This is a genomic window from Burkholderia latens (assembly GCF_902499045.1).
GTDB classification, from domain to species: Bacteria; Pseudomonadota; Gammaproteobacteria; order Burkholderiales; family Burkholderiaceae; genus Burkholderia; species Burkholderia latens.
On record NZ_CABVPL010000004.1, the window covers coordinates 113718 to 229060 of the forward strand.

The 115343-nt window shown below is 62.7% G+C and carries 104 protein-coding genes and 5 pseudogenes (2 of these 109 cut by a window edge); 61 read left to right on the forward strand and 48 right to left on the reverse strand.

Going from position 1 to position 115343, the window contains the following annotated elements; genetic code table 11:
* Positions 1-411 carry the 5' end (the start) of a TrbG/VirB9 family P-type conjugative transfer protein gene (locus BSE24067_RS04430; RefSeq protein WP_151062652.1) on the reverse strand. It extends 465 nt beyond the left edge of the window, so only the first 411 of its 876 coding nucleotides appear in the window; it begins with the start codon at positions 409-411; the stop codon falls past the left edge of the window.
* The gene (locus BSE24067_RS04435; protein ID WP_062911797.1) at positions 408-1124 is read right to left on the reverse strand and encodes a VirB8 family type IV secretion system protein; all 717 of its coding nucleotides are present in this window, start codon (positions 1122-1124) and stop codon (positions 408-410) included. The genes BSE24067_RS04430 and BSE24067_RS04435 overlap by 4 nt, the downstream gene beginning before the upstream one ends.
* 2063 nt (positions 1125-3187) lie before the next feature.
* Between BSE24067_RS04435 and BSE24067_RS04440 the strand changes: the two genes are divergently transcribed.
* Positions 3188-4069 (forward strand): replication initiation protein, encoded by an 882-nt coding sequence (locus BSE24067_RS04440; protein WP_151062654.1) that lies wholly within the window; start codon positions 3188-3190, stop codon positions 4067-4069.
* Between the two features lie 117 nt (positions 4070-4186).
* Here the strand turns inward: BSE24067_RS04440 and BSE24067_RS04445 are convergent, their stop codons facing one another.
* The 3 genes from BSE24067_RS04445 to BSE24067_RS04455 all read right to left on the reverse strand — a co-directional run bounded on the left by BSE24067_RS04445 (position 4187) and on the right by BSE24067_RS04455 (position 9077).
* Entirely contained in the window at positions 4187-5218 is a 1032-nt protein-coding gene (locus BSE24067_RS04445) for a ParB/RepB/Spo0J family partition protein (RefSeq protein WP_151062655.1), read from the reverse strand.
* Positions 5215-5874 (reverse strand): AAA family ATPase, encoded by a 660-nt coding sequence (locus tag BSE24067_RS04450; RefSeq protein WP_151062656.1) that lies wholly within the window; start codon positions 5872-5874, stop codon positions 5215-5217. The genes BSE24067_RS04445 and BSE24067_RS04450 overlap by 4 nt, the downstream gene beginning before the upstream one ends.
* Before the next feature lie 1067 nt (positions 5875-6941).
* A complete protein-coding gene (locus tag BSE24067_RS04455; RefSeq protein WP_151062657.1) occupies positions 6942-9077 on the reverse strand; it encodes a phage integrase family protein in 2136 nt (711 codons plus the stop codon).
* A gap of 683 nt (positions 9078-9760) precedes the next feature.
* Between BSE24067_RS04455 and BSE24067_RS04460 the strand changes: the two genes are divergently transcribed.
* The 5 genes and pseudogenes from BSE24067_RS04460 to BSE24067_RS04480 all read left to right on the forward strand — a co-directional run bounded on the left by BSE24067_RS04460 (position 9761) and on the right by BSE24067_RS04480 (position 12928).
* A complete protein-coding gene (locus BSE24067_RS04460) occupies positions 9761-10582 on the forward strand; it encodes a type IV toxin-antitoxin system AbiEi family antitoxin domain-containing protein (protein ID WP_151062658.1) in 822 nt (273 codons plus the stop codon).
* A pseudogene (locus BSE24067_RS04465) lies at positions 10566-11468 on the forward strand (nucleotidyl transferase AbiEii/AbiGii toxin family protein); the annotation flags it as partial. The gene BSE24067_RS04460 and the pseudogene BSE24067_RS04465, both read left to right, overlap by 17 nt.
* 269 nt (positions 11469-11737) lie before the next feature.
* Entirely contained in the window at positions 11738-12160 is a 423-nt protein-coding gene (locus BSE24067_RS32920; RefSeq protein WP_200076818.1) for an RHS repeat-associated core domain-containing protein, read from the forward strand.
* A gap of 67 nt (positions 12161-12227) precedes the next feature.
* Positions 12228-12569, forward strand: a complete 342-nt coding sequence (locus tag BSE24067_RS04475) for a colicin E5-related ribonuclease (protein ID WP_151062659.1) — start codon at positions 12228-12230, stop codon at positions 12567-12569.
* On the forward strand, positions 12536-12928 hold the full coding sequence (locus BSE24067_RS04480) for a colicin immunity protein (RefSeq protein WP_233629285.1): 393 nt from the start codon (positions 12536-12538) through the stop codon (positions 12926-12928). Before BSE24067_RS04475 ends, BSE24067_RS04480 begins: the two co-directional genes overlap by 34 nt.
* Before the next feature lie 448 nt (positions 12929-13376).
* Here BSE24067_RS04480 and BSE24067_RS04485 read toward each other — a convergent pair whose 3' ends face one another.
* On the reverse strand, positions 13377-13967 hold the full coding sequence (locus BSE24067_RS04485; RefSeq protein WP_151062660.1) for a dimethylsulfonioproprionate lyase family protein: 591 nt from the start codon (positions 13965-13967) through the stop codon (positions 13377-13379).
* A gap of 608 nt (positions 13968-14575) precedes the next feature.
* Between BSE24067_RS04485 and BSE24067_RS04490 the strand changes: the two genes are divergently transcribed.
* The 8 genes from BSE24067_RS04490 to BSE24067_RS04525 all read left to right on the forward strand — a co-directional run bounded on the left by BSE24067_RS04490 (position 14576) and on the right by BSE24067_RS04525 (position 24419).
* Positions 14576-15865, forward strand: a complete 1290-nt coding sequence (locus BSE24067_RS04490) for a quaternary amine ABC transporter ATP-binding protein (protein ID WP_151062661.1) — start codon at positions 14576-14578, stop codon at positions 15863-15865.
* Positions 15862-16749 carry an ABC transporter permease gene (locus tag BSE24067_RS04495; protein ID WP_151062662.1) on the forward strand — a complete coding sequence of 296 codons (888 nt, stop codon included), beginning with the start codon at positions 15862-15864 and terminating at the stop codon, positions 16747-16749. The genes BSE24067_RS04490 and BSE24067_RS04495 overlap by 4 nt, the downstream gene beginning before the upstream one ends.
* 153 nt (positions 16750-16902) lie before the next feature.
* Complete coding sequence (locus BSE24067_RS04500) at positions 16903-17784, forward strand: glycine betaine ABC transporter substrate-binding protein (protein ID WP_151062663.1); 882 nt, start codon at positions 16903-16905, stop codon at positions 17782-17784.
* Between the two features lie 126 nt (positions 17785-17910).
* Entirely contained in the window at positions 17911-19206 is a 1296-nt protein-coding gene (glyA, locus tag BSE24067_RS04505) for a serine hydroxymethyltransferase (protein ID WP_151062664.1), read from the forward strand.
* 162 nt (positions 19207-19368) lie between these two features.
* Positions 19369-20256 (forward strand): dihydrodipicolinate synthase family protein, encoded by an 888-nt coding sequence (locus BSE24067_RS04510; RefSeq protein WP_151062665.1) that lies wholly within the window; start codon positions 19369-19371, stop codon positions 20254-20256.
* 6 nt (positions 20257-20262) lie between these two features.
* Positions 20263-21594 carry an NAD(P)/FAD-dependent oxidoreductase gene (locus tag BSE24067_RS04515; RefSeq protein WP_151062666.1) on the forward strand — a complete coding sequence of 444 codons (1332 nt, stop codon included), beginning with the start codon at positions 20263-20265 and terminating at the stop codon, positions 21592-21594.
* A 16-nt stretch (positions 21595-21610) separates the two neighbouring features.
* Complete coding sequence (locus tag BSE24067_RS04520) at positions 21611-23104, forward strand: aldehyde dehydrogenase (protein ID WP_151062667.1); 1494 nt, start codon at positions 21611-21613, stop codon at positions 23102-23104.
* A gap of 313 nt (positions 23105-23417) precedes the next feature.
* The gene (locus BSE24067_RS04525) at positions 23418-24419 is read left to right on the forward strand and encodes a LysR substrate-binding domain-containing protein (protein ID WP_151062668.1); all 1002 of its coding nucleotides are present in this window, start codon (positions 23418-23420) and stop codon (positions 24417-24419) included.
* A gap of 543 nt (positions 24420-24962) precedes the next feature.
* Here BSE24067_RS04525 and BSE24067_RS04530 read toward each other — a convergent pair.
* The 4 genes from BSE24067_RS04530 to BSE24067_RS04545 form a co-directional block, all read right to left on the reverse strand.
* Positions 24963-26210: a citrate synthase gene (locus BSE24067_RS04530; protein WP_151062669.1), complete on the reverse strand. Its 1248-nt coding sequence runs from the start codon at positions 26208-26210 to the stop codon at positions 24963-24965.
* Positions 26211-26270: 60 nt separating this feature from the next.
* Complete coding sequence (locus BSE24067_RS04535) at positions 26271-26663, reverse strand: VOC family protein (protein WP_151062670.1); 393 nt, start codon at positions 26661-26663, stop codon at positions 26271-26273.
* 58 nt (positions 26664-26721) lie between these two features.
* Entirely contained in the window at positions 26722-28008 is a 1287-nt protein-coding gene (locus tag BSE24067_RS04540; RefSeq protein WP_151062714.1) for an MFS transporter, read from the reverse strand.
* An 89-nt stretch (positions 28009-28097) separates the two neighbouring features.
* Positions 28098-28856: an SDR family oxidoreductase gene (locus BSE24067_RS04545; protein WP_151062671.1), complete on the reverse strand. Its 759-nt coding sequence runs from the start codon at positions 28854-28856 to the stop codon at positions 28098-28100.
* A gap of 313 nt (positions 28857-29169) precedes the next feature.
* On the opposite strand from BSE24067_RS04545, the gene BSE24067_RS04550 reads away from it, so the two are divergent.
* Positions 29170-30132 carry a 2-hydroxyacid dehydrogenase gene (locus tag BSE24067_RS04550; protein WP_151062672.1) on the forward strand — a complete coding sequence of 321 codons (963 nt, stop codon included), beginning with the start codon at positions 29170-29172 and terminating at the stop codon, positions 30130-30132.
* 13 nt (positions 30133-30145) lie between these two features.
* Positions 30146-30583: a hypothetical protein gene (locus BSE24067_RS33070; RefSeq protein ID WP_170297406.1), complete on the forward strand. Its 438-nt coding sequence runs from the start codon at positions 30146-30148 to the stop codon at positions 30581-30583.
* 123 nt (positions 30584-30706) lie between these two features.
* Here the strand turns inward: BSE24067_RS33070 and BSE24067_RS04560 are convergent, their stop codons facing one another.
* Genes BSE24067_RS04560 through BSE24067_RS04570 form a run of 3 tightly spaced genes read right to left on the reverse strand, consistent with a single transcriptional unit; the run spans position 30707 to position 33329 of the window.
* Positions 30707-31957, reverse strand: a complete 1251-nt coding sequence (locus BSE24067_RS04560; protein WP_151062673.1) for an NAD(P)/FAD-dependent oxidoreductase — start codon at positions 31955-31957, stop codon at positions 30707-30709.
* 4 nt (positions 31958-31961) lie between these two features.
* Positions 31962-32270, reverse strand: a complete 309-nt coding sequence (locus tag BSE24067_RS04565; protein ID WP_011657860.1) for a non-heme iron oxygenase ferredoxin subunit — start codon at positions 32268-32270, stop codon at positions 31962-31964.
* Positions 32271-32306: 36 nt separating this feature from the next.
* Positions 32307-33329, reverse strand: coding sequence for a fatty acid desaturase family protein (locus tag BSE24067_RS04570; protein ID WP_233629511.1), 1023 nt, complete (start codon positions 33327-33329; stop codon positions 32307-32309).
* Between the two features lie 238 nt (positions 33330-33567).
* On the opposite strand from BSE24067_RS04570, the gene BSE24067_RS04575 reads away from it, so the two are divergent.
* From BSE24067_RS04575 to iolG, 4 genes are all read left to right on the forward strand, one after another.
* Complete coding sequence (locus BSE24067_RS04575) at positions 33568-34632, forward strand: LacI family DNA-binding transcriptional regulator (protein ID WP_151062675.1); 1065 nt, start codon at positions 33568-33570, stop codon at positions 34630-34632.
* Positions 34633-34773: 141 nt separating this feature from the next.
* Positions 34774-35808, forward strand: a complete 1035-nt coding sequence (locus tag BSE24067_RS04580) for a xylose isomerase (protein ID WP_151062676.1) — start codon at positions 34774-34776, stop codon at positions 35806-35808.
* 36 nt (positions 35809-35844) lie between these two features.
* Positions 35845-36675 carry a TIM barrel protein gene (locus tag BSE24067_RS04585; RefSeq protein ID WP_151062677.1) on the forward strand — a complete coding sequence of 277 codons (831 nt, stop codon included), beginning with the start codon at positions 35845-35847 and terminating at the stop codon, positions 36673-36675.
* Positions 36676-36755: 80 nt separating this feature from the next.
* Positions 36756-37742 (forward strand): inositol 2-dehydrogenase, encoded by a 987-nt coding sequence (gene iolG, locus BSE24067_RS04590; RefSeq protein WP_151062678.1) that lies wholly within the window; start codon positions 36756-36758, stop codon positions 37740-37742.
* A gap of 695 nt (positions 37743-38437) precedes the next feature.
* Here the strand turns inward: iolG and BSE24067_RS04595 are convergent.
* From BSE24067_RS04595 to BSE24067_RS04610, 4 genes and pseudogenes are all read right to left on the reverse strand, one after another.
* A pseudogene (locus tag BSE24067_RS04595) lies at positions 38438-38650 on the reverse strand (integrase core domain-containing protein); the annotation flags it as partial.
* Positions 38651-38802: 152 nt separating this feature from the next.
* The gene (locus BSE24067_RS04600) at positions 38803-39789 is read right to left on the reverse strand and encodes an amidohydrolase family protein (protein ID WP_170297407.1); all 987 of its coding nucleotides are present in this window, start codon (positions 39787-39789) and stop codon (positions 38803-38805) included.
* A 222-nt stretch (positions 39790-40011) separates the two neighbouring features.
* Positions 40012-41199, reverse strand: coding sequence for an L-talarate/galactarate dehydratase (locus BSE24067_RS04605; protein WP_151062680.1), 1188 nt, complete (start codon positions 41197-41199; stop codon positions 40012-40014).
* 22 nt (positions 41200-41221) lie between these two features.
* Positions 41222-42598 (reverse strand): MFS transporter, encoded by a 1377-nt coding sequence (locus tag BSE24067_RS04610; RefSeq protein ID WP_151062681.1) that lies wholly within the window; start codon positions 42596-42598, stop codon positions 41222-41224.
* Positions 42599-42871: 273 nt separating this feature from the next.
* Here BSE24067_RS04610 and BSE24067_RS04615 point away from each other — a divergent pair, with 273 nt between their 5' ends.
* The 6 genes from BSE24067_RS04615 to BSE24067_RS04640 all read left to right on the forward strand — a co-directional run bounded on the left by BSE24067_RS04615 (position 42872) and on the right by BSE24067_RS04640 (position 51225).
* Positions 42872-43915 carry a LacI family DNA-binding transcriptional regulator gene (locus BSE24067_RS04615; protein ID WP_170297408.1) on the forward strand — a complete coding sequence of 348 codons (1044 nt, stop codon included), beginning with the start codon at positions 42872-42874 and terminating at the stop codon, positions 43913-43915.
* Positions 43916-44051: 136 nt separating this feature from the next.
* Positions 44052-45227 (forward strand): UxaA family hydrolase, encoded by a 1176-nt coding sequence (locus BSE24067_RS04620; protein WP_170297409.1) that lies wholly within the window; start codon positions 44052-44054, stop codon positions 45225-45227.
* 16 nt (positions 45228-45243) lie between these two features.
* On the forward strand, positions 45244-46833 hold the full coding sequence (locus BSE24067_RS04625) for a UxaA family hydrolase (RefSeq protein ID WP_151062715.1): 1590 nt from the start codon (positions 45244-45246) through the stop codon (positions 46831-46833).
* Positions 46834-47571: 738 nt separating this feature from the next.
* Positions 47572-48741, forward strand: coding sequence for a porin (locus tag BSE24067_RS04630; protein ID WP_151062716.1), 1170 nt, complete (start codon positions 47572-47574; stop codon positions 48739-48741).
* Positions 48742-48885: 144 nt separating this feature from the next.
* A complete protein-coding gene (locus tag BSE24067_RS04635; RefSeq protein WP_244130238.1) occupies positions 48886-50166 on the forward strand; it encodes an MFS transporter in 1281 nt (426 codons plus the stop codon).
* A 99-nt stretch (positions 50167-50265) separates the two neighbouring features.
* Complete coding sequence (locus BSE24067_RS04640) at positions 50266-51225, forward strand: alpha/beta hydrolase (RefSeq protein WP_151062684.1); 960 nt, start codon at positions 50266-50268, stop codon at positions 51223-51225.
* Positions 51226-51325: 100 nt separating this feature from the next.
* On the opposite strand, the gene BSE24067_RS04645 is transcribed toward BSE24067_RS04640, so the two are convergent.
* The 7 genes from BSE24067_RS04645 to BSE24067_RS04675 all read right to left on the reverse strand — a co-directional run bounded on the left by BSE24067_RS04645 (position 51326) and on the right by BSE24067_RS04675 (position 58193).
* Positions 51326-52423, reverse strand: a complete 1098-nt coding sequence (locus BSE24067_RS04645; protein WP_151062685.1) for a mandelate racemase/muconate lactonizing enzyme family protein — start codon at positions 52421-52423, stop codon at positions 51326-51328.
* Positions 52420-53220: an NAD-dependent epimerase/dehydratase family protein gene (locus BSE24067_RS04650; RefSeq protein WP_151062686.1), complete on the reverse strand. Its 801-nt coding sequence runs from the start codon at positions 53218-53220 to the stop codon at positions 52420-52422. The genes BSE24067_RS04645 and BSE24067_RS04650 overlap by 4 nt, the downstream gene beginning before the upstream one ends.
* 85 nt (positions 53221-53305) lie before the next feature.
* Positions 53306-53599 carry a Dabb family protein gene (locus tag BSE24067_RS04655; RefSeq protein ID WP_151062687.1) on the reverse strand — a complete coding sequence of 98 codons (294 nt, stop codon included), beginning with the start codon at positions 53597-53599 and terminating at the stop codon, positions 53306-53308.
* Positions 53596-55038, reverse strand: a complete 1443-nt coding sequence (locus BSE24067_RS04660) for an aldehyde dehydrogenase (NADP(+)) (RefSeq protein ID WP_151062688.1) — start codon at positions 55036-55038, stop codon at positions 53596-53598. Before BSE24067_RS04660 ends, BSE24067_RS04655 begins: the two co-directional genes overlap by 4 nt.
* The gene (locus BSE24067_RS04665) at positions 55035-55487 is read right to left on the reverse strand and encodes a nuclear transport factor 2 family protein (RefSeq protein ID WP_151062689.1); all 453 of its coding nucleotides are present in this window, start codon (positions 55485-55487) and stop codon (positions 55035-55037) included. The genes BSE24067_RS04660 and BSE24067_RS04665 overlap by 4 nt, the downstream gene beginning before the upstream one ends.
* A gap of 90 nt (positions 55488-55577) precedes the next feature.
* Positions 55578-56528 carry an aldose epimerase family protein gene (locus tag BSE24067_RS04670; RefSeq protein ID WP_151062690.1) on the reverse strand — a complete coding sequence of 317 codons (951 nt, stop codon included), beginning with the start codon at positions 56526-56528 and terminating at the stop codon, positions 55578-55580.
* A gap of 36 nt (positions 56529-56564) precedes the next feature.
* Complete coding sequence (locus tag BSE24067_RS04675; RefSeq protein WP_320338864.1) at positions 56565-58193, reverse strand: IclR family transcriptional regulator domain-containing protein; 1629 nt, start codon at positions 58191-58193, stop codon at positions 56565-56567.
* A 28-nt stretch (positions 58194-58221) separates the two neighbouring features.
* On the opposite strand from BSE24067_RS04675, the gene BSE24067_RS04680 reads away from it, so the two are divergent.
* Entirely contained in the window at positions 58222-59091 is an 870-nt protein-coding gene (locus BSE24067_RS04680) for an RraA family protein (RefSeq protein ID WP_233629274.1), read from the forward strand.
* Between the two features lie 8 nt (positions 59092-59099).
* On the opposite strand, the gene BSE24067_RS04685 is transcribed toward BSE24067_RS04680, so the two are convergent.
* The 4 genes from BSE24067_RS04685 to BSE24067_RS04700 form a co-directional block, all read right to left on the reverse strand.
* Positions 59100-59504 carry a DUF4440 domain-containing protein gene (locus tag BSE24067_RS04685; RefSeq protein WP_151062692.1) on the reverse strand — a complete coding sequence of 135 codons (405 nt, stop codon included), beginning with the start codon at positions 59502-59504 and terminating at the stop codon, positions 59100-59102.
* Positions 59501-61102, reverse strand: a complete 1602-nt coding sequence (gene mhpA / locus BSE24067_RS04690; RefSeq protein WP_151062693.1) for a bifunctional 3-(3-hydroxy-phenyl)propionate/3-hydroxycinnamic acid hydroxylase MhpA — start codon at positions 61100-61102, stop codon at positions 59501-59503. The genes BSE24067_RS04685 and mhpA overlap by 4 nt, the downstream gene beginning before the upstream one ends.
* 56 nt (positions 61103-61158) lie before the next feature.
* A complete protein-coding gene (locus BSE24067_RS04695) occupies positions 61159-62403 on the reverse strand; it encodes an MFS transporter (protein WP_151062694.1) in 1245 nt (414 codons plus the stop codon).
* A gap of 142 nt (positions 62404-62545) precedes the next feature.
* The gene (locus BSE24067_RS04700; protein ID WP_151062695.1) at positions 62546-63289 is read right to left on the reverse strand and encodes a GntR family transcriptional regulator; all 744 of its coding nucleotides are present in this window, start codon (positions 63287-63289) and stop codon (positions 62546-62548) included.
* Positions 63290-63488: 199 nt separating this feature from the next.
* On the opposite strand from BSE24067_RS04700, the gene BSE24067_RS04705 reads away from it, so the two are divergent.
* From BSE24067_RS04705 to BSE24067_RS04725, 5 genes are all read left to right on the forward strand, one after another.
* Positions 63489-64418 (forward strand): VOC family protein, encoded by a 930-nt coding sequence (locus BSE24067_RS04705; protein WP_151062696.1) that lies wholly within the window; start codon positions 63489-63491, stop codon positions 64416-64418.
* A gap of 35 nt (positions 64419-64453) precedes the next feature.
* Positions 64454-65317 (forward strand): fumarylacetoacetate hydrolase family protein, encoded by an 864-nt coding sequence (locus tag BSE24067_RS04710; RefSeq protein ID WP_151062697.1) that lies wholly within the window; start codon positions 64454-64456, stop codon positions 65315-65317.
* Positions 65318-65362: 45 nt separating this feature from the next.
* Positions 65363-66820, forward strand: a complete 1458-nt coding sequence (locus BSE24067_RS04715; protein ID WP_151062698.1) for an aldehyde dehydrogenase — start codon at positions 65363-65365, stop codon at positions 66818-66820.
* A gap of 30 nt (positions 66821-66850) precedes the next feature.
* Complete coding sequence (locus BSE24067_RS04720; protein ID WP_151062699.1) at positions 66851-67744, forward strand: acetoacetate decarboxylase family protein; 894 nt, start codon at positions 66851-66853, stop codon at positions 67742-67744.
* Positions 67745-67868: 124 nt separating this feature from the next.
* On the forward strand, positions 67869-68882 hold the full coding sequence (locus BSE24067_RS04725; RefSeq protein ID WP_151062700.1) for a SphA family protein: 1014 nt from the start codon (positions 67869-67871) through the stop codon (positions 68880-68882).
* A gap of 244 nt (positions 68883-69126) precedes the next feature.
* On the opposite strand, the gene BSE24067_RS04730 is transcribed toward BSE24067_RS04725, so the two are convergent.
* Positions 69127-70122 carry an AraC family transcriptional regulator gene (locus tag BSE24067_RS04730; protein WP_151062701.1) on the reverse strand — a complete coding sequence of 332 codons (996 nt, stop codon included), beginning with the start codon at positions 70120-70122 and terminating at the stop codon, positions 69127-69129.
* 202 nt (positions 70123-70324) lie between these two features.
* On the opposite strand from BSE24067_RS04730, the gene cyoA reads away from it, so the two are divergent.
* The 5 genes from cyoA to BSE24067_RS04755 all read left to right on the forward strand — a co-directional run bounded on the left by cyoA (position 70325) and on the right by BSE24067_RS04755 (position 75843).
* On the forward strand, positions 70325-71212 hold the full coding sequence (gene cyoA, locus BSE24067_RS04735) for a ubiquinol oxidase subunit II (protein WP_151062702.1): 888 nt from the start codon (positions 70325-70327) through the stop codon (positions 71210-71212).
* Positions 71213-71215: 3 nt separating this feature from the next.
* Positions 71216-73222 carry a cytochrome o ubiquinol oxidase subunit I gene (gene cyoB / locus BSE24067_RS04740; protein WP_174904698.1) on the forward strand — a complete coding sequence of 669 codons (2007 nt, stop codon included), beginning with the start codon at positions 71216-71218 and terminating at the stop codon, positions 73220-73222.
* A complete protein-coding gene (gene cyoC / locus BSE24067_RS04745; RefSeq protein ID WP_151062509.1) occupies positions 73222-73830 on the forward strand; it encodes a cytochrome o ubiquinol oxidase subunit III in 609 nt (202 codons plus the stop codon). Before cyoB ends, cyoC begins: the two co-directional genes overlap by 1 nt.
* A complete protein-coding gene (gene cyoD, locus BSE24067_RS04750; RefSeq protein ID WP_006759069.1) occupies positions 73831-74163 on the forward strand; it encodes a cytochrome o ubiquinol oxidase subunit IV in 333 nt (110 codons plus the stop codon).
* A 234-nt stretch (positions 74164-74397) separates the two neighbouring features.
* On the forward strand, positions 74398-75843 hold the full coding sequence (locus BSE24067_RS04755) for a carotenoid oxygenase family protein (RefSeq protein ID WP_151062510.1): 1446 nt from the start codon (positions 74398-74400) through the stop codon (positions 75841-75843).
* 281 nt (positions 75844-76124) lie between these two features.
* On the opposite strand, the gene BSE24067_RS04760 is transcribed toward BSE24067_RS04755, so the two are convergent.
* The 3 genes from BSE24067_RS04760 to leuC form a co-directional block, all read right to left on the reverse strand.
* Positions 76125-77447 carry a 2-hydroxycarboxylate transporter family protein gene (locus BSE24067_RS04760; RefSeq protein WP_151062511.1) on the reverse strand — a complete coding sequence of 441 codons (1323 nt, stop codon included), beginning with the start codon at positions 77445-77447 and terminating at the stop codon, positions 76125-76127.
* 100 nt (positions 77448-77547) lie between these two features.
* Entirely contained in the window at positions 77548-78186 is a 639-nt protein-coding gene (gene leuD, locus BSE24067_RS04765; protein ID WP_151062512.1) for a 3-isopropylmalate dehydratase small subunit, read from the reverse strand.
* The gene (gene leuC / locus BSE24067_RS04770; RefSeq protein ID WP_151062513.1) at positions 78179-79591 is read right to left on the reverse strand and encodes a 3-isopropylmalate dehydratase large subunit; all 1413 of its coding nucleotides are present in this window, start codon (positions 79589-79591) and stop codon (positions 78179-78181) included. The genes leuD and leuC overlap by 8 nt, the downstream gene beginning before the upstream one ends.
* Positions 79592-79703: 112 nt before the next feature.
* On the opposite strand from leuC, the gene BSE24067_RS04775 reads away from it, so the two are divergent.
* Entirely contained in the window at positions 79704-80591 is an 888-nt protein-coding gene (locus tag BSE24067_RS04775; protein ID WP_151062514.1) for a LysR family transcriptional regulator, read from the forward strand.
* Positions 80592-80709: 118 nt separating this feature from the next.
* Here the strand turns inward: BSE24067_RS04775 and BSE24067_RS04780 are convergent, their stop codons facing one another.
* Positions 80710-81786, reverse strand: coding sequence for a HAMP domain-containing sensor histidine kinase (locus tag BSE24067_RS04780; protein ID WP_151062515.1), 1077 nt, complete (start codon positions 81784-81786; stop codon positions 80710-80712).
* A gap of 3 nt (positions 81787-81789) precedes the next feature.
* Positions 81790-82476, reverse strand: coding sequence for a response regulator transcription factor (locus BSE24067_RS04785; RefSeq protein ID WP_151062703.1), 687 nt, complete (start codon positions 82474-82476; stop codon positions 81790-81792).
* A 212-nt stretch (positions 82477-82688) separates the two neighbouring features.
* Here BSE24067_RS04785 and BSE24067_RS04790 point away from each other — a divergent pair, with 212 nt between their 5' ends.
* Positions 82689-83408, forward strand: coding sequence for a TolC family protein (locus BSE24067_RS04790; RefSeq protein ID WP_254600353.1), 720 nt, complete (start codon positions 82689-82691; stop codon positions 83406-83408).
* 214 nt (positions 83409-83622) lie between these two features.
* Here the strand turns inward: BSE24067_RS04790 and BSE24067_RS04795 are convergent, their stop codons facing one another.
* Positions 83623-84753, reverse strand: a complete 1131-nt coding sequence (locus BSE24067_RS04795) for an IS110 family RNA-guided transposase (RefSeq protein WP_048984156.1) — start codon at positions 84751-84753, stop codon at positions 83623-83625.
* Positions 84754-84874: 121 nt separating this feature from the next.
* Here BSE24067_RS04795 and BSE24067_RS04800 point away from each other — a divergent pair, with 121 nt between their 5' ends.
* The 4 genes and pseudogenes from BSE24067_RS04800 to BSE24067_RS04815 form a co-directional block, all read left to right on the forward strand.
* Entirely contained in the window at positions 84875-85681 is an 807-nt protein-coding gene (locus tag BSE24067_RS04800) for an efflux transporter outer membrane subunit (protein WP_279611815.1), read from the forward strand.
* Positions 85678-86808: an efflux RND transporter periplasmic adaptor subunit gene (locus BSE24067_RS04805; RefSeq protein ID WP_151062518.1), complete on the forward strand. Its 1131-nt coding sequence runs from the start codon at positions 85678-85680 to the stop codon at positions 86806-86808. Before BSE24067_RS04800 ends, BSE24067_RS04805 begins: the two co-directional genes overlap by 4 nt.
* Positions 86805-87254 (forward strand): annotated as a pseudogene (locus BSE24067_RS04810) (efflux RND transporter permease subunit); the annotation flags it as partial. The gene BSE24067_RS04805 and the pseudogene BSE24067_RS04810, both read left to right, overlap by 4 nt.
* Positions 87227-87904, forward strand: a pseudogene (locus BSE24067_RS04815) (IS3 family transposase); the annotation flags it as partial. The pseudogenes BSE24067_RS04810 and BSE24067_RS04815, both read left to right, overlap by 28 nt.
* Before the next feature lie 60 nt (positions 87905-87964).
* Here BSE24067_RS04815 and BSE24067_RS33075 read toward each other — a convergent pair.
* Positions 87965-88196 (reverse strand): annotated as a pseudogene (locus BSE24067_RS33075) (transposase); the annotation flags it as partial.
* 368 nt (positions 88197-88564) lie between these two features.
* On the opposite strand from BSE24067_RS33075, the gene BSE24067_RS04830 reads away from it, so the two are divergent.
* From BSE24067_RS04830 to BSE24067_RS04855, 6 genes are all read left to right on the forward strand, one after another.
* Positions 88565-89119 carry a GNAT family N-acetyltransferase gene (locus BSE24067_RS04830; RefSeq protein WP_151062519.1) on the forward strand — a complete coding sequence of 185 codons (555 nt, stop codon included), beginning with the start codon at positions 88565-88567 and terminating at the stop codon, positions 89117-89119.
* Positions 89120-89239: 120 nt separating this feature from the next.
* On the forward strand, positions 89240-90124 hold the full coding sequence (locus tag BSE24067_RS04835) for an ABC transporter substrate-binding protein (RefSeq protein ID WP_151062704.1): 885 nt from the start codon (positions 89240-89242) through the stop codon (positions 90122-90124).
* A gap of 48 nt (positions 90125-90172) precedes the next feature.
* Positions 90173-91231, forward strand: coding sequence for an LLM class flavin-dependent oxidoreductase (locus BSE24067_RS04840; RefSeq protein WP_151062520.1), 1059 nt, complete (start codon positions 90173-90175; stop codon positions 91229-91231).
* A 7-nt stretch (positions 91232-91238) separates the two neighbouring features.
* Positions 91239-92597 (forward strand): LLM class flavin-dependent oxidoreductase, encoded by a 1359-nt coding sequence (locus BSE24067_RS04845; protein ID WP_151062521.1) that lies wholly within the window; start codon positions 91239-91241, stop codon positions 92595-92597.
* Between the two features lie 59 nt (positions 92598-92656).
* Positions 92657-94441 carry an amino acid ABC transporter permease/ATP-binding protein gene (locus BSE24067_RS32760; RefSeq protein ID WP_151062522.1) on the forward strand — a complete coding sequence of 595 codons (1785 nt, stop codon included), beginning with the start codon at positions 92657-92659 and terminating at the stop codon, positions 94439-94441.
* A 90-nt stretch (positions 94442-94531) separates the two neighbouring features.
* On the forward strand, positions 94532-95116 hold the full coding sequence (locus BSE24067_RS04855) for a TetR/AcrR family transcriptional regulator (RefSeq protein ID WP_233629365.1): 585 nt from the start codon (positions 94532-94534) through the stop codon (positions 95114-95116).
* A 23-nt stretch (positions 95117-95139) separates the two neighbouring features.
* Here BSE24067_RS04855 and BSE24067_RS04860 read toward each other — a convergent pair whose 3' ends face one another.
* The 8 genes from BSE24067_RS04860 to BSE24067_RS04895 form a co-directional block, all read right to left on the reverse strand.
* Positions 95140-95571: an acyl-CoA carboxylase biotin carboxyl carrier protein subunit gene (locus BSE24067_RS04860; protein WP_151062524.1), complete on the reverse strand. Its 432-nt coding sequence runs from the start codon at positions 95569-95571 to the stop codon at positions 95140-95142.
* A complete protein-coding gene (gene accC, locus BSE24067_RS04865; RefSeq protein WP_151062525.1) occupies positions 95568-96932 on the reverse strand; it encodes an acetyl-CoA carboxylase biotin carboxylase subunit in 1365 nt (454 codons plus the stop codon). The genes BSE24067_RS04860 and accC overlap by 4 nt, the downstream gene beginning before the upstream one ends.
* Before the next feature lie 7 nt (positions 96933-96939).
* The gene (locus tag BSE24067_RS04870; RefSeq protein ID WP_151062526.1) at positions 96940-97392 is read right to left on the reverse strand and encodes an acetyl-CoA carboxylase biotin carboxyl carrier protein; all 453 of its coding nucleotides are present in this window, start codon (positions 97390-97392) and stop codon (positions 96940-96942) included.
* Between the two features lie 7 nt (positions 97393-97399).
* Complete coding sequence (locus BSE24067_RS04875) at positions 97400-98173, reverse strand: LamB/YcsF family protein (protein ID WP_151062527.1); 774 nt, start codon at positions 98171-98173, stop codon at positions 97400-97402.
* 43 nt (positions 98174-98216) lie between these two features.
* On the reverse strand, positions 98217-99194 hold the full coding sequence (locus tag BSE24067_RS04880; RefSeq protein WP_200076937.1) for a 5-oxoprolinase subunit C family protein: 978 nt from the start codon (positions 99192-99194) through the stop codon (positions 98217-98219).
* Positions 99194-99901: a 5-oxoprolinase subunit PxpB gene (gene pxpB, locus BSE24067_RS04885; protein ID WP_151062529.1), complete on the reverse strand. Its 708-nt coding sequence runs from the start codon at positions 99899-99901 to the stop codon at positions 99194-99196. The genes BSE24067_RS04880 and pxpB overlap by 1 nt, the downstream gene beginning before the upstream one ends.
* A 68-nt stretch (positions 99902-99969) precedes the next feature.
* On the reverse strand, positions 99970-101229 hold the full coding sequence (locus tag BSE24067_RS04890; RefSeq protein WP_233629366.1) for an MFS transporter: 1260 nt from the start codon (positions 101227-101229) through the stop codon (positions 99970-99972).
* A 68-nt stretch (positions 101230-101297) separates the two neighbouring features.
* Positions 101298-101945 (reverse strand): DUF4286 family protein, encoded by a 648-nt coding sequence (locus BSE24067_RS04895; protein ID WP_151062531.1) that lies wholly within the window; start codon positions 101943-101945, stop codon positions 101298-101300.
* A 397-nt stretch (positions 101946-102342) separates the two neighbouring features.
* On the opposite strand from BSE24067_RS04895, the gene BSE24067_RS04900 reads away from it, so the two are divergent.
* Positions 102343-103251, forward strand: coding sequence for a LysR family transcriptional regulator (locus tag BSE24067_RS04900; protein WP_151062532.1), 909 nt, complete (start codon positions 102343-102345; stop codon positions 103249-103251).
* Positions 103252-103366: 115 nt separating this feature from the next.
* Here BSE24067_RS04900 and BSE24067_RS04905 read toward each other — a convergent pair whose 3' ends face one another.
* Positions 103367-104281 carry a LysR substrate-binding domain-containing protein gene (locus tag BSE24067_RS04905; protein WP_151062533.1) on the reverse strand — a complete coding sequence of 305 codons (915 nt, stop codon included), beginning with the start codon at positions 104279-104281 and terminating at the stop codon, positions 103367-103369.
* A 191-nt stretch (positions 104282-104472) separates the two neighbouring features.
* Here BSE24067_RS04905 and BSE24067_RS04910 point away from each other — a divergent pair, with 191 nt between their 5' ends.
* The 7 genes from BSE24067_RS04910 to BSE24067_RS04940 all read left to right on the forward strand — a co-directional run bounded on the left by BSE24067_RS04910 (position 104473) and on the right by BSE24067_RS04940 (position 111553).
* The gene (locus tag BSE24067_RS04910) at positions 104473-105132 is read left to right on the forward strand and encodes an RraA family protein (RefSeq protein ID WP_151062534.1); all 660 of its coding nucleotides are present in this window, start codon (positions 104473-104475) and stop codon (positions 105130-105132) included.
* 27 nt (positions 105133-105159) lie between these two features.
* Positions 105160-105840 carry an RraA family protein gene (locus BSE24067_RS04915; RefSeq protein WP_151062535.1) on the forward strand — a complete coding sequence of 227 codons (681 nt, stop codon included), beginning with the start codon at positions 105160-105162 and terminating at the stop codon, positions 105838-105840.
* Between the two features lie 3 nt (positions 105841-105843).
* On the forward strand, positions 105844-106488 hold the full coding sequence (locus BSE24067_RS04920) for an RraA family protein (RefSeq protein ID WP_151062536.1): 645 nt from the start codon (positions 105844-105846) through the stop codon (positions 106486-106488).
* Positions 106485-107702, forward strand: a complete 1218-nt coding sequence (locus BSE24067_RS04925; RefSeq protein ID WP_151062537.1) for a pyridoxal phosphate-dependent aminotransferase — start codon at positions 106485-106487, stop codon at positions 107700-107702. The genes BSE24067_RS04920 and BSE24067_RS04925 overlap by 4 nt, the downstream gene beginning before the upstream one ends.
* 78 nt (positions 107703-107780) lie before the next feature.
* Entirely contained in the window at positions 107781-108587 is an 807-nt protein-coding gene (locus BSE24067_RS04930) for an alpha/beta fold hydrolase (protein ID WP_151062538.1), read from the forward strand.
* A 53-nt stretch (positions 108588-108640) separates the two neighbouring features.
* A complete protein-coding gene (gene ansP / locus BSE24067_RS04935; RefSeq protein ID WP_151062705.1) occupies positions 108641-110143 on the forward strand; it encodes an L-asparagine permease in 1503 nt (500 codons plus the stop codon).
* A 264-nt stretch (positions 110144-110407) separates the two neighbouring features.
* Complete coding sequence (locus BSE24067_RS04940) at positions 110408-111553, forward strand: branched-chain amino acid ABC transporter substrate-binding protein (RefSeq protein WP_151062539.1); 1146 nt, start codon at positions 110408-110410, stop codon at positions 111551-111553.
* 205 nt (positions 111554-111758) lie between these two features.
* On the opposite strand, the gene BSE24067_RS32360 is transcribed toward BSE24067_RS04940, so the two are convergent.
* From BSE24067_RS32360 to BSE24067_RS04950, 3 genes are all read right to left on the reverse strand, one after another.
* Positions 111759-112145, reverse strand: coding sequence for an HTD2 family dehydratase (locus BSE24067_RS32360; protein WP_233629361.1), 387 nt, complete (start codon positions 112143-112145; stop codon positions 111759-111761).
* Positions 112106-112390, reverse strand: a complete 285-nt coding sequence (locus BSE24067_RS32365; protein WP_233629362.1) for an HTD2 family dehydratase — start codon at positions 112388-112390, stop codon at positions 112106-112108. Before BSE24067_RS32365 ends, BSE24067_RS32360 begins: the two co-directional genes overlap by 40 nt.
* Positions 112391-112501: 111 nt before the next feature.
* Complete coding sequence (locus BSE24067_RS04950; protein WP_151062540.1) at positions 112502-113503, reverse strand: LysR family transcriptional regulator; 1002 nt, start codon at positions 113501-113503, stop codon at positions 112502-112504.
* 117 nt (positions 113504-113620) lie between these two features.
* Between BSE24067_RS04950 and BSE24067_RS04955 the strand changes: the two genes are divergently transcribed.
* The 4 genes from BSE24067_RS04955 to BSE24067_RS04970 form a co-directional block, all read left to right on the forward strand.
* On the forward strand, positions 113621-114154 hold the full coding sequence (locus BSE24067_RS04955) for a thiamine pyrophosphate-binding protein (protein ID WP_151062541.1): 534 nt from the start codon (positions 113621-113623) through the stop codon (positions 114152-114154).
* Entirely contained in the window at positions 114154-114744 is a 591-nt protein-coding gene (locus tag BSE24067_RS04960; RefSeq protein ID WP_151062542.1) for a thiamine pyrophosphate-dependent enzyme, read from the forward strand. The genes BSE24067_RS04955 and BSE24067_RS04960 overlap by 1 nt, the downstream gene beginning before the upstream one ends.
* Positions 114745-114855: 111 nt before the next feature.
* The gene (locus BSE24067_RS04965; RefSeq protein WP_151062543.1) at positions 114856-115248 is read left to right on the forward strand and encodes an aldehyde dehydrogenase family protein; all 393 of its coding nucleotides are present in this window, start codon (positions 114856-114858) and stop codon (positions 115246-115248) included.
* A gap of 78 nt (positions 115249-115326) precedes the next feature.
* Positions 115327-115343 (forward strand): IS3 family transposase gene (locus BSE24067_RS04970; RefSeq protein WP_151062544.1); it runs 1113 nt beyond the window's last position. Within the gene, positions 115327-115343 belong to an annotated coding region that runs on past the window's edge; the region does not span the whole gene.

Below are 115343 nucleotides of genomic sequence, written 5' to 3' on the forward strand. Positions count from 1 at the left end.
CAGATGCAGGGTGTTGACGAGGCCGGGCTTTGTCGGCTTGACGTACACGTGGTTTGCGCCGTCCGTATCGATGACCCACTGGACCGAGTCGCCCATCGCCGGCTCGCTGATCAGGCTCTCACCGCGCTCCAGCTCGATCGTCGTGAGCTTGAGTGGGGCCGTCATCACGCGGTAGATCTGGTCGCGGCTGTACGGAAAGACAGCCATGCGCGCATCGCCGGGCATGGTGATGGGATCGGCGCCGGAGTTGTATGGATTCACCGGGCTCATCGCGTCGCCGATGATGCTGCCGACATCGAACCCGGGAATCGGCGACACAGGGTTCGCCGCACTCTTTGCAGCGAACGCATTGACCGACGCTGCGATCAACGCGAGCGCGCCCCAGCTGAGAAGGGAACGTGTTCGTTTCATGCGCCGGTTTTCTGGAGGGTGAAGAACGGGTAATAGAGCCCGTACGGATTCGTGCCCAGCACGTCCTCCGCGGTCGGGGGGATGATCTGGTAACGCATCGTCAATGCAAACCGGACGTCGACAGGCTTGTCTGTCGGCGATTGACGCGTCGAGGTCGTGAATTCGACGACGACGGTCGAATCCTCCAGCAGCGAGACGTTGGTGACCTTCGGTTCACGGACCAGCTTCGGATTGGTCGTGATCTGGTCGAACGGTTTGTCGTCGCTGATCCACGACGCGAACTGATTCTTCGCGTTGCCGACCATCTTGGCTTTGACGGCGTTGATGTTCTTGGCGAGGCGCGAGGTTCGAATGTCGTCGGTGAGAACCGGCTCGATCGTGAACCAGTGCTCGACGTCCTGTTTGATTGCCGTGCGCTTCGCCTGATCGTCGGGGTTGTACGCGGCCAGTTGCTTGACCAACGGATTCCCGCCGGCATCCGACGAGACACCATAGGCGCGCACAACCGACGGCGGCGGTTGCCGGGTGTACACCGCGCCACCTGCGATGATCGCGAGGATGAAGCAAAAGGTCTTCCAGTGATTGGCTTCGATGCGCAGACGCGTCCCCTGGTCGAAGATGATCTTTTCGGGATCGTCGTTCGAGTAGTGGCCGGGCGCCGGCGACAGGGCGACCTGCTTCTTGCTACGGGGAAAGAGTCGAGGGAATCGCATCACGGGGTTCCAATTGGTACGGATCAATTGGAACAGCCGAGGCGACAACGGCTCGTGGGAAAAGAGCCGTCATTTCAGCGACCTTTTCGCGACGGCTAGGATTGCCGGCCACGGGCGCCAAGCCGCGCAACCGGTTGCGGGGCATACGGCAAAAAGCCCTATGAAAATCGCGAGCTTTTCGGTCTTGCGTTTACTACTACGTCGATAGAATCAGTGCACTGTCGTTGCACGCGTTGCACACCTCACTATGGGGCCGATGAAACGGCGGTCATTCGCAAATCATTGTTTTCGCACGATTCTTGACCCAGTCCTCGCTCGAGGAATCCCGGGGCCGCCCCTCAACCGGTTGAGAGGCATTTTTCAGAAACAACAACAATTGACGATCAACGATCGTCCGCTCCCATGACCCTTTCCAATTCGTGTAATAGTTCGGCCGCTGACAAAACAGCCATCCTGAGAGGTCGCTCAGCCGCGATCGCGCGACATGACGATCTTCGCGGGGCGAGCTCTCCCCCCGTAGTACTGGGCAATTTCTATCGGGAGCAGTTGGATCAGCAGCTTTGGCCGAGTCAAGCAACGCTCGCTGCGGACTTCAACGTGTCGAAGGCCATGGTCACACGGTCTATCCAAGCCTCCCTACTTCCTCCCGAAGTGATCTCCTCTTTCGGCGGGCCATGCCAAATCTCATACCGGACAGCAGAAATCGCTACGAAATTGATCCGTGAAGTTGGTAAGGATATTGTCACGCGCAGGGCCCTAACCGTGCCCGCCAACTTTGCTCCATCGAAAGTGATATCGATCCTGTCTACGGGCAAAGTTCAAGCCGAAGACGGTGTCGAACTTCGATTGTCGCTAGGTCCGAACGGTAGGCATCTCAGAATCGATGCGCGTCATATCGACCTCGTGGTTCCCCATATTCCTCTACTGCAGGATCTGTTGAACACTCTCCTTCCGTCGGTCCTTCCGCGAAGACGCTGACGACGCTTTGCGGGTGGGTGACAGATTCCGACCTCGAAGCACTTGCCATACGATCGGTGACATTATCCGACCCAGTACTTTCGGCAAACTGCCGGAACGAGAGAAGCCACGAGAGCATATGGTGACGGTTTCCGACCCAACGGCTGTCGAGGGGTGACATTTCCCGACCCGAGGCAACCGTCGTCAAAGGTGACAAATTCCGACCTGCTGACTTACCACGAACAGTGACAAATTCCGACCTTCCGACGCGCGGGTCGCGAAAGTGACGTTTTCCGACCCGGTGGGCTACACCGAAAGGTGACACGATCCGACTTGCGGGCGACGTCAATGGTGACAAATTCCGACCCGTTTTGATGTTTTGAGAAGTGACATATTCCGACCTTAGACCGCCGCTCTGTTCCCCTCTCGGACGCTGGGCTTCGGGCCAAAAGTGACGTTTTCCGACCCAAGATCGCATCCGTTCTATGACTTTTTCCGACCCGCGAGATAGCTTCTCTGACGACGAACCGCCCCACGTTATAGGAGTGACTGTCTTAGCTTGCAGTAAAGGTGACGTTTTCCGACCCGGCACCCAAGCTAAGGGTTTGCACAGGGGCTTGCTCGGTTGAAGGTGAGTGAGTACTTAGTAGCTTTCGGCCATTGAGGTCGGAAAGCGTCACCTTTAGCGCTGGCAAACATGTGCTTGCGACCAATCAAGAGTGGTTCGGGGGCGCGACAGGCGCATTGGGGTCGGAAATTGTCACTTTTCAGATGTCCGGCGAACGCCGGAGGTCGGTGTAGGGGTGGATTTTGTTGTATAGAAGCAACTTTCTAACGGTGCTCTTTGTAAGACAGTTTGTAGAACCGTTTGTAAAACCTTTTGTAAACGCTGTGCCCTGCCTCGCACAGGCTTGTCAGTTAAGGCTTTGCCGGGTGTCACAGTAATGAAACTGTGACGTTTGCCGACCTAGAGGTGACGCAATCCGACCCTAAGTAGACACAATCCGGGCCGGCAGTGACAAATTTCGACCGTTATCCACAACGGTGACTTGCAGCCTGGCCATGTCACCTTATAATTGTGACACTCACCGCTGAAGGTCACCTTTGTGAACAAAAAGGCAAAAAACCAGTCCGAGCCCGCTCAGGTCGAGATCGTTGAGATCGAGCCTCTCAAGATCGAGCCGTTGGACGAACCGCCTCTGGACGGTGACGGCCGAGTGCGGGGCACTGTTGCCATGAGTCGCGCGCTGGTCAATGCGCAGCAAGGGCTGACCCTCAACGAGAAGCGAGTCATGATGGCGGCGCTGCGATGCATAGACAGCAAGAAGTCACCATACTTGCATGGTAAGGGTAACGGCTATGTGAGTGTTCGTGTACGAGCCGACGAGTTCGCCGCCCTTGCAGCACTTGCTCCGCGGTCGGGTGAGAAGCAGGCAACCGCTGCGTATGAGGGACTGAAGGAAGGCTGTGCGAGCCTTCAAAAGCGCCAACTGACGTATATGGATGGCCCGAGGAAGGTAGTACTGAATTGGGTGTGGAAGGCGGTTTACCACGAACGAGAAGGATGGGCAGAGGTTTCCTTCTCTCCGGATTTAACGCCCCATATCTTCATGTTGCAGCGGCGGTTCGTCTCGTATCAACTTGAGTTTGCCCGAGGGCTACAGTCACTTTACTCGTGGCGGCTCCTCGAACTATTGATGCGCGAGCGGGATCGAGGCCGGCTCCTGATAACGTTGGAAGATTTCCGGCATGTGCTTGAAATTCCTGCGACGTACCGCTTTGCCGACATCAAGCGTCGGGTAATTGAAACCGCCGTGAACGAGCTGAACGCAAAGGCAGACCTTGTGATTTCCTGGACACCGGTGAAGCTTGGTCGCGCTGTGAATTCGCTCGATTTCAAGTTTATCCAGAATCCGCAAAGCCGCCTGGCGCTGGACGGTGAGTTGCCCTTTGAAGAATCCAGTGCGGCGGCAACTGCCGGAAGCTGAAGCGCGACCGTCCCGCAGTAGTTCCGTCGCGCTACATTGCTTTGGGGGACGGCACGGAGTGAATGCCAGCTAAGCTGCGGTGCCTAGCCGGCAGACATACCTAGGTATCGCACGTCCCTACTTCAGTTGATGACCGTCTTCGGCAAGGAGCTTTTTGAAGGCGGCAACGTATGCCTCGGCTTTTTCGGCCGAGCCTAGAGCGAGGTCCAGACGGACCTTCCCATCGCCCCACTCCTTGATCGCACCGATCTCGGCCCCGTCAACAGTGGACACCTTGTACTGTCGCGAAAGGGACTTACGTGGGGCTCGGCCATTCTCGAGACTTTCGCGGATAGCCTTCACCTTCTGGAACGGCAATTCCTCGTCACGAATGCGCTCCGCGAATGCCAAGGTGCGCTTCTCGTCCGATGCCTTTAGGAACAGGGTGAGTTCGTAGCTAGTCGATAGGCCAAATTGTTTGGGATGCGAACCGATTACGTCCAGGACGGATTGCGGCAGATCCAGGAGCGCGAGGATTTTGCTGACCTTGGATTTGCCCTCCTCCACCAAGACTGCCAGTTCGTCATTCGATTTTGCATGACCTTGATCGAGAAGCTTCTTGTACCCGAGTGCGACGTCCAAAATGGTTTCCTGCTCGCGCTCGTTGTTTGCGGCTCGCGCAAGGCGGTAGAAATCGATCGGATCCAGGCCTTCGAGAAGCTTCACATCCAGCGTCTCGGAGCGATTCCTGAGCGCGCCAAGCTTTCGGAACTGGCCGTCGATCAAGATTGCGCGATCCGGAAAGTCGGGGTGGCGTCCGGCGAGCACAGGGACGAGTTGGCCATCTCGCGCCATTGAGGCTGCGCGTGCGGCGATGAGCTCTTCTTTGTAGATCGTGCGACTGTTAAGCGGGTTGTCGTCGATATGACTTATTGGCATCGTTATGTACCGCGCCTGCACCTTCCCCGCTTGTTCCAGGCTTGCCAAATACGCTTCTGCAGACGATCTTGTCGGGGCAGCGACGTTCTCCGTGGGCTGATCCAACAGGCTGCTTCGACCGCTCAATGCCTCATCCACTCGGTCGAACCTCGAAGGTGTCGCCGTCTCTCGCATTGTTTTGTCCCGCTTTACGCCGGCATTAATCGCAGCAGAGAAGTCCTTTTTGCTCATGCTTGCACCTCAAGAACTTCGAGAATTTCGTCAACAAGATCATTCAGTTCTTTGTGGGCCGCTTTGGCCGAGCGGAGTTGAAGGACTGTAGCCCCAGATACCTCAGCTTCCTTGTATGCGGTCCGGAAGCCGAGCTTCGTTTTAAGCATGGGAAGCTCATCGTCTCCAGCTGCAGCTTCAAAGATCTGCTTCACGATCGTGACGTTCTGGTTCATGTTCGCGAAAGAACGGAGCTTAAGATCCGGGTTGCGGATCTGGGCCTCCATCCCCAGTTTTTTTGCCTCCTGAACCGCCCAGAGATTGCCGCCCGATGCTGCGATGGGAATCAGTCCCAGATCGGAAATGAGGAGGGCAACCGAAGGCGCTGCCGATTTAATGGCGGGCGGACAGTCTATGACGATAAAATCATAGTCATTCACGTATTTTGCAATCTCCCGATCCGGCCGGGGACTTAGCGCTAGGTTCGAGATAGCCGCCGGGTACGGTCGATCGTCCGGCGCCGCGCCGACTGACAGTGTTGCGGTGCCCTGCTCATCCAAGTCGACGAGCATGGTCCGGTGGCCTCGCAGGCCCAAGGCGCCTGCGATATTGGTCGAGGTCGTCGTTTTTCCCGACCCTCCCTTCTGATTGAAGACGGCAATAATTTTTGCGGCCATGCGTTCTCCTCATGCAACTAGTGCTCGGACAGGACCAGTTTCTACGTAGAAACTGCGCGCCAAACGGCTGCCGGGAATATTAGGACGACATCAGGAAAATATCAAGAAAAACGACGTGATTTCGAGAGGTTCTAGAATCGCAGCAACGACTCAGCTGAAACTATAGTTTGGTGTGCGCCGCCCCGGAGCAGTTTCTACGTAGAAACTTAGGGTGTGGCCAGCGGCGTCTTTGGTGGCCTGACTTTGTGGTGGAGGAATCTGCGAATTGAACGTAAACGGGCAGTCGCTGGCGTCCAATATTTTGAGTCGCGTGCAGTTTCTCACCCATTGTGCTGCCTCCCTTCGGGCAGTTTCTACGTAGAAACTGCGATCGCGTACTGCGGGCGCACGCAACGTTTTGCGGCGGGGAAGCCTATGCGAGGCGCGTCGGAGAGGACTTTTCGGACCGATGGGAGGGATTCAGTTACTAAAAACCGGCTGAGATAAGCGATTACAGACCGCAACCCATCCATCGCTCGCATATTGACCGCGCGGAATGCTCGCGGCCCAAGTTTCTACGTTGAAACTACGGGCAACGCCTTTGGTGCGGTACCAGGGGCAATTGCTATCTGGCGCTGGCCCTTCGAGTTTCTACGTTGAAACTGTCACGAGCTTGCACGACGGAAGCGACAACGAACTGCTTTGCCAGCGGAAGGAATTGTGCGGATTGCAAGTGATACGTCGTCGTTTGGGATCATGTGCAAAGTTTTTGGTTTTCCTTATATACTGATTTTCTGCCGCGCACCCGTAGATGGCCGCGGCGTACTCTCGATCGCAATGTGCGGGATTATCTGGGAGATCGGTGGCCTGTAAGGGCGGAAGTCGGAGATAATCTGGTAGTTCGACAATTCACACGGAGCTAACTCCAACTTAATCTTGGAGAAGTCGACGGTGGGACGTCATCGCTCCCGATGCTGGTGTTTCGTCAATCACCTTCAGAGTGGCAGCCAGATCAGTAATATTGGCGTCGCAGCTTCTTCCAATTCTGGGCGACTCCCCATCAAGCGACTTTGATAACCCGAGCTGCACTAAGCTCCAGCTAGTCTAAGGAAGGTCTCAGCCTCTCGGTATTGGCGTCCAAGCTCCGCAGTCGCATAGATCGATGTGGTGTCGAGCGAATCGTGACCGGCGAAATTCCGCGCACTTTCAAGACTCATGCCATTGGCCAGCGCGTGAGACACGAAAGTGTGTCGCAGCCAGTGCGGGCTGGCTGCGCTGAAAGCCCGCGCGTGCGGTGAGTCTTCGCGGAGCGCGGCAGCTGTCGCCATCGCAAAAAACTGCCTAACCGCCTTATAAAGCTGGATCGGATGGATCGGCCCGGTTTGCCGCGCGCGCGCCGCGAGTTCGGGCGTTGGATCGGTTTTGCTTGCCTTCGCCGCGCGCCGGATCCGGCCGATCTCGGCATTCGACAGCAGCGCCGGGATCAACGGGGTGGCGGCAGGGCAGGCGAGGGGATCGCGCGGCAGCCCGCGCGATTCCAGATGGTCGCCCATCAGATCCAGCACCGCCGGCACCAGCGGCACAAAGCGCTCCTTCGCGCGCTTGCCAACCACGCGCAGCAACCGAATCGTGCCCAGCTCAGGGCCGGCGTAACGCTCCTGCACGTCGTCCGTGAAGGCCCCGCACAACTCGGCACGTCGCAGCCCGGTGCTGTACGCAAAGCTCAGCACGAAGCGCATGCGTGTCGCCGCGGCCGTGTCCGGCATCGCGTCGAGGACGCGCATCGCGAAGCGCCAGGCGTCGGAGGTCAGGCCGCGCTCGATCTGCAGACGCGATTTCGCGGCGACGCGCCGCTCGTTGCCGGCGGCGTCGTGTGTCGACCCAGTGAACACGCGCACCTTCGCGAATGCGTTGTGATCCAGATACTGCGCGTCGACCAGCTCGCCGAAGAATTTCTTCAGCGCGGACAGCGCATCCTGCCGGCTTTTGATCGACAGCGGCCCACGGAACGGCCGCCAGCCCAAATCGCCGCGATGCGCGGTGCCCGTCATGACCCATTGGCTGGCCGGCTGCGGATCGACCAGGAACCCGTTGATGTAGTCGCGCGCATCATCGGTGTCGAGGCTCGACAGCGCCTTGCGCTTCACGAAGATCGCCCACAGCAGCAGCCGCTCGGCTTCGGTGCGGTAGCGCTGGCGCGTATGTGGGTTCTCGTAGTCGGCGAGCCAGAAATCAATCGCCTCGCGGTCGTTGTTGGCGCGACTGTTGTTCCTGACGAGATTGCGGTGCGTGCCATGCGAGCCGTCCAGCTCGGGCGGCAGCAAGAAGCGCTCGAGCGGCACGATCGCAGTGACGGGACCGGCCGCGGCCAGCTGCGGTCCCGCCAGCGTGCGCTCGGACGGGTGGATTTGCACGCCGGCGGCGAGCTGCAGGCCGGAGACGTCCCCGTAGTGTGCGAGCCACGCGGTGATGCGACGCGCGCCGACTTCGCCCAGGCGCGGCACGCGTCGGTACCAGCGGTAGCCGAGCGCGTTGATCGACTCGACCAGCTTGCCGATCGTGGTGAGGCCGACGTCGGCGAGACGCAGCGCGACGGCGGTATCGAACCAGCCGAGCACGTGGTGCTCGGGGCGTGGATCCTCGACCACCAGACGCGCGAGCGCCTCGAGCGCCGCCATTTGTCGCGCGCGCAGGCGGGCGTTGCGCTGCTGCCGACGTAGGGTCGCGCCGGCGTCGGTGTTCGCGACGGCGTGCCGGGCGGCGAACAGATCCAGCAGCTCTTTCTCGGTATAGAAGCCGTCCGGATCGTGCTCGGCGGCGAAGTCGTCCAGCGATGGCGTGGATTGCGCCGGCGCGTCGGCCGCTGGCGTCGCGGCAAGGGCGGCCGGACGAATCGCAAGGAGGCGCGCGGTCGCGAAGTCCTGGCGCTTGCGGGCCGCGGCGACGAAGGCCGTGACCAGCCAGGTGCGGGTGGCGGCCGCCTTGCGCGCGTCGCGACCAAATTCGAGGTACTGGTCGGCCAGCTCGGCGAGATCCAGTCCTTCCAGATAGCCGCGGAAGAAGGCAAGGTGCTGCAGGCCGATTCGGCGCGCGGCGGCCGCTTCGCGGCGTGCGGCGCGCGAGCGAGACTTGCGGCGGGCAGCAGGCGTGGTCGCGCGGCGCGGCGTGGCCGGCAGCTCGCGGAACTCGACATCGAGCACGTCAGGATCGTCGGCGGTCGTCATGGGCGGATTCGAGAGCGGTACGTAAAGCGTGTTGTTTGATACACATCCTGCGGCGTGCGCCGTTTGGTCGGCTTTGGCTTCGTCCGGGGTAGACGCACGACAAACCGTGCCGATGGTCGGCGGCCGCCCGGTGTGCCTTGTCAGGCATGGGTGAGCGCCAGGTTCCCTCAGAAACGGGTCAATTCGTCCAGAAAAGCGAAGGGTAACATAGTAAGGGCTATGTTACCCTTCATTTCGGGACATCGCGCCAAAGCGCTACGCTGGGGTGCTTCTGTATGCTTGGCGCGGGCACCGAGGGCTTGGAGGTTCTTTCGATCCGGGTGGGACCGCCGGAGAGGCGGCTTTGTCTCAAACGGTGCTGAATCTCAATTGCAAGCGCCTACATTTAGCGTCGCGAAAGGCGAGGGCCTCGCCAGACAGATTGCTTAATTCTCTCCGCGGTGCGGAGAGAATTAAGGGTTTGAGCGCTCGGTGGTAGGTAAGCCACCCACATATCGATTTGTCGTCGATCTCGACGCTGCAAAGATCAGAAGAGGGACCTTCCGGATCTCCTTGTACCGGGCGCACCTAGGCCGAGTCTGGTTTGCTTGTCGTAGCAAAAGATCACTAAGAGTGATCTTTTTTATTCAAATCCAAACCACGCTGCCTTGGCAGAAGTTTTCAGAAGGTGTATTTTGTTCACTATGAGTGAACAAAATCCTGGAAAATTAAACCTGTTGCTAGGTGAGCTGGGTGATACGAGCCTGGTGTCGAGCCGATGGCTGCGGGTTCACGGCTACTCCAATAGCCTCGTCGCGCGCTACGTGAGCAGCGGTTGGCTGGTGTCGCCGGCGCGCGGCGTCTACATGCGCAAGAGTGGGCGCCTACAGTGGGACGGCGTGGTTCGCAGCCTGCAGGTTGGGGAGGGCACGCCGCTGCACGTCGGAGGTCGTTTTGCACTCAACCTGCAGGGGCACGAGCACTATCTACGTCTGGGCGATGCCGGCACCGTCACCCTGTATGGGGCGGAGCGGCCACCCGCTTGGCTTGGCAAACTGCCTCTGACGCAGCGTTTCGAGTATCTGGGGAAGGGGCCGTTCGATTGGCCGCCCATGCCGTTCGAGGTGGAGGCGTCCGCGGCAATCCTGTCCGAACAGGGTCTGGCGTGGCATCAGGCCGCCCCCGGTGCCGATGCCTTGGTTTGTTCCATGCCGGAACGGGCCATCCTAGAGCTGTGCGATGACGTCTCAGACGCTGCCTTGATCTACGAGGTGGATGCGCTGATGCAGGCTATGACCACGTTACGGCCGCAGCGCGTCGGCGTGTTACTTCGCCATTGCCGAAGCATCAAAGCCAAGCGGCTGTTCCTGGCGTTGGCCGAGCGCCATCGGCATGCGTGGCTACCGCACGTGCCGCGGGATGGTGTCGATCTGGGTCGGGGAAAGCGCGCGCTGGTGCCTGGCGGCCGCTTGCATCCGGTCTACCAGATCACCTTGCCGGGAGACCTCGATGAACACTTGGCTTGATCACTGGGATCGGCGCTATACCGACCGCGTACGGCTGCTGGTCGAGATTCTGCCGGCGCTGGCGCAAGAGCCGCGCTTCGCGCTCAAAGGCGGTACGGCGATCAACCTATTCGAGCACGACCTGCCCCGGTTGTCTGTGGACATTGATCTGGCCTGGTTGCCGGTGCATGACTATGCCGAGGACGCAAGGCTCATCGCTGAAGCGCTTGGGCGGCTGGCTGATGTGCTGCGCGCCCGGCCTCTGCAACTGCAGGTGCAATTGTCGGCAGGCGAGGGCGCAGGCGTCACGCGACTGGTGGCCAGTCGCGGTCGTGCGCGCGTGCAGATCGAGACGACGCCGGTGATGCGCGGCACGGTGCATCCCGCGCGGAACATGGTGGTGCGCCCGAGGGTCGAGGAGGCATTTGGCTTTGCTTCGGTGCAGGTGCTGCACTTCGCCGACCTTTATGCCGGCAAGCTGGCTGCGGCATTGTCGAGACAGCATCCGCGCGACCTTTTCGATGTCGGCTTGTTGCTGGAAGACGAGCGGGCGGATCAGGCGCTCTGGCGGACCTTTCTCGTCTACCTAACCTGCAGCCCGAAGCCTGCGTGGGAAATGCTGGCGCCCCGCGTGCCTGCGGATTTCGCCGCGACCTTTGAAGCGCACTTCAGGGGGATGACGGCAGAGCCTGTCGAAGCCCAGGTCCTGCTGGACATCCATGAGCGCCTGCTGGCGCGTGTTGCCGGGTGGCTGGATGAGCCATCGTGCGCATTTCTGCGATCAGTGGAGGGTGAACGGCCGGACTTCGATCTGATCGGACTCCCGCACGCGGCCGGGCTGCCAGCCGTGCGACGCAAATTGCTCAACCTGGCCCAGCGCAGCGACGCCAAACGTGCGGCGGATCAGCCGTTATCGCGAGAAGCGAGTGTTCAAGGACCGCAGATGGCTGCGTTAGCAGAATTAACAGACACGATTAGCGTTGCAGCGGACGCCATTAGCACAAACTTCGAACTTCAACACCTGGCCAGTCTGGCAAGGCGACCAGTTTCCGCTATGACGGGCTGGGACGTAGAACGTCAATTAGCAGCACGCCGGCGGGCGGTGGCGGAACGGTAACGACTTCCTACATCTGGTGTGGTCTGCATCCTTGCCAAGCAAGAGGCATCAGCAACGCCGTGACACGCGGCTACTACGCCGAGGGCGAATTCCAACCGGGTAGTCCGGCGCAATACGCCTATTACGCGCTCGATCAACTCGGATCAGGTCGACGGGCCTTTACAACCGGCAGTGCACCGGCTTACGACTACGATGCATACGGTGCCGCGTTGCAATCGAATCCGCCCTTGACCGACTACGGGTATGCGGGGATGTTCGCGAACGCGGATAGCGGTCTATACCTGACGATGTTCCGGGCCTACGATCCCGTGTCGGGTCGATGGCTCTCACGCGATCCGATTGGCGAAACCAGCGTTTCGAGGGGGGAATCTGTACGCCTATGTTTCGGGCAATCCGGTAGGATTAAACGATCCACGCGGCTTGGACAATCCCGGGATGGGGCCATACAATCCATGGGATCCGCCAGGTCCGGGTTCCTGTAGCTCCGGGCCGGGTGAGCCTGGGCTGTAGCCGATTTGCCGGGAGTGTATCCTGAGCCCAGCGATTCGGATGGCGTGGAGCGCCGCCAACGCGTTCCGTAACGCGGATAGCGCTGCTGACACAAGCTCACGCAATCTCATTATCGACGACAAAATCGCGCGGCAGATCGACGAGCGCGGGTGGACGGATAAAGAGGTTCAGGCGACCGTTGACGATGGCCCGGCAGGGACGACGATGGACAATCGGGGGGCATCGAAGACCCCGGATGGTATTCCCAGAAATGACCCGGCGACTGTGTATGGGTCACCGGATGGTTATTTCGTAGTAAATGACATAACTGGAGAAGTTGTCCAGGTGAGCGGGAAGAATGAGCCGACATGGATTCCCGATGGTCGGATAAAATGGAAATGAACACAATGAATATCGATCATCACCGCATATACGATTCATCGAATGATTTTTTCTCCCTTGCCGGCAGTATTGTGATGAAACTCACGACAGAAGCGGCAATCGCTGTTTGCGAGCAAGCAGCCCAACAAGGTTTGGTTGTCGCTCGAATTGAAGGTGGAATCTGGCGTAACCCCGGATTCGAAGCGAGAGTCGATTGTATTTGGGATGGCGCTGATCCTCCTATTGATGTGGACACTGCCCAACGAAATAATCAAAGGGCAGCCGAGTTCATTCGGTCGGAGAGTCCTCCGCATGACGTTTTCTTGGTGACGGCCCCGCCGATGACAGGCTGGAAACCCAGACGGCGCGCCGATCCTTGACAATCTATGTTGTTCCTACGCGACGCTACCCCTAGATAAAGCATTGAAATCTAGTGGCGACCGAGATTGCAGAAAGCTCCGTCAGGACACGCTTTCTTTGGAACCTTATCACCTTGGCACGATTGGGTGCTCAAACTCAGGTTTCGCGCAACGCACGATAGGTTCTGCCGACGTTGCAACGGAGTGTCGTGGGACTTGACACCGCCGACGCGACGCGGCGAAGTGACATTTTACTCGCACACGGCGACAACTTTTATTTGGTCTCCGGCTGCGTGCTGCCCATGGCGATTCCGCGCAGAATCCTGCCGGCACCGGCCGAGCGGTAGGACGTTTGGCATTCCTCGAGGCGCGGCGCCGCCGCTTCGTGCCGGCGGCGAGATGAGGTGGTGACGACTTCATTTTCGTCTTGGGAAAGCGAACCCGTCGGCACATCGCGACGATCGCCGGATCAATTCAGCAGACACCAGATCGCGAGGAACGGCGCGTCGCCGGAGCGCATCGCATGCAGCGCGCCGCGCGGGTTGTAGATGCCGCCGCCGATCCCGGGATCGAACCATGCGCCATTCTGCTGCCGGAATTCACCGGCGGTCATCAACACGTACGCTTCTTCCGGTGCATGGCCGTGATCGGGATATCGCACGTGGGGCATCATCAGCGAGAAGCCGAGTTGAATGTCGTCACGGCTTTCCGCACCGCCGGGCCCGCAGATCATCCCGTTCACGTGCCCATCGATGTAGTTCGGACTACCGTCCTTTCCGGACGTGCGGCGCGTCCAGCCGACTACCGGCTCCAGCGACCCGATCAGCCGCGCGACGGTGGCGAACGTCGGGTTCACGCGTGCGACGCCCTGAAGCGCCGGGCCGAGCCATTCGCATGCGGGGTAGCGCACTGCGTTGCGCATGCAGTTGTCCGACGGCTGCTGCAACCGTGCGAACACATGCGGTGCGAACGCGCGCGCGGCGGCGGGCAGCTTTTCGGACTGGAACAGTTCGCCGGCGATCCGGACGAAATCCGCGATGTGCTTCGGACGTTCATGCATGCTGCTTGCCGCTCCCTGAGTGATGTGGGCCAATCAGCGAAAGTCTAGGCAGAAACCTGCCGATGCGGGCGGCGAAAAAGCGTGGCCGGCTTGGCATCGGCCGCCATCTGCGTGCCGCGGTTGCCGTTCGGACCGTGGCCTGCCCGCTAACCGCACGGTCTTCACGGGCACTGCTCCGCCCGCGCCGACGCGGCGGGCCGCGATCATCACGTCCAACGCCGCTCGCGCAGTCACGGGCCTGATTTATCGGTAGTTTCCCTTAAGTCCCCGTGTCGGGATTTTCCCCTACTGGACGCTTCCGCGCGCCACGCGCCGCTGGGCCAGCGTCCCCGCAAAATTCCGCAAAGCCGCACCGGCGTTGCGTTTCGCTTATTTCGCACCGTTTTGCGGCGATCAAGCCTTTTCGCCCCGAAACGATGCATTACCAAAGGTATGGAAAAGCGCACAGAAAATGTATCTGGAGCGACGAAATTGGATTGATACGCTGCATTCACTGCATCAGCGCCGTCAACCACGCAGGAGCGGCATCGGGCCTACGCCATGGGGGCAATCGATGACGATTCAGACGAAGTTCGCGGCTTCCCTTACTAGTTAGTCGGGATGACAGAATGGCTCCAAATCTGACGTTTGCGCCGGGCGATGTACTGCCCCCCGGGGCAATCCACACCGGCGGTTCGCCGTCGATCGCCCGGTCGAGCATCGCAACCGGAACGGACATCCTGACCGTCAAGCGCCTGTCGAAGATTTTCGGTCCGAAACCCGAGCGTGCGATCGAGATGATGAAGCGCGGCGTCGGCCGCAACGAGATCTTCGCGGAAACCGGCAACATGGTTGCGGTCAACGACGTGAGCCTGAGCGTGCGCGCCGGCGAGATATTCGTGATCATGGGGCTGTCGGGTTCGGGGAAGTCGACGCTCGTGCGATTGCTGAACCGGCTGATCGAGCCGACGGCCGGGCAGGTCGTGCTCGAAGGCCGCGACATCGCGCCGATGTCGACGCCGGAACTGCGCGACGTCCGGCGCCAGAAGATGGCCATGGTGTTCCAGTCGTTCGCGCTGCTGCCGAACCGCACCGTGCTCGACAACATCGCGTACGGGCTCGAAGTCGCGGGGATCAGGAAGGCGCAGCGCTACGAGGTCGCGCGCGCGGCGCTGGAGCGCGTCGGCCTCGGCTCGTACGAGAAACTGCTGCCGAGCGAATTGTCCGGCGGCATGCAGCAGCGCGTGGGCCTCGCCCGCGCACTGGCGGTGAATCCGTCGGTGCTGCTGATGGACGAGGCATTCTCCGCGCTCGATCCGCTGATCCGCTTCGAAATGCAGAACGAGCTGCTGCGCCTGCAGAAGGAAGAGCAGCGCACGATCGTGTTCATCTCCCACGATATCGAGGAAGCCGTCAAGATCGGCGGCCGCATCGGCATCATGAAGGACGGTTGCCTGATCCAGGTCGGCACGCCCGCCGAACTGATCCAGACGCCGGCCGACGCATATGTGCAGGACTTCTTCCGCAACGTCGACGTGTCGCGCTTCCTGAAGGCGTCGAGCATGATGACGCCGGTCGAGCGCGGGCTGCTCCGCTGCGATGCGCTCACGCCGTCCGACCGCTATCTGAACCAGCTGATCGACAGCGGCGCGGAATGCGGCTACGTGTGCGACGAATCCGGCCGTTACCTTGGCTGCGTCACGCCCGCCACGCTGCACCGGTCCGGCACGAAGCCGATTCGCGACGCATTCCTGAACGACTTCAACGCGGTGTCGATCGACACGGACCTGCATCGGCTCGCGTCGATCGCGCTGACGCAGCAGCACGACGTGCCGGTGACGGACGGAGTGGGACGACTAGCGGGCGTCGTGTCCTGCCGGACGATACTCAAGCAGATGATGCAACGGAGGGCAGCATGAATTCGTCGGTGATCGGGAAGTTCGCGGAGAATTTCGTCAACTTTCTGTTTCTGCATTTCCGTGGCGGCTTCGACACGTTCTCCGCGGGCCTCGGCGCGGTCGTGAAGCTGCTCGAGGACGGTCTCGCCGCCGTGCCGTTCATCGCGATGGTCGTGATCCTGGTGGGCCTCGCGCTGTGGCGCCGCGGCGTCGTGTTTTCGATCTTCGTCGGTTGCGCGCTGCTCGTCATCCAGTACATGGGCCTGTGGGCGCAGACGGTGTCGACCCTCGCGCTCGTCACCGCGGCGACGGTCTTCAGCCTCGTGATCGGTGTGCCGCTCGGCATCTGGGGTGCGCGCAACGACCGGATCGGCATGATCCTGCGCTCGCTGCTCGACTTCATGCAGACGATGCCTGCGTTCGTGTACCTGATCCCGGCCGTGATCCTGTTCGGGCTCGGACGCGTGCCGGCGGTGATCGCGACGATCGTGTTCGCGATGCCGCCCGTCGTGCGGCTGACGACGCTCGGCATCAGGCAGGTCCGCGAGGAACTGATCGAAGCCGGCCGTTCGTTCGGCAGCACCGACTGGCAGCTGCTGTGGAAGATCCAGCTGCCGAACGCATTGCCGTCGATCATGGCCGGAGTGAACCAGACGATCATGATGGCGCTGTCGATGGTGGTGGTCGCGTCGATGATCGGCGCGGGCGGCCTCGGCGAATACGTGTTGAGCGGGATCCAGCGTCTCGACATCGGGATCGGCTTCGAAGGTGGGCTCGGCGTCGTGCTGCTCGCGATCGTGCTGGATCGCCTGACCGAGAGCTTCGGCGTGAAGGCGAAGAAGAAGGTGAAGCGGCCGCTCGCGCGTGCCGGCAAGGCAGGGCCGCGCGGCACGGCACGGACCTGACGGACACGGCAGTCGAAGATCATTGAAGGACGATGAAGCGCCGCGTCCACGGTGCCGCGGCGGAACGGGTGTAGCAGTGCGTGGAGACCGGAAACGCCGATCGAAGGCGTTCCTCACCTTTGAAAGACTCGCGTGATTAAAAAGGAGTACTAGATGAATGCCCATACGTTCAAGTCGCTTCTGGCGAAACTTGCAATATCGACGGTGGTCGCCTGCAGCGCAGGTGTGGGCGCCGCGGCGGCGGCAGAGCCGGTCAAGATAGCGGTCACCAACTGGGCGGACGTGCTCGCGGTGGCCAACGTCGCGAAGTACGTGCTCGAGACGCAGCTCAAGCAGCCGGTGCAGTTCGTGCAGGCCGACATCGGCATCCAGTACCAGGGCGTCGCGCGCGGCGATCTCGACATCATGGTCGGCGGATGGCTGCCGGTCACGCACGGCGCGTACTACGCGAAGTACAAGAACGACCTGGATGATGTGGGCGTTATCTACACCGGCGGCAAGAACGGCTGGGCCGTGCCGACCTACGTTCCGGAATCGGTGCTGTCGTCGATCGCCGACCTGAACAAGCCGGAGGTCAAGAGCAAGCTGAACGGCACGATCCAGGGCATCGAACCGGGCGGCGGCCTGATGCAGGCGTCGGAGAGGACGATCAAGGGCTACAGCCTGGACGGCTACACCCTCCAGGCGTCGAGCGAGGCCGGGATGCTGGCCAGCGTGTCACGTGCGTACCAGTCGAAGCAGTGGATCGTCGCGACGGTCTGGAGCCCGCACTGGCTGTTCCAGAAGTGGCAGATGCGGTACCTGAAGGACCCGAAGGGCACGCTGGGCGGTGAAGAGCAGATCCACGCGTTCGCGTCGAAGAAGTTCGCGAGCAAGTTTCCGCGCGCCGACGTGTTTTTCAAGCACCTGAAGCTGACGCTGGCCGACGTCGAGGCGATCGAGTTCGAAGGCAACAGTACGAACGACTACGCGAGCGCCGCGAAGAAGTTCGTCGACGCCCATCCGGAGAAGCTGAAGGCCTGGCTGCAGCAGTAAGGCCGCGCGCCGGCCATGCGGATGGCGCGATTCGCGCCGTCCGCGCAAGCCGCGCGCGCCGGCCTTGCAGTGTGCGCTGCATGGAATCCACGCAGCACGTAACGAATCGCGTCGCGGAGTCACCCAGTGAACGAGAACGCCCGTTTTTTTGCCGAAACGCTCCAGAGTCGCGATCCGGTGATCGCATCCGAAATCGCATTGGAGTTGCGTCGCCAGCAGACGCAGATCGAACTGATTGCATCCGAAAACATCGCGTCCGCAGCGGTGCTGGAAGCCCAGGGCACCGTGTTGACGAACAAGTACGCGGAAGGCTATCCGTCGCGCCGGTACTACGGCGGTTGCGACCATGTCGACCGGATCGAGGCGCTCGCGATCGACCGCGCGTGCGCGTTGTTCGACACGAGCCACGCGAACGTGCAGCCGCACTCGGGCGCGCAGGCCAACGGCGCGGTGATGCTCGCGCTCGTCAAGCCGGGCGATACGGTGATGGGGATGTCGCTCGACGCGGGCGGCCATCTGACCCATGGCGCGCGCCCCGCGCTGTCGGGAAAGTGGTTCAACGCGGTGCAGTACGGCGTGAGCCCGGACACGCTGCGCATCGATTACGACGACGTGCGCCGGCTCGCGCAGCGCCATCGGCCGAAGCTGATCATCGCGGGCTATTCCGCGTATCCGCGCGCGCTGGATTTTGCCGCGTTCCGCGAGATCGCGGACAGCGTCGACGCGAAGCTGATGGTCGACATGGCGCATATCGCCGGCATCGTCGCGGCCGGCCGCCACCCGAACCCGGTGCCGTTCGCCGACGTCGTGACGTCGACCACGCACAAGACGCTGCGCGGCCCGCGCGGCGGTTTCATCCTGACGAACCACGCCGACGTCGCGAAGCAGATCAACTCGGCCGTCTTTCCGGGGCTGCAGGGCGGCCCGCTGATGCACGTCGTCGCGGGCAAGGCGGTGGCCTTCGCGGAAGCGCTGCGCCCGGAGTTCGCGCGCTATATCGACCAGATGCTGCGCAACGCGCAAGCGCTCGCACAGGTGTTGACGGCCGGCGGCCTGACGCTCGTTACCGGTGGCACCGACAACCACCTGCTGCTGGTCGACCTGCGTGCGCGGCGCATCACCGGCATGCAGGCCGAGAAGGCGCTGGAGCGTGCGGGCATCACCTGCAACAAGAACGGGATTCCGTTCGATACGGAAAACCCGACCGTCACGTCCGGGATCCGGCTCGGCACGCCGGCCGGCACGACGCGCGGCTTCGGCCCCGCGGAATTCGAGCAGATCGGCGACATGATCCTCGCGGTCCTGGCGGCGCTCGAGCGCAATCCGGACGGGGACGAGGGCGTCGAGCGCGCGGTCCGGACTCGCGTGCGCGATCTGTGCAACCAGTTTCCGATCTACGCACACGCGGACGCGTTTGCCTGAGCGCCGGAACCGGATCGGGCGGACACATGGTTCGAACCCCATGACGAATCGATCGGCGTGGCTGCGCGGAACACGCGCGGCGGGCGTCGACGTATTGTCCAGTGCCCGGCTCCTGCGCGACGGCGGGAACCGGGCACTCACTCACCTGAATGAGGAATTGAAATGAGCTTCGAGGGCGTACACACACCGCTGGTCACCCCGTTCGACGCGGACGGCGAAATCGATCACGCACTGCTGGGCCGGCATGCGGCCGATCTCGCCGGCCGCGTGTCCGGCCTCGGCATCGGCGGCACGACGGGCGAATACTACGCGTTGAGCTTCGACGAGCGCGTGCGCACGTTCGACACGGTCGCGGCCGCCGCCGGCGGCAAGACGTTCCTGACCGCGGGCATCAACGCGACGACGACGAAGGAAGTGCTGCGTCTCGGCCGCGAAGCGAAACGCGCGGGGCTGGACGCGCTGCTGGTGGCGGCGCCGTATTATGCGCAGCCGACGCAGCAGGAACTGCTCGCGCACCTGCTCACGATCGACGACGTGCTCGACATGCCGATCATGCTGTACAACTTCCCGGCCCGCACTGGCACCGAAATCGGCGACGGGATTCTAGAGACGCTGCTCGAGCGGAAGAATTTCGTCGCGATGAAGGAGAGCACCGGCGACATCGCGCATCTGCATCACCTGTCTACGCATTTCAGCGGCCGGCTCGTGGTGAGCTGCGGGATGGACGACCAGGCGCTCGAGTTCTTCGCGTGGGGCGCGCGCAGCTGGGTCGGCGGCGCGTCCAACTTTCTGCCGGAAGCGCATACCGATCTGTTCGACGCATGCGTGACGCGCCGCGATTTCGCGACCGGCCGCAAGCTGATGGCGCAACTGCTGCCGGTGCTCGAACTGCTCGAGCGTAGCGGCAAGTTCATTCAGTACGTGCGTTACGGCTGCGAGCTGGCCGGCTTGCCGGTCGGCGTCGCACGCGCACCGCTCGGCGCGCTGTCCGGCGACGAGCGTGACGTGTTCGCGAAGCTCGTGAAGCCGCTGCTGCGCGACGACCGGTAAGCCATCATGCGTTCGAATCTGGAATTCGCGCGGTTTCCTGCGTCGGACGGAATGAACGGCTGGTGGGAGAGCCTGCCGCCGGCGCAGGAAGCCCAAACCGTCACGTCCGACGGCCGGTTCGACTGGGTCGTCGTCGGCGGCGGCATCACCGGGCTGTGCGCGGCGCGCCGGCTCGCGGAGCTCGCGCCGGGCGCGTCGATCGCGCTCGTGGAGGCCGACCGGATCGGCCGCACGACGGCCGGGCGCAATTCCGGATTCTTCGTCGACCTGCCGCACGACATCAGCAGCGAAAGCTACTCGCGCAGCATCGAAGAGGACCGCGCCGACGTGCGGTTCCAGCGGCACGGCATCGACTATGTGCGTGACATCGTGCGGCGCTTCGGTATCGATTGCGACTGGCGCGACGACGGCAAATTCCACGCATCGGTCAACAGGAAAGGCGCCGCCGCACTCGCGCATTTCGCGGACGGTTTGTCGCGGATCGGCGAACCGTTCGAATGGCTCGACCAGCCGGCCATTCAGGCCGTGACCGGCACCGACTTCTACACGGGCGCGCTGTTCACGCCGGGCTGCAGCACGGTGCAGCCGGCTGCGCTGATGCGTGGCCTCGCGGCCACGCAGCCGGACAACGTGACGGTGTTCGAGCTCAGCCCGGTCACGCGGATCGAGCCGCGCGGCGACGCACGCGCACTGCACTTCGCCGGCGGCACGATCGTCGCAAAGCAGGTGATCCTGTGCACGAACGCGTACGCGGCGACATTCGGCATGCATTCGAACGGATTGCTGCCCGTCTATACGTTCGCGTCGCTCACGCGGCAGATGAATGCCGACGAAGTCGCGAAGCTCGGCGGAACGCGGTCGTGGGCGGTGATTCCGGCCGATCCGATGGGCACGACGGTGCGGCGCCTGATCACCGATCGCATTTGCGTGCGCAACCATTTCGCGTTCAGGCCGGACGTGAGGGTGTCGCCTGCGGATCTCGCGAAGGCGCGGCATCTGCATCAGCGCTCGTTCGAGCGCCGCTTCCCGATGCTCGGTGGCGTCGAACTCGAATATACGTGGGGCGGGCCGCTGTGCCTGTCCGCGAACAACGGCGCGCTGTTTGGCAAGCGGGACGACGGTCTCTACGAGGCGATCGGCTGCAACGGCCTCGGGCTGAGCCGCGGCTCGTCGTCCGGCAAGCTGATCGCCGAGTACGCGCTCGGCGAATCGAACAGCCTCGTGCAGCAGTTGTTGAAGCAGCCGCATCCGCGTCCGCTGCCGGTTCGGCCGCTCGTCGACCTGGCCGTGTCGGCGACGATCTGGGCGAAGGAATTCTCGGCCGGTGCCGAACTTTGATTATTGAGGAAACGACATGACGACCCATCAGGATTGGAAGCAGAAGGCGAATGCGTTGCCGCTCGACGGCCGCGCGTTCATCGCGGGCGAGCGCAGTGCGGCGGCGTCGGGCGAGACGTTCGCGACGCTCAACCCGGCGTCGGGCAAGGTGCTCGCCGAAGTGGCGCGCTGTAGCGAACGCGACGTCGATCGCGCGGTCGCGGCCGCGCGCGAAGCGTTCGAGTCGGGTGTCTGGTCGAAGGCAGCACCCGCGCATCGCAAGGCGGTGCTGCTGCGCGTCGCGCAGTTGATCGACGAGCACGCGGAGGAACTCGCGCTGCTCGAGGCGCTGGAAGCCGGCAAGCCGATCGGCGAATGCCTGGGGCTCGACATTCCCGAGTCGGCCGCGTGCATCCGCTGGCATGCGGAATTGACGGACAAGCGCTACGACGCGTTGTCGCCGTCCGGCACCGGCGTCGTCAGCATGATCACGCGCGAGCCGATCGGCGTCGTCGGCGCCGTGCTGCCGTGGAATTTCCCGGCGCTGATGCTCGCATGGAAAATCGGTCCCGCGCTGTCGGTGGGCAATAGCGTGGTCGTGAAGCCGGCCGAGCAGACGTCGCTGTCGACGCTGCGCATCGCCGATCTCGCGATGGAAGCCGGCGTGCCGCCGGGCGTGTTCAGCGTCGTCACCGGGTTCGGCGGCGAGGCCGGCGAGGCGATCGGCCGCCATCCGGACGTCGATCTCGTCGCGTTCACAGGCTCGACTGCGACCGGCAAGCGCTTCCTGCACTACTCGGCCGATACGAACCTGAAGCGCGTCGTGCTCGAATGCGGCGGCAAGAATCCGCAGGTGATCCTGCCGGACGTCGCGAACCTCGACGCGGTCGCCGAGCAGGCGGTCGCGGCCGCGTTCTGGAACATGGGCGAGAACTGCAGCGCCGGCTCGCGGATTCTCGTGCCGTCGAGCCGCAAGGCGGAACTGCTGGACAAGGTTCAGGCGGTGCTCGCCGGTTGGAAGACCGGCGATCCGCTCGATCCGGACGTGAAGCTCGGGGCGCTGATCGAGCAGAAGCATTACGAGAAGGTTCTCGGCCATATCGAGAAGGCGAAGGCGGAAGGCGCGCACGTGGTGTGCGGCGGGAACGCAATTCTCGCGGAAACCGGCGGCTGGTTCGTCGAACCGACGATCTTCGACCAGGTGACGCCCGAGATGAGCATCGCGCGCGACGAGGTGTTCGGGCCGGTCGTGTGCTTCATCGAGTACGGCGACGTCGATGACGCGGTGCGGATCGCGAACGATACGTGCTACGGGCTCGCTGCGTCGCTGTGGACCGACAACGTGAACAGTGCGCACAAGGTCGCCGCGCGGATTCGCGCGGGGACGGTCACGGTGAACTGCTTTGGCGAAGGCGACCTGTCGACTCCGTTCGGCGGATTCAAGCAGTCGGGATTCGGCGGCCGCGACAAATCAGTCTACGCGCACGACCAATACTGCGAACTGAAAACGACCTGGCTCAAGCTCGACTAAGTGGCTGGGACACGCACGCAGCGCTCGGGCGTGCGCGGCCCGACGCGGGTTTGGGGGCGGCGCCGACGTCCGCCTTGCATTGCTCATCATCGCTTTCGATAATAGCGATGCGGTGCACAATCGATCGAAAATGGCGTAAGCGGGGCGCCGTTGCGGCGGCTGAGCCGCTCTTGCCAGCCGCCCGACCGAATCGCAAGCTGCAAGATCAGATAATCGCAAGGTTTGCGACGAGACTGCCTGCGGGCAGCCGGCGGGACTGCCGTCGACGGGTTCGTCGACGCAGCGTCCGACCTCCGTTTTGAGAGTGAAAGCCATGTTGAAGAAGCAATTGTTTGCCGACCGACTTCTCGCGCAGATGCCGTCGCTTCGCGCGCTGCGGTGCTTCGTGACGGCGGCGCGCTACGAGAGCTTCACTCAGGCAGCCGAGGTTCTGTGCGTGACGCAGGCCGCGATCAGCCGGCAAATCAAGGAGCTCGAGGATTCGCTCGACGTCGCGCTGTTCGAGCGCACCGGCCGGCATATCGCACTGACGGATGCCGGGCGGATTCTGTACAACGCGTCGTATCTGTCGATCATGAACATCGCCGAGGCGGCGGAGGCCGTGCGTCGGACCGACAAGCACGCGCTGATGGTCTGCGTGTCGCACACGTTCTCCGCGCTGTGGCTGTCGTCGCGGCTGCCCGCGTTTCGCGAGCGGTTTCCGGATATCCAGCTGCACGTGATCGTCACCGAGCATTTCATGGAGCTCGACGGGCTCATCGAGCCTGATGTGATCATCACGAAGAACCCGCCGCGCGAGCCTGAGTTCGAAGCCGAGCCGCTGTTCCACGACATCGTGTATCCGGTGTGCAGCCCGTCGTTTCACGAGCGGCATTTTCATGGCCGGTCGCTGAAGCCGCTGGATCTGCTGTCGAGCCCGACGCTGAACCTGTCGATGCTCGGCCGTGCGCAGGTGTGCGAGCACGTCGACTGGCGCGTGTGGCGCAATTGGTTCCAGCAGAGCGACGGCACCGATACACTGGCCGCGAACAAGTATCTGGAAAGCAACGACTACCGACTGCTGGTCGCGCAGGCCGAGGCCGGCGAGGGCACGCTGCTGGGCTGGCACCACCTCGTGCACCGGCAGATCGAAGAGGGTGTGCTAGTTCAGCCGGTTCAGGATGTCCTCGTGTTTCGTGACCGCCATCATTACCTGATCACGCACCGGAATGCGCACCCGCGCCCGGAGTACCGGCTGTTCCGTCAGTGGCTGCGCGACGAGGTCGGTATCATGATGCGCGGCTGGCTCGATGCCGGCGTCGAAATCGGTCGATAGCACGCTGCCCGGGTACCTTCGTCAACGCGGGCGAGTGGTTCGTGAGCGACGGAATGAGCAAAGTCGCTCGTGATAAGAGCCGGCGCTGGGCTTCGGTCGGGCGGCCCTCTGCTTGATAGGCGATACCAGACTTCGCTATCGGCAGCCTGATCCACTGGACCAGCCGCTCAAATCTCTAGTTGGGACGCGTCGAGACCGTTTCGTCGTTAAAGGTAGCGACGAGAAGGCATCGCAAACACGCGCACAAATCGGTGAGAACGGTGCGGATGATAGGGACCGTTGTGGGTTCAGAGTCGTTCGCGTCGTCCCAGAACCGCCCTTTGCGGTCGAGTGCCGATTGTGACGTCCGAATGAACGCGCCCGCGAGATAATGCAATTATCACTATGCTGCGATTGCCCGTTCAAACTTAGATTCCGCACAACGCGTGATTGCCACTGTCTGCGTCGCAGGGGAGTTGACACCGCGCTTCGCAAGCCGCGGCCAATGAAAACTTGCCATGCAAACGGTGACGCGTTCAATTCGGTCTACGGCTGTCACGCCAGTTACTCCACCACCTTGAACACGCGGTTCTTCGCGATGACACCGGCTTTCGGCACTTTGCCATCGTCCTCAGCGGCGGGCCGCAGATGCCGATCGTCGAGCGCCGGCCCCGTATAACGGCTGCGCGGCCGGATCACCCGGCCGACGCGCAACTGCTCGATGCAATGCGCGAGCAGCCCAACGCTGCGCGCGATCGCGAACAGTCCGAACGCCGCATCGCGCGGCAATCGAAGCTGCACCGACAGCATCGCGAGCGCGACATCGATGGTCGGGCGCTGGCCGGTGAGCGTCGTGACCTTGTCGACGAAGTGCGCGAGCTCAGGGGGCGGATCGAGTCGCGGGACCAGCGCGGCCGCGCGCGGATCGCCGTCAGGGTAAAGATGATGGCCGAAACCGGGAAGCGGGATCGCGGACTTCAGGTGATGATCGACGACGCGCTCGGCGCCCAATCGTTGCACGTCGGCGAACACCGCACGCACGCGTCCCGACGCGTCGCCGTGCAGCGGCCCCGACAGCGTCGCGAGCCCCGTCAGCAGGCAGCCTGCCAGCGCCGCGCCGGTCGATGCGGTGATGCGCGCGGCGAATGCCGAACTCGTGATCTCGTGATCGGCGACCAGAACCATCGCGCGGCGCAGCAGGTCTGCGCCATGGCTGTCGAGGCCCCAGCCGGCCGCGAGCCGCTGATGGGTGCAGAGCGGGCTTGCGCCGGCATCGTCATGCGCGCCGAACGCGCGTGACACGATCGCGACAAGCTGCCCTGCCTCGATGTGCAACGCGCTGTCGAGCCGGCCCAGCGTCGAATGGTCGTGTGCGGCCAGCGTCGCGAGCATCGTGAACGCGCATTGCCGATCGCGCTTGCCGGGCGGCAGCACGATCGCCGGCGCGTCGAACGATACGGGTGCGGTGGCCTGCCAAAGCAGCGCAGCCGTTTCCTCGAGCGTGGCGGTATCGGCAAGTTGAATGCTGTCGCGGCCGCGATACCACGCGCGGCCCTTCGAGAACGTGGTGATGCCGCTGTAGATGCACGGCTCGGCGCCGAAGATCGTGCTGGCCGCGAGCGCCGACCGCTTGCGGCCGACTTGTTTCTTGCGGCACAGCGCGACCACGTCCTCGGCGCGATACAGGCTCTTGCGTGGATCGTCGGGATCCTGCATCACGGCGATGCTGCCGCGGCTCGCGTACGCGTAGACCGTCTGCGCCCGTACACCGAGCCGCCGCGCCGCTTCCATCAGGGTGATCCAGTTCTGCATGGGGAGTCGTGATGAGGATGCGGCCGGTGCGCGGCCGCTTGCGCCGACTATAGACCGGGTTCAGTTGAATGTCATCTCGGCCGCGCGCCGCTCGAGCACCTCGACGAGGATGTCGCCGGGCGCGCGCACGAAACAGCCGCGCACGCCGGCGCGGATCCGCGTGACGGGCTGGACGATCTCGGCGCCGTTGTCGACCAGATGCGCGTAGGCCGCATCCAGATCCTCGACCAGCACGCCGAAGTGGTCGATCCCTTGCACGCGGGCGCCGTCCGGTACGATCGCCGAACGCGCGTGCGGCAGCGCCGTGATGAACAGGTTGATGGCGCCGATCCGCAGGTCGACGCGGCCCGGGCGCCGCACGATTTCGGCGTTCAGGCAGCGCGCGAACCACGCGGCGGTGGCCTCGGCATCAGCCGAGCAGAGTTGCAGATGATCCCATTTGAATTCGATCATGGTCGTGGTCGGTGGGTGCATGAGCCCCCGGAGGGGCCGATAAAGCGGTTGCATGGGGTCAGAGCTCGATGCGCGAGAGCTTGCCGAGCAGCACGGAGTACGACAGTGTGCCGACGAGGCAGATCGCGCCCATCAGGTTCAGCGCCCAGAAGAAGCTACCGGTGTGCTGGGTCACGTAGCCGATCATTAGCGGCGTGGTCACGGCCGCGATATTGGCCGCGAGGCTCGTGATGCTGCTGGTGAGGCCGACATAACGTTTGGGCGCGATTTCGGACACCGCCGCCCAAGACATCGAGCCGACGCCCTGCGCAAAGAACGCGACGGTCAGGATCGAGATTACCAACGCGTTCGAATGCACGAAGTTGACGAGCACGATCGATGCGCCGAGGAAGGTGCCGATCACGAGCGGCGCCTTGCGCGATGACGACATCGACACACCGCGCCGGATGCAAAGATCGGACAAATAGCCGGCGATCAGGATGCCCAGCGTGGCGCCGATGAACGGCATCGCCTGGAAGAAACCGACCTTGATCATCGACATGTGCCGTTCCTCGAGCAGGTAGGTCATGAACCAGGTCGTGAAGAACACCAGCAGCGTGTTGTTGCAGAACTTGCCGAGACAGATCGCGAGGACCTGCCGATAGCCGAGCAGACGCAGCGCCATGCGCCAGTCGAATGGATCGCGCGCGGTCACCACCGGACGACCTTCGGTGATGTAATCCAACTCGGCTGCGTTGACGCCGCGATGGCGCGACGGGTCGCGATAAAGCCGATACCAGACGACGCTGAACAGGACGCCGAACGTGCCTGTCGCGAAGAACACGGCGCGCCAGCCGAATGCCGACGAGATCCACAGCAGCAGGCCGGTGAAAAGCGGCGTGCCGATGTACTGGCCCATCACGTACACGCTCGTTGCGAAGCCGCGCTCCTGGACCGGAAACCACATCGTCACCACACGCGCGTTCGACGGGAATGCGGGCGCCTCGAGCGCACCCATCGCAAGCCGCGAGCCGAGCAACATGTGGTAGCCATGCGCAAGCCCCTGCGTCAGCGTCGCCAGCGACCAGCCGACGAGCGACAGCGCGTATGCCATGCGCGAGCCCAGCCAATCGGTGAGCACGCCCGCCGGCAGTAGCGCCATGGAGTAGGCGAGGCCGAACACGGCGAACAGCTCGCCCATCTGCACGCGCGTGAGCGCGAGATCCTTCGATAGTGCGGGCGCGACGATGCCGAGCGCCGAGCGGTCGACGTAGTTGAGGATCGTTGCCACGAGCAGCATCGACAGTACGCCGTAACGCACCCTCGAGCGTCTTGCGGCGCCGGCGTGTGCTTCGAGTCCGCCCATGGCCGAAACCTGCTCTTCTGCGGTTTTCAATGTCGTCTCCTATTTTTATGGGGGTTGCGCCGGCGCACTTGCCGTGTGCGCGCGTGCGGTCAGCCGCGTCCGACGAAGGGCATCGCGCTCGCCATGATCGTCATGTTCAGAATGTTGGCTTTGAGCGGCAGGTTGGCCATCTGCACGATCGCACTCGCGACATGCGCAACGTCGACGCGCGGCTCGGGCGCGATGCGGCCGTCGGCCTGCAGCACGCCCCGGTCCATGCGTTCGGTGAGCGAGGTCGCGGCGTTGCCGATATCGATCTGGCCGCACGCGATGTTGTACGGCCGGCCATCGATGGCAAGCGAGCGCGTGATGCCGAGGACGGCGTGCTTCGTGGCCGTGTACGCGATCGTGTTCGGGCGCGGGCTGTGGGCTGAGATCGAGCCGTTGTTGATGATGCGCCCGCCTTGCGGCGTCTGGCGCTTCATCTGGCGCCACGCGGCGCGTGCGCACAGGAACACTCCGGTCAGGTTGGTCGCGACCACGTCGTTCCAGAATTGCAGCGTGTAATCGTCGATCGGCACGGCGCCGGCGTTGCGGCCCGCGTTGTTGAACAGCACGTCGAGGCGCCCAAACGTGCGCGCGATCTGTGCGAAGCTCGCGTCGACCGATGCTTCGTCGGACACGTCGGTCGGAATCGTCGCTGCCACGCCACCGGCACGCTCGATGGTCTCTTGCGTCGCGAGTAGTGGATCGATGCGCCGGCCGAGCAGCGCGACGCTGAAACCTGCTTGCGCGAGCGCTACTGCAGCGGCCTGTCCGATGCCGGTGCCGGCGCCCGTCACCGCCGCGATTTTTTTTCCTATCTGCATTTTCACGACCTCGTGTTCGGTTCGTTGAGCATGAGAAAAGGATTGCGCGGCGGCGACGCCGCAGCAATCTTGATTCGTTCAATCAACATCAACTGCCCCGTCCTGACGGGCGCAAATCAGGGTTTTCCTGAGTTCGTGGCGGTGCCGCGCGCGCGCTGCCGCTGCCTCGCACGACGGGGATATGCCCGGAGGCGTTCGGGCCATCCGGCGGCGCGCACGGCCGTGCGGACATGTTGATCGAATCAATCAAGATTGACCCGCGCCGACCGCGATTCGTAGGCTGTGCTCCGTTATCCGAACCAAGGACGAGACCATGCCTGACAACAATCGCACCCAGCTGCTGGTTGCGCGACGCGTTCCCGCTACGGTGGCCGCACGCGCGGCAGCCGAATTCAACGCCTATGTGACGGACGCCGACATGGACGCCCCGTCCGTCGTCGAGTTCTGCAACCGCTATCAGACGCCGGCGGTGCTGATCGGCAAGAAATCAGGACTGCAGGCCGAGCACATTGCGGCATTGCCGTCGAGCGTGAAGATCATCGCGAACGCGAGCGCCGGCTACGACCACATGGATGTCGCCGCCGCACGCGCACGCGGAATCGTGGTCAGCAACGCACCCGACGCGCTGACCGACTGCACGGCCGATTTCACGATGCTGCTGATGCTGGCCGCGTGTCGGCGTGCGTCGGAGTACGAGCGCATCGTGCGGGCCGGATGGGGAAAGTCGTTCGGCATGACCGACATGCTCGGCACGCGCGTGAACGGCAAGACGCTCGGGATTGTCGGTTTCGGCCGGATCGGCCGTGCAGTCGCGCAGCGTGCGCGCGGCTTCGGGATGAAGATCGTCTATACCGACCGGCGTCCCGCAGCGCCCGAGATCGAGGCTGGCGCGCGCTATTACGGGGATCTCGACACGCTGCTGCCGCAGTGCGACGTCCTCACGTTGCATGTGCCCGGCGGCGGCACGCCGTTGATGACACGCCGCGAATTCGGCTTGCTGCATGATGGTGCGGTGTTCGTGAATGCGGCGCGCGGCAGTCTCGTCGACGAGGATGCGCTGTACGACGCGTTGACCTCGCATCGGCTGTTCGCCGCGGGGCTTGACGTTTATTGGAACGAGCCCAACATCGATCCGCGCTTTGCCACACTCGACAATGTGTTTCTGTCGCCGCACATGGCCAGTGCGACCATCGAGACGCGCGACAAGATGGGGCTTACCGCGCTCGACAATGTCGCGGCCGTGCTTGACGGGAGGAGAGCGCCGAACGCGCTGTGAGGACGGCGGCCGCGTGCGCTGGTCCATGCCGGGGTATCCGATCGCGGGAGCCCTGGCAGTCGGCGCGTCGTTACTTCAACAACCCGTGCGCTATCAGCACCTCGTGCGCGGCCCTGAACGGGCGGAGGCCATGCGGAATACCCGAATAAGCAGCCAGATGCACCAGCGTCGCTTTTGTCTCGTCAAGGGACGACGGACGCCCTGGCCGGTCAGCGCGGCGACATCGTCAGATGTGAAGAAGCGCCCGATCAGCGGCAGGCGGGGAGACATTGCCGTGTGCGGCGGACTACGCTGGACCGGCGTGTCGGTCGCGTCGGGCGCGACGACATTGACGGTGATGCCTCTCGGCTTCGGTGCACTTGCCGCGTTGTCCGTCGACCTGCTTGCGCTCGGCATCGGTGTCTCGCTCGACTATGCGGTGACCCCAAATACGACTTGTCGCCGCGCCTGATGAACGTGGTGCTGCCGATCCCGGGCAAGCGCGACAGCGATTCGTGCTATGCAGAGGTGCCGTTGACCGCCCGGGTGCTAGGCGGTCGCCGCGCGTGACCGGCCCATCTTATCCTGGGCACCGCTACCGATCTCCTGCGGTCGCCACCAGCGATTTCAGCTTCACGTCGACGTTTGCAATCGCCGCCGGCGTCACGTCGATTCCGTGTTCGACCAGCATTCTTGCCACGCGCATCTCCTTCACGAATCCCGCTGCGCGGCCGAAGCCGCTCGCGGCGACGAGCCGCGCACCTGCATCGAAATGGAAATGGATCTCCGCGTCGTCGCCGAGCACACGCGCGACCGTCCGCACGCCAAGTGCCGGTTCTCCGGCCACCTGCAGTTGCGCGTCGTATTGATCGGACCAGAACCACAGCATCTCGCGATACGGTTCGTCGGCGCCGAGCATGTTGCGTGCGGCGACGCGCGCCTGCGTTTCAGCGCCGTGCCAGGTTTCCTGACGCACGAGCCGCCCTGACGCCCTGCTCGGGAACACCGCGACATCGCCGGCTGCATAGATGCCGCGCGCCGACGTCTCGAGCCGCGCGTTCACGACGATCCCGCGTTCGACGACGAGGCCCGCGTCGCGCGCAAGTTCGTCGGCCGGTTCGATCCCGATGCCGGCCACCACCGTGTCGGCGATCAGCGTGTCGCCGTCGTCGAGCACGACGGCCAGCGCGCCGTCCGGCCTGCGCTCGATCGCGACGGGCCGGCGGTTCAGGCCGATCGCGACGCCTCGCGCCACATGCAGCGCATGCACGCGTGCCGCGATCGGCTCCGGCACGGCGCGCCCGAGCAGGCGCGATGCTGCATCGAGCACGGTCACGCGGCAGCCGCGCGAGCGTGCCGACGCCGCCACTTCGAGACCGATGAAGCCGCCGCCGATCAGCACGACGCGCGCACCGGGCACGAGCCGCGCGCCGAGCGCCGCCGCGTCGTCGAGCGTGCGCAATACGAATACGCCGTCCAGTTCCGCGCCCGGAATCGCGAGGCGGCGCGCGCGAGCGCCGGTCGCGAGCAGCAGCGCGTCGTAGTCGAAGCGGCGGCCGCCCGACACATGCAGCACGCGCGCCGCCGGATCGATCCGCTCGACCGTCGCGACGATCGGCTCGATGCCGTCGGCGCGCCACGCATCCGGATCGCGCAGCCCGCATTGCGCGGCGCTGCGCTCGCCGGTCAGCACACCCTTCGACAACGGCGGCCGCTCGTACGGCAAGTGCGCCTCCGCGCCGATCAGCACGATGCGCCCGCGCCAGCCGCACTCGCGCAGCACCTGCGCCGCCCGGCCGCCCGCATGGCCCGCGCCGACGATCGCCATCACCCGCTCGTTCGCCATCGCGTCACACCTCGATCAGGATGCGGCCGTCCTCGACCTTCGCGCGGTAGGTGCGCAGCTTTTCGCACGCGGGCGCCGACAGCGCCCGGCCGTCGCGCACGTCGAAGCGCCCGTTGTGCTTCGGGCATTCGATCACGTGATCGATCACGAGACCGTCCGCGAGATGCACGTGCTCGTGCGTGCACAGCCCGTCGCTCGCATAGACGTTTCCGTCGATCCGGTAGATCGCGTACGTGCGGCCGTCGTGGTCGAAGCGCGCGACGTCTTCGTCGTCGATGTCGTCGAGGGCGCCGGTGTCGATCCATTGCGTCATGATGTGTGTCTCCTGGGTTGGAATACGGGTGGCCGGTCACGCCCGCACCGCGTCCGGCACCGGCCGCACGACGAAATGGGACGGATCGCGCGTCTGCCGGACGAGCGCCGGCACGATCTCCGCGTATGCGGCCAGCGTGCTGCGGTACGGCGGCGGCATGTCGGCCTCCACGGCTTCGTGCAGTTTCGGCAGCGCGTGGAACGGCACCATCGGGAACATGTGGTGTTCGACGTGATAGTTCATGTTCCAGTACAGGAAGCGGAACACCGCATTCATCCTCACGGTCCGGCAGTTGCGCCGGTGATCGAGCACGTTCTCCGGCATGCCGGCGTGCTGCGTGAGGCCGAAGTACAGGTACAGCCACGCGCCGTAGAGGCTCGGCAGCCCGATGTACAGCAGCGGCAGGATCGTGTGCCAGTACAACGATGCGCCGATCACGATCGCATAAACGCTCAGATGAACGCGCGCCTCGCGCACGGCCTTCGGCCACTCCGACTCGGGCACGTAGGTGCGCTCCTCGTCGTCGAGCCGGCCCGCGCACGCCAGCACGACCATCTTGCGCAGCTCGCTCGCCACATGCTTGAGCGCAACCACGTTCAGCGCGAGCCCGAGCCAGTCGGTCGGCTTCGGTGCGGCGATTTCCGGATCGCGCCCGACGACCAGCGTGTCGGTGTGGTGCCGCGCATGGCTCCAGCGCCATACCGTCGCGCGGCGGAACACCTGGAACGACGCGATCTGGTACAGCACGTCGTTCATCCAGCGCGTGCGGAACGCGGTGCCGTGTCCGCACTCGTGCCAGCGCGAGTCCGCCGGGCTGCAGTAGAGCGTGCCGTACACGAAGAACGCGGGGATCGCCCACGCGGAATGCGCGCGCCAGGCGAGCCACGCGAGCACGCCGCTCGCGACGATCGCCGCGTACCAGATCAGCGTGTCGCGGATCGCACGCGCATCGTCGCGCTGCATCAGCTGCTTCATCAGCGGCCGCGGCACCGGGCACCGGTACCACTCGGCGTTGACGAGGCCCGCGGCCCGCGCACGCTCGGCGGCGCCGCCGATCATTCGGTATTCCTGACGGCGCGCCGCCGCGTTGCGGTCGTGCGCCTGGTCGTCCGTATGGGTCACGCGTGTCTCCTGGTTGTTCGTTTGCGGGAAGCGCGGCGAACGCTTCGCATGCGTTCGAAATTAGGCGACGGCCATGACCCGCTCAATCGAAACGTTGACGAAATTTCGCCATCGCTTTAGCGTTCCGGACAGCGCCACACCCCGCAGGCGACGACAGACAAACACGGAGACGACCATGGCCGACCCCACCGGTCCGCGCTGGCGCAAGCGCACCGCGCGCTTCGACGAGATCGCTGCGCTCGCCGGGGTCAGCACGACCACCGTCGACCGCGTGCTGAACGAGCGCGGCAGCGTGTCCGCGCAGGCGCGCGAGCGCGTGGTCGCGGCCGCGCGCCAGCTCGGCGTGCCGCGCCAGTTGCCCGACACGCGGCACGGGCTGCTTCACGTCGACGTGCTGCTGCCCGACACCGACGCGCCGTTCTTCCGGCGGCTGCAGCTGGCGGTGCAACGCTCGCTGCAGATGCTCGACCGGCGCGTGGTCGTGCACCGGACCATCCTGCCCGCCGCGGACGACGAGCGCGCGGCCGCGCTGATCGAACGGCCCGCGTACCGGCGCGCGGCACTGATCGTCACCGCGCGCGACACGCCGCGCGTGCGCGACGCGCTGGCCGGCGCGATCGCGCGCGGCGAGACCGTCGTCACGATGGTCACCGACATCGGCGGCGTCGACCGCGTGCACTACGCGGGCATCGACAATTACCGCGCCGGACGCACGGCCGGCTACTACATCGGCCGCCTCGCGGCGCGCCCCGGCCGCGTGCTGCTGCTGGGCGGGCGCATGGGCTACCGCGCGCACGCCGACCGGATGGCCGGCTGCATCGACCAGTTGCGGGAAGCATTTCCCGATCTCCGCTGCGACGACGCACCGATCGAAACGCTCGACCAGGACGATCGCTGCTACCGCGCGGTGACGAACGCGCTGCACGCGCCCGACGACATCGTCGGGATCTACAACAGCGGCGCCGGCTCGGCCGGCATCGAGGCCGCGCTGCGCAAGGCGGGCGCGGCCGGGCGTGTCGTCTGGATCGGGCACGAGATGATCGACCTGCACCGCGCCTACATCGAAGCCGGCTCGATGGACATCGCGATCGACCAGGATCCGGACGGCCAGGCGATTTCCGCGCTGCAGCACGTATTGCACGCGTGCGGCATCGTCGAACAGCCGCCGCCGGGCGACCCGGTCGAATTCCGCGTGTTCTGCTCGGCCAACGTGCGCACCAGCGCGTACCTGCCGGCCTGACGCCCGCCGCGCATCGCGCGGACGCGCGCCGCAAAAAAAATCGACCGCCGCATGGGCGATTTTTCGTCAACGTTTGTCATGCAGGCCGCGCCGCACGCTCGTACATTTGGCAGCCATCCAGAACAGGAACGGATGGAGACGATGGCTGAAGCGATCCTCATCGGCGTGAACCTCGACGGCGTGCTCGAACACGACGGCCTGCCGCTGCCCACGCCCGCCGAGCGGTTCCGGATGATCGCTGCCGCCGGCGTGTTCGACTACGTCGAGAAGAACCCGGTGCGCGGCGAGGACCTGTCGCCGTACTTCGCGCTCGTCGACCGGCACGCGCTGCCGATCCGCGTGATCGGCGGCATCTGGTGCGCCGGCCGCGACGAAGCGCACGTCGCGGAGATCGTCGACGCCGGCGCGCGGTTCGGCAGCACGGTGCTCAATTGCCAGCTGTATGCGCACCATGCGGACGGCCATCCGCTGTCGGACCGCGAAGTCGCCGATTTCTACCTGCGCGCATACGAACGCGGCGAGCCGGTCGGCTGCCTGCCGAGCCTCGAAGTGCACGTCGACATGTGGAGCGAGGATTTCATGAGGATCGCGCGCGTCGCGCAATGCGTCGAGCAAACAGGCGTGCCGTTCCGGATCACGCTGGACCATTCGCACCTGCTGTTCAAGATCGGCAATCGCCCCGAACTCGATGCGTCGGGCCTGCGCGGGCCGGTCGACAGCGTGCGGCAGCTGCTCGACCCGGCCTCGCCGTCGGCCGTCTACGCCGACTGGATCGCACGCGGCTGGGTCCGGCACGCGCATGCGCGCAGCGTGATTCCGAACAATCCGGAGAACCGCTGGATGCGCCGCGCGGACGGACGGCCCGGCCGCGGGATCCAGTACCCGTTCGTCGAACCGGTACCGGGCGCGTATCACGGCGAATGGCGCGCGGCGCCGCTCGACACGTGGAAGACGGCGCTGCGGCACCTGCTGCAGTGGCAGGTTCACGCGCGGGCGACACGGCTCGAACAGATCAGCTGCGAGTTCATCCCGTTTCCCGACTACGGTGGCGGCGCGCGCTATTCGATCTTCGACAACAACGTCGCGTGCGCGCAATGGCTGCGCGACACGTGGCGCGCACTCGCGGCGCAACCGGCGGATGCGCCGGCCGATCCCACAGCGCGCGAGCTCACGTAATCCTGCCTAGCCCCACTCGACACCGAGGAAAGAACGATGACGCAACCCGCCTTTCATTTTTCGCTGAACCGGATGAGCGCGCCGCGCCTGCCGTTCGACCGCTATGTCGCGCTGTGCCGCCGGCTCGGCATCGACTCGATCGAGATCCGCAACGATCTCGACGGCGTCGAGATCACCGACGGCACGCCGGCTTCGGCCGTGCGCGCGACGGCCGAAGCCGGCGGCGTGACGATCCTGACGATCAATGCGCTGCAGCGCTTCGAGCAATGGAATGCCGAGCGCGCGGACGAAGCGACGGTGCTCGCCGACTACGCCGCGCAATGCGGCGCGCGCGCGCTGGTGCTGTGCCCGACCAACAGCCACGGCGACACGCGCGACGCCGACGCACGCCATGCCGATCTCGTGAACGCACTGAAGGCGCTCGGGCCGATCCTCGCTGCGCGCGGCCTGCTCGGCTTCATCGAGCCGCTCGGCTTCGAGGAGTGCGCGCTGCGCCGCAAGTCGGACGCGGTGAAGGGCATCCATGCAGCGGCCGGCGAACGGGTATTCCGGCTCGTGCACGATACGTTCCACCATCACCTGTCCGATGAGGACATCTTCTTCCCGAACCTGACGGGCCTCGTGCACATCTCGGGCGTCGACGAAAGCGATCTGCCGGTCGACCGGATGCGCGACAGCCATCGCGTGCTGGTCGGCGGCGCCGACCGGCTCGGCAATATCCGGCAACTGCGCGAGTTGCTCGCGCGCGGATATCACGGCGCATTTTCGTTCGAGCCATTCGCGACCGAAATCGCGGAAGCGGACGACATCGAAGACCGGCTGCGCGCCAGCATCGAATATATCCGCGAGGAGCTGGCCGCTCGCTGAGCGTCGCGACGGCATGGATCGGCGGCGCGGCCGGTGCGTGCCGCGCGCTCGCGACACGACGGAATCAACAGGAGAACGGCATGATCGAATTCGCTTTGTTCGGTGCGGGAAGAATCGGGAAGATTCACGCGGCGAATCTCGCGCGCCACCCCGGCGCGAAACTCAAGTACGTGATCGACCGCCATGCGCCGTCGGCCGACGCCCTCGCGCTTGCGCACGGCGCGCAGGTCGCCGATGCCGAACGCGCGCTCGGCGACGCGGCCGTCGACGCGGTCGTGATCGCGTCGAACACCGATACGCACGCAGACCTGATCGTCGCGGCGGCAAACGCGGGCAAGGCGGTGTTCTGCGAGAAGCCGGTCGATCTGACCGTCGCGCGCTCGCGCGAATGTGCGGAGGTCGTGCGCCGCCGCGGCGTGACCTGCATGATCGGCTTCCAGCGTCGCTTCGATCCGACCTTCGCCGCACTGAAGGCGCGCGTCGAGCGCGGCGACATCGGCGCGCCGGAAATGCTGATCGTCACGAGCCGCGACCCGGGCGCGCCGCCCGTCGACTACATCCGCAGCTCGGGCGGCATCTTCAAGGACATGCTGATCCACGACTTCGACGTGTTCCGCTGGATCCTGGGCGACGAAGCCCAAACGCTGCATGCGACCGGCAGCTGCCTGACCGATCCGGCCGTGCGCGACGCCGGCGACATCGATTCGACCGCGGACACGATCCGCACGCGGCGCGGGTTGCTGTGCCAGATAAACACGTCGCGCCGCGCGGCGTACGGCTACGACCAGCGCTTCGAGCTGCTCGGCAACAACGGGATGCTGCAGGCCGGCAACGTGCGGCCGACCGAGGTCACCGCATGGTCGGCGAACGGCATCGCGACCGACGTGCCGGAGCCGTTCTTCCTCGAGCGCTACCGGCACGCGTACGCGGCCGAGATCGCGCACTTCGTCGATGCGCTGCGCGACGGCACGGCACTCAGGACCACGATCGACGACGGGCTCGCCGCGCTCGAGCTGGCCGAGGCCGCGATGACATCGTGGCGCACGGGGCGCGTGGTCGAGCTGTAATGGACGCGGCGGCGGCCGGCGGCGACACGTCACTGTGGCCTTGTGGCACTGTCGGCGCGAACCCGATACACAGGATCCGGCGGGTGGTTGGGGCGGCTCGCCGGATGGCTTGCTGGAGAACGCGCGGCGGAGCCGTGAAAGAAACCGTGCCATTACGCAGCGATCGTCCATTCGAACTCCGGTTCCGCACAACGCTCGGCAGTTGGCTGCTAGCGGCCCAGGGGAGCTGCTACTGATCTTGGTGACGCTGGGCGCTGTGACAATTTAAATTCGCTGCGTCTTATATGAGCAGCAGTTCGGCCCACGCACGCGAGGAGCGAGTGCATCCGACGTTGCAGGATGGGCGGCTAAAGGCGATTGTGAGGGATCAGCACGGTGTTCGACGCCAATGCTTACGAGCTCTGCGTCATCGCCGTCTACATGGGGTACTTCGCGAAGCTGCTGAGAATTGACTTCAACACCAATCGAGCCGAAGCTTTTGATGTTATGTCGATTGGGTTGCGCGACCGGAACGGAACGTAGCTTCCGACATTCGAGCCGGGAGCACATCTACAGATAGCGATTCCCTCTGTCGACGGGCATGGTTGGCATATCCGTCACTATTCGTTAAGCAACATGACCCTGAACCAGAATTTGGTCCCGGCTGGACGCGGAGATTTCCGACTCGTGAGGCTGGCGCAATTTCCGTCCCAGTCTTAGCTGGAAAATTCCGGCTCTTCGGGGCGGGCCGAACCGGCCCGATCGGCGCACTGGCGGGCGAATTCCGCCGGTGTCATCCACTGCGGCGCGGAGTGAGGGCGCGCCTCGTTATAGTACTCGCGCCAGACTTCAATTTTGCGTCTGGCGTCCTCGAGCGACAAGAACCAGTGTGCGTTGAGGCATTCCTCCCGAAAACGTCCGTTGAAGGTCATGTGGCGTCTCCCATGATTTCATGGGTTGTCGCCACCCAGATGCCACGAGCCGACCAGGAACCGCCAGCACGACGCGAGAAGAGTGGCAGACTACGAAGACAGGCGCCCGCCTGCCGGCATGGTGTCGCACCGGACGGACCGCGGCTTCTTCAGAAGCCGAAAAGACGCTGCGGATTGTCGACGAGTATCAGCTTGCGGGTGGATGCATCGGGAACCCATTCGGCCAGCCTGTTCAGTCCGCCCCCATCATCGATGTCGCGCGGCGGCGCGACATCCGTCGGCTTGCGGCCGGCCACGGGTGCGCTGCCCGGATGAGGCCAGTCGCTGCCCCACAGTATGCGCTCGGGATTGGCCGCCACGAGTGCCCGGGCAAACGGCGCGATGTTGCGGTAATCGGGAAGGTCGTCGGACGAGTAGTAGGGCCCGGAGATCTTGACGTATATCCGGCCCGAACGCAGCAGGTCCAGCACCATTGGGAATCCCGGCTGGTCCAGCGAAGCGGACGCGTCAAGGCCGGCGAAGTGGTCGAGGACGAGTGGCACGGGCAGATCCGCGAGCTGCGTCTTCAGCGCATTGAGGACGGGCAGGCGTGCATACGTTTGCAGGTGCCAGCGCAGGCCACTGATCTGGCGCGAGGTCGCCGCGAAGCGCCGCACTGCTTCGGCGGGATCGACGTCGGCTGTGAGCCCGAGAAACACACGGACCGCGCGTATCCCGCCGGTGTCTAAGCGTTCGATCTCCTCACGAGAGGTGCTGCCGTTGATCAGTGCAACGCCGCGTGCGCGATCCATGCCCAACTGGGCGATTGCGTCCACCGTCACGCGGTTGTCGGTGCCATACGGCGATGGCGTGACGATCACCGCGCGCCCGATACCAAGCGCCGAATGCAGCCTGCGCAGATCGGAGGCCGTCGCGGGCGGCGCGCTGTAGGTTCGCTTTGCGGCATAGGAAAAGCGCGCCGGGTCGAATACGTGGCAGTGCGCGTCGCATGCGTGTGCGGGCACGGCAAAGTCAAGCTTCGTTCGGACGGTGGGCGCGCCGGTCCCGGTCGCCCGCGCAACACTTCCCGTTGCGGCCAGAGCAAGGGATGCACCGAGCTTGAGGATGTCACGGCGGGACAAGGAGGGGTTTGTCATGGGACAGTTGCGGCTGCGTTGCATGAATGGGTCAATCCCGCGGACGGACCTGCCGACGTGCCAAGAAGGACGCCAGGCAGAAAGCCACGGAGCGGCGCACGGATAGGGGGCCGGAAGCGGATCATGCATGCGGCAGGCGTCCTTTCGCAGCAGTTTGCGAAAGGACGGGGTCTAACCGGCCGCCAGCCGGTACCGGTGCGGATGCCGATGCGGAAGGCTGCATCAGGCGGCGCGGAATTCCTCGCTGGCGACTGTCCACGCGAGGGCCTGTTCGCTGAGGCTGAAGCCGAGGCCCGGGCGGTTCGGTACATACATCCGGCCACCCCGCAGTTCCAACCGTTCGTTGAACAGCGGCTCCAGCCACTCGAAGTGCTCGAGCCACGGCTCGTTCTCGAACGCGGCGGCCAGATGCAGATGGATCTCCATCGCGAAGTGGGGCGCGAGTCTTAGGCCCTTCAGGCTCGCGAACTGCATGATCTGCAGGAACGGCGTGATGCCACCGACGCGTGGCGCGTCCGGCTGGACGAAGTCCGCGCCGCGCGCCTCGATCAGTTGCGCGTGTTCACCGAAGCTCGTGAGCATTTCGCCCGTGGCGATCGCCGTGTCGAGCGACACGGCCAGCGCGGCATGCCCCTCGAAATCGTACGCATCTAGCGGCTCCTCGATCCATGTGAGCTCGAGTTCTTCGAGCCCGCGGCAGGCGCGCTGCGCCTTCAGGCGATCCCACTGCTGGTTCGCGTCGACCATCAGTGGGAAATCTGGGCCCAGCAGTTCACGCACGGCCGAAACACGCCGGAAGTCTTCGTGCAGGTCTGGCTGGCCGACTTTCAGCTTGATGCCGCCGATGCCGCTTTCTCGGGACCGTTTTACGTTTTCCAGTATCTGCTCAAGCGGCGTGGACAGGTAGCCGCCCGAGGTGTTGTAGCACTGCACCGAGTCTCGATGCGCCCCAAGGAGCTTCGCGAGCGGCAGGTTCGCGCGTTTGGCCTTCATATCCCACAGCGCGATGTCAAACGGAGCGATGGCCTGCGTGGTCAGGCCGCTGCGGCCCATCGATGCGCCTGCCCACAGCAGCTTGTTGAAGATTTTTGCAATGTCATTCGGATCCTCACCTATTAGCGCGGGTGCCAGTTCCTTCGCATGGGCGAACATGCCGTGGCCGCCAGCTCGTTTCGAGTAGCCGAAACCGATGCCCGAGTGTCCCTGCTCGCTGCGCATCTCCGCGAAGATGAAGGCGATTTCCGTGAGCGGCTTTTGCCGGCCTGTGAGTACCTTTGCGTCGCTGATGGGCGCCTCGAGCGGCAAGAAAGTCAGCGACACCTTGACCGACGAAATGCGGTCGGTCGTCGCTTCGCCGGGTTGCAGCGCCGCGAGCGCCTGGGAGTTGAATGTTTGTGTTTGCGTGGACATCCTCGAATCTCCGGGCAGAAATTTAGCGGCTCAGTTCGTCAAGACTGAGACGGTGAATCGTGGGTACGATGAAGAGGTACGCGAATGCTGCGATCAGGCCGTGTGCACCCACATACAGCAGGGCGGAGTTAAATGAGCCGCTCGCATGCAGCAGGTAGCCGATGATTACGGGCGTCACGATGCCGGCGACGTTGCCAAGCGCATTGAATACGGCGCCCGTCACGCCGACCATTTCGCGCGGCGCGGTGTCGGCCACGACGCTGAAACCGAGGTTGCCAAAACCCTTGCCAAAGAACGCGAGGCTCATGACGGCCACCACAATCCACGGCGTGTCGATGTAGTTGCACAAGATCATCGAGGAACTGAGCAGCACGCCCGTCACGATGGGGGTCTTGCGTGCTACGGTGAGTGAGCCGCTGCGCCGCAGCAGTGCGTCCGAGGCGAAGCCAGAGGCGATCGCGCCGATCAGGCCGCATAGCGCGGGAATCGACGATACGAACCCGGCCTGCAGGATGTCGAAGCCGCGCTGCTTGACGAGGTAGATAGGGAACCACGTCACGTAGAACCAGGTAATCGCGGAGACGCAGTACTGGCCAAGGAACATCCCGAGCAGCATGCGGCTGCGAAACAGCAGGCCGATTTCAGCTATCTGCGAACGTTGCGCCTCGCCCGTGCGCGCACGGCTGCGGCTGCGCAGATCCACCAGGCCACCACCGTCGCGGATATACGAAAGCTCGGTTTCCGTCAGGCGCGGGTGGTCAGTCGGCAGGAAATAGTAACGGGACCACAGCGCTGCGATGACAAAGCCCACGCAGCCCATCGCGATGAACACGTACTGCCATCCGAGGGCGTAACACACCCAACCCATGAAGGGCGTGAATACGGCCAGCGAGAAGTACTGCGCGCTGTTGAAGATGGCCCCAGCGATGCCGCGCTCCGAAGATGGGAACCACGAGGCGATGACCCGCGTCGAGGCCGGTCCGACGGGCGACTCTGCCACGCCGAGCAGGAAGCGCAATGCCAGCAGCAACGGGAAGATCACACCGACGAATTCGACCAGTCCCATGCAAACGGTGAAGGCTGACCAGATCGCGACGGCCCAGAACATCGACTTCTTCGAGCCGATCCGGTCAGCGAGCCACCCGGACGGGATCATGAACAGCACATAGGCCCAGCTGAATGCCGAAAACAGGTATCCGATCTCGATGGTTGTAATGCGGAGTTCACGGCCCATATCCGTGCCAGCGACTGAAAGTGCTGCCCGGTCCCCGCTGCTCAGCGCGAGCACGATCGTGATCAGCGCCAGCATACCGAAGCGCCACCGGCCGCGGGCCGCGCCAGCGGCGTCTACGCCTGAGATGTCGGCCGCAGGCGGCCAGGTTCTTTCGTTACCGCTCATAGAACGTCTCCATGATTATTTTCAAATGCCTTGCCGTTCGGCGGATCGGCTCCGCGGCGTGGCGCGCACCGATCTGCCCCGCAGCTTGCATGCCGCCAGCGCTTCGCTGCCGAGGCCCGATGACAACGCTTTCATATGACAGCGTTTACACAGCGTAGAAATGCGGTAATCTCAAGTCAACGACAGATCCGTGCTCAACGGCGCGATTCTGGCGACCAGACCCAGATGATGGAAATCCGGCGCGATGCCGGGAAGATACGACGACCCAACCTGATGGCCGACACCTTCGACAATCCTGATGCACTGCTAAATTCGGCGACGCGGCCGGCGACCTTGCGCGATGTGGCGGAACTCGCCCGCGTGTCTTTCGTGACGGTATCGCGCGTCCTCAACCACCCGGAAAAGGTGTCCGTGAGCACCGCGAAGCGCGTGCGCGCGGCCATCAGGAAGACGGGCTACGTGCCGAACCTGCTCGCGGGAGGGCTGGCCATGCAGCGCAGCCGGCTAGTGATCGCGATCATTCCGACGTTTGCGCACCGCCCATTCATCAGCACGCTGACCGAGCTGGGTCTCGCGCTCGAGAAAGGCGGCTATCAACTGCTGGTGTGTCAATCAGGGTACTCCGGTGACCACGAGGCCTCGTTGGTCGAGTCCATTTTGATGCGCCGTCCGGATGCGATCGTCCTGACGACGCCGCTTCACAGCAAGCCGTTGAAGTCGATGCTGAAGCGACGCGGGATACCCGTGGTCGAAACGTGGCAGTTGCACGAGCATCCGGTGGATGCGCAGGTCGGGTTCGATCACGTCGCGGTCGGGCGCGCGATGGGTGAATTCATGGCGCGCAAAGGTTACGGTGCAGTCGGCCTGATCTGGAGCGGGGACGTCCGCGCGCAGCTGCGCCGCAAGGGATGCGTGACGGCGCTTGCGGGAGCGGGCGTCAAGGTGGTCGGAACCGAAATCGTCCCGGTTCCGGTGAGCGTGCGTGACGGCCGGCGAGCTTGCTCGCGATTGCTCGACGCGCGGAGGAAGCCCGACGCAATGATCTGCAGTATCGATCTGCTCGCACACGGCGTACTGATCGAAGCGCAGAGCCGTGGAATCGAGGTGCCTCGCGGACTGGCCATCATGGGTTTCGGCGATCTGGAACTGTCGGCGGATCTCGAGCCGCCGCTCACGACCGTGCGCGTCGATGCGCGAAAGATCGGCGCGTGTGCTGCCGCCATCCTATTGCGGCGTCTCGGCAGCGAACCGGCTTACGCCGATGCCGACAGTTCCGTCGATGTCGGGTTCGAGATCGTGCCGCGTGGGACCGCATGACCGGCGGGTGTTGCATCGACCGACGGGATGGGGTTCCATATTCTGGAACAGCTGTTCGGGAAACGTGAAGTGTTCCGTTGCCGCACGGGCGTCGCGAGCAGAAAATCGATCATCAGGAAATTCGGACGATTCACCCATGAACGCTTCAGTACTTCCATCTACCTTCAACGGATACGTGCGCGAAGACGGTCGGGTCGGTACGCGCAACTACATCGGAGTGCTGGTGGTCGGCAACTGCGCGGCCACGGCGGCGCGTCAGGTGGCGGCGTGGTTCACACCGAAGCGGCTGGCCGCATATCCGAACGTGGACGGCGTCGTTCCGTTCGTCCATGAGCTCGGTTGCGGGATGGAAAAGAGCGGCGAGCCGATGGACCTGCTGCGACGCACGCTCGGCGGTTCTATCCGCAATCCGAACCTCGCCGGCGCGGTTGTCATGGCACTCGGTTGCGAGCGCAACAATATCTATGGATTTCTCGAACAGGAAGGTCTGGAGCCCGGTCCGATGCTGAAGACGATGGTGCTGCAGGAAGTCGGTGGCACGCGCGCGGCGATCGACGGCGGGATTGCCGCGGTCGAAGACATGCTCATCGCGGCCAACCGGTTCGTGCGCACGCGCGCATCGGTAGAACACCTCGTGGTCGGACTGCTCGCGCAGCCGGATCTCGATGCCTGCAATGTGCACGCGGCACTGGGCCATGCGGTTGATCGACTGGTTGCCGAAGGCGGTACGGCTATCGTGACGGATACGGCGCGGAACGCGCCCAGGCTCGCTGCGCGCAGCGGGTCAGGCGACGTGCGAAACGCGCTAGAGCAGCGGATCGACTGGTGGACGAGGTACACCGCGAATCGCGACACGCCGATTCCAGACATTGAGCCGGTGCGCGAAGCGCCATCGTCGCTCCCTCACAGCGGCTCTACGCCATTGCAGGCGGTCTTTTCCTATGGACAACCCGTCGCGACAAAGGGCCTCGTGCTGATGGATTGTCCCGGACATGAAGCAGCGGCGTCCTCTGGATTGGTTGCGTCGGGCGCGACGATGATTGGAATCGCGTCGCGAGGCGTGAGCATCTTTGGCGCCACCGGCGCCCCGACGCTCAAGCTTGCCGTCAGCGCCGCGCAGTTCGCTCGTTACAGCGACGACCTCGATATCGACGGAAGCGTCGTGGACGCGGGCTCTGTAAGCATCGAAGCACTGGGCGACGCGATTTTCAATCGCTGGCTGGCATGCGCGTCCGGCGACGCGACGCGCAGTGAGGAACTGGGGATCGGGGAGTGCGAGTTCGTACCGTGGTCGATCGGCGTGCTTGCATAACAGGAGATTCAGGAAAATGGCAGCAACGACAGTCGGACCCAAGGCGCTCAACATTACGTCGAACGTGGTGCCGTCGGCGAAAGTGCTGATCAATCCGTTCATTCGTCTCGATCCGAACGACAACGTGGTTGTCGCGCGCATCGACGTTCCGCCCGGCACGACGATTGCCGCCGAAGGCATTGTTACGTTGCAGCAGGTGCCGGCCGGACACAAGGTGGCGACGCGCGACATCCGGCGCGGCGGAGCAATCCTGAAGTACAACACGACGATCGGCTTCGCGAGCGAAGACGTCGCCGCGGGAACGTGGATGCACAGCCATAACATCAGCTTCGGCGAGCTCGTCAAGGACTACCGGTACGGCGAGGATTACGTGGCCACCGAGCTCCTGCCCGAAGCTGAGCGGGTCAGGTTCATGGGGTACGTGCGTGCGGACGGGCGCATCGCGACCCGGAATTACGTCGGCGTTTTCGCATTGAGTCATCGAGGTGCATCCGTCGCGCGAAAGATCGCGGCGTTCTTCGATACCGACGAAATGGCCGTCTTTCCCCGCGTCGACGGCGTCGCGCCTTTCGCGCACGAGCACGGCGCCGGAATGGAGCTGAGCGGCGAGCCGATGCGGCTGCTTCGCAGGACGATCGGTGGCTATGTCGCTCATCCGAACACCGCGGCCGCGCTGATCATCGCCGCGGACGGTGAGGACAACGGCGCCGATGCGCTGCTTGCGGATCAGCGACTTGCGGTGTGCGATCGGCTGCAGATCCTCGATATCGGCACGGCAGGCGGCACGCGCGCGGCAATTGCGCAAGGCATCGAGATCGTACGTGCGATGTTGCCGGTGGTGAATCGGGTCGAACGCGAACCGGTGTCCGTCGAGCACATCAAGGTCGGGTTGCAGTGTGGCGGATCGGATGGATTCTCGGGATTGTCGGCGAATCCGGCGCTGGGCGTTGCAATGGAAATCCTCATCCGAAACGGTGGAACGGCGATTCTCTCCGAGACGTCCGAGATCTACGGTGTCGAGCACACGCTCACCGCACGGGCACGCACGATCGAGGTGGGCAAGCGCCTCGTCGCGCGGATCGACTGGTGGCTCAGGTACAACGAGGGCCGGGACACGCAGATCAACGGGGAGGTTAGCCCGGGGAACAACACGGGTGGTCTCGCGAATGTGCTGGAAAAATCGCTCGGCGGTGCGAAAAAGGGCGGCAATGCGCCGTTGATCGAAGTGTATGAATACGGCGAGCAGGTGACGCAGCGCGGGCTCGTGTTCATGGACACGCCGGGCTACGATCCCGTGTCCGCGACCGGGCAGATCGCGGGCGGCGCGAATCTGATCTGCTTCACGACGGGACGGGGATCGTGTTTCGGGTCGGTCCCGGCGCCGACGATGAAGCTCGCCAGCAATACACCGATGTTCGTGCGCATGGAAGCCGACATGGACATCAACTGCGGCCCGGTGATAGACGGAGAAGCGAGCGTGGCGGAAATGGGCGCCGCAATCTTCGAGCAGATCGTGCGGCACGCGTCAGGCAAGCCGACGAAAAGCGAGGCACTCGGTGTCGGCGCCAATGAATTCGTGCCGTGGCCGCTCGGGATCACCGTTTGACGCATAGTGTGGTCATTTCATACCGAGCGATTGCAAGTGGCGGTCCGCTCGTGACGTGGAGCAACGGCCGCTTCTCGTGCGTGACGACGTTGCCTCCTTCCGTGGACCAGACGATAGCGCGGAGCTTGCACGATCGCATGGCACATTGCATCGATGCCGAAAGGTCACCTCATTGAAGCCACTGGACGCCCTAAGTGGCAGCTCGGCGGCTTGAAAGAGGGCGGTGCGTGGCGAGTTGGTCATCATCGCCTTGATCGGCTCGTATAAGCACCATTTCGTCATGAAAGTCAGCGGTGAGGATCAGTTCCATTCGATCTGCCAGCGTCGCTCCCATATCTATACCGTCACCAGAGCCCTTCAGAGGCATTCCGCGATGCGATCGACCGGATGTCTGCCGGCACGGCCAACGATGCCGACACGCGATTCCTAACGCGTTGAGCGGCACCCGCACGCGACCGACGCACTCTGGAAGCCGGTTCTTTCTCCGGCAGCGTGGCGTTTCGGTATGCGAAAGAGATTCGGCAGGAGCATACGGCGGCAAGGTGTACCGGATGAGCGGCGCCGGGGAGGCAGTCGGACGGGAAGCGATCTGTGCACCGTTGTGTCGCGCGACATCGAGTCCCGCATGCTGAGACTTCGGCGCCATGCTTCGCGGCGCCCCTTGTATCCATCTGCGAGCCGCGTCGCTACCATCCGTCGGACTCAAAACACGAAAGATGGAGACGACGGGTGAAACCTATTTCGCTGACAATTCTCGGCGCCGGGGCGGCATTGGCCGCGGCATTGCCGGCTGCCGCACATGCGCAAAGCAGCGTGCAACTCTACGGGATCGTCGACACGGCGGTGACCTACGTGAACAACGCTGGCGGTGGGGCAGCAACAGCGTTGAGCGCGGGGCCGCTGAAAGGAAACCGGTTCGGGCTGGTTGGCAAGGAGGACCTAGGCGGCGGCATGCGGGCGCTGTTTCGTCTCGAGAACGGGTTTTCTGCGGCCAACGGTTCGCTTGGTCAGGGCGGCTCGATGTTCGGCCGGCAGGCATATGTAGGCCTCGGCACCCGCTTCGGTACGATCACCGCCGGGCGCCAGTACGATTCCATCGTCGATTACGTCGGTGTGTTGAAGGCAGGGGGCGATACCGCGGGCGCGTATGCGAACCACCCCGGCGATCTCGACAACACGGGCAACAACTATCGCGTGAACAATGCGATCAAGTACGCGAGCCCGAGCATCGGCGGCTTGACATTCGGCGGCGTGTTCAGCACGGGCGGCGTAGCAGGCGATTTCCGTCGCAAGCGCATCTTTTCACTCGGCGCTGGCTACACGAACGGTCCGCTGCAACTCGGCGCCGCATACCTCAATGCGCAGGATCCGAATTTCTCGTTCTACGGCAACAACCCGTCTTCCAGCACGACCGGCAACAATATGACTGCATCGCCGATCTTTTCCGGTTATGCGTCTGCTGCGGCATTGCGCATACTCGGCGCCGCCGGCGCTTACACGCTCGGCGGGTGGACCGCGGGCGTCATCTACACGAACACCCGGTTGCGCGATCTCGGTGCCGAACCCGGCCTGAACACGCGCGGTTACGTCGGCAGCGCCGTGTTCAACACGTGGGAACTCAATCTGCGCAAGACGTGGAACACCACGACGATGTTCGGTACGTCCGTGCAGTACACGCGCGCAAGCCACGTCGCCGGAAACGCAAGTGGCGCGGGCTACCTGCAGGCGAACGCGGGTGTCGACTATTTCTTGTCGAAGCGCACGGACGTGTATCTCGTCGGCATCTGGCAGCACGCGACCGGCCACGATTCAACGGGCGGCAGTGCCGTTGCATCGATCTACGGGTTTACCGCCTCGAGGACGTCGAGCCAGGTGGCGGCAGCACTCGGGCTGCGCCACAGCTTCTGACGCGGTTCCAGATCCTGAGAATTTGCAGCAAGCGTTCGCTCGCACGTCGTATTCGTCACGAGCGGCAATGCCTACGATAAGCGAACAGTGTCCCGAACCGCGCGAGCGGATGGAGGATGCAAGCAACATGGATGGAGACTCGAAGTGACCCAACCCTACCGGAAGTACCGGACCACGATCCTTGCGATGCTGATGGCCGCAATGATCATCAACTATATCGATCGGGCGGCTTTGTCGATCGCGATGCCGTTCATCACGCGCGATTTTCATTTGACCGCCGGCGAGAAAGGGCTGATCTTCAGCGCGTTCTCAGTCGGCTATGCGCTGTTCAATTTCCTCGGCGGGTATTTTTCCGATCGTTTCGGTGGCAAGCGCGTGCTGGGCATCTCGATGACGTTCTGGTCGATCGCCTGCGGGCTGACTGCGACGGTATCCGGGTTCTGGTCGATGTTGCTGGTACGGATCGCGTTCGGCGCCGGCGAAGGACCGAACTCCGCCACGGCCAACAAGGTCGTCAATACCTGGTTCCCGATCAGCGAGCGCGCGAGCGCGGCCGGCGTCAATCAGGCAGGCGGCCCGATCGGTGGCGCGCTGGCGGGCCCGGTCATCGGCTTCATGGCGCTGTCGTTCGGCTGGCGGGCTGCGTTCATCGTGATGGCCGTGCTCGGCTTGACCTGGGCGTTCTGCTGGTATCGGCTCGTGACTGAAACGCCGGGGCAACACCCGAAGGTCGGGCCGGCCGAACTAGCCGACATTGATGCAGGGCAGGATCCGGTGACGGCGGCCGACGGTGCTCGCGTGTCGATCCTTGAAGTGATCTCGACGCGCGCCGTGTTGACCACTGGCATTTCGCTGTTCTGCTACAACTACATCCTGTTTTTCTTCATCACCTGGTTTCCGAGCTATCTGGTCGACGCAAAGGGCATCAGTCTGAAGGACATGAGTCTCGTCAGTTCGCTGCCGTGGGTGACCGGCGCGATCGGCTTCCTGTCGGGCGGTTTCCTGGTCGACGCGATCTTCCGGCGCACGGGCAAGCGGATGTTTTCGCGCAAGGTCGTGCTGGTGACGTCGCTGCTGATCGCCGCGGTCTGCATCGGGCTGACCGGCATGGTCAGCGAGGCGGCGACGGCCGTTGGCGTGATGACGGTGGCGATCGGTTTTCTGATGCTCGCGGCGCCCGCGTACTGGGCAATCATCCAGGACAGCGTGCCGCGTCACCAGGTCGGCACCGCGAGCGGCTTCATGCACGGCCTCGCGAACGTATCGGGGATCGTCGGGCCCGCAGCGACGGGCTTCCTGATCCAGGGTACCGGCAGCTATGTGAGTGCATTCGCGCTGGCCGGCGGGCTCGGTCTGATCGGTTCGCTGATTCTGGCCGTCTTCGTCGGACGACCAGGCGCGACGCCGGCGGCCTCGCTCGCCTGAGCACGTCTTCGATCACCGTCGCGTTCGGACGGCGAGCGTGATGGCACCGAACGCGCATGTCCTGTCTGGACATGCGCTTTTTTTCTGGAAGGAAGCCGGATGATTCCCGACACCATGAACCTCAGTGCGGGGATGCGCGCCTTTATCGACACCGCATCGTCGTTTGCCAGCGAGCGCGACGACTGGCCATCACGCCGGGCAGCGTTCGCGCGGCAATGTGCGCATTTCACGCCACCGGCGCCGGATGGCGTGACGGCCGTCGATCGCACGCTCGGCGGCGTGCGTACGCGCTGCATCCTACCGCACGGCCCGGCGCCAGTGAATGGCTGGCCTGTGCTCGTGTTCTTTCACGGGGGAGGCTGGACTGCTGGCGACCATACGACGCACGACTGGTTTGCATACGCATTGCTGGCCCGCATCGATGTTGCGGTGCTGATGATTGACTACCGTCTCGCGCCTGATGCGTGCTTTCCTGCGCCGATCGTGGACGGTCTCACGGTGTGGGACGCGATGTCGTCGGCGGGGTTGCCGTTGGACCCCACGCGGCGAGCCGTGGGCGGTGACAGCGCGGGCGGCACGCTCGCCGCCGCACTGTGCATTGCGCTGAAACGGCGCGGTGCAGCGCAGCCGGCCGCGCAACTGCTGCTGTATCCGGTGCTGAGCGCGCGTACTGAATTCGGATCGATTCGCGAGAACGCGCACGCACCGATGCTTACCGCGCGCGGGCTTGCCGATTCGATCGCGCTGTATGTGCCACGCGAGGTCGACCGGTCGGACGCGCTTGCGATGCCGCTCGAAGGTGACGGCGGCGCACTGGCCCCCGCGCTCGTCGCGGTCGCACAATATGACCCGCTGCGCGACCAGGGGCTCACGTATGCGCAACGATTGGCGGCGGCCGGCGGCGAGTCAGTCGCATGGCACGGCGACGGGCTGGTGCACGCGTGCCTGCGCGCACCGTGGTTGCCCGAAGTCGATGCGATGTATGCGCGCAGTGCGGCGTTTCTGCTCGAACGCGGACTGGCGGTGGCGCGCGGTTGCGTGGACGAACGCGCGCGGTAGACGGAGGGAAACTCGGGAAGAAGAACAGGCAGAAGAACAGGCGCCGGCTCAGTAAGCCGGCGCTTCCACGCAACGATGCACGCGCGTGCGAGGCTCAGGCTCAGCGTGCGCGCAGGAAGCGCGTGACGACGTCTTCGTCGGGAGAGAGCCCGATGCCGGGCGCGTCACCGACCTCGAAGCGGTGGCCATCGCGGATCGGCGAAAGGTCGATCAACTGGGCCGCCGGCTCGACGTACAGATACTCGAGCTGCATCATTTCGGGGAACGCGGTCGCGAGATGCAGTGTCGTGAGAAAGCCAGGGCCGAAGTACGGGCTGTGCGGCAGCACGCCGAGTCCGGAATCGCGTGCGAGCCCAACAATATCGAGAAATTCGGTTACGCCGCCGACCTTGCTGACGCTCGGCTGCAGATAGTCGACGGCGCCTGCTTCGATCGCGTGCCGGAACTGGACGGACGTACACCAGTTTTCGCCGGCCGCGATCGGCACGTGTCGGCCGCGCAGTTGCGCGAGCCGCGCAAAATCCTCGGGCGGGAACACCGGCTCCTCGAGCCATTCGATCCCGCCGAGTTCCCGCAGCCGCGCGAGATTGGCGAGTGCGGTCTCATCGTCCCATGCGCAATTCACGTCGACCGAGACGGTCGCGCGCCCGTCGATCGCCGCATGGCACGCCTCGATCACCGGCATCGCGATCTCGTGCAGCTTGACGTTGCGAAAGCCGTCGTCGAGCGCACGCCGGCACATCGCTGCGGCCGCATCCGCGTGTCCGTAGCGCACGAGGCTTGCATAAGTAGTTAGCGACGCCGGCGTCGTGCCGCCCAGCAAGCGGTAGAGCGGCATGCGCGCGCATTTCGCCGCGAGATCCCACAGCGCCATGTCGACGCCGGAGATCGCGAACATCGTGATCCCGTAGCGGCCGAAGATGTGCAGTTGCTGCTGCGTTTGCCGCGTCCAGTCGGCCACCGACTCGATCGTCGCGCCCTCCGCGAGCGGCTTCACGCGCGTTTCGACGACGCTGCGCGTCGCATCGGCGACGAAGTATCCGAATGCCTCGCCCCAGCCGACGTTGCCGTCGGTATCCTCGACGCGGATCAGCACAGTTTCGAGCGTCTTCCACGCCGACGGCGTGATGCCGAACCCGCTGCCGCCATCTTCGAACGGAATCTCGACGACGCGCGCTTCGACCGACCGAATCTTCATACCGGCCTCCGGACGATCAGCGATTGTGGAACGTAAGGCCCGCCGACGAATTCCGGCCCACTGTCGGCAGGCATGCGATCTCGCGGCACGAAGGTTTCGGCGAGATGCGCGCTGGCATCGTCCTGCGGCAGGTAGCCGAGCGCGATCGCGCGCGCGTTGGCAAAAAAGGGTGCGGGACAACGCGATACGCCATATACGATGTCGTGCGTGATGGCATCGTGCTCGAGCCCGATCCGGATCAACTGCGCAAGGTCGCGTCCGCTGACCCAGATATGCTGACGGCGTCCGTCGGCAACTTCGACATCGGCATTGCCGATCCGGATCGACAGTGCCTTGATGCCGTGTCGATGTGCGTAGAGCGCGCATGCCGCTTCCCCGAACACCTTGCTCAATGCGTAGAAACCGTCTGGCGCGATCGGCGCGTCGTCGCCGGCGAAGCCGTCGATCCGATGATGCCCGACCACGTGGTGGCTGCTAGCGAAGACGAAGCGCGCGATGCCGAACTCACGACAAGCATCCAGCAAAAGGAGCTGGGCACGATAGTTCGCATCCAGCGTCGCCTCGAAGTCGATGTCCAGACCGTAGCTGCAAGCGAGGTGCAGGATGCCGTCGACGCCTTCAGCGGCTTCGTGCACAAGGGCGGGATCGGCGATGTCGCCGGTCAGCGCCGTCTCGTTGGCGCAAAGATCGGTCGGTTCGCGCATATCGAGTAGCTTCAGCCGGTAGTGGTCGCGCAAGTAGGGGCGCACCCGCGTGGCGACGCCACCGGCTGCGCCGGTCACAAGGAGGGTTTTCATCTGAGCGTGTCTCACATCATCATTCGAATAGGCGCCGGTCACGCGTGGGCGTGACCGGCGGGAAAGGGCTCCGCCCTTTCTGCATTCATCGAGTGTAGTCGCAGGCGACCCACTCGAAATACGTCTTCAGTTCCGCGATCAACGCCTGGTGCGCGGGATGCGGCAGGTAGCGCCCGACGGCAGCCGCATTGTCGAACGTCGCCTCGAGCAGGTAATCCCAGCAGATCGGCCGGTCCAGTTCGTTAGCCGACACCCGCCACGCGCGGATGAAGTAGATTTCGCGGTCGAGGCCACGCATGCGCTCGACCAGCGCAGCTTCGCGCGCCGGGTCCGCGGCAACGTGCGGCAGACGTCGGAACATCACGACATGCTGCATCATGACGGCAGCCCTCCACGATATGCGTCGATCGCCCAGCCCGGCGGGTCCTGCAGCGCGACTGGGCGCAGGAAGCGTGCCACGGCAGCGTAGCCGACAGACGTCGATTGCGGGTTCGTCGACGCGGGCCACGGGCCGCCGTGCTGCTGCGCGTCGCATACGGCGACGCCCGTGGGCACCCCGCCGAATAGCACACGGCCGCCGATGCGTGCGGCTGCCGCTGCAAGCGCGCGGTTCTCAGGCGTGTCGTCGGTCGCACCCCACAGCGTGACAGTGAGCGAGCCGCCGATCGCCTCCAGGACCCGCAGCACGTCGGCGTTGTCGTGCACGCGGACGACGAGTGCGGCCGGTCCGAACATTTCCTCCTGCAACGCGGGCTGCGCGACGAATTGTTCTGCAGTCGTCTCGTAGAGGCGTGGCGCAGGTATCGCATCATCAGCATCGGCTGGTGCGAGCCGGGTGTGCACACCCGGCTGGGCGGCGATCGCGCTCGACGCGTGCTCGAAGCCGGCGCGCATGCCCGGCGTCAACATCCGGTGCGGCGCTTGTTTTGCGAGTGCGTCTGCCAGCGCGACGACGAAGTGCTCGCCGTCTTCGTCGTCGCGCACAAGCAGCAGCCCCGGGCTCGTGCAGAACTGGCCGCTGCCGAGCGTGATCGATGCGGCGAGCGTTGCGGCTGGCGCGTCGACGCCATCGGCGAGCGCGGCGGGTTGCACGACGAGCGGGTTGATCGAACCGAGTTCGCCATAGAACGGCACCGGACGCGGGCGCGCATTCGCTGCGCGCCATAGCGCGACACCGCCTTGATACGAACCGGTGAACGCGACGGCGGCGATCGCCGGATGCGATACGAGTGCAGTGCCCGCGTCACGCGGCACTTGGTCGACAAACGCGATTACACCGGCCGGCAGGGCCTGTTCGAGCAGCACGTCGGCGGCAAGCGCATGCACGCGCCGCGACAGCTCCGGATGGCCCGCATGAGGTTTCACGATGACGACACAGCCGGCCGCGAGTGCGGACGCCGTATCGCCGCCGAACACGGAGAACGCGAACGGAAAATTGCTGGCGGAAAACATCGCGACCGGCCCGAGCGGCTCCTGCACCCGCGTCAGCCGCGGACGGCCGACAGGCGGCGTGCCGGGTACGGCTACATCATTGATCGTCTCGAACGGCACACCGGCGTCAACCCGCTCGGCAAAGCCGCGCAACTGAAAGGCCGTGCGCGCGAGTTCACCGTTCAGCCGCGCATGGCCAAGATGCGTTTCGTCGTGGGCAAGCGAGACGAGTTCGGCCGCATGCCGCTCGAGCGCGTCGGCGAGGCCGCGCAGGAGCGCGCTGCGTACATTCGCGGGGGCGGTGGCATACACGGGCTGAGCCTCGCGAGCGAGCGCGACGGCGCGCTCGATCGCGGGATTGGCGATGGGATCAACGACCGCGTTCATGCTTGCGGCTCCAGATGATAGCCGCGACCTGCGTAGTCGAATTCGACGATCTCGTTGATCGCGACCGTCTTGTCCGCCGGCGCTGCATAATACGCGCGGATTTCCTTGATCCGGCAGGATTCAGGCTCGAAGACGTACCACTCATCGCCGCGCAGCGCTGTGCCGAGCTTCGTCTTCCAGTGCGTCCATTCGATGACCGCTTCGTGAGAATCGTGCGAAACGAGGATCTTCTCGATTGTCCAGCGCGAGCCCAGCTCGGCGACGCACCATTGCCACTTGCGCGCGATGGTATCCGCGCCGCGCCACGGAATATCGGGCAATCCCGCCGGGAAGTAATGGATAGCATCGGGCGTGAAGCACGACACGAGTTTGTCGTAATCGGCTTCGTTGCAAGCGTCGAAGTAACGGCGAATCAGTGCTGCGTATCGGGTGGGATCGAATGCTGCCATCGAATGGCCTCCTCCTGGAATGGTGCGGCGGCGACACTGCACGCCGCACGTGGAATCACGCACCGAGTGTAGGAGTGAGGTGTCCTACCGTCACCGATTAGAATTGGGAGCAGAGTCCGCGAGTTCCAGCATCTGGAACGAGGTGGGTTCGGCCGCCGGCTCCCATTCGAGCGAGGCGTGGGCTTCGAGTGTGGCACCGGGCACCAGCACACGCGTGCCGGTGTCGCGGACACCGGCCGCGGCGAGGTTGAAGCCGTTTGCGACGTGGCTGACCGGTTCCACACATAGGTACGGTGCGCCGCGCGGTACATACGCGACGACGTGCGTCAGTGGCTCGCCGGCACGTAGCCGGACACGTCCGCGCGACCGTTCGACGACCGCTTCGCCTCGCCAGTCGCTCGCATAGACGACGCAGTCGCCATCGAGCCAGTCCTGTGCGTCGAGTGTGATGGAGGGCGGGGTGATTATCGAAGTGCCCGTCGGCATGAAGCGCGAATCCAGCATCCAGCGGCGCCAGGCGTCGAAGCGGATCACGGCGCCGGCTTCAGCCGCCAGGAACGGATGCCAGCCGAGCCCGGCCGGCATGGGGCGTTCGCCTGCGTTGCGCACCGACATGCGCACGTGAAGCGTACGTCGTTCGAGCCGGAAACCGAGTTGCGCGTCGAAAGGCCAGGGCCAGTGCTCGCCTTCGTAGTGCAGCGCCAGTTCGACGGTGTCCGCGGCACGGACGACGAGACGCCACGGAAGCGCGTGTGCAATCCCGTGCAACGTGTTCGGCAGATCGAGTGGATGCGGAGGCAGCGCGTGGACTTCGTCGCCGAATGCGAGCTGCGCGCCTGCGATCCGGTTCGAATACGGAATCAGCGGATACGCGCCGGCTTTCGGCCATCCGTGCGGGGGTGCATTCCATGCGTCGAGCGGAACGACGAGATCGGTATTGCTATCGACGGCGACGAGGCGGGTAACGCGTGCACCGAGGTGCGGCGCAATGTCGGCACGAAGCCGATCATTCACGATGGTGAGGCAGGAGGGTGAAGTCATCGTTGAACCGGAAGGAGATCATGAAGCCGATGGACATCAGCCATCGATTTTCAGTCGGAGCAGGTGCCCCGACAGAGGCGCACTGGCCAGCGATTCGATCGGCTGGTGATTACGGTCGCTGGTGATGTAAATCGATGCGCCGGCAGCGTTGCGGACGAACGCGAGGCCGGTCGGCGCCGCCACCGGCAGGCTGACGATCCGGTCCAATGCGCCGTCGTCGGTGAAGCGCATGAGGCTCCAGCCGTCCTTCAGTGCGACCCAGATGCCGGCGCGATCGTCGAGCGCGATGCCGGACAGCCGTCCGGAGCCGGGTGGCATGGATGTGAACCGACGCACGGTCGCGACGCCACGCTGCAGCAGATAGACCGTGCCGGAAGCGGAGGCGGTCGCGTACGCCGTTGCGCCATCCGCAGACCACGCCAGTGCATCGATCGTCTCGTTGAACTGCCAGCGTGCGTCGAAGCGTTCCGCATCGTTGATGAAACCGAGATGGCCGCCGCCATCGCGTTGCAGCCAGCCCCACACCAGGCCAGCCGGGTCGGCAGCCAGCAATGTCACTGCCGGGTCGCACCAGACGCTCGGCCGGTCATGCGCGATGGGCTCATGTCGGCCGTCGAGCAATAGATGGCGGTCGGCCTGCACCACCAGCAGTCCTTGCGGATGGGCCTGCATGCCGGCAATCGGTGCGTCGAGATGCGCGACGATCCGATCCGTCGTTCCGTCGAATGCATGGACGGCGGGCGCGAGCGTGTCGGCCCAATAGAGCAGCCCGCGCGCGGCGAGGTACACGGGATGTGCGCCGTGGAATGCCCAGGTGCGGCTAGCTGCCTCAACCTCCTGGGGTTCGGCGGCTGCGCGTGCCGGGAGCAACTGGCTGCCGACGCGACGTGCCGCTTCCGCCAGTTCGGGACCTAGGAGTTCCAGGCGAGCGACGGACATCCGGTAAGCGGGCCCTGCGACACTCAGCGCGCCGCGAACGTGGCCCTCGGTATCGACGATTGGCGCCGCGACACAGCGCACGCCCAGCACGATCTCTTCGTCGTCGAACGCGAAGCCGCGCGTCGCGGTGATGCGCAACTCGTTTTGCAGCTGGCGACGGTCGGTGATCGTGCGCGGGGTGAGGGGCGCGAGCGTAATGCTGCGAAGCAGTGCATCGCGCTCGTCTCGACCCATGCGTGACAGGATTGCCTTGCCCTGACCCGTGCAATAAACGGGTTTGCTGCGGCCCAGGGCGGCTGCCGAGCGTTGAGAATGCGCACCGTCGCAACGTTCGAGTGAGATCACCTCGTTGCCGTCGAGCGCGGCCAGATAGGTCGTCTCCCCGGTGAGATCGCGCAGCGCGCGCAGTTCCGGTGTCGCCGCGGCAACGAGGTCCGGCATCAGGTACGCGTTGCGCACGAGTTCCAGATAGCGGAACCCGAGGCGGTAAACGCGATGGCTGGCCTCGCGGCGCAACAGTCCGTGCTCGATCAACGTCGCGAGAATGCGATACAGCGTCGTCTTCGGAAGCCCCGCCTTTTCCAGCAGTTCGGCGTTCGTCATTCCGCGCGGCGCTGCCCCTACCAGTTCGAGCACCGTCAGCGCCTTACCGAGGGATGCGGTTCCGTCTCCAATACCCATATTTCCACCTTCTGGGATTCGTCTGCCTGATTGGCAGATCGGCATAGTTCATGTCCCAGACTTTATCAGTAGCATGAACTCCGTACCGGCCATGGTGCTGGCCGAGTTCCATTATCTGGAACTCGTTCATCTCTTCGTTTCAGCATGGGGACACAACGTGACCATTCATTCGTATTCCGAGGGACTCGATCGGGAGATCGACCGCACCGCTCACGTGAGCGACGAAACGCTTGCGCGCCTGGCGAAGGTCAGCAGCGGATCGTTGACAACGCAGTTGTTCAAACGCGGTTTTCGCCAACCGGCGTTGGTCGGATTGCGCGCGCTGAACCACGAGGTCAAGCCGTTCGCCGGTCGTGCGTACACCATGCGGTTCATTCCGGCGCGAGAGGACATCGACACCTACGGCACGATGACGACACGGCCGAACGCGGACAACCTGCAATGGCAAGGCATCGAACAGGTGCGCGATGGCGACGTGCTGGTCATCGACAGCCGCGACGATCCGCGCGCGGCGTCCGCCGGCAACATCCTTGTCACGCGTCTGCTGGCGCGCGGTGCGCGCGCGATTGTCACCGACGGTGCGTTACGCGACGGATCGGAGATTGCCGCGATGCCGTTGCCCGCCTATGCGCGTGAGGTGACCGCGACGACGCGAATTTCGTATCACCATGTCGCTGATCTTCAAGTGCCGATCGGCTGTGCGGGCGTGGCCGTCTATCCTGGCGATGTGATCGTCGGTGACCGCGACGGCGTCACGGTGGTGCCCGCGCATCTGGCGGAGGAACTGGCTGAAATCTGCGAGAAGCAGGACGACATCGAGGCATATCTTGCCTTGCGCATCGCGGCCGGTGAACCGCTGTGGGGCGTCTATCCGCCGAGCGCGCAAGCTTATGCCGATTACGAGGCTTGGGTGGCGCGCGGGCGCGGCAGCGTGCTGCGTTGAATCATTGATCAGAGGAGTGTCGCCTCTTCACGGACTGCTGTGGACTGGAAATTCAGCAAACGCCAGTCGCCGCCGCCAAGGCGCCACACCTCGGTTACGTAGCTGTACGTGCAAAACTCGCGCGGCGGATCCGTTTTCAGTTGCGCGCGCATGCGCAGAAACAGCCCGATGCACGCCATGTCGCTGCCTTCCGCGACATGGACAACGCGCGTTTGAATGTCCTGCACGTGCAGCGTCTGCGTCAAGAAATCGATCAGTTCGGCTTTTCGCTGTACGAGACCAGTGGAATGAACATAGATCAGATCGTCGTCCAGCAGGTCGTCGATACCGGCGAGGTCGCCGTCAACTAGCCGACGGATGCGCTCGCCGTGCCGCGCGAGCGTGGCATGACGCAGTGCCACGTCCCCGTTCACGCGGCCTCCGCGTCGAATGCCGACAAGCCACGGTTCCAGGCGGTCATAAGGTCGGCGACGAGCACGGGCGCGTCACCGCTCCCGAATACGTAGAAGTCCGGCCGCACGAGCACTGCGGTAGTGCCCAACTGATCGAACCAGCGTGCGTAGGTGCCGTCGATGTCGCGGGCTGCCTCGGATCCACCGATGCCGATCGCCGTTGCGCCGATGCGGGCGAGAAACTGGCACTGCTCGGCGGTGAGCGTATTCGTCGGATCATGCCCGTGCCCGATCAGTACGAAGCCCGAGCCGATCAGGTCGTCGAGGCGGGCCGTCCGGTCGCCAAGATGCACGCGTCCTTGCACACTGAGCCATCCAGAGCACGGGTCGTCTTCGCGCAGGAGTGGCGAGCTGCCGAGGCGCGGCGCCGGCCACTTCTGTTCGCTGCGTCCGGCGTCGTTGCGCAGTTGCTGGTCGCGCTCTTCCGCTTTGGCCGGGTCCAGCACGCAGATGATCTTGCCGAGCATCACGGCGAACTCGATGAGCGCAGTGGCATGCACCTGCCGTTCCGGTCCATAGCAGTCGAGCAGCGTCTCGTTGGCTTCGCCGCGCAACACGGCGTCGAGCCGCCACGCGAGCGCAATCACGTCGCGCAGGCCCGCGCAGAGGCCCTGAGCGGCGAAGGGCGGTGTAAGATGGGCGGCGTCGCCGGCAATCATCAGTCGCCCGCGCCGCCACCGGTCGGCCACGGCGGCGCGGAACGTGTAGACCGCATGGCGTTCGAGAATCGCGTTGGCGGGCGTCCAGCCCCACCGTTCCAGCCGGACCCATGCGGCCTGCGGGTTGTTCTGCTCGTTCTTGTGTTCGCCCTCGAGCATCATGAATTCGAAGCGACGGCGTCCCGGGCCGCCGGGCACCATCGTCGTCGGGCCCTGCGGGTCGCAGACCTGGATGACGTCCGCGCTCCATTGCGATGGGTCGCGCGGCTGCACGTCGACCACGAGCCAGTCAGCAACGAAGCCCAGGTCCACGAGCGCCGCGCCCATTGTGCCCCGTACGAAGCTTCCGGCGCCGTCGCATCCCACCACATAGCGCGCGGCGATGAGGCGGGGCTCGCCGTCGATATCTCCGGTAGGCCGCGTTTCGAGCACCACCTTATCGGGGTGCTCGGTGGCGGCCACCACCGTGAGGTTGCGGTGCACCGTGACGCGATCCGCGTGGACACCGCCAATGCGATCGTCGAGCAGACGTTCGAGCGCGGGCTGGCTGAATCCGAATTGTCTTGGCCAGCCGGACTCAGCTATTTCGTCGAGACCTGGAAAGGCGACCAGCAATTCGCCGTTGCCGTTGCGCCATTCGTAGACGTGGCTCAGGCACGTGCTGGCTTCGAATTCGTCGATGATCCCGAGCGACTGCAGAATGCGCATCGCCTCGTGATCGAGCCCAACCGCTCTAGGCAGACCATACAACTGCGGCCAGCGTTCTATCACGACGATGCGGTGTCCGCCGAGCGCAAGCTTCAAGGCGAGCGCCTGGCCAACCGGCCCGTAACCTACGATCGCTACATCGGCGAGGTTTTCCGACGTGCCGTCGTCCTGGTTGTGCGATACGGATGTCACTTCGTGTCTCCAATGGAATGTCGTGAATTCGGTGAGAGCCCCGTCCTTGTCCCGGCTCAGGGCCGCGTGCTGACGGGATGTTCTTCGATATCCGCCAATAGTGTCGGTTCGCGGACGCCGAACGCCACGATGGCGGTGCCCATGGCAATCGCGATCAAAGCGACGACGGGAATCACCGCAATGCCCATTGCGTGGGCTAGTGCGCCGGTGACGGCGGGCGCCATTGCCCCGCCCACAATTTCGCCGACGCCCACCACAAGACCCGTGGCGGAAGCCGCAAGGCGGGGGGGAACGGCCGCGCTAGTGAGCGGGCCCACCGTGATTGCGATGGCGCCGGAATTCATGAATGCGATGACGAACAAGGCGGAGAACAGCTTGATCGGCTCGGCGCCGATCGTCCGAAACATCCAGAGCGCTACGAGTTCCGCCAGTAGTGCCGCGATCAGAAGCGGCTTGCGCCCGAACCGGTCGGACAACGCGGGAATGACCACCATCCCGATTAGGCTGCCCGCGCCTTGGCCCGTGAGCACCATACCCATTTGGTCCAGGTTTAGCCGAAGGTAGTCAGTGAGGTAACTTGGCATGAACGTGGAAAGCGGGATCACGCAGGTGAGATAGCAGAGCATGGTCGCCGTATTTACGCGCACGGCGCCGTTCGTAGCGACGGTTCGCCACTCGTGCGCGTCGTCGCGCGGCGTACCCGCAATACGAGCAGGATCGCGCAGCACGCGAGCCATGACGGCCGCAAGCAGCAAGCCGGGCACGGCGACCGCGGCGAACACGTAATGCCAGCTTGGCAGCACCTTGAGCAGGCTGATCGCAATGATCGGGCCCAGGCCCAGACCGACGAGCGGTTGAGCCATCTGTTGCAGCCCGATGTTGAGACCGACGCGCGACGGCTTCGAAGCGTTCACGGTCGCTACGATGCTGGCCGGTACGTAAGCACCTTCTGCCAGACCCATGACCGACCGAATGACGAGCAGGCTAGCAAGACCTGTTGCAAGCCCGGTCGTCGCCGCGAGCAACGAGAAGGCGGCCATCGCGGCGATCAACACCCGGCTTGGACCCAGGCGGTCCGCGAGCCGTCCGCTGACGATTGACGCCGCGCCCCACGTAAGCGCCAGCGCGGCCGAGATAACGCCGAGGTCCTGGTAGCTCAGCCCGAGTTCCTTCTGCATCACCGGGAACAGCGGATTGATGATGAAGCGGTCGAGTCCGACCATGCCGAGTCCCAACGCAAGCAGGCAAACGGCCTTGAACTCGGATGCCCGGTGGTGGACCGGAGTTGTGTGAGGTTGCATCTCGTTGTCTCCTTTTGTTTGTGAGCGGTTTGCTGCGGCAAAGTCCGCCCCTGCCGCGTCGTGCGCAGCATCTGTATCTTGATCGGGGATAGTTCGCAGGCAGGTCCGCGCCGTCAGCGAGGCGGACTAATGCCTCCCGCGCTTACGTCTCGCCGCGATTGCTGCGCGGTTTGCGGCCGGGGCCGCGTTTGGCCGTGCGCGCGGTTGCGTCGTCGTTGAACACGGCCTTCAGGATGATGCCGGTAGTTTCCCAAAAATGCCCGGCGAGCAATTGGACCGCACGCTCGGCGTCGCGCGCCATGGCGGCTTCCATCAACTCGCGATGCTCGGTCGCGGCGTCGCGGTTCTTCTCCGTCGTGTACTGCTCGGCCAGATTCCGATAGCGCTCCGACTGGTCGTACAGCAGTCGGCACAGCCGCAGCATCCACGGCGACGCGCATCCCGCGATGAGCGCCTCATGGAACTGGCGATGCGCTGCCGCCCACGCGTCGTGCAGCTCGGGGGAGCTGGGCGGCGGCGTACGTTGCAGCCGGTGAAATGCCGACAGCACGGTGGACTCCCAGTCGATGCCGCCGTGCTCGAGCGCGAGCCGCAGCGCGCTGCATTCCACTTCGACGCGCGTTTGCGTTAGGTCGGTGAGGTCTTCCCGGGACACAGGCGTGACGCAAAAGCCGCGCTGGTCTTCGGAATCCACGAGGCCGTCTGTGACAAGGCGCGACAGCGCTTCCCGTATGGCCGTAGCGCCGATGCCGTACCGCTCGCAGAGAGCCTGGATTCGCAGCCGTTCTGCGGGACGCAGCTGTCCGGCAAGGATGTCGCCGCGGAGGCGCTCGACTGCGAGCGAAGTCAGGCTTTTTGCGCCGGGCGAGGTGAGGGTCGTATCCATGAATGCAAGCGTTCTTACGTGTAGGGAGCTTGCCACGATTCTCTCTTTCGTCATCGACGTTCGTCAAGATTATGGAATTCCCTATATTTTATCGATTTTATTGAGGTTAATCTTTGATCGTTGTGTTTGTGGATTTATTGTGCGGCGATACGGCAGCTGAGCTGCAACGACTGACGCAAAACTAGGAGACGCGTTCGTGATGACTGTGCAAGACATTGCCTTCGTGCGGTATCAGGTCACCGACCTCGATCGCATGGAGAACTTTTTGCTCGACTTCGGTCTGCACCGAGCGGCCCGCAGCGAGCATGCGTTGTACATGCGTGCCGCCGCCACTGCACATCATGTGCATGTGAGCGAACTCGGTCCCGATAACGCTACCGTAGGCTTCGGCCTGCATGCGGCCGAAGCAGCGGACCTCGACCGGCTGGCCGCGCATCACGGCGTCCAGGTGGAAGACAACCCGGAGCCGGGCGGCGGGCGCCGCGCGCGCTTGCGCGACCCGGACGGCTTTGTCGTGGACGTGCTGCACGGGGCCGCGCGGCACGCACCGTTGCCGTTGCGCGACCCGATCGCCATGAACTGCAGCGGCGCGCGGCGGCGTTTGGGCACGCCAGTGCGCCTGCAGCCGCGTCCGAGTGCCGTAATGCGGCTGGGCCACGTCGCGCTCCAGGTGCGCAATTTCCCCGCCATGCTGGCGTTTTATCGCGACGTTCTCGGCTTTCGCGCTTCGGACACCTACTGGGTCGGCAGCGAGCAGAACACCATTGCCGCATTCCTGCATTGCGGTCTGGGTGCGCAGTGGACGGACCACCACACGATTGCGCTGATTTCTGCGCAGGACGGCCGTGCGCGCTTCGACCACACCGCGTTCGAAGTACTGGACATCGACGACGTCATGCTGGGCGGCGAGTACCTGAGGGCGCGCGGCTACCAGCATTCGTGGGGTGTGGGCCGCCACGTGCAGGGCAGCCAGATCTTCGACTACTGGCGCGACCCGTTCGGCAACAAGATCGAGCACTGGACCGACGGCGATCTGGTGAACGACAGCACGCCGGTGGGGCACACCCAATTGTCAGAGGACGAACTGCGCCAATGGGCGCCGCCGCTTGCGCCCGAATTTTTTGCCTGAGCCCATTTCTCTTCTTATGTGTAGGAGCACTTTGTATGAAACTTGCCCGTTACACCCATGATGGTGTGACCACCATCGGCGCCGTCGACGGCGATCGAGTCGTCGCGTTGACGACGCTGGATCCTTCCGCACCCGCTTCGATCCGTGAAGTTCTGGCCGCCGGGCCTGCATTCGTCAGCCGTCTCGAGCAAACGCTTCGCGACGTGAAAGACGGCGTGCCGCTGGCGCGCGTCAGGCTCGAGGCCCCCATTCCGGATGCCCAGAAATACCTGGCCATCGGCATGAACTATCAGGACCATGCCGACGAAGCGGCGCGCGCCGGCATCACCATTCCGCCCCATCAGTTGTGGTTCAACAAACAAGTCAGCTGCATCACCGGCCCGTTCGATCCGGTCGTGAAACCGCGCGTGACGGACAAGATGGACTACGAGGCCGAAATGGGCGTGGTGATCGGCAAGCGTTGCCGCTACGTCAGTGTGGAGGAAGCGCCGTCCGTGGTGGGCGGCTACTTCGTTGCGAACGATGTGACCGCACGCGACTGGCAGTTCAAGAGTCCCACATTCACGCTCGGCAAATCGTTCGACACGCACGGGCCAATCGGCCCGTGGATTACCACGGCCAACGACATAGCCGATCCGCATGCGCTTCAGATGAAGCTGTGGGTCAACGGCGAGCTGCGCCAGAGCGCGAGCACGGGCGGAATGATCTACAGCATCTGGGAACAGATTCACGAGCTTTCGCAAGTGATGACGCTCGAGCCGGGCGACCTGATCGCGACCGGCACTTGCGCGAATGTCGGCATTGCGCTCGGCAAGTTCCTCCAGCTAGGTGACGTGATCAAGGTCGAGATCGAGGGCCTTGGTCACATCGAGAACACCATCGCGGTCGAGCACGCGTGAGCGTCGCGACGAGTGTCGTTTACTGGAGACAGGAGGTCCATCCCCATGGTGTATGAAGTCAATCTGCTAGTAGGTGGAAAGGATATGCAGGCGTCGTCCGGCATGTCGTTCGAACGGCGCAACCCGCTCTCGGACGCAGTGGTGTCGGTTGCTGCAGCGGGCACTGCGAGTGACGCCAAGGCAGCGGTCGACGCCGCCGCCGCGGCGTTTCCCGTGTGGTCGGCGCTCGGCCCGAGTGAGCGGCGGGCACGGCTGAATGCGGCAGCGGATGCGCTGGAGGCGAAGGCGCAGCAGTTCGCCGCGGCCATGTGCGCCGAGACCGGCGCCACCGCCGCGTGGGCGGGATTCAACGTGCAGGTCGCTGCGGCCACGCTGCGCGAAGCCGCATCGCTTACGACCCAAGTGAGCGGCGAGACGATTCCTTCCGACGTGCCCGGCTGCCTTGCGCTGGCCGTCCGACAGCCCGCCGGCGTTGTCCTCGGCATGGCGCCCTGGAATGCGCCCGTGATTCTCGGGGTGCGTGCCGTGGCTGTGCCGCTGGCGTGCGGCAATACCGTCGTGCTCAAGGGCTCGGAGCTGTGTCCTTACACGCACAGCCTGATTGCCGAAAGCTTCCTCGATGCTGGCTTGCCGGCGGGCGCTGTGAACTTTGTCACGCATGCGGCCACGGATGCTGCCGCGGTGGTGGAAGCCATGATCGCGCACCCCGCGCTGCGGCGAGTCAACTTCACCGGCTCGACGCGGGTGGGGCGCATCGTTGCATCCACCTGCGCGCGGTACCTGAAGCCTGCCGTGCTGGAGCTGGGCGGCAAGGCGCCGCTGGTGGTGCTCGACGACGCCGATCTCGATGCTGCGGTGAACGCCGCTGCCTTCGGCGCCTTCGCAAACTCGGGGCAAATTTGCATGTCGACAGAACGCATCATCGTGGATGCCACGATTGCCGACGACTTCGTGCAGCGTCTCGCGACCAAGGTCCGCTCGCTTCCCATGGGTGACCCGCGTGGAGATGCACCCGTCGTGCTGGGGGCCGTGGTCGACATCGCCACCGTGGAGCGTTGCAACGCGTTGATCGACGACGCGCTCGCGAAAGGCGCAACGCTGCTGTGCGGCAGCAAGGCATCGAACACGGTGATGCCTGCCACCTTGCTCGACCATGTGACGCCTGCGATGAAAGTTTACCGTGAGGAATCGTTCGGCCCCGTGAAGCCCATCGTGCGCGTCAATGGCGTGGAAGAGGCGATCGCCTGCGCCAACGACAACGAGTATGGCCTTTCTGCGGCGGTATTCGGCTGCGACGTAAGCCGCGTCCTTGACGTCGCGCGGCGCATCGACTCCGGCATCTGTCATGTCAACGGGCCTACGGTGCACGACGAGCCGCAGATGCCGTTTGGAGGCGTCAAGGGAAGCGGGCTGGGCCGCTTCGGCGGTCGTGCCGGCGTACATGAATTCACCGAATTGCGTTGGTTGACGGTGCAGACAGCACCGCGCCACTACCCGTTCTAAACCTGTCAACCCAACAAGGAACATTCGATCATGACCGTCGAATTCAAACCGGGCGTGCGCTACCGCATGCCTGCCGTGTTCGGTCCCGCGCCGGGGCCGCGCCAAAAAGCCGATGGGACGCTGTGGACGCCCGGGGAAGCCGGCACCATGAATGCCTCATGGATGACAGTCAAATACCGCACTCACCGCGAGCAACTGGAGCGTATCCTGCCGCCGGGCTTTGAGTTACAAGGCGAGGCCGAGGTTCACGCGTCGCTCGCGTTCTTCAGCAACCTGTACTGGCTGGCGGGGCGCGGCTATGGGATCGTGATGATTGAGATTCCTGCCACTTACCACGGCAAGGCAGAAACCATCAACGGCGCGTTCTGTCCGGTGCTTTGGGAAGGCGTACCCGATGCAATCATGACTGGGCGTGAGGAGCTCGGTTTCCCCAAGCTGTTCGCGGACATTCCTGCCCTCGAAATTGACCATTCGCTCGGCACAGCTGGCGGATCGGCCTCGTGGTTCGACTTCAAGTTCTTCGAGATCGCGCTTCACGGCCTGGTTGAAGTGCACGAAGAGCCTAAGTTGCCCGGGCCGGGCGGGGCGGCGCTCTTCTACAAGTACATGCCGCGCACGGGTAGCTTCGGTCGTGGCGGCTGCGATGTCGCCTACGCTACTACCTCTCAGCCCGAGCCCGGCGCCGCGGGCGATACGTCACCGATCAAGTTCGGCGGCGCGGAGTTCAGGACATGGAAAGCGTCGGGCGGATCAGTGAACTGGTATCGGGCGACGTTCGAGCAATTGCCCACCACATTCCACGTCGTCAACGGAGTTGCCGACCTCGACATACTCGAATATCTGGGTGCCGAAATGGTGCAGTTTTCCGCACCTGGGCTGGCTGTGTCCGCGAATGTGATTCGCCCGCTGCTACCGCGGGATTAGTTAAAAAAACGATCGATATGAGCGCGGGCAGGAAGAATGGCCCGCCGCAATATGAAAGTGTATGACAGCGTAGTTTATCTATAAAAACGAAGGCCGGTATCATCCGGTACGTTTGGAGACAAGCATGATACTTCGGATCACTGATTTAATATTGCGACTTTTATGCTGGATCGCGATCGCACTATCGACTTCATTAGCCGGCCCGGCATTTTCGCAGACAGCGGTAGGACGTCCGCCGACGGTGTCGGAGCCATCGGGCCTCAATCTCGGATCCACCAGCTTCTTCGACGGATTTTCGGGATTGGCAGGCTGGTCGTACCTCGGTGAAGCTCGCTACTCGACTGCAGATTCGATCAAGAACGCAGATGGCAGTACGAACAACGCGTTTCGTCATCCCCGTGTCGAAGCATTTACGTGGATCAATCACGTGGCCTTCACATCCCCATGGCACTTGGCGGGGGGGACATTGGGCTTCAATGTCATCGTTCCGGTGACTCGGCTGCATGGGAGTTTCGACCGGCCTGGAGCAAGCTTGTCGGGCGGCGGCACGGCGCTTGGTGATATTACGTTCGGACCGCAACTTCAGTACGCGCCAATTCTCGGCTCTTCGGGGCAGCCTCTGTTTGTCCAGCGCTTCGAGTTAGACGTGATCGCACCTACCGGACAGTACAAGCACAACGCTGATCTCAACCAGAGTTCCGGGTATTTTTCCCTGAATCCGTACTGGGCAGCTTCGCTATTTCCGCTCCCCAAGATCGAGATCAGCTGGCGGCTGCATTACCTGTACAACTTCAAGAATCACGATCCGGCCGCAAGTTATCCGCTCGCGTTCGACAACCAGCCGGTCAGTGATACGCAAGCGGGTCAGGCAGCCTGGCTCAACTTCACGACATCCTACGCGCTTACGCCATCCATGCATCTCGGCATCAACGGCTATTATTTGCGGCAGCTAACGGACCACCGGATCAATGGCACATCGGTGGCTGGGCGGGAACAAGTGTTGGGTATCGGTCCGGGCATCTTTTGGCAGATGAAAGGTAATCGGGCGCTCTGGCTCAATGCCTATACCGAAACCGCCGTGCGAAACCGCACGCGCAACAGCCTCATCGTACAGGCGCAACTTGCGACTCCGTTTTGATGAAACGCTCGTGCGATTGCGCCAAGTTCGCACGAGAATCCCTAACCGGTGACATCATCGGATACGTAATGAGCGGGGGAACGTACAAATGCGGCCTCGTCGCATCACGTGCCCCCGCTTCGGGCGATCCTGCCGCACAGAACTGTCCGTTAAAAATTGGAAAATTGCGGGATGTTGTTGAGACGACAACGAGGAACTCATGGCGGGACGCAGAGGGTTCACGCACGAGCAGCTTGTACACGCTTCATGACGTCTGGCCGTCCGAGGATCGTTGGACGTCCGCAGTCGCCTGCTTTCCCTTACTCACGAACTGGCTCGGCGGAACGCCGCAGATACGCTTGAATACGCGACGGAACGCTGTCTCTGACGTATAGCCGAGACTTTCGGCGAGACGGCTAATGTTGCAATGACCGCTCTTTAGCCTCAGGCGCGCCAGGTCGACACGCCATTCCGTCAAGTAATCGATGGGCGAACTGCCGACGATCGCCGCAAAGCGGACTGCAAAGGCGGTGCGGGACATTCCCGCATGGGCGGCGAGACCGGCGACTGTCCACGCATGACCGGGGTCCTTATGCATTGCTGCCAATGCTTTCGCAATACGATAGTCGCCTAGTCCGCGCACCCATCCCGGTCGATCACTCGACTCCGTGACTAGATAGCCTCTAACAGCACTGAGCAATACTGTCTCCGCAACAGCGCGTGCCATGGCTGTGTAACCCGGCAGTTCATTCGCACATTCTCGTGCGAGGAAGCGAAGCGATTCTGCCGTCCATGGAGATATATGCGGATCATCAGCCCGGAACATGATCAGTTCCGGAAGTGCGCTCAGCACGCGGTGGCGTAGCTCGCTCTTCATCCCGAACGCTATGCCCAGCAACACAGTGGACTGGCCCGAGCCGCCCCAATTTAGAGTCACCGGCCTGTCAGGCTCCATGTCGCGCAGGTGATCGAGCCGTACTCGACGAAACAGATCACCGATGTCCGTAGGCGGAATATCATCGCTACTGCAGAGCACCACCGAATCGCTCCCTGCGGTCAGCAGCACAGTTGCGCCCGGCTCCAACCACTGTGGTATCGCATCCCCGTATCGCAACCAGCATCCTCCCCCACTTGCGACGGTATAGCTCGCGACGGAGGGCGCGTCCACAAAGCGCAGGCTCCAAGGCTCGCACAGACTGATGGTGCCGATGGCCGCTGAGCCCAGCGAAAGCGACGCCAATATTTCACTGACCGAGTCCATTTCTACTCTCGAACGAATGCGGTGCTTCTCTGAACGATCAGTACGCACCGACGACCAAATCCACCGGCATCATACGCGTTCCTGAGTGCATGCCGTCGCGCTATATGACAAATTCATCTGCGAATTTTTATCGACAGTCGAATCCCCAACGCGGTATCAGTTTGCGTATCGCCCTGTTCCAACCCGGAGCTTGGGCCGCAATATGAAAAGAGAGGTCTGTCGAGGTCTGTCGGCGTCGATTTCAATCATCGCGGCATTGGCTCTTTCAGGTTGTAGCGGGGACATCCTTAATCCTAAAGGTAGCGTCGGAGCCGCCGAGAAGGCGCTGATCGCCACCTCGACATGGGCGATGCTGATCGTCGTCGTGCCGGTGATCCTGCTGACGGTATGGTTCGCGTGGCGCTACCGCGCGTCGAACCGCAACGCCACGTATGCACCGAACTGGTCGCACTCGACCGCGATCGAGGTGGTGATCTGGACGGTGCCGACGCTGATCATCCTGTTCCTCTGCGTGCTCACGTGGAAAACCACGCACGAACTCGATCCATACAAGCCGCTCGAGTCGTCGGTGAAGCCGATCGACGTCGAGGTCGTCGCGCTCGACTGGAAGTGGCTGTTCATCTATCCGGAACTCGGCATCGCGTCGGTGAACCAGCTCGCGATTCCGGTCGGCACACCGGTGAATTTCCGCATCACGTCGGATTCGGTGATGAACTCGTTCTTCATTCCGCAGCTCGGCGGCCAGGTCTACGCGATGGCCGGCATGCAGACGCGCCTGCACCTGATCGCCGACGAAGCCGGCGACTATGCGGGCACGTCCGCCAACTTCAGCGGCCGCGGCTTCTCCGACATGAAATTCCGCACGCTTGCCGAGCCGCGTGAGCAGTTCGACGCCTGGGTGCGGAAGGTGAAGGCCTCGCCCGACCGGCTCGACGCGACCGTGTACGGCACCGTCGCGCAGCCGAGCGAGAAGGCGCCCGTGCGCTACTTCTCGTCGGTCGATCCGCGGCTCTTCCACAACATCATCGCGAAATACAACGATGGCCACGTCCTCGATCTGAAGGACGCCGCCTGCGGCACGAAGGGGTAACGCATGTTCGGCAAACTCACACTATCGGCGATCCCGTTCGATCAGCCCATCATCATGGTGGCCGGCGCCTTCATGGGGCTGGTCGTGCTGGGCATCCTCGCCGCGCTGACGATCACCGGCCGCTGGAAGTGGCTGTGGACGGAATGGCTGACGACGGTCGACCACAAGAAACTCGGCGTGATGTACATCATCGTCGCGCTGATCATGCTGCTGCGCGGCTTCGCCGACGCGATCATGATGCGCATGCAGCTCGCGCTCGCCTACAACGCGCCCGGCTACCTGCCGCCGCACCACTATGACCAGATCTTCACGGCACACGGCGTGATCATGATCTTCTTCATGGCGATGGTGTTCATGGTCGGCCTGATGAACCTCGTCGTGCCGCTGCAGATCGGTGCGCGCGACGTCGCATTCCCGTTCATCAACTCGCTCTCCTTCTGGATGACGGCCGTCAGCGCGATCCTGATCAACATCTCGCTCGTGATCGGCGAGTTCGCGCAGACGGGCTGGCTCGCATATCCGCCGCTGTCGGAGCTGCAGTTCAGTCCGGGGGTAGGGGTCGACTACTACCTGTGGGCGCTGCAGATCTCGGGCGTCGGCACGCTGCTGACCGGCGTGAACTTCTTCGTGACGATCATCAAGATGCGCGCGCCCGGCATGACGCTGATGAAGATGCCGGTGTTCACGTGGACGGCCCTTTGCACGAACGTGCTGATCATGGCGTCGTTCCCGATCCTGACCGCGACGCTTGCGCTGCTCGGCCTCGACCGTTACCTCGGCATGCACTTCTTCACGAACGAAGCCGGCGGCAACGCGATGCTGTACCTGAACCTGATCTGGGCGTGGGGCCATCCGGAGGTGTACATCCTGATCCTGCCGGCGTTCGGCATCTTCTCGGAAGTCATCGCGACGTTCTCGAAGAAGCCGCTGTTCGGCTACAAGACGATGGTGTACGCGACCTGCGCGATCATGGTGCTGTCGTTCCTCGTGTGGCTGCACCACTTCTTCACGATGGGCTCGGGTGCCAACGTGAACGCGTTCTTCGGCATCATGACGATGATCATCGCGATCCCGACCGGCGTGAAGGTGTTCAACTGGCTGTTCACGATGTATCGCGGCCGGATCGAATTCACGACGCCCGTGCTGTGGACGATCGGCTTCATGGTCACCTTCACGCTCGGCGGCATGACCGGCGTGATGATGGCGATCCCGGGCGCGGACTTCGTGCTGCACAACAGCCTGTTCCTGATCGCGCACTTCCACAACGTGATCATCGGCGGCGTGCTGTTCGGTTATCTCGCGGGCTTCAACTACTGGTTCCCGAAGGCGTTCGGCTTCAAGCTGAACGAGAAACTCGGCAAGGCTGCGTTCTGGTTCTGGCAGGTCGGCTTCTACGTCGCGTTCGTGCCGCTCTACGTGCTCGGCTTCATGGGCATGACGCGGCGTCTGAACCACTACGACAACCCGGCGTGGCATCCGTGGCTGCTGGTCGCCGCGTTCGGCGCCGTGCTGATCGCGATCGGCATCGCTTGCCAGCTGCTGCAACTGGTCGTCAGCATCCGCAATCGGAACCTGCCGGCGTACCGTGACACCACGGGCGATCCGTGGGGCGGCCGCACGCTGGAATGGGCGACCTCGTCGCCGCCGGCCGACTATAACTTCGCGGTGATCCCGCAAGTGCGCACGCTCGACGCGTACGCCGACATGAAGGCGCGCGGCGATGGCCGGCCGAACCCGGCGGCGATCCGCGACATCCACATGCCGTCGAATACGTGTGCGGGCCTCGTGGTCGCGATCTTCAGCCTGGTGCTGGGCTTCGCGCTGGTATGGCACATCTGGTGGATGGCGATCGGCGGCCTGGTCGGCATCGTCGCGACGCTCGTGATCTACAGCTCGCGTGACAACGACGGCTACTACATCCCGGCGACGAAGGTGCGCAAGATCGAAGAGAAGCAACCGGCGGCGCGCGTGGCCACGCGTGTCGACGACGTGGAACTGGAGGCCAACTGATGTTGCAGAAAACCTTGAGCGCAACCCTGCTCGAACACGACGACCATCCGCCGTCGCACTCGGTGTTCGGCTTCTGGCTGTACCTGATGACCGACTGCGTGATCTTCGCGGCGCTGTTCGCGACGTTCGCGGTGCTCGGCAACCAGTACGCGGGCGGTCCGACCGCGAAGGACCTGTTCGACATTCCGGGCGTCGCGGTGGAAACCGCCGCGCTGCTGCTGTCGAGCATCACGTACGGCTTCGCGATGCTGGCCGCGTACAAGCAGCGGCGCGGCGCGCTGCTCGCATGGCTCGCGGTGACGTTCGTGCTCGGCGCGGCGTTCCTCGCGATGGAGCTGCGCGAGTTCTCGCACCTGACCGCGGAAGGTGCGGGCCCGCAGCGCAGCGCGTTCCTGTCGGCGTTCTTCACGCTGGTCGGCACGCACGGGCTGCACGTGACGGCCGGCCTGCTGTGGATGATCGTGCTCGCCGGGCAGATCGTATTGCGCGGCGGCGACCTGACCGATCGCGACCTGCGGCGCCTGACGTGCCTGAGCCTCTTCTGGCACTTCCTCGACATCGTGTGGATCTGCGTGTTTTCCTTTGTCTATCTCGCGAGCGTGATCTAAATGGCTCATTCGCATTCGTCTCAACTCGAAGAAGGGCACGGCAGCGTCGGCGGCTATGTCGCGGGCTTCATTCTGTCGGTGCTGCTCACGGCCGCGTCGTTCGGCCTCGTGATGGGCGGCGTGCTGTCGCCGCACGCATCGCTGATCGCGCTGGCCGCGCTCGCGTTCGTGCAGATCGTCGTTCACCTCGTGTACTTCCTGCACATGAACGGTTCGTCGGGTCAGCGCTGGAACGTGATGGCGTTCAGCTACACCGTGCTGACCGCGGCGATCCTGATCGTCGGCACGCTGTGGGTGATGCACAACGTCAGCATGAACATGATGTCGCGTTGACATTGCGACGACGCACCGGCAGACCTGTTTGACCAAAAAATGGCTGATCCGACCTAGCGGCAATAGATGCCCGTTGGGCGAAATCATCGCAACTGGCCGGCAAGACCTCGACGCCTAGCCTTGAGCTTATCCCAAGTACCACGTGTAGTCCCTATGGTTCGTCAGTTAAACCGATCACCAGCTCTTGGGCAACACGTGAAGACGCAGTACAGATATGTTCTGAAGGAGAGTCATATGAGTATGCTGTTTCCGACGACACCTGAATTTGTCGGGCTTTACGAACCAAGCCGTGTTGAGGCCGACGTTGTGGATCTTGAGGTCGAAGGATCTCTGCCGGAGAGTATCAAAGGAGTCTTCTACCAAGTGGCTCCCGATCCGCAGTATCCCCCGATGCTTGGCGCCGATATCTTCTTTAACGGTGACGGTGCCGTCAGCGCATTTCGGTTCAGTGACGGTAAAGTCAGTCTGAAACGGCGCTACGTGCAAACCGAAAGATTGCTTGCCCAACGTCGGGAACACCGTTCCCTCACCGGGGTTTATCGTAACGTCTTTACGAACGACCCTTTGGCAGCGCGGAACAACAGCACTGCCAACACGACAGTGGTGAAGCACAATGGTGTCCTGTTGGCGCTCAAGGAAGACAACCTTCCATACGCGATGGATCCCGACACTCTTGAAACCATCGGCGTATGGGATTTCGGAGGGCAGGTGCGATCGGCCACGTTTACTGCCCATCCCAAAGTGGACCCGGAAACCGGTGACTTGCTGTGCTTCGCCTACGAGGCCAAGGGCGAGGGTACACCGGATATCGCGTACTACGAGATCGCCGCGTCAGGTGAGGTGAAGCGCGAAGTCTGGTTCAAAGCGCCGTATGCTGCAATGATTCACGATTTCGCCGTTACCGAGAACTACGTCGTATTTCCGGTGATCCCTTTAACTGTCGATCTCGAGCGAATGAAAAGGGGTGGCCAGCACTTTCAGTGGCAACCCGACCTTCCGCAACTCTTTGGAGTTCTTCCTAGACGCGGCAACGAAAGAGATGTGCGTTGGTATTACGGGCCGGCAAATGGGTTTCAGGGACACACGCTGAACTCCTTCGAAGAAGGAAGCCGCGTTTTCGTGGACATGCCGGTCGCGGACGGGAACGCTTTTTATTTTTTCCCGCAGGAAGACGGCTCATTCCCGCCACTCGAGACCCTCAAGGTGTCATTGATGCGTTGGACGTTCGATCTTGAATCGGAGATCGATGACGTTGAACCCGAAGCGCTGACGGACTTCCCGTGTGAGTTTCCGCGCTGCGATCCTCGATACATGGGAAAAACATATCGACACGGGTTTGTGCTCAAATTCGATCCGTCCTTGCCATATGATGGGAAGTCGCTTGGCGCACCCCCGTTCCAGTTTTTTAACACGCTGGCGCGAGTCGATGTCGTATCGGGCGATACTGAGGCGTGGTTCGCCGGCGACGCGGAGTGTTTCCAAGAGCCGATCTTCGTCCCGCGCAGCCCGGACGCGCCCGAAGGTGACGGATTTGTCATGAGCGTTCTCAACCACCTGCGATCTAAAACGACCGAACTTGTGGTACTTGACGCGATGAAATTGTCATCGGGGCCTGTAGCGCGTATCAAAATCCCGTTCCGGCTGCGAATGTCATTGCATGGCACCTGGTCACCGCTCTGACCCACCACTGTAAACCGCTTCCATTCTGATGTTTGAAAATGGAAGCGGTGACAAGTCTCCTCGCTATGCAGCGGCGGCCGCGTTCATGGCAGAATCGGCACCGCTGCTCCAATCGACAACAGCCATCCCACTCCGCTCGTGACCGTATTGGATCAATTGATTGGGAACCCGTGCCGCATTGCACCGGTGCAGCGTACGCAATCTCGGCTTACTCGTATGTAGCTGAGGCGTGAGGGGAATCACGCCGAACTCCCAATGCGCGCACCGTCTGTTAAAGTTTCTCAGTGCAGCCACGTCATCAAGATAGTCGCGAAGACGACCATCGCCGCACCGCCGATGCGTGTGGAAATCTGCGCGAAGGGCATTAGGCCCATTCGATTCGAAGATGACAAGATCGCCACGTCTCCCGTTCCTCCCAGTCCACTGTGGCATGCGGTGACAATCGCGGACTCTACTGGATACATCTTGAGCCAAGCACCGACGAAGAAACCGGAAGCGACCATCGAGAGGACAACCGATGTGCAGATCACAAAATAGCCGGGCGAGAAGGCGCTAACGAGCTTGTCCCAGGAGACGAACAACGCACCGAGCCCAACCAGAATGGAGAAAGTGAGATTCGTCGACATGAACTTGTACATTTGATACGCACCGACTTCCATCGACTCGGGAATCGCGCGGCACACTTTCAGTAGTGCTGCGGCGATGATCATGAGGACGGGGCCGGGTATTCCGGTCAGCGGTGCAAGAAGGCCACCCACAATAAAGAGCGTGCAGGAGAGGAGCAAACCCAACCCCATCAGTCGCAAATCCAATGCAGCTTCCGCTTTCTGCGCCTTCAGCAGTTCCTGGTCCTCGCCGGTTTTCACCAGCATTCCGTCTCCGCTGAAATGACGGTGTTTCTCGCCGAATCGGCTGAGAACACCGCTGGAGAGAATGGCAACGACGTTGCCGATCAGCGCAGCTGGCACCATAGTCGCGATGAGATGCCCCTGGGCTGCGCCGGTAATCTCCGAATAGCCGATGGAAAGCGGCAGAATGCCTTCACCGATGCCGCCACCAAGAATCGGCATAACGATGTAGAAGAACGTGTGCTTCGGGTCGTAGCCGAACATCAGGCCGGCAGCGACGCCCGCTGCGATCGCTGCAATGGTTCCTACGAGGAGCGGCACGAACATCTTCAGGAAGCCCTGAATCAGGATCTTCCGGTTCATTCCTAGGATGCTGCCCGCGACAAGACAGGCGATATAGAGATATTGAAGATTGGCGGTCTTCATGGTAGTTGTGATCGCCTTCATCGCGGCCTCGTCCATGAGCTTGTAGCCAAGCAGAGCTGATGGCACGAACAGACAGAGAATGGCAGGACCGCCTATATGCCGAAGAAGCGGAACTCTCCGGCCTATTTCTCCGAGCAGCATTCCTGATAGCATGAGCACCGCAAAGCCACCGATCATGTCGTTGGGCAGTTTCTTCGTCATGGCCGCCGCCGCAGTGACAACCACAAGCACGGCGAACATCGGAGCCGGCATGCCGCCGATTCTGAAGTTGACGACCGTCGAGCGTCGCGCTATCGGCGGAGAGCTTGTATCGGCACGAGAGGATTCCATCAGATGTCTCCAATATTTATATCTACATCGCCTGGCTAGCAGAGCCAGGCGGAACAGCATCTCAGTGCGTCTATGCACAACGCACCTGGCTGGAATCCGGTCAGGCGGTGCGTTGCTGCCGGGGCAGGTCGATCTTCATCCACGAATGATCTGCGTAGTGGCGGCGTTCGAACGCAGCGATGGCATCCTCCTCGCTGAGCGTCATGCCGATCATGTCTAGCCCTTCGACGAACATTCGCTTCTGCCGGGCCGGCAACTGGAACGGGTACTCGCTGCCGTCGAAGGTCCGGACTACTTGACGCTGCACATCAATCGTCAGCGCGGCCGTTGCGGCGTTTTCGGTCCGTTCGATGAGTTGCGACACGACGGACGGGGCCAGCATGATGAGCAGCAACCGATTGTTGAGCGCATTGAAATAGAAGATTTCGCCGAAGCTCGGTGCGATAACCGCCTCGAAGCCAGCCTGTTGCAGGCCCCATACCGCATGCTCCCGGCTAGAGCCGCACCCGAAGTTTGCTCCCGCCACGAGGATGTTTGCACGTTCATACCCGGGACGGTTCAGCACGAAGTCCTGTCGTGGCTCGCCGGATGGCTCGTAACGAAGGTCGTAAAGAACCCCGCGTGCAAGACCTGACTTGTCGATGCCGAATAGGAACTGCTTCGGCATGATCTGATCGGTATCGAGGTTGTTCAGCGGAAGCGGTGCCGCAACGCCTCTGATGGACACGTGTTTAGTCATGGCTGAATTCCTTGCGTACGTCTACGATGCGTCCGGCCAGCGCGGCGGCTGCCGCCATCGCGGGGCTCATCAGATGTGTGCGTGCCCCGCGGCCCTGACGGCCCTCAAAGTTTCGATTGGTCGTCGATGCGCAGCGCTGGCCGGGTTGAAGAATGTCGTCGTTCATCGCGAGGCACATCGAGCAGCCGGGTTGGCGCCATTCAAATCCGGCGTCAATCAGGATCTGCGCGATGCCTTCGCGCTCGGCCTGCTCGCGAACAAGGCCTGAACCGGGTACGACCATTGCACGCACCTCTTGCGCAACCTTTCGCCCTCGCACGATCTCCGCGACGGCGCGCAGATCCTCGATTCGCGCATTGGTGCAGGAGCCGATGAATACATGGTCGACTGGGAGGCCGTCGATGGGTTGTCCGGCATCGAGGCCCATGTAGGCGAGTGCCTTGGATGCGTTGCCGCGCTCGACAGGTTCATCTGACAGCGGCGGGATCTGTTCGGTCACCGCGATGGCCTGATCGGGACTGGTGCCCCAGGTGACGAATGGCGCGACGTCACTTGCGTCGAAACTATGCGACACGTCGAAGGTCGCGTCGGCGTCAGACTTCAGCTCCTTCCACTGTTCGGTCGCACGGGCGAGCTCCGTTGGTGAAAGATCCTTGATGCGTTCCGCGACGTAGGTCACCGTTGTGTCGTCAGGTGCGATCAGCGCGCCGCGTGCCCCGGCTTCGACGGTCATGTTGCACAGGGTCATGCGGGCTTCCGCGCTCAGCGCCGCGATCGCGGGCCCAGAGTATTCGACGACAAAACCTCGCGCACCCTGAGCGCCGATCTTCGAAATGATGTAGAGCACCAGATCCTTCGACGTCGTGCCGCGGGGCAAAACCCCCTCCACGTGGATGCGCATGTCGCGTGCGACGCGGTAGATCAATGTCTGCGTCGCGAGTACGTGTTCGACCTCAGACGTCCCGATACCGAAGCCCAATGCGCCGAGCGCGCCATAGGTGGTCGTGTGGCTGTCGCCGCACAGCACCACCATGCCGGGCCGGATTAGGCCGAGCTCCGGCGCGACTACGTGCTCGATGCCTTGCTCGCGGTCTTGTACGTCGAACAAATGAATGCCGTGTGCCCGGCAATTGCGCGTGAAATTGGCCGCCTGATGCGCCGCTGCATCGATGAGGATGGTGCGGTCCTGAACCGGCACCGGATGCGTCGGAATCACGTGGTCGACGATGCCCATCTGCTTCTCCGGACAACGGACGGAGAGTTTTTTTTCGCCGAGCCCGGCAAATGCCTGGGGGCTCGTGTACTCGTTCATGATATGCAGGTCGGCGTACAGGGCGACGTGCTGCTCGTCGACGTCGAAGACCGTATGGCGTGTCACGATCTTCTGGTAAAGCGTCTGTCCCATCTTTCCTCCAGTCTCCGTATCCCGTTGATGCGGATGTCCAACGAAGTGTAATTGGGCGACTGGAGCAGTAAAATGGATGACCACTTAACCTATTATTAAATATAACTTTAAAATGGACCCAATCGCAGACCTCGAATTCTTTGCACGGCTGGTGACACAGGGCAGTCTGTCCGCGTTGGCTCGCGATCTCGGTGTGACGCCGCCGGCCGTGAGCGCGCGACTGAGTCAACTGGAGCGCCGTTTGGGCGTGAAGCTGCTGAATCGGACCACGCGTCGGCTTGCGATGACGCACGAGGGAGAGTTGTATCTTTCGACTGGATCGAAGCTGCTCGAGCAGGTTCAGGAACTGGAGCGGATGGTGTCGAGCAGTCGCGAGCAGCCTCAAGGCCTGTTGAAGGTCAATGCGACATTCGGTTTTGGACGACGCCACATCGCTCCCGCACTATCCGAGTTTCGGCGGCAGTATCCGGAAGTGGATGTTCAACTGGAACTGACCGATCGCCCGATGAACCTGGCCGAACTGGCCTATGACGTCGGCATTCGTTTCGGAGAGCTACCGGATCAGCGGCTCGTGGGCAGAAAGCTCGCGTCGAACCGGCGCTTCGTCTGCGCGTCCCCCACGTACCTCAAGAAACACGGCATCCCGAAAACCCCCGGAGAATTGCGCAACCAGATGTGCATCGTCCTGAGGGAAAACGATACCGCGTATGGCACCTGGCACTTCACAAAGGGCAAGCGCCACGAACTTGTCAAAGTGCACGGCGCGATGAGCAGCAACGATGGGGAGGTCACGCTCCAATGGGCCATCGACGGTCATGGAATACTGGTCCGGTCCGAATGGGACGTACAGACGTCGATCGATTCCGGCAAGCTGACGCGCGTACTTGCCGACTGGTCGTTACCGTCGGCGGACATCTATGCGACTTATCCGGAGAGGTTGAACCTGTCGGCAAAGGTCCGCGTGTTTGTCGATTTCCTGGAGACCCACATCAAGCCGTAGATCGCGGCATTCGAGAGATGCATGTGACGTGCGGCTGCGATGAACAGGAGGTCGGCTCGAGAATCGCACGATACGTCGGAACGAGTGACGATGACTGAAGCGGCGGCCGAACTGATAGCTAGTTGATTCGGCAGCGCGGCAAGCGTGCAATGACCGTGAGACCGCCTCCTTCGCGCGGCGCGGCATGAATATCACCGTCGTGCAATGCGATTGCGCGACGGGCGATCGCTAGACCCAAGCCGGTACCCGACACAGATTGCATGATTGCATCTCGTTGCTGCGGCTCGAGGCGATGGAATGGTTCAAAGATGTCTTCGCAGGACCCGGCGGGTACGCCCGGCCCCCTGTCGCTCACGCGGACTTCGAGCCAGTCGGATTTCTCGCCTGCCTCGAATGACGTCAACGTACGTGCGCATACTTCGACGGCGGTGCAGGCCGCGGTGTACTTGATTGCATTGCGCACGACGTTTTCGAGTGCGCGATAGAGCGGTTCTCCGGCGACTTCCGCCACAAAGCTGACGGGTGCATCTAAGGTCACGATGCAGCCGCGTGACTGGGCCTCGAAGGCGGCATCCTGCACGATATCAGCCAGCAGTTCTATGATGTCAACACGCTCGCGCGGAGGCGACATCGCGCCGACCTCCAGTTTGTGCAGGGTCAGTAGTTCTTCGATGAGTTGGTTGAGCCGCTCCGTTTCGCGGCTAATGCGCTCTACCATGCCGGGCGCTGATTTCGCGTCCTGCTGCATGAGGCCGATCGCCGCCTGAATGCGGGCCAGCGGGGAGCGCAACTCGTGCGACACGTCATGAAAGAGTTGCCGCTGCCGCATCGAGGCATGTTGCAGGCGCGCGGCCATTTCATCGAACTCGCGGGCCAGGAACGTGAACTCATGAGGGCCACGGTTTCCGAGCGCGGGCAGGACGCGCACGTCGAAGCGAGCCTGAGCAGCGTCTCTCAGTGCCTGACTCAAATGGCGCACCGGCGTGGAGATATACCATGCCAATCCGACCGCGACGGGTAGGCTCACTGTGGCACCGGCAAGCAGCAGGATTAGCGCCATTGAAGGCGATCGATCGTCGGGCGGGTGGTGTCCGCTTGCGTAGAGATAGAGTCCACCGAATGCAAACGCCATGATCACCGCAAGCCAGAGCAGGAAGAAGATAGGCCAGAACAGGTGCCTGAAGCGCAATTGCATGGCTTAGTCCGTCAGAAGCTGGTAGCCCATGCCGCGCACGCTGACAATCCACGGCTGGCCGTCGGGGCGCGGCCCAAGCTTCTGGCGGATGCAGCTTATATGCACGTCGATGCGTCGGTCGAAACGCGTCAGTGGCTGCTCGAATGCCTGCAACGAAATTTCTTCCTTACTGACAAGTCGGCCAGCATGACGGGCCAGCACCTTGATCAGGCTGAATTCCGTTCCTGTCAGATCGAGCGGCATACCTTGCCAGGTGGCGCTGCGATTGGAGGGCCACAGCGAAAGCGGACCGGCGTGGATCGGGCCGATGGCACCGGCCGCGCTCGCGCCCCGCGCTCGCCGAAGAATTGCTCGCAGGCGGGCGACCAGTTCGCCGGGCGTACACGGCTTGGGCACATAGTCGTCGGCGCCGAGATTGAGGCCGGAAATCCGATCGATATCATCGCCGCGAGCAGTCAGCATCAGCACCGGCACCGGGCTAGCCACGCGGATGCGGCTCAGTGCCTCGATGCCCGACAGTCGCGGCATCATCACGTCGAGTACCACGATGGCAAAACGCCCCGACAGCGCATGGGCCACGCCGGTTTCTCCATCGTGCGCAATCTCGGCAGCAAAACCTTCGTTGGCCAGATACTGCGCCAGCATGCTGGTCAGCTCGGCGTCGTCGTCGACCAGCAGCACCGGTGTCAAGGAGGAGGGGACAGCGTTCGTCATATGGTCAGGATGCCATGTTAGTGATGCCGATCATAGCTAAGCGCCAGATTTTTACCCAACTTAACCCAGCCTTACGGCACTGAATCTTCCGCTGCGGACAATGGCGTGCATCGGCTCAGGACCGGGCCGGGGAGCTTGCATTGATGAGAGAATTGGAGCGACGACGGCCCCTCGCCATCTGGCTAGGCATGGTCATCGGCAGTGTGGGAGTATGCGCCTGCGCATTGCAGCCGGCTTACCTGCCGCCGCCGACGACCACGGCCACCGGCTGGCACGCCGAAGTGGCCCACGGCGGCAAGGTTGAAAACCTGATCGACTGGTGGAGCCGTTTCGACGACCCAGCGGTGGGCGAGTTGATCCGCGTGGCCGAGGCCGGCAGCCCGACGCTGGCCAAGGCGGTAGCCCGTATCAGCAGTGCACGTGCCACCCTGGCATCGAACAGCGCCGATGCGTGGCCGACGCTCACAGGCAGCGCCTCCATCGCGCGGGCCAAGTCCAACGTCTCCACGGGTAGCGCCACGTTTACTACCCTGGCGACCACTCGCAGCGGCGGGCTGGACGCGTCGTGGGAACTCGATCTTTTCGGCAAGGCACGCTCGGCGCGCGAATCGTCGCAGGCGCTCCTGCAAGCCCGTATCGACGATTGGCACGATGCTCGTATCTCTCTGGCTGCCGAGGCGGCGGACGATTATGTGCAATATCGTGCATGCCGCCAGCTCGTGCGTGCCTACCAACAGTCGGCGGCGTCGTATGCGAAAACCGAAAAATCGACGAACGCGGCGGTCACAGCCGGCATGTCGGCAGCCTCGGATGGCTACCTTGCGGAAGCCAACACGGCTGATATGACTCCCGCTGTCAATCGGGATTGGTGTTCGGGTTTTCCACGCGTTATTGTTCAAATTTCCTGAGGGCGGCGCAGCAGTACGTCTCGACGGTGGATCACGCTGATATCCGCGGGTTGGCTACCGCATTACAGAGGTCCGCCTGATGAGCCTGCCGCTATCTAGGGACGCAAATCGAATTGGATCCGTTGCGTAGCCGTGGCGCGGGTTACTCGTGTGCCGGGCTACGCCGCCCTCAGGAAACTCCTTGATTGATGGGTAAAGACTCTCGCTCGCCTGCTCAAGCCGCGTGCTTCTGCGGTTGCAACGCAAGTGACATGGCGAGTTGGCTAATGTCCCAGATAAACCCGCTTAGTTCGCGGGCGACCGCGACCACGGCGATGTTCTTCTGTTTACCGCGTGCCACAAGCGTTCGATAGCGTCGACACAGGCGCACCTGCGCATCCCAAGATCGATCCACGATGGGTTTAGGAATCCCTTCGTGGCGGCGCTGAATCTCGGGACTCACGCGCGCCGGATGCCGATAACTCCATGCCGATTCGACGAGCAGCTTTCTCGCGTAACTGTTGCCGTTCTTGGTGATGCTGCCCTGACGGCGTTTCTCGCCCGACGAGTGTTCGCTCGGTGTTACCCCCAGCCACGCCATCAACTGGCGCGGATGAGTGAAGCGTGACAGATCACCCAACTCAGCAAGCATGCCGACCGCCGTGGTGAACTGCATGCCGCGCATCGTTTGCAGACCCAGTACTGCCGGATAAAAACGCCAGGCAACCACGGCCTCGCGCAGCGCAGCTTCCAGTCGATCGCATTGCGCAAGACGATCCTCGATCGCGCGTCGATGCTCTTCGAACGCTAACTGCTGCCATGTGCTGTCGAACGCAAACGTGCTCAGCCAGCGCCGGTGTGCTGCCCTCCAGTCGGCGCGGCCGGTATAGCTGACCCCATGCGAAAGCAGAAAGGACTTCAGCCGCTGCCGCGCACGCTTCAGATCATCCTTGGCACTCACCCATGCCCGTGCCAGATCGCGAAAGGCTTCGTCTTCGACGGTAGGGACAAAGACCTCCGACAGGTCGCCAGCCCTGAGAGAACGCACCAGTTTGATCGCGTCACGCCGATCGGTCTTTACGCGTTCCCCCGGCTTCCTTGGAATCAGAGACGGTGCACACACCATGCAGTCGATTCCCTTCTGCTGAAGTTGACGGTAAAGTCCGTAACCACATGGGCCCGCCTCATAGACAATACAGATACGCGACGCCTTCGATTGCAGGCGCTTGCATAAGCGATCGATATCCGTCTTCGTGGTGCCAACCTTGCCGAGCAGTTCAACCTCGCCCATGCCGAACGCATAGGCGGCCGTGATCGACTCCTTATGGACATCGAGCCCGACGTACAGCGTGCTATCGTGTTCCATGCTGGCCTCCGTGCCGGAAATCGCCAGGTGCGGCCCTGTCCGCACCGTGCGGCTCTGGCAGCAATGCTAACCCGCGCTTGATTCCTCACGGCAGGCCAGCCTTTGCCCCGCGGGAGTCATACTGACTAGCGCGAATGCCACGGCTACGCAGCAGAAGGTAGCCTGCGAGGAACTGGTCAAGTCGCTGGCGGCGCTCACGGGGGCCGACGAGCCGACCTTGCGCGGAATTATCGACCGGCCGGGCGCCCCCGAATTGCCGGAGTCGGCAGCCTTCAGCGTGGAAACCATCCCGATCGATCTGGTTCGACAGAGGCCGAGCCTCGCATCGTCAGAACGTACGCTGGCTTCAGCCTATGCCGAGATCGGGAAAGCCCGCGCGGATCGCTTGCCGAATATTTCGTTGTCCGGTTCGGTCACGTTGTCCGCCACCAATCTGACTTCTCCACTTTCAGCCTGGTCGCTCGGGCCGAGCCTGTCAATCCCGATGTTCGACGCTGGCAAGCGCAAAGCAGCGGTAGATTCGGCAAGGGCCAGCTATGAGGCGCAACTTGCCGACTACCGTAGCTCCGTGCTCACAGCGATTAAAGAGGTCGAGACCGCGCTGGTCGATCTCGATGGCGCGGCCCATCGTAGCGATGATGCGCGACGTTCAGTCGAACAATACCGCCGTTACGAGCGGGCCACGGAAGCCAACTGGCGCGGCGGCTTCGACACACTACTGACGCTGGAGCAGGCGCGACGTTCGTTGACCAGCGCGGAAATCTCCTATATCGAACTGCAGCGGGATCGCGTCCGGAGCTGGATCGCGCTCTACAAGGCGCTGGGCGGCGGTTGGCAAACCGGCGGCGCTTCGACGTCGACTGCTGCTGCCGAGGCCGCCGCGATCGCCCCTGACGTTCAAGCCCTCTTGCAAGGAACCACCCCGTGAAGCTGACTCCCCGGAGCGCCGCATTGGCTGCCTTCATCATAGTTGCCGGAGCCGCCGCGTGGTGGCTGAGGTCTGGCGCGCTCGCACGCGCTGAAACGCAACCGCCGCCGGCCGCGCTGACCGTCAGCCTGGTCGCCCCCCGTTCTCAGGACTGGCCGCAGACCATCGAGGCCAATGGCACTACGACCGCCTGGCAGGAAGCGGTGATCAGCGCCGAGATCGGCAGCCTGCGCATCACGGAATTGCGCGTGGATGTCGGCAGCGAGGTCAAGCGCGGTCAACTGCTTGCGCGTTTGGCGGATGCCACGGCAACCGCAGACCTACGCAAGCAGGAGGCAGCCGTCGCTCAGGCCCGCTCAAACCTGGAGCAGGCCCAGGCAGATCTGAAGCGTTCCAGGCAAGTCGCCGATAGCGGCGCCGTGGCCGCTCAGAAACTCGACGAATACCGCATCACGGAAGCGGTGGATCGGGCCGCGCTGGCGTCGGCCGAGGCCGAGTTGCAGAACAAGCGAACCGTGCTGTCGCAAACGCGCATCATGGCCGTAGACGATGGCATCATTTCGTCGCGCGCGGCCCTGCTGGGCAACGTTGTCAGCGCCGGGACGGAGATGTTCCGGCTCATCCGGCAGGGGCGGATCGAATGGCAAGCCGAGGTCGATGCGCAACAGTTGGCGCGAATTCGCCCGGGCCTACCTGCGCGCGTGACCTTGCCGGGTGGCAAAGTGATCGACGGCAAGGTGCGGCTGGTGTCACCCACGCTGTCGACCAGTACTGGCCGCGCCATCGTCTACGTGGCGCTGGACGGGCATGACGCCCAGCCCGGCATGTTCGCAGGCGGAAGGATCGCACTGGGTACTACGCCGGCGCTGACGTTGCCGGAATCGGCGCTGGTGCCGCGCGATGGCCGCACCGACCTGTACGTGCTCAATTCCGACGGCGCCACGGTGACTCGGCGCACCGTCGTCACCGGACGTCACCAAGATGGGCGTGCCGAAATCCTCTCCGGACTCGATGCGGGCACACGCGCACGGGTGGTGGCTAGCGGAGGCGGTTTTCTGTCGGATGGCGCACACGTGAGGGTGTCGACGCAGAAGGATGCCGGGGGCGGGCAGGGGGGGCTGCTGTGAACATCTCGTCGTGGTCGATCCGCAACCCCGTCCCCGCGTTGCTGTGCTTCACTCTACTGACCGTCTTCGGGTTGATCGGATTTCACAAACTTCAGATCCAGGATTTTCCTGACATGGATCTGCCGACCATCAACATCTCTGCTTCGCTGGAGGGCACTGCGCCGTCGCAGTTGGAAAACGAGGTGGCGCGCAAGATCGAAGACAAGCTGACTTCGCTGTCGAAGCTAGACCACATCACCACCAAGATCACCGACGGCTCGGTCAGCATCAGTGTGACATTCAAGCTGGAGAAAGACCCGCAGGCTGCCCTCAGCGAAGTGCGCAACGCCGTGGATAGCGCGCGTGCCGACTTGCCCGGCGAGATGGCTGCCCCGACGGTGTCGAAGAACGATGCCGCAGGCTCGGCACTACTGACTTATACCGCAAAATCACGGTGGATTTGCGAGAATCGGGCGAGACGTGCAGCCGTCACCGCGTGTTCCGGTTAATGCGGACAGAAGGTTTGCGCGCCGAGGTTGGCTACGGCAGCAAGCCTCGCTATCGTGGCGGTCCGGTCGGCGTGGTGGCCAATGTCCTAAATCGGGAGTTCGCCCCCGACGCGCCGAACAGGGTCTGGGTTACCGACATCACGTATATCCGAACCTATGAAGGCTGGCTGTATCTGGCGGCGGTCATGGATCTGTACTCGCGTCAGATCGTCGGCTGGGCCACGCGATCAACGATGACCAGCGACCTGGTATTGCAGGCTTTGCTGGCTGCAGTCTGGAAACGCAAACCGGGCCTCGGCGTTATGGTGCATTCGGATCAGGGCAGTCAGTTCACCAGCGATGACTGGCAGTCATTCCTGAGGGCTCACCATATGGTGCCGAGCATGAGTCGTCGCGGTAATTGCCACGACAACGCCGTTGCCGAAAGCTTCTTCAGCGCATTGAAGAAGGAGCGAATTAAGCGGCGCATCTACCCGAACAGGGCTACTGCTGCCACGGACGTATTCGATTACATTGAGATGTTCTACAACCCGATTCGCCGGCATGGTTCCGCCGGCGACCTGTCACCTGTAGAGTTTGAGCGGCGCTACGCGCTAAACGGCTCGTGAGTGTCTATGAAACTCTGGCCGGTCCAAGCAGGCAAACGGGGATGTCGTTTGCGGGGTGTCTTCTAGACGCAGCTTCGCGACCGGCTCCTTGAGCCGCTCGTTCTCATCCTCGAGTTGCTTCAGTACGCGGACCTGGTTCGATTCCAGGCCCGCGTACTTGCTTCTTCCATCGATAATACGGCTGCTCTGATAGCCAGCGCTGCTCCTCGTGCGCGGCTGCAATCAATTGCTCGCCCAGACTTCGATCCTTCTCCGGTTGCTTAACCGTATAGGTCGCTACCCGGCGGCGCACTCCCGGGTAGCAACATGCCTTGCGTGCGCCCCCACCGAGTCTTCATCAAGTTCTTCTGATTTCTAGGGTAAGAGAGAACTCACTGGCCGGATGGCTACAAGAAACGTCCCAGGGCATGTTGAGTTGAGCTAGAGACAACGACGATAACCTTTGCAGAATTGCTTTGTTAGAAATTTGGCAATGGAAACGTATAGTTGGCCATCAGAGCCTACGTGAGTGTTTCATAGGCACGCGCTAGTTTCGCTCCCGAAGAATAAAGACAGACCGGTCTTTCTTCTTGTTTGGCATCGCATGATGGCAGCGATACCCCGCATGCGGGAGCGGATTGATTTGAATCGCTGTTTTCAGCATTGAAAGACCGAGAAGTCATGTCCGATTTCATCATTGTCGACACCACGCCTGCCGATCATCGTGCACGGCCGTTGATTGAAGCATTGATCGACGAGTATTCGACTCGTTATGCGCCGTACCGGGTAGATAGTCGGGGCGAGGCCGAGCACGAACTGGCGCGTTATCCGGCCGAACTATTTTTACCACCCGACGGCGCGTTCATTCTTGTCATCCGCGATGGGGAAACCGTTGGGGGCGGCGCTTTCAAGCGGTACGATGCGCAGACGGTCGAACTGAAGCGGGTATGGACACACCCTGAGTGGCGCCGACAAGGGCTGGCGCGGACGATCGTCGCAGCGCTCGAGCAGCGGGCAAAGGAGCAAGGGTATCGTCGCGCGTATCTGACAACGGGTGTCAGGCAACCGGAAGCGTGGGCGCTTTATGTCGATACCGGTTACACACCGTTCTTCGACGTTTCCAACGTACCTGAAATCGATGTCAGTCTCCCGTTTGGCAAGGATCTCCTCGATCCCCAGCGGACTGATTCGCTTTCCGATCTGACCGCACGGGGGTTCCAGAAAGCGACGCGCTGATACACGTTCTTTTACTCACCATCAAAAAAATGTGCTGAACAGAGCATTAAAAATTAAGGAATACATATGACAAAAAAGAAATGGATCGCCGGTATCGTGGCGAGAACATCGATTTTCGCGATGATTTGTGTTAGTGCCGCTGCAACGGCAGCAACGTTCGATCTCAGTCCGGAGCAGAACGGCCGGCCTCGAGCCCCAGTAGACCCGGTTGCCCTGCGTGCGTTGCCCGCTACAGCTAAGTTTGCGCAACCGGACACGTTGACGGTAGCGATCGGTGCGTACTTGCCCCCTCTGAGCACATACGCTACCGATGCGCGTACCGTGGTCGGATTCGATCCCGATCTAGCACAGCTTGTAGCAGACAGTCTCGGACGCAAGTTGAAGATTGTCCCGGTCGCATGGGCGGACTGGCCGCTGGCCCTCGAATCGGGGAAGGTAGATATCGTACTGTACAACGTGACAGTCACCGAGGAACGGAAGGAGAAATTCGACTTTTCGACGTACAGGAGGGATCAGCTCGGATTCTATGTGAAGTCGAACAGCAAGATCCCTGCGATTCGTGAGCCGAAGGACGTTGCGGGCTTGCGAGTCATCACGGACGCCGGCACAAATCAGGAGAAGATCCTGCTCGACTGGGATCGTCAAAATGTTACGCACGGCCTGAAGCCGATCTCGATCCAGTACTACGACGATTATGCGACTGCCGGGGTAGCGCTGAGGGCAGGGAGAGCCGACGCAATCTTCAGCGTGAATGCACAACTGGCCTACCAGGCTGCGCTTCGGGGAGATATCCGTCTAGTAGGTACCGTCAACGGCGGCTGGCCGCGCACGGCCGATATTGCAATAGCGTCTCGCAAGGGAAGCCGGCTGGCTGAGCCCCTGACCCTGGTGCTAAACGATTTGATCAAGGATGGCAAGTACCGTCAGGTCCTGGACCGATGGAGCCTTGCATCCGAAGCCATTGACACGGCACAGACAAATCCTCCCGGACTCCCTAAGCAATGATCGGTTTTGTGCTTGGTGACCAGTTGAACTGAACTTCAGTCACGTCTTATGACATATTCACTTTCCCTGCTGGACAAGAGCCCAATCGCCGACGGTGCGACCGCCGCCGACGCGCTGCGCTTCACGACGACCCTCGCGCAGCGTGCCGAACAGCTCGGCTACGCGCGCTTCTGGGTCGCCGAGCATCACGGCGCGCCGGGCTTCGCGAGCTCCGCGCCGGAGGTCGTCGTCGCGCACCTGCTCGCGAATACGTCGCGCATTCGCGTCGGCTCGGGCGGCGTGATGCTGCAGCACTACAGCCCGTTCAAGGTCGCCGAGACGTTCAAGCTGCTCGCCGCGCTCGCGCCGGGCCGCGTCGATCTCGGCATCGGCAAGGCGCCCGGCGGGCTGCCGCTGACCACGCGCGCGCTGCAGTGGTTTCACGACAAGGCGAAGAAACCCGACTTCGCGGGCCAGCTCGCCGAGCTCGACGCGTTCCTCGGCTGGGGCGTCGCCGAAGATCACCCGCTCGCCGGCGCGGTCGCGATGCCGGTGCCGCCGCACGCGCCCGAACGCATCCTGCTCGGCGGCTCGCCCGATAGCGGCGCGCTCGCCGCCCGCAACGGCTGGCGCTTCTGCTACGCGGGGCACTTCAACGGCGACGATGCGAATCTCGAACGCTCGCTGGCCGCGTACCGCGACGCAGGCGGCACGCGCCCGCTCGTCGCGCTGTACGCCGTCGCCGCACCGACCCGCGACGAGGCCGAGCAACTGATCGGGCCGCTGAAGATATTCAAGCTGCAATTCGCCGGCGGCCCGAGCTTCAACCTGGCGAGCGCGCAGGCCGCCGCCGAATTCGCGCGGCAAAGCGGCGCATCCGACTACCGGATCGACGAGTTGCGCCCGGCCGTGCTGGCCGACACGCCCGAGCGCGTGCACCGCGCGCTCGACGCGCTGAGCCGGCGGCTCGACGTCGACGCGTTCGTGATCGACTCGCCGGTGACCGATTATGCGGCGCGGCTCGCGTCGGCCGAATGGCTCGGCGGCGCGCAGTCGATCACGCCGCTGCAGGCGGCCCTCGCGGCCGACCATTCGGACCATTCCCTTTCCCCCGACCAGAACACGTGACGCGCCCATGACCACCCGACGATCGATTCCCTTCGGCCTGATGCTGCAAGGCGCAGGCAGCCACATGAACGCGTGGCGACACCCGAGCAACCCGCCGGACGCGAGCATCAACCTCGACTTCGCGATCGGCATCGCGCGCAAGGCGGAAGCCGCCGGCATCGCGTTCGCGTTCGTCGCGGACGGCCTCTACATCAATGAGAAGTCGATCCCGCACTTCCTGAACCGCTTCGAGCCGCTGACCGTGCTGTCGGCGCTCGCGGTCGCGACGAGCAAGATCGGGCTCGCGGGCACGATCTCGACGTCGTACAGCGAGCCGTTCACGGTCGCGCGCCAGCTCGCGTCGCTCGACGCGATCAGCGGCGGGCGCGCGGGCTGGAACGTCGTGACGACGCCGCTCGAAGGCACCGCGAAGAATTTCGGCAAGGCGCATCCCGAGCACGCGTTGCGCTACGAGATCGCCGACGAATACCTCGACGTCGTGCAGGGGCTGTGGGACAGCTGGGACGACGACGCGTTCGTGCGCGATCGCGCGACCGGGCGCTTCTTCGATCGCGACAAGCTCCACACGCTCGACCATCACGGCCGCTTCTTCCAGGTCGCGGGCCCGCTGAACATCCAGCGCTCGCCGCAGGGGCAGCCGGTGATCTTCCAGGCCGGCTCGTCCGACACGGGCATCGGGCTCGCGGGCAAGTATGCGGATGCCGTGTTCACGCATTCGCCGTCGCTCGACGAAACGGCCGCGTTCACGCGGCGCGTGAAGCAGAGCGCGGTCGAGCACGGGCGGCAGCCCGGCGACGTGAAGATCTTCCCCGGCGTCGGCCCGATCGTCGGCCGCACGGCCGCCGAGGCGGAAGACAAATATCAGGCGATCCGCGACCTGCTGACGATCGACGAGGCGCTCGCGTATCTCGGCCGCTATTTCGATCACCACGATTTCACGCAGTACGCGCTCGATGCGCCGTTCCCCGAACTCGGCGACCTCGGCCGCAACAGCTTTCGCTCGACCACCGACCGGATCAAGGCCGACGCGAAGCGCAAGCAGCTCACGTTGCGCGAGACGGCGCTCGCCGTCGCGACGCCGCGCCCGAACTTCATCGGCACGGCCGAGCATGTCGCCGACGAGCTGATCCGCTGGCACGACGCGGGCGCCGGCGACGGCTTCATCCTCGGCTTTCCAGTGCAGGCGCAGGGCGTCGACGACTTCGTCGACCTCGTGATTCCGGTACTCGAGGCACGCGGCCGCTACAGCCGCGACCTGCCGGGCAGCACGCTGCGCGACCACCTCGGCCTGCCGCGCAAGGCGAGCCGCCATGCGGCGCCCGGCGCGGTGCAGAAACAGGACGACGCGGCCGAAGCGCACGCGTGACGCCGACGCGCCGCTACGCGCGGCGCGTCCGACCGACCCGATCGAGGACCTTCACCGACATGAGCGACACGACCCATCTCGGCGGCGCACTGCCGCCGCTTCCTTCGTCCCGCGTCCGCGACGCCGGCACGCGCCTGCGCATCGTGCCGGCCCGCCACCGCTCGCGCACGGCCGGCACCGTGCTCGCGCTCGTGCTGATCGCGCTCGCGCTGCATTCGATCCTCGGCAACCCGCAATGGGGCTGGCCGGTATTCGCCGAATGGTTTCTGTCGCCGCCGGTGCTGTCCGGGCTCGCGCGCACGCTGGTGCTGACGCTGCTCGGCGCGGTATTCGGCTTCGCGCTCGGCGCGTTCGTCGCGCTGGCGCGGCTGTCGCGTTCGCGTCTGCTCGCCGCGAGCGCGTGGACCTTCGTGTGGCTGTTCCGGTCGATTCCGCTGATCGTGCTGCTGCTGATCCTCAACAATATCGGCTACCTGTACGAACACGTGCGGCTCGGCGTGCCGTTCACCGACATCGTGTGGTTCGACACGCCGACCACCGACCTGATCAGCCCGTTCCTCGCGGCCGTGCTCGGCCTCACGCTGAACCACGCGGCGTTTTCCGCCGAGGTGATCCGCGGCGGCATTCTCGCGGTCGACCAGGGGCAGCTCGAAGCCGCCGCGGCGCTCGGCCTGCCGCGCGGCCGCCAGACCACGCGGATCGTGCTGCCGCAGGCGATGCGCGCCATCCTGCCGACCGCGTTCAACGATCTCATCTCGCTCGCGAAAGGCACCTCGATGGTGTACGTGCTCGCGATGCCCGAGCTGTTCTATACGGTGCAGGTGATCTATCGCCGCAATCTCGAAGTGATTCCGCTGCTGATGGTCGCGACCGTCTGGTACCTGATCATCCTGACCGTGCTGTCGGCGATCCAGGTTCAGGTCGAGCGCCACTACGCGCGCGGCGCGCTGCGCAACCCGCCGCCGTCGGCGCTGACGTTCGTGCTGGCGCGCATCGGTGCGCTGTGGCGGCGTGCCGCGGCACGCCACGCGACAGCCACCGCAACGGCCCGCGGCGACGACGCGACCGCTCCGCTACCGAGCGCCGGCGGCGAAGTCGCCGTGCACAACGTATCGAAGCAGTTCGGCATGCAGCGCGTGCTCGACAACGTGTCGTTCGTCGCCCCGCGCGGCAGCGTGACGGCGATCATCGGGCCGTCCGGTTCGGGCAAGTCGACGCTGCTGCGCACGATCAACCATCTCGAACGCGTCGACGACGGCTTCATCGATATCGACGACGAGCTGATCGGCTATCGGCGCGACGGCGACGTGCTGCACGAGCTGAAGGAGCGCGACGTGCTGAAGCGGCGCAGGGCGGTCGGCATGGTGTTCCAGAACTTCAACCTGTTTCCGCACTTGACCGTGCTCGAGAACCTGGTGGAAGCGCCCGTCGCCGTCGCGGGCATCACGCGCGAGGCCGCCGAGCGCACCGCTCGCACGCTGCTCGCGCGCGTCGGCCTCGCGGACAAAGCCGATGCCTACCCGCGCCAGCTGTCCGGCGGCCAGCAGCAGCGCGTCGCGATCGCGCGGGCGCTCGCGTTGCGCCCGAAGGTGCTGCTGTTCGACGAGCCGACGTCGGCGCTCGATCCCGAACTGGTCAACGAAGTGCTCGACGTGATCAAGGAGCTCGCGCGCTCTGGCACCACGCTCGTGATCGTCACGCACGAGATCGGCTTTGCACGCGAAGTCGCGGACAACGTGCTGTTCATGGAGCGCGGCCGCATCGTCGAGTCGGGCCCGCCCGCCGTCGTGCTCGACGCGCCGGCCCATCCGCGCACGCGCGCGTTTCTGTCGCGAGTGTTGTAGGCGACGCAAACGGTGGATTCATCAACCGCCCGCTATATTCAACTTTGGCCGAAGTACAATTGCCGCTCACGATCTCTGTCTATGCATTCGATGAACGCGTCTTCCAGCATACGTGACCATATCCTCGCTGTAGCGAGCGGACTATTTTACGAGCACGGGATCCGGTCTGTAGGAGTCGATTGGGTGATCAAGGATGCTGAAGTTGCGAAGGCGACGCTTTATCGTCACTTCCCCAACAAGGAGGAACTTGTTCTGGCCTATCTCGAAGGGAGGAGGGCCGCGGCGTTATCGGCGATCCGCGACACGATCGCAGCGGCTGGAGACGACCCCGTTAGGCGTGCAGTTAGTATTTTCGACAGATTGGCTATCGTGGCGCGGCACGGATTTCGTGGTTGCGCTTTTTTGCGCGCGCAGGCGGAACATCTCGAGTCCGGACCAATTCATGCGGTCGTCAAGTCCCACAAGGACGCCATCAAGGGAGTATTCGAGGAGGCCATTGCCGATTTTCCCGTCACGAGAACTCAGCGGCGCGAACTGGCGGCTATCCTTGCACTGATCTACGACGGCGCTTTGGCGGTCGTGATGGTCCAGCAAGATATCGCCGCGATCGAGTTCGCGCGGCGCGCGGCGCTCGCGGTGTTGTGCGCAGATCATGGCACTACCGCCCGATCCTGAAGATCGGGCGACTCATCATCCCCTTATTTCACGGCAATTCGCTCGATCTCGATCAATGCCGCCCCGAAGCCCACTCTGTCGCCGTCCGCGACGGCTATCTTGCCCAGACGGCCGCGAAACGGTGCGACAACTGGGAACAGCATGGAATCGACTTCGATGTAGGCGATATGCTGCCCCTCGTTCACAACGGTGTCTGCACCGGCCACTGGCTGATCACGGAACGGATGGACGCGGGCAAAATGTCCGCTGCACGGTGCACGAACATAGCTAAACGAAGGATCACCGTCTCCTGACATATGAGTGCCCCAAGACCCGCGATCCTCGTTCGCAATCGGACTTGTGTGACAATCGAATTCCAGCCGGATAGTTTGATTTCCAATGGTATAAACGCATTCCGCGACTCCCGCATGCTGCAGTGTCGCAATCAGTCGCTCAATGCGCTGAAGGTCCATCATCGTACCGCTCCCTGTAATGTGCCGTTTGCGAGGACGCGCTCGAGATGATGGATATCGAATCCGCCTTCTGAGAACGATCGCTCCTTCATCAGCGCCTGATGAAGCGGGATCGACGTGTCGACTCCACCGATCACGATCTCGTCCAGTGCGACGCGCATCCGTGCGATGGCCTCGTCACGCGTACGTCCGTGGGCGAGCAGCTTCGCTATCAGGGAATCGTAGTGCGGCGGGATTTCGTATCCGGGATACAAATGCGATTCAACGCGGATACCGGGGCCGCCGGGCGCGAGCCACGAGTCGACGCGTCCGGGCGACGGTGCGAACGTCCAAGGATGTTCGGCCGTCACACGACATTCGATCGCATGACCGCGCGGTTGAATGTCTTCTTGTGAGAAAGATAGAGGCAGGCCCATTGCGATTCGGATCTGTTCAGTTACGATGTCGACGCCAGTCACCATTTCCGTGACTGGGTGTTCGACTTGCACGCGCGTATTCATTTCGATGAAGTAGAACGCGCCATCTTCGTAGAGAAACTCGAAGGTGCCTGCACCGTGATAGCCGATGCGCAAACATGCCTGCGTGCACAGGGTGCCGATGCGTGCGATGTCGTCTCGGGAAACGCCCGGCGCTGGCGATTCTTCGATCACTTTCTGATGACGCCGTTGCATCGAACAATCTCGTTCGCCGAGCCAGATCACGTGGCCGTGCATATCGGCGATTACCTGAATTTCGATATGACGCGGATGTTCTAGAAATCGCTCGAGGTAGACCTCGGAGTTTCCGAAGGCTGCTGCAGCTTCCTCTCGCGTCGTCGACACGGCTAGCAGCAGCTCAGCGGGCTCGCGGACCACGCGCATTCCTCTGCCGCCGCCACCGCCGGCCGCCTTGATGATCAACGGATAGCCGACAGCGTCCGCCATCTCAATGATGAGTCGCTCATCCGTCGGTAATGCGCCCGGGGAGCCAAGTACGCATGGCACGCCGGCCGCTTGCATCTCGCGCTTCGCACTGACCTTGTCGCCCATCATGCGAATGGCTGTCGAGCTCGGCCCAATGAAGGTCAGTCCGGCCCGCTCGACCGCTGCGGAAAAATCGGCGTTTTCGGACAGGAAACCGTAGCCCGGGTGGATTGCATTCGCGTTCGTCAATTGCGCGGCGATGAGAATCTCGCTAGCTCGAAGATAACTCCGGGACGACGGTGGTGGCCCGATGCATAGCGCGTCGTCGGCCAATTGAACATGGCGGAGATCCGCGTCGGCTTCGGAGTGGATCGCGACAGTCTTCAGGCCCAGGGCGCGGCACGCGCGCAGCACGCGTAATGCGATTTCGCCGCGGTTGGCGATCAGTACGGTATCGAACATTGGATCTCTATGCTGGGTCAATGACGAAAAGCGGGGTATCGCGTGCGACGGGTGCGCCGTCCGCGGCGAGGATTTCGACTAGCAGTCCGTCGCGGTCGGCTTCGATCGGATTCAGCAGTTTCATCGCCTCGACGAGTCCCAGCGTCATGCCTGCATGGACGCGATCACCAGGAGACACGAATGGATGTTGGTTCGGGGCCGAGGCGCGATAGAAGGTTCCGATCATGCCTGCGGCGATCGTATGCGGGTGTGAACCGACGGCGCCAGTCTGGGCGTTTGCATCGACAACCGTACTCGCGATGTTCTGAGCTGGCAGCGCTGCTGGTGTATTCGCGGCCGAATCGCAAACGCGCTGGCCGCGCACGAGCCTGATCCGCTGGTCACCATTCGTATAGTCAATCACGCTGACGGACGCGCGGTCAAACACCGCAACAAAGTCGTCAATAATGTCCAGATTCATGCGCGCCTCAGCTAAATGCCTTGACGGAAATGCCCGCCTGTTCGAGCGTGTCGCGAACACGGGCGGCCATGTCAATTGCCCCAGGTGTGTCGCTGTGCACGCAGATCGTATCGATCGGTACCTTCAGCATCCGGCCGGATACTGTCTCGATCGCACCTGCCTGAATCATCCGTAGCATCCTCGCAGCAGCTTGGCCGGCATCATGCAGGACAGCGCCTGGCAATTTCCGCGGTAGTAGATGGCCCTCCTCGTCGTAGGCGCGATCGGCGAACACCTCGCTACGCACACGCAGCCCCATGTCGCGGCACACGCGCTCCATCACGGCACCGGAAAACGTCATGCAGATCAGCTCGGAATTGACAGACTTGATCGCACGTGCGATTGCCATTGCGACATCCTCGTCCGTTTGTGTCATGTTCCCCAGTGCTCCGTGTGCCTTTACGTAGGTGATCCGGTGACCGGCATATCGAGCCAGTGCGTCCGCGGCACCTATCTGATACGCAATCAGGCGCTCGATTTCACCGGTGCTGAATGGAATGACGCGACGGCCGAAACCCCATACGTCGGGAAAACCGGGGTGCGCACCAACGGCGACACCGCGCTCTTTGGCCATCGCAAACGTGCGTGCCATGATTTCCGGATCGCCGGCGTGCAGGCCACACGCGATATTGGCCGACGTCACAATATTCAGGATGGCGTCATCATCGCCCATTCGGTAGCGGCCAAATCCTTCGCCCATGTCGGAATTCAGGTCAACTTCAATGTGTTGTCTAGCGTTCATACTTCATGTCCTCTTCGGAAAGCTTCATTGACGAGCGTCGTTGTCAGTCTCGATCGGCCATCATTGAAAGATTGCCGCGGATGCGGGCATATTCATCGGCCTGTTCGCGCAATGCGTTAACGGCCGTTTCGACGTCCGTTACCTGGAAGCGGACCTGGCATCCCACCGGCGCCTGCGCGAGTTTCCAGAGATCGGCCTCGATGACGGTCGCAATCTTCGGGTATCCGCCACATGTATTGGCTTCCGCCATCTGAACGATCGGCTGTCCGGATGACGGAACCTGAACCGTGCCGGGGACGATCCCGTGCGACAGCAGTTCGACGTGCTCGGTCAGCGGGAGCATTGGGCCGCTGAGGCGATATCCCACTCGATTGGCTTCCGCCGTCACTTCATATTCGGATTGCCCGAACTCAGCGCGGGCCGATTCCGTGAAGCGGTCATATTCGGCGCCCCGCAAGAATCTGACGGTCACGCAGCCTTTTGATAGTTCCTGCATGAATGAAGCCAGGCGTTGCGGAACAATGCCAAGCCCGGATGCCTTGCTGACTGGAGGAGTGCGGCGGCTTCGCACCTTCAGCACGTCGCCGCGTTTCAGGCCTCGACCCTCCATCCCACCGAAACCGCCTTTGAGATCGGTAGCTTCGGATCCCAAAATTGGCTCGATATCGATTCCTCCGCCGATTGCGAGATACGCGCGCGCCCCTCTCCTGGGATGTTCAATCACGACAGTTTGCCCAGCCTTGGCCGAGCGGCGCCACCATGGCGCGAGTGTCAGATCATCGAGGCGAACGGTGCAGTCGGCCCCGGTCGTCGCGAAATCGGTATCCTGCTGAAAGCGCAGCCGGAACGGGAACATATTGACCTCGATACCGGCCGCGCCGGGATCGTTGCCGACCAAAGCGTTTGCGAGCGTGAGCGCCATGGTGTCCATCGCACCGCCACGGCTGATCCCACTCTCAAGGTGTCCGCGCCGACCGAGATCCTGAATAAGGTTCGCGGCACCATTCGACAGTACTTCCATCACAGTTCAATCCTCGCTACGCTGAATCGAACCCGGTCGCCCGGCGACAACAAGCAGACCGGGTCACGTTTGACGTTAAACATTTCGAGCGTGGTCGTACCTAGCAGATGCCATCCGGACGGCGCCGTGCATGGCATGACGCCGGCCTGCGCGCCGCCAACGATCACCGTGCCGGCCGGGACCTTGATCCGCGGAACCTTCCGTCTTGGCACCCTCAATTCCGGCGGCAATCCCGTCATGTAAGCGAAACCCGGCATGGAGCCGATGCTGGCCACGCTGTACTCCGCTTCAGCGTGACGCCGGATGTATTCGCGGACATCCATCAGCGCGCCCGCTGCCAGTTGACGCAAGTCCTCACCGGCATCACCACCATATACGACGGGAATCTCGATCTCCCGGCCGAGCTGAACGAGGGGTTCCGTCGTTTCCCAGAGTCGGACCATCAAATCGCCGGCCTCTCTGGGAGCAAGCGACAGCGGGTCGAAAACGAACAGGAGATTGTTGACGCCCAATACCAGCTCCTGCGATCGTTTCGCGTCCCCTAACGAGCGGATTCGCTGTGCGAGCGCAAAAAGTCGCTGCTGCAATATGGGATCGAAGGGACCGTTCGATGGATCGAACAGAATCGCGCCAGCCCCGGCTGCATGAACGCGAGGTTCAGCGGCAGACCGACGATCGGACGCCACGAGTTCAGCAGGAGAGGTCATTCGGTTCATTTCGTCGCTCAGCTTGCTCGTTCGGAGGAGTGGGCGGCATGTGCCGCGGTTCGCTTCGTTCATTCCTGGAGCGGGTCGCGGGCGGTTTCCCGGGCCGCATACAGGGCGGCGAGCGTGATGGCGAGGCCGGTGCCGACGTATAGCGCAATTGGCACGACAGACAGATACGCCTTGTATAGAGCGGCGAAGGCCAACGGCCCGAACGCACCACCTACGATGCCGCCGAGCGTTGCCGCGAGCGAAGCGCCGGCATACCGGACACGGGTCGGAAACTGTTCCGTCACGAATGAAGCCTGCGGCCCATACATCATTGCCTGGAAAAGCATGCCAATCACCACCGCGGCGCAGATGCTTGCAGGCTGACGCGAATCCATCAGCGCGAAGTATGCGAACGCCCATGCGATCGACAGCACGGCGCCCGAACCATATACAATGCGTCGGCCCAGCCGGTCGGACAAGCCACCGAAGATTGGGACACAAATTGCATGCAATACAGACCCGAGCATCGTCGCGGTGAGTGCGAGCGAGCGTGGCAGATGCAGAATGGTCGTGATGTAGGTAAGCGAGAAGACGATCAAAAGGCCGTAGACGAGATCGGAACCGATGCGCACGCTGCCGGCGATCAGCAATCGTCGCCAATGTCCGGCAACGACTTCCTTGATCGGAAGCTGTGCCTTTTGACTGTGGCGTTCCAGTTGCTTGAACATGGGCGTTTCATCTACACCGCGCCGCAACCACAGGCCGAACGCCACCAGAATGGCGCTTGAGAGAAACGGAATACGCCATCCCCAGTACTGGAAATCGTGAGTCGACAACAACGTCGAGCACATGGCAAGAAATCCCGCGCCGAGCAATGTGCCGCACGCCGGCCCGACCTGGGCAAACGACGCATTGAGTCCGCGGTGACGTTGATCGCCGTGTTCCATGGACAACAGAACGGCGCCCGCCCATTCGCCACCAATTGCCGCGCCTTGTAGGAACCTCAGGGCGACCAGCAAGATCGGACTCCAGATACCCCACACCTGATAAGTCGGCAACAATCCCATCGCTCCAGTTGCCGCGCCCATCATGACGAGTGTTGCAACAAGCACGAATCGCCGGCCGAGCTTGTCCCCCAGGTGACCGAATACGATGCCACCGAACGGGCGCGACAGATAGCCAACGGCATAAGTTGAGAAGGCGAGGATGGTGCCCGTCATCGGATCGAACGACGGAAAGAAGATCGTGTTGAACACCAGCGCGGCCATCAGGTTGTAGATGGTGAAATCGAACCATTCGAGCGTAGTGCCGATTGAACTCGCGGCGGCGAGACGGCCCATGCGCGGCTTGAGGATGGAACCCTCATGCGAGGCATGCTTGTCCTGCGCGAACGTCGTCGAGTTTTCCATTACGCACACTCCTTGGCATCGAGGTTCCATGCAAGGCAATACCTTGCGGTATCCGCCATCGAGCCGTTAAGCGCGTTGATGGCAGTTTGCAGTGCCGATTCGCTTGATGACGCGCTGCTGCTCTCGATGATCAGAATCGGTCGCATTTGGCGACAAGACATGTCCTCTAGCGGCAGAGGCCTGCTTAACTCGTCGTTCGGAAGAAGCAGGTATGAGCGGACGAAACCGGTGCGTTGCGACAGCGTGTGTCCGAGCTTGATACATTGTTCAATGAGTCGCTCGGCTTCGTCCGACATGCCCAGCTGCAAAATCGCCAGCCATCCGCCGGACCCTTTGCCGATTTCGGCGTGCAGGGTGCCGATCCGCCGCACTGGTGAGCGCATCTTCGACAGTACGTCGATGGACCATGGCGTCTGGTGACGAAACGCGTGCGCGTATGCAGGAGAGTCGAAGGCAGATACCGCACGCGCCCAGTACAGCGCCAGGTAGCGCCGGCCACCGCTAACGGCGACGTAACGCGACGCGGACAAAACGCCGTCCATCCTGACTCGATCCTCGAGGTGTTCGCTGTCATACCATCGATTGAAGTCCTCTTCGTCCTGCGCATCGACATCGGATGCGACGAACAGCAACCCGCGCGGCTCCATACTTGTCTCCTTGAGTTTCCGAATGGATTAGACCGGTTCATCGTCTCTACCCAATAAATGCTGGGCAACCGGGAATTTGTTGGTAAAACTGATAAGTTTTTCTTGTTGACGGGGCCCCCGGGTACGCCGGAACGGGCAGTAGCGGTGATTGCCGCATCTGGCGACGTGGCAGCTGGGGCGGGTTTTCCCCGGGCACGTGATACCGGCAATGTAGGCGATAACGGCAGAGGGGACGGATGGGTGTCCGGTACTTGATCGCCAGTGGGGCGTCGTATTCGTCTGCGGTTTCCGGGGATTTACACGGAAAAATTTTCGGGCGAAAGTCCGTCTGCTATATCCGCACCAAGCGCTTTCGCGCGGCGGCTTACTCGCATACGTTTGCCAGGATTCCTTCCCCATGAACACCCGCTTTTTGGAAAGTTTCCTCGTTGCCGTCGAGCTTGGCAGCTTTCGCTCAGCCGCCGAGCGCTTGCACGTCACTCAGGCGGCCATCTCGAATCGCATCGCGGCTCTCGAAGAAGAGATCGGTGCGCGCGTGTTCGATCGGGATTCACGTGAGATGCGCCTTACTCCGGTCGGCGTGCGGCTGATTCAGTATGGCGAGCGCATGCTTGAACTTCAAAGTGAAATCATGCAACTTGGGCGAACTGACCGGAAACTGCTCGGGAGCGTGCGTATCGGCGCGATCGATACCATTGTTCACACCTGGCTTATTGGATTTGTCGAGCATCTGCAGTCGACGTATCCCGGGATCGAGGTTCAGTTGAGCGCGGAATCGTCGGAGCGGCTCAATCGGAGTCTGCGCGATGGAGATGTGGACGTTGCGCTGCAGACTGATCAATTGATCGGGCAGGGGATGTACAGCAAGGCCTGTCTGCCGATGGCAATGGGATGGATCGGCAGGCCCGGCTCGGCGTCGGTCGGTATGGACGTCCATGAACTGCTCGCGCGACCGGTTGTCTCGATGAGCCGTGGATCGCAGCCCTATCTCGTACTCCGGGACGTCTTCAAACGCGCGGACGTGCCGATGGGAAAAGTCCATTGCGCCAACTCGATCGATGCCATCGTGAGGCTGGTCAAGAGCGGTTTCGGCAACGCGCTGATTCCGTTGCCGCCGGTGCGGGATCAGGTGGAGCGCGGGGAGGTCGAGATCATCCCCTTTGGATTGCCCCTGCGGCCTCAAGGGCTGGTCGTCAGCTACATGGAAAGCCGAGCATCCGATGCAATCCGCTTTGTCGCGGATCTCGCCTGTCAGGAGGCTGATCGCTTCACCCGTTCGTTACCCGTGCCGTTCTCGCAGGTTTGAACGTTGCAGTCGAGAGGACGTGGGAATCGGCCATGCCGCCTCCCGGTTTCCCAACGTGGCATCGGCTCGCAATACAGCGAACAGCATCGGGGCAGTTCACCGGCATGGTGACGGCTCAGAGGCGGCGGGCCGGCTGTTGTTTCAACAAAGCAACCACTGCGTCCACCATTGGGTGGTAGCGGTTCGAGTTCCATACCAGTGCCGCCGTTATCACCATCACCCTTTCTTTCAAAGGTCTCACGACGACGTTTCCGGGTACCAGCTTGCGCATTGACGACGGCACCAGGGCAACACCTTGTCCGCAACCGACGTACGCGACCTGTGACGTAATCGATCGGACCTCGTGCATGACGCGAGGTGCCAGCCCATGGGATCGGCAAACGGACATCAGCAAGTCGAAATAGTCCGGCGCGACCTGTCGCGACGAAACGACCATTTGCTCACCCGCCAAGGATCGCAATCGTACTCTCGGCAACGACGCAAGCGCGTGATCCTTGGGAAGCGCGACGGCCAGGCGATCTTCGGCAAGCGGCATCGTAAGGATGCCGTTTCCGACCTCTCTGTCGACGCGCACGAATGCGAGATCCAGCTCTCCCGCTTCGAGCGCGGGAATTGCGTCGACGCTGTCAATTTCCTTCACGAAAACCGTCAGATCCGGATGAGCCCGCTTGAGCTCGTCCAGCAGGGGCGGGACAGTTTCGAGCATCGCGGACGTAATGGCTCCCACGTGCAGGACCCCGGACCGTCCCGATGCGACCTCACGGACGACGCGCTCTAGCCGTTCGACCTGACTCGTGAATTGTTGTACGGCAGGCAGGATCGCGGCGCCGGCGGGGCTGAGTTGCGTGCCCTGGCGGGAGCGATAAAAAAGCTGAAGCCCTAGCGATTGCTCGAGGATCTTTATCTGAGCCGTCAATGGCGGCTGAGATACGTTCAAGCGCTTCGCCGCTCGTCCAAAGTGCTGTTCTTCGGCAACGGCCAGAAACATCCACAGCTGGCGAATTAGCCTGAAGTCGATCGTATTGCTCATGCGGGTTTTCTCCGTCCTGAATGTTCGGCGATAGAAAAATTCGCAGGAAGGTGCACATTTTCCGCTCGCCTGACCCCAAAACACAGGTTTTCGCTGATTCGAAAATGGTATCAGCCAGATACGAAATTAGAAATTTACAGATCAACGTGGTAACGCGACGATTGTGCCACCTGTCAACGAACGCAACCGCGATGAACCTCACCTCGATCCTCGACCGCCTCGCCGCGCTCGACACCAACACCGTTTCCGATGCGCTCGATTTTCTCGATCTCCCGGGCGCGACTTACGGCCTTCGCCCTTTGTGGGACTGCCCGAAGATCGTTGGCCGCGCGAGCACGATTCAGCTTGGTCCCAAAGCGGATGCCAAGCCCACCGTGCATTTGATCTCGCCTGTCATCGATGCGGTAACCACGAACGACCGCGTGCTGGTGATTGCGGGCGGTGCTGACGGAATTTCGTGCTGGGGCGACATTCTCGCCAATGCCGCCACGGCAAAGCAAATCCGCGGATCCGTCATCGACGGCCTGAGCCGCGACATCGAGGGCAGCGAGTCGATCGGCTATCCGGTCTACGGTCGCGGCGTGACGATGATCAGCGCGCGCAATCGCGTGATCCAGGTTGACTCCGGCAAAGCAGTCCAGATGGGGGGCGTCACCGTGCACGAGGGGGACTACGTCATTGCCGATCGCTGCGGCACGGTGTTCGTGCCGGCAGCGCGTATCGAGGAGGTGCTGGATCTCGGCGAGCGCATTGCGCGTCGGCAGGATGGCATGGTCGCAGCCGTGCGCGCCGGCAGGTCCGTTGCCGAGGTCATGCATGACAAGGAATTCGAGGCCATCGCGGCCCGCTGATTCGACACCATTGGGGAGCTTTTTTGTATGACGAATCCGAACAGAGCGAGCGAGGAAGATCGGGAATTGGTCTCGTTGTTCGCCGGGCTGGACACCCCCGGTGTCTCCGACGCCATGGACAAGCTGGGCTTGCACGGGCAGTCGCTGGGCATCATGCCGCTGGCGAACTATACGAAGGTGGTCGTAGGGCCGGCATTTACCGTCAAGTACGTGCCGGCCAGCGATCCGCCCGGCACCGTCGGGGACTTCATTGATGAGGTCGCGGAGGGAGACGTGGTCGTCATCGACAACGACGGTCGCACCGATTGCACGGTCTGGGGCGACATCATGACCCAGTACGCAGGGCTGCGTGAGATCGCCGGCACCGTGATCGACGGTGTCTGTCGCGACGTGAACACGGCGCTGGCCGACAACTATCCGCTGTTTACGGCTGGTCGCTTCATGCGGACAGGCAAGGACCGCGTGCAGGTCGAATCGGTGAATACCACGGTGGGGATTGGAACCGTCCGCGTGGCGGCGCGGGACATTGTGGTGGCAGATGCGAACGGTGTCGTCGTCGTGCCGCGCGGCCGCGCCCGTGAAGTAGCCGAAATTGCCCGCACGATCGAGGAAGTCGAGTCGCGGATCCGCGAGCTGATCGCGGAAGGCAAGTCCCTCGGCGACGCACGCGCCGCACTCGGCTATCACAAACTTCAAACCAAGGGTTGAGTCATGATCAACGCCCGTTCGTACGACCCGCTTCTGCTGGCGCAAGCGTGCACGCTTGGTACATCGACGCTGCACGAAGCGTCCGGTCTTGCTACTAGCTCGGTCGATCCCGCGATTCGCACAGTATGGCAGGGGGCCTCGATTGCCGGGCCTGCGTATCCGCTGGAATGTTCCCCGGGCGACAACCTGTCTATCCACATTGCGATGGAACAGGTGCCGAGGGGGAGTGTGCTCGTCGTATCGACCGGTGGCTTCTTGTCGGGCTACTGGGGCGAAGTGCTGACCGTGGCGGCCGAGGCTGCCGGTGTCGTCGGTCTGGTCATCGACGGAGGTGTGCGGGACATCGCGGCCCTGATCAACCGGCGGTTTCCCGTGTTCACCCGCGGTATCTGCATGCGCGGCACGATCAAGGCCAGTGCACCGTCGGTTGGGCAGCCGATCAGCTTTGCCGGCACGCCGGTGGCGCCTGGGGATCTGGTCATTGCTGACGATGACGGTGTCCTCGTGATCCCGGCGGCACACGTCGGAGAGACGCTGGCTCAGGGGCAGATCCGTGCCGAGAAGGAAGCAAAGATGATGGACGCGTTGCGTGAAGGGCGCAGCACGCTGGAGCTGATGGGGCTCACCAGCTGGAGGGCCGCGCAATGACCGTACCAGCAGAAGTTCTGAATCGCTTCCTGGCCGAAGCCCGTCCGTCGGCCACGTATAAGGTGATGGATCGCGTGGCCGCACGGCGCGCCAGTGGTGCGGCGGTGATCTCGCTGAGCGCCGGCGAGCCGGATTTCGATACTCCGGAACACATTCGCGAAGCTGGCATCGCGGCGATCCGGGCAGGTCATACGCGCTACACGCAGGTCGCGGGGCTGCGCGCGCTGCGTGAGGCTATCGCCGCGAAGTTCGAGCGCGAGAACGGTCTGAACGTCGACTGGCGCGACACGCTCGTGTGCAATGGTGGCAAGCAAGTGATCTTCAATGCATTGGCCGCCACGCTTAACGAGGGCGACGAGGTTGTGGTGCCGGCGCCGTATTGGGTCAGCTACCCTGAAATCGTACAGCTCTGCGGCGCGATGTCTGTGATCGTTCCATGCGGGGCAGAAAGCGGTTTCAAACTTACGGCCGACGCGTTGCAAGCGGCGATCACGCCGCGCACGCGCTGGCTGATTCTGAATTCGCCGTCGAACCCGACAGGTGCGGTCTACAGCCGCGCGGAACTGCAGGCGTTGGCGGAGGTGCTGCTCGCGCACCCGAGGGTGCTGGTGCTCTCAGATGACATTTACGAGCATTTGATCTTCGACGGCATCGAGTTTTTTACGCTCGCCCAAGTCGAGCCGCGTCTACGCGACCGCGTGCTGACGATGAACGGCGTATCCAAAGCGTATGCGATGACGGGCTGGCGTATCGGCTTCGGCACGGGTCCCGGCTGGTTGATCGAAGCGATGGAGAAGCTGCAAGGGCAGCAGACGTCGGGTGCATCGACTATTTCGCAGCATGCCGCGGTCGCCGCATTGACGGGACCGCAAGACTTCATCCAACACTCGCGCATCGCATTCCAGCGCCGGCGTGAACTGGTCATTGAACAGCTCGCCCAAGCGCCGGGTCTGCGTTGCGCGGTACCACAGGGCGCGTTCTACGTGTTTGCGTCATGTGAAGGCCTGATCGGCAAGACGACGCGTGCGGGGGTACATCTCGACAGCGACGAGGCGGTGGTCAACGCGCTGCTCGACGAGGCCGGTGTCGCCACCGTGCATGGCAGCGCGTTCGGTCTTGGGCCTTACATTCGCATCGCATACGCCCTCGACGACAAGTCCCTGGCGCGCGCTTGCGCGGCCATTCAGGATTTCTGCACGACGCTTGCGGATTGAACGTAGTCGCGTGCGCGGGCTCGTTACCTTCGGTGAATCGAGGCCGCGCCGCGGCGATATTAGTGCAAGGTGATTTAGATGACTCGTGAATTTACCCGGTCGCAGTTCCGGTTTAACGTCGACGGCACGGCGCTGGACGTTTCGGCCATTCATCGTGACGGCGAAAAAGCGCCGATCGTGTTCCTGCACGGCTTCGGTTCCACGAAAGAGGACTACGCAGATATCGTGCGTCATGCCGCATTTGACGGGCATCCGTTTATTGCATATGACGCACCGGGGTGCGGCGAGACCCGTTGTGCCGATCTGTCGCAGATCAATATCCCGTTTCTTGTGAAGACTGCCAGAGCTGTTCTGGACCATATCGGTTTCGATCGCTTTCATCTGATCGGGCATTCGATGGGCGGTTTGACCTCATTGATGTTCGCACACCAGCAGCCCGAGCGTGTTCTAAGCTTTGTCGATATTGAAGGAAACATCGCTCCGGAAGACTGCTTTCTCAGCCGACAGATCGTCGACCATGCACGGGACGACGCCCAACGGTTTTTTGACGACTTCATTGAACGCACGCTGCATGCGCCTGCTTATGCAAGCGCCCTATATTCGGCGAGTCTGCGCCACAAGGTTCGCGCCGAAGCCGTCGGCGGTATTTTTCGATCGATGGTCGATCTGTCGGATAACGGCGATCTTATGACGAAGTTCCTCGGTCTGCCGATGCCTCGGATGTTTATGTATGGCGAGCAGAATGCATCCCTTTCCTATCTGAAGCACATCCAGGAGAACGGGGTTGAACTGGCCGAAATACCAGATTGCGGACATTTTCCGATGTATTCCAATCCGGTGTTGATGTGGGAGGCGATTGCAGCGTTTCAAAAGCGATCAAGCTGACATGGCGGCTTGAAGAAAAGACGTCGGACCAGAGGCTGACGGCGGAGACAATGATGAATTCAAAGAGAAAAGAAGGTGTAGTAGTTGGGCAAGGGGAGGGAGCCAGCCGCAAAGCTTGGCTCGAGTCTCACGAGTCCGGATATCACCAGACCCTGGGTAATCGACAGGTGCAGATGATTGCGATCGGTGGAGCGATCGGCACCGGCCTTTTTCTGGGTGCGGGCGCGCGCCTGCAAGCGGCTGGCCCCTCGCTGGCGATCGTTTATCTTGTGTGCGGCGGATTTTCGTTTCTCATTCTTCGCGCCCTCGGCGAGCTGGTGATGCATCGGCCAAGCAGCGGCAGCTTCGTATCGTACGCACGCGAATTCCTGGGTGAGAAGGCATCATTCGTCGCTGGCTGGATGTACTTTCTGAACTGGGCGATGACAGGCATTGTCGACATCACCGCGGTCGCGCTGTACATGCACTACTGGGGTGCGTTCGCAGCTGTTCCGCAGTGGGCGTTCGCGTTGATTGCGCTATTCATCGTCGCGGCGATGAACTTGATTGGCGTGAAATGGTTTGCCGAGATGGAGTTCTGGTTCGCCTTGGTCAAGGTTGCGGCGATCGTGATTTTCTTGATCGTCGGGACCGCGATCCTCGGCGGCGGGGGGGAGGTAGCGGGCAGCGCGACGGGTATGCATCTGATTGCTGATAACGGCGGCCTTTTCCCGCACGGAATGATGCCGGCGTTGGTGTTAGTGCAGGGAGTTGTATTTGCATTTGCTGGTGTCGAGCTGGTGGGAACTGCTGCAGGCGAGTGCAAGGATGCACGAAGCGTGCTGCCGCGTGCAATCAACAGTGTGATTTGGCGGATAGCGCTGTTCTATGTTGCGTCGATTGTATTGCTCGTATGCCTTCTGCCTTGGAGCGCGTACAAGGCAGGACAGAGCCCGTTCGTTACTTTCTTCAGCGCGCTCGGCATTTCCGGCGTGGGTTCAGTGATGAATATCGTTGTGCTGTCGGCCGCACTGTCGAGCCTCAACTCCGGGTTGTATTCGACCGGCCGTGTGTTGCGCTCGCTGTCAATGGGCGGGTCCGCGCCGAAATTTCTAGCGCGAATGAGCACGCAATCGGTGCCATATGCCGGGATTCTCGTAACGGTCGCAATATATCTCGTCGGTGTCATGCTGAACTATCTAGTGCCGACCAGCGTGTTCGAGATAGTTCTCAACGTTGCATCGATCGGCATCATCAGCACGTGGGGATTCATCGTTGTATGCCAGATGAGGTTCCGCGCAGCAGTCGCGCGCGGCGATGCGGAGGATGTTCCGTTCAAGATGCCGGGGGCGCCCGTCACGTCATGGCTCACATTGCTGTTCCTGGTCGGTGTGCTCGTACTGATGGCGTTCGATTATCCGGGGGGCACGTGGACCGTCGCGTCTATTCCGGTTCTTGCATTGCTTCTCGTCGTTGGTTGGATGTGGATGAGCAGGCGTACGCACCGAGGCGTACTGACGCACTCAATGTCGTCGGCCGTGCTTACGGAGAACGGGCTGGAGAGCGAAAAATACTGAAAGACGTGCGCGATACCGGTCGCGTTTGCGAGTCAGTATCGTCAAAAAATAGAACAATTCCAAAGCTGTTCTAGAAGATTACCGCCGTGTTTCAAGTGTACTGACTCATCCTGAGAGCGCAGCGGTTGTATGGTGCAGCCGCGTTATTTTAACTGTATGTAAGTCGACAAATCTCGATCGACCGTTCACTCGCGCTTGGCAATGAGACGGTGTTCGGTACAGTCAGAGATGACTTTACCTTGGAGACTAATGGTGGAGACCACGATGAATTTCACGACGAAAAAGCACGCGCTCCTCGCGGCCGCTGCGATGTTCTGCGCGACGATTGCAACACAGGCTGAGGCCGATCAAATTGTCAAAATCGGCCATGTCGCGCCGCTGACCGGCCAGATCGCCCACCTCGGGAAGGACAACGAGAACGGCGCGAGACTTGCTGTCGAGGAGATTAACAAGAAGGGGCTCGTTATTGGCGGTCAGAAGATTACGGTGATGCTCGATGCACAGGACGATGCGGCCGACCCGCGCCAGGCGACCCAGGTCGCTCAAAAGTTGGTCGATGACCACGTCGTCGCGGTAGTTGGGCATCTGAACTCGGGTACCTCGATTCCGGCATCAAAAATCTACAGCGATGCCGGCATCGTGCAGATATCGCCCTCGTCAACCAATCCGATCTTGACGCAGCAAGGCTTCAAGACGACGTACCGAATGGTCGCGACAGACGCGCAACAGGGGCCGGCGCTTGCCAACTACGCGGTGAAGAATCTGAAGGTCAAGTCGGTGGCCATCGTCGACGATGCGACCGCGTATGGCCAAGGGCTCGCGAACGAGTTCGAGAAGACTGCGAAGGCGCTCGGCGTAAAGGTCGTATCGCACGATGCGACGAACGACAAGGCGGTGGATTTCCGTGCGATTTTGACGAAGATCAAGGGTGAAAATCCGGACGTGATCATGTACGGCGGCATGGACGCGACGGGTGGTCCGTTCGCGAAGCAGTCGAAACAACTGGGGCTGCGCGCGAAAGTACTCGCCGGCGACGGTCTGTGCACCGAAAACCTGGCGGATCTGGCCGGCTCTGCAACCGACAACGTGATCTGCTCGCAAGCGGGGCTGGCACTCGAGAAAATGGCAGCGGGCAAGGAATTCCAGCAGAAATACGAAGCGCGCTTCCATCAGCCAATTCTGATCTACGCACCTTTCACCTATGACGCCGTGTACATCATTGTCGATGCGATGAAGCGCGCGAATTCGACCGATCCGGCGAAGATTCTGCGAGAAATGCCGAGGACAGATTACACCGGGGTGATCGGGGAAACGACGTTCGACTCGAAGGGCGACCTCAAGCACAGCGTGATTTCGCTTTACGACTATAAGGCAGGCAAGAAGATGCTGCTTGACGTTGTGAAGATGTAGTTTGGTGGGCGAGCTAGCGCGCTGAGACGGGTCGCCTCTAGGCGGCCTGTCATCAAGTACTTCGCTATTTCAACGGTCTAGCGTGGGATCGCTCAGTCATATGCACTCTGCCCGCTGCGCTTCAGCTGGCCGACGGGAACCTGTCTGTAGTGGTCTAATGAATCCGGACACTGATTTAGGCGAGAATGTCCGCCATGAAGAGGTGTCACCCATGGACGACCAGATTCGGATAGCCTTCCGCCTGCGTGGCGTACGGCTTGTCGTAATGGATGCGGTGTCCGTTGAAAGTCAGCGCGGAGTAACGGAACATCAACACTTCCGTCGGGACGATTTCCCTTTTCCACGAGGCGTTATCGGGCGCAGCGGTGGGTGCGGGCGCCGGTGCACCGCGAACGGCTGGCTCGCGATAGACGATGTCGTGTTCTTCGTCGATGGCGAGTTTGTGCGCGCGCCGGATCTGATAGCTGACGGTGACGAAGCTCAGTCTTCCGCTTCGGCCTTCCTTTTCGCTGACCTTCAGAACCTTCGACTCGCGGCTGATTTCGCTACCGACTATGAGCGAGACAGAAAACGCAAACGGCCGCCTGCCCACATGCGTCGTGGCAGCCCGAGATCAGGGAGGAAGCCGCCTTTTTGCGGATGCCCGTCTTCTGCAATGAGGTGCTGAGGCACGGTCGGCCTGAAAAAGATCCAGTGCCAGAGATGGGGGAGCGCTTCGCCGACTTGGGGAGGCGTCTCGTGGCCCAGTGTCGCGCTCAGGGCGGCTGCAGATGTCTGAGTGAGGATATCGCTGGCGTTTTCCCTACGCTCGCCGACTCCCGTGTCCTGGTCGTTCATGCGTGTCTCCGACGCGGCCTGGGCCGGCGGATTCGTTTTCGATACGGAGACTCTATGTGAACGTTCTGACGCGCGGAAATAACAGTTTCAAGTCGCGGTCATAAGTCAAACCTATTGCGGCTCGTCTTCCTTTTTTTGCGCATTTTCTTGGGGAGCGTAAGCCGGTCGAGCGGAAAGGCGTGCCTCGTCGGTTAGCAATTGTGCGGTCGTCCAGATACCGCGTCGCACCGCGTCCGAAATCTGCGCAACGAGCACATCGACGACACAGCGCACAGCCACGGGGATACGTCGATTTTGCGGCAATGCAAGCACGATCTTGCGCTGCAGACCGGCATCGACGAGGGGCGCCGCACGGAGCGCGCCCCGTGCGACATCATCCGGGATGGCAATGCCCGGCAGGATCGTGATGCCGACTCCGCCTAAGACGAGGCTTTTCTGGACGCTCATCGCGTTTGTCTCGGCCGCCACGTTCAACCCGATTCCTGCGCTGATGCACGCCTCCTGTACGAGCGTGCGGATGCCATGCGGCGCGTTAGGCAGGATCATTGGCAAGTGTGCGACCTGCGTGAGATGCACAGGAGAGCCCGAGCTGTACCCGGCATCCGGACGTGCGACGACCCACAGCTTCTCTTCGACGAGCGGCGTAACCTGGAGTATCGGAGACGGTTTGGGATCGTAGAGTAGTGCGGCATCCACCTCGCCGATTTCCAGCCAATTTTGCAGATGACCCGTGTACCCCATCGAAACCCGGATGCGTACGGCGGGAAATTGATATGCGACGGAAGTCACCAGTTCGCTTACAAGCAGGTCGCATGTGCTGGGCAACAGGCCGACCGTCACGGTGCCGCTCACGCCGCGCGAAGGCTGCATTTCGGATTTCGCGCGATCGAGTTCGGCCAGCGCGCGCCGCGGGTGTTCGACAAAGATTTCGCCAGCTTCCGTGAGATCCATGCCGTAGCGGCCGCGCGAAAAAAGCGGCGTGCCGATGTCCTCCTCGAGGAGTCGTAGTTGCCGGGAAACGGCCGGCTGCACGATGTGCAGCAATGCGGCCGCCCGCGTGACGCTTCCCGTCTCGGCGCCGGCGAGCAATGCTCGAAGCTGCTTGATATCCATGAAAACCCCGCCCAATACCAAAACCGTATAGAGGAATCAAATAATTCTATTTCTGGGGTTATCACAAAGCAAACTATGATTCCTGCACCAAATCGTTGCGTCCATGGAGACGAATTTATGAGTACGTCAGTTCAGGCGCCAGCCTGGCAGCAGGCCATTTTCGAGGTGCTAAAGGAAGGTGGCGTCAAACAGGTCGCCTATGTGCCGGATGCGGGCCATTCGCATGTGATCCGGAGCGTGATTGCCGACCCGGACATCGAGGACGTGGTGTTGACCACGGAAGAGGAAGGTGTGGCCGTCACCAGCGGCGCGTGGCTCGGCGGTCAGCGCGCCGTCCTGCTGATGCAGAGCAGTGGCGTCGGCAACTGCGTGAACATGTTTTCGCTGCTGCAAAGCTGCCGCTTTCCGTTCTTCACGCTAGTCACGATGCGCGGCGAGTACGCCGAATTCAATCCGTGGCAGGGACCGATGGGCAAGCAGACGCAGGCGGCGCTCGAACTGATGGGTATCACCGTGCTGCGTGCGGACGACCCCGATCAGGTGGGCGAAATCGTCAGCGCGGGGTTTGATGCCGCCTTCGAAGCGGGTGAACAGGTCGCGGTACTGCTGTCGCAAAGCCTTATCGGCCGCAAGAAATGGGAGAGAAAGTAATGTCCAAGCCATCTAACGCTGTCGATCGCCGCCAGTTCGTTGCGAGCCTGCTCGAGTCCGTGCCCGAAGCGCTCGTCGTGACGGGACTCGGTTCGGCCTCGTACGATGTGTTCGCCGCGGGCGATCATGACAGGAATTTCTATCTCTGGGGTGCCATGGGGGGCGCCGCGTCGCTGGGTCTCGGTCTTGCACTGGCGCAGCCCGACAAGCCTGTCGTGGTCGTGACGGGCGATGGCGAGCAGCTGATGGGTATCGGCAGCCTCGGGACGGTCGGCGTGAAGCAGCCGAAGAACCTGACCATCGTGGTTCTCGATAACGGCCATTTCGGCGAGACGGGGATGCAGCGCAGCCACACGAGTCTTGGCACGGACCTCGTCGCGGTCGCAAAAGGATTCGGCATTCAGGACGCGTTTGTCGTCGATCGCCTCGATGGCGTCGCGGCTGTGGTCGAGCGCGTACGCGCAAAGAACGGTACCACGCTCGCGCAGGTTTTCATCGCTGCAAACGAACCGCCGCGCGCGCTTCCTCCGCGCGACGGGGTCTTCGTCAAGAACCGCTTCCGCGCATCACTCGGTTACGCACCGTTCTGACATCGCGTATCTCAGGCAAACAGGCGTGGGTTGCACGTGCTCATCGCGTGGCGTTGCGCGCTTGCCTGACATCGCAGGTCGATATGCCTGAAACACTGGGAAGAGAATCTGATGGAACGCTATCGTCACTACATCGACGCAGAGCGCTGCGAACCGGCTTCCGGTGAGTGGTTCGAAAGTGAAAGCCCGTTTACCGGGCAGCCGTGGGCGGAGGTCGCTCGCGGCAACGCCGCCGACGTCGACCGGGCGGTCAACGCCGCTCACCGCGCGTTCACCTCGGGAAACTGGCCTGCGCTCGGCGCGAGCGCGCGGGGCCTGCTGCTGCACCGGCTAGGCGATCGGCTGGCCGAAGAGGCTGCGCGGCTGGCCGGGATCGAGGTGCGCGACAACGGCAAGCTGTACTCCGAAATGCACGCGCAGCTCAACTACCTGCCGCAGTGGTTCTACTACTACGGCGGTCTTGCGGACAAGGTGCAGGGGAGCGTCATCCCTCTCGACAAGTGACCCTAGCCCACAAAACTGTCCCATTTGGAAGTGGAAAATGCCGGCATGACGTTGTCATCGAGACCAGGAGGTCATGCCGTGAAGAAGAGCAAGTT

Bases quoted from the DNA above. Each gene is read 5' to 3' on its own strand.
- BSE24067_RS04435 (WP_062911797.1), bottom strand. From the start codon at position 1,124: ATGCGATTCCCTCGACTCTTTCCCCGTAGCAAGAAGCAGGTCGCCCTG.
- BSE24067_RS04445 (WP_151062655.1), bottom strand. From the start codon at position 5,218: ATGAGCAAAAAGGACTTCTCTGCTGCGATTAATGCCGGCGTAAAGCGG.
- BSE24067_RS04450 (WP_151062656.1), bottom strand. From the start codon at position 5,874: ATGGCCGCAAAAATTATTGCCGTCTTCAATCAGAAGGGAGGGTCGGGA.
- BSE24067_RS04455 (WP_151062657.1), bottom strand. From the start codon at position 9,077: ATGACGACCGCCGACGATCCTGACGTGCTCGATGTCGAGTTCCGCGAG.
- BSE24067_RS04460 (WP_151062658.1), top strand. From the start codon at position 9,761: ATGAGTGAACAAAATCCTGGAAAATTAAACCTGTTGCTAGGTGAGCTG.
- BSE24067_RS04475 (WP_151062659.1), top strand. From the start codon at position 12,228: ATGGCGTGGAGCGCCGCCAACGCGTTCCGTAACGCGGATAGCGCTGCT.
- BSE24067_RS04480 (WP_233629285.1), top strand. From the start codon at position 12,536: ATGGATTCCCGATGGTCGGATAAAATGGAAATGAACACAATGAATATC.
- BSE24067_RS04485 (WP_151062660.1), bottom strand. From the start codon at position 13,967: ATGCATGAACGTCCGAAGCACATCGCGGATTTCGTCCGGATCGCCGGC.
- BSE24067_RS04490 (WP_151062661.1), top strand. From the start codon at position 14,576: ATGGCTCCAAATCTGACGTTTGCGCCGGGCGATGTACTGCCCCCCGGG.
- BSE24067_RS04495 (WP_151062662.1), top strand. From the start codon at position 15,862: ATGAATTCGTCGGTGATCGGGAAGTTCGCGGAGAATTTCGTCAACTTT.
- BSE24067_RS04500 (WP_151062663.1), top strand. From the start codon at position 16,903: ATGAATGCCCATACGTTCAAGTCGCTTCTGGCGAAACTTGCAATATCG.
- BSE24067_RS04510 (WP_151062665.1), top strand. From the start codon at position 19,369: ATGAGCTTCGAGGGCGTACACACACCGCTGGTCACCCCGTTCGACGCG.
- BSE24067_RS04515 (WP_151062666.1), top strand. From the start codon at position 20,263: ATGCGTTCGAATCTGGAATTCGCGCGGTTTCCTGCGTCGGACGGAATG.
- BSE24067_RS04520 (WP_151062667.1), top strand. From the start codon at position 21,611: ATGACGACCCATCAGGATTGGAAGCAGAAGGCGAATGCGTTGCCGCTC.
- BSE24067_RS04525 (WP_151062668.1), top strand. From the start codon at position 23,418: ATGTTGAAGAAGCAATTGTTTGCCGACCGACTTCTCGCGCAGATGCCG.
- BSE24067_RS04530 (WP_151062669.1), bottom strand. From the start codon at position 26,210: ATGCAGAACTGGATCACCCTGATGGAAGCGGCGCGGCGGCTCGGTGTA.
- BSE24067_RS04535 (WP_151062670.1), bottom strand. From the start codon at position 26,663: ATGATCGAATTCAAATGGGATCATCTGCAACTCTGCTCGGCTGATGCC.
- BSE24067_RS04540 (WP_151062714.1), bottom strand. From the start codon at position 28,008: ATGGGCGGACTCGAAGCACACGCCGGCGCCGCAAGACGCTCGAGGGTG.
- BSE24067_RS04545 (WP_151062671.1), bottom strand. From the start codon at position 28,856: ATGCAGATAGGAAAAAAAATCGCGGCGGTGACGGGCGCCGGCACCGGC.
- BSE24067_RS04550 (WP_151062672.1), top strand. From the start codon at position 29,170: ATGCCTGACAACAATCGCACCCAGCTGCTGGTTGCGCGACGCGTTCCC.
- BSE24067_RS04560 (WP_151062673.1), bottom strand. From the start codon at position 31,957: ATGGCGAACGAGCGGGTGATGGCGATCGTCGGCGCGGGCCATGCGGGC.
- BSE24067_RS04565 (WP_011657860.1), bottom strand. From the start codon at position 32,270: ATGACGCAATGGATCGACACCGGCGCCCTCGACGACATCGACGACGAA.
- BSE24067_RS04570 (WP_233629511.1), bottom strand. From the start codon at position 33,329: ATGATCGGCGGCGCCGCCGAGCGTGCGCGGGCCGCGGGCCTCGTCAAC.
- BSE24067_RS04575 (WP_151062675.1), top strand. From the start codon at position 33,568: ATGGCCGACCCCACCGGTCCGCGCTGGCGCAAGCGCACCGCGCGCTTC.
- BSE24067_RS04580 (WP_151062676.1), top strand. From the start codon at position 34,774: ATGGCTGAAGCGATCCTCATCGGCGTGAACCTCGACGGCGTGCTCGAA.
- BSE24067_RS04585 (WP_151062677.1), top strand. From the start codon at position 35,845: ATGACGCAACCCGCCTTTCATTTTTCGCTGAACCGGATGAGCGCGCCG.
- iolG (WP_151062678.1), top strand. From the start codon at position 36,756: ATGATCGAATTCGCTTTGTTCGGTGCGGGAAGAATCGGGAAGATTCAC.
- BSE24067_RS04600 (WP_170297407.1), bottom strand. From the start codon at position 39,789: ATGACAAACCCCTCCTTGTCCCGCCGTGACATCCTCAAGCTCGGTGCA.
- BSE24067_RS04605 (WP_151062680.1), bottom strand. From the start codon at position 41,199: ATGTCCACGCAAACACAAACATTCAACTCCCAGGCGCTCGCGGCGCTG.
- BSE24067_RS04610 (WP_151062681.1), bottom strand. From the start codon at position 42,598: ATGAGCGGTAACGAAAGAACCTGGCCGCCTGCGGCCGACATCTCAGGC.
- BSE24067_RS04615 (WP_170297408.1), top strand. From the start codon at position 42,872: ATGGCCGACACCTTCGACAATCCTGATGCACTGCTAAATTCGGCGACG.
- BSE24067_RS04620 (WP_170297409.1), top strand. From the start codon at position 44,052: ATGAACGCTTCAGTACTTCCATCTACCTTCAACGGATACGTGCGCGAA.
- BSE24067_RS04625 (WP_151062715.1), top strand. From the start codon at position 45,244: ATGGCAGCAACGACAGTCGGACCCAAGGCGCTCAACATTACGTCGAAC.
- BSE24067_RS04640 (WP_151062684.1), top strand. From the start codon at position 50,266: ATGATTCCCGACACCATGAACCTCAGTGCGGGGATGCGCGCCTTTATC.
- BSE24067_RS04645 (WP_151062685.1), bottom strand. From the start codon at position 52,423: ATGAAGATTCGGTCGGTCGAAGCGCGCGTCGTCGAGATTCCGTTCGAA.
- BSE24067_RS04650 (WP_151062686.1), bottom strand. From the start codon at position 53,220: ATGAAAACCCTCCTTGTGACCGGCGCAGCCGGTGGCGTCGCCACGCGG.
- BSE24067_RS04655 (WP_151062687.1), bottom strand. From the start codon at position 53,599: ATGATGCAGCATGTCGTGATGTTCCGACGTCTGCCGCACGTTGCCGCG.
- BSE24067_RS04660 (WP_151062688.1), bottom strand. From the start codon at position 55,038: ATGAACGCGGTCGTTGATCCCATCGCCAATCCCGCGATCGAGCGCGCC.
- BSE24067_RS04665 (WP_151062689.1), bottom strand. From the start codon at position 55,487: ATGGCAGCATTCGATCCCACCCGATACGCAGCACTGATTCGCCGTTAC.
- BSE24067_RS04670 (WP_151062690.1), bottom strand. From the start codon at position 56,528: ATGACTTCACCCTCCTGCCTCACCATCGTGAATGATCGGCTTCGTGCC.
- BSE24067_RS04675 (WP_320338864.1), bottom strand. From the start codon at position 58,193: ATGCCGATCTGCCAATCAGGCAGACGAATCCCAGAAGGTGGAAATATG.
- BSE24067_RS04680 (WP_233629274.1), top strand. From the start codon at position 58,222: ATGAACTCCGTACCGGCCATGGTGCTGGCCGAGTTCCATTATCTGGAA.
- BSE24067_RS04695 (WP_151062694.1), bottom strand. From the start codon at position 62,403: ATGCAACCTCACACAACTCCGGTCCACCACCGGGCATCCGAGTTCAAG.
- BSE24067_RS04700 (WP_151062695.1), bottom strand. From the start codon at position 63,289: ATGGATACGACCCTCACCTCGCCCGGCGCAAAAAGCCTGACTTCGCTC.
- BSE24067_RS04705 (WP_151062696.1), top strand. From the start codon at position 63,489: ATGACTGTGCAAGACATTGCCTTCGTGCGGTATCAGGTCACCGACCTC.
- BSE24067_RS04710 (WP_151062697.1), top strand. From the start codon at position 64,454: ATGAAACTTGCCCGTTACACCCATGATGGTGTGACCACCATCGGCGCC.
- BSE24067_RS04715 (WP_151062698.1), top strand. From the start codon at position 65,363: ATGGTGTATGAAGTCAATCTGCTAGTAGGTGGAAAGGATATGCAGGCG.
- BSE24067_RS04720 (WP_151062699.1), top strand. From the start codon at position 66,851: ATGACCGTCGAATTCAAACCGGGCGTGCGCTACCGCATGCCTGCCGTG.
- BSE24067_RS04725 (WP_151062700.1), top strand. From the start codon at position 67,869: ATGATACTTCGGATCACTGATTTAATATTGCGACTTTTATGCTGGATC.
- BSE24067_RS04730 (WP_151062701.1), bottom strand. From the start codon at position 70,122: ATGGACTCGGTCAGTGAAATATTGGCGTCGCTTTCGCTGGGCTCAGCG.
- cyoA (WP_151062702.1), top strand. From the start codon at position 70,325: ATGAAAAGAGAGGTCTGTCGAGGTCTGTCGGCGTCGATTTCAATCATC.
- cyoB (WP_174904698.1), top strand. From the start codon at position 71,216: ATGTTCGGCAAACTCACACTATCGGCGATCCCGTTCGATCAGCCCATC.
- cyoC (WP_151062509.1), top strand. From the start codon at position 73,222: ATGTTGCAGAAAACCTTGAGCGCAACCCTGCTCGAACACGACGACCAT.
- cyoD (WP_006759069.1), top strand. From the start codon at position 73,831: ATGGCTCATTCGCATTCGTCTCAACTCGAAGAAGGGCACGGCAGCGTC.
- BSE24067_RS04755 (WP_151062510.1), top strand. From the start codon at position 74,398: ATGAGTATGCTGTTTCCGACGACACCTGAATTTGTCGGGCTTTACGAA.
- BSE24067_RS04760 (WP_151062511.1), bottom strand. From the start codon at position 77,447: ATGGAATCCTCTCGTGCCGATACAAGCTCTCCGCCGATAGCGCGACGC.
- leuD (WP_151062512.1), bottom strand. From the start codon at position 78,186: ATGACTAAACACGTGTCCATCAGAGGCGTTGCGGCACCGCTTCCGCTG.
- leuC (WP_151062513.1), bottom strand. From the start codon at position 79,591: ATGGGACAGACGCTTTACCAGAAGATCGTGACACGCCATACGGTCTTC.
- BSE24067_RS04775 (WP_151062514.1), top strand. From the start codon at position 79,704: ATGGACCCAATCGCAGACCTCGAATTCTTTGCACGGCTGGTGACACAG.
- BSE24067_RS04780 (WP_151062515.1), bottom strand. From the start codon at position 81,786: ATGCAATTGCGCTTCAGGCACCTGTTCTGGCCTATCTTCTTCCTGCTC.
- BSE24067_RS04790 (WP_254600353.1), top strand. From the start codon at position 82,689: ATGGTCATCGGCAGTGTGGGAGTATGCGCCTGCGCATTGCAGCCGGCT.
- BSE24067_RS04795 (WP_048984156.1), bottom strand. From the start codon at position 84,753: ATGGAACACGATAGCACGCTGTACGTCGGGCTCGATGTCCATAAGGAG.
- BSE24067_RS04830 (WP_151062519.1), top strand. From the start codon at position 88,565: ATGTCCGATTTCATCATTGTCGACACCACGCCTGCCGATCATCGTGCA.
- BSE24067_RS04835 (WP_151062704.1), top strand. From the start codon at position 89,240: ATGATTTGTGTTAGTGCCGCTGCAACGGCAGCAACGTTCGATCTCAGT.
- BSE24067_RS04840 (WP_151062520.1), top strand. From the start codon at position 90,173: ATGACATATTCACTTTCCCTGCTGGACAAGAGCCCAATCGCCGACGGT.
- BSE24067_RS04845 (WP_151062521.1), top strand. From the start codon at position 91,239: ATGACCACCCGACGATCGATTCCCTTCGGCCTGATGCTGCAAGGCGCA.
- BSE24067_RS32760 (WP_151062522.1), top strand. From the start codon at position 92,657: ATGAGCGACACGACCCATCTCGGCGGCGCACTGCCGCCGCTTCCTTCG.
- BSE24067_RS04855 (WP_233629365.1), top strand. From the start codon at position 94,532: ATGAACGCGTCTTCCAGCATACGTGACCATATCCTCGCTGTAGCGAGC.
- BSE24067_RS04860 (WP_151062524.1), bottom strand. From the start codon at position 95,571: ATGATGGACCTTCAGCGCATTGAGCGACTGATTGCGACACTGCAGCAT.
- accC (WP_151062525.1), bottom strand. From the start codon at position 96,932: ATGTTCGATACCGTACTGATCGCCAACCGCGGCGAAATCGCATTACGC.
- BSE24067_RS04870 (WP_151062526.1), bottom strand. From the start codon at position 97,392: ATGAATCTGGACATTATTGACGACTTTGTTGCGGTGTTTGACCGCGCG.
- BSE24067_RS04875 (WP_151062527.1), bottom strand. From the start codon at position 98,173: ATGAACGCTAGACAACACATTGAAGTTGACCTGAATTCCGACATGGGC.
- BSE24067_RS04880 (WP_200076937.1), bottom strand. From the start codon at position 99,194: ATGGAAGTACTGTCGAATGGTGCCGCGAACCTTATTCAGGATCTCGGT.
- pxpB (WP_151062529.1), bottom strand. From the start codon at position 99,901: ATGACCTCTCCTGCTGAACTCGTGGCGTCCGATCGTCGGTCTGCCGCT.
- BSE24067_RS04890 (WP_233629366.1), bottom strand. From the start codon at position 101,229: ATGGGCCGTCTCGCCGCCGCGAGTTCAATCGGCACTACGCTCGAATGG.
- BSE24067_RS04895 (WP_151062531.1), bottom strand. From the start codon at position 101,945: ATGGAGCCGCGCGGGTTGCTGTTCGTCGCATCCGATGTCGATGCGCAG.
- BSE24067_RS04900 (WP_151062532.1), top strand. From the start codon at position 102,343: ATGAACACCCGCTTTTTGGAAAGTTTCCTCGTTGCCGTCGAGCTTGGC.
- BSE24067_RS04905 (WP_151062533.1), bottom strand. From the start codon at position 104,281: ATGAGCAATACGATCGACTTCAGGCTAATTCGCCAGCTGTGGATGTTT.
- BSE24067_RS04910 (WP_151062534.1), top strand. From the start codon at position 104,473: ATGAACCTCACCTCGATCCTCGACCGCCTCGCCGCGCTCGACACCAAC.
- BSE24067_RS04915 (WP_151062535.1), top strand. From the start codon at position 105,160: ATGACGAATCCGAACAGAGCGAGCGAGGAAGATCGGGAATTGGTCTCG.
- BSE24067_RS04920 (WP_151062536.1), top strand. From the start codon at position 105,844: ATGATCAACGCCCGTTCGTACGACCCGCTTCTGCTGGCGCAAGCGTGC.
- BSE24067_RS04925 (WP_151062537.1), top strand. From the start codon at position 106,485: ATGACCGTACCAGCAGAAGTTCTGAATCGCTTCCTGGCCGAAGCCCGT.
- BSE24067_RS04930 (WP_151062538.1), top strand. From the start codon at position 107,781: ATGACTCGTGAATTTACCCGGTCGCAGTTCCGGTTTAACGTCGACGGC.
- ansP (WP_151062705.1), top strand. From the start codon at position 108,641: ATGAATTCAAAGAGAAAAGAAGGTGTAGTAGTTGGGCAAGGGGAGGGA.
- BSE24067_RS04940 (WP_151062539.1), top strand. From the start codon at position 110,408: ATGAATTTCACGACGAAAAAGCACGCGCTCCTCGCGGCCGCTGCGATG.
- BSE24067_RS32365 (WP_233629362.1), bottom strand. From the start codon at position 112,390: ATGAACGACCAGGACACGGGAGTCGGCGAGCGTAGGGAAAACGCCAGC.
- BSE24067_RS04950 (WP_151062540.1), bottom strand. From the start codon at position 113,503: ATGGATATCAAGCAGCTTCGAGCATTGCTCGCCGGCGCCGAGACGGGA.
- BSE24067_RS04955 (WP_151062541.1), top strand. From the start codon at position 113,621: ATGAGTACGTCAGTTCAGGCGCCAGCCTGGCAGCAGGCCATTTTCGAG.
- BSE24067_RS04960 (WP_151062542.1), top strand. From the start codon at position 114,154: ATGTCCAAGCCATCTAACGCTGTCGATCGCCGCCAGTTCGTTGCGAGC.
- BSE24067_RS04965 (WP_151062543.1), top strand. From the start codon at position 114,856: ATGGAACGCTATCGTCACTACATCGACGCAGAGCGCTGCGAACCGGCT.